At 70.8% G+C, this 100,557-nt stretch carries 84 protein-coding genes and 4 pseudogenes (1 of these 88 cut by a window edge); 38 read left to right on the forward strand and 50 right to left on the reverse strand.

The window, feature by feature from the left end; translation table 11 throughout:
• A protein-coding gene (locus tag ABNF97_RS21370; protein ID WP_349339549.1) for a DEAD/DEAH box helicase crosses the window boundary here: on the forward strand, positions 1 to 1,128 show its final stretch. The gene continues 2,250 nt to the left of window position 1, outside the view; the window shows 1,128 of its 3,378 coding nt (coding positions 2,251–3,378); its start codon lies off the left edge, out of view; its stop codon occupies positions 1,126 to 1,128.
• On the opposite strand, the gene ABNF97_RS21375 is transcribed toward ABNF97_RS21370, so the two are convergent.
• The 4 genes from ABNF97_RS21375 to ABNF97_RS21390 form a co-directional block, all read right to left on the reverse strand.
• Positions 1,058 to 2,719, reverse strand: coding sequence for an Hsp70 family protein (locus ABNF97_RS21375; protein WP_349339550.1), 1,662 nt, complete (start codon positions 2,717 to 2,719; stop codon positions 1,058 to 1,060). The two genes, ABNF97_RS21370 and ABNF97_RS21375, sit on opposite strands and share 71 nt — an antisense overlap.
• 11 nt (positions 2,720 to 2,730) lie before the next feature.
• A complete protein-coding gene (locus ABNF97_RS21380; protein WP_349339551.1) occupies positions 2,731 to 4,740 on the reverse strand; it encodes a hypothetical protein in 2,010 nt (669 codons plus the stop codon).
• A gap of 111 nt (positions 4,741 to 4,851) precedes the next feature.
• Positions 4,852 to 5,529 (reverse strand): hypothetical protein, encoded by a 678-nt coding sequence (locus ABNF97_RS21385; RefSeq protein ID WP_349339552.1) that lies wholly within the window; start codon positions 5,527 to 5,529, stop codon positions 4,852 to 4,854.
• Positions 5,526 to 5,837 carry a hypothetical protein gene (locus ABNF97_RS21390; protein WP_349339553.1) on the reverse strand — a complete coding sequence of 104 codons (312 nt, stop codon included), beginning with the start codon at positions 5,835 to 5,837 and terminating at the stop codon, positions 5,526 to 5,528. The genes ABNF97_RS21385 and ABNF97_RS21390 overlap by 4 nt, the downstream gene beginning before the upstream one ends.
• Positions 5,838 to 6,184: 347 nt before the next feature.
• On the opposite strand from ABNF97_RS21390, the gene ABNF97_RS21395 reads away from it, so the two are divergent.
• Positions 6,185 to 8,932: a tetratricopeptide repeat protein gene (locus ABNF97_RS21395; protein WP_349339554.1), complete on the forward strand. Its 2,748-nt coding sequence runs from the start codon at positions 6,185 to 6,187 to the stop codon at positions 8,930 to 8,932.
• A gap of 38 nt (positions 8,933 to 8,970) precedes the next feature.
• Here the strand turns inward: ABNF97_RS21395 and ABNF97_RS21400 are convergent, their stop codons facing one another.
• Both ABNF97_RS21400 and ABNF97_RS21405 read right to left on the reverse strand, forming a co-directional pair.
• Positions 8,971 to 9,723, reverse strand: coding sequence for a response regulator transcription factor (locus ABNF97_RS21400; RefSeq protein WP_502930535.1), 753 nt, complete (start codon positions 9,721 to 9,723; stop codon positions 8,971 to 8,973).
• Between the two features lie 62 nt (positions 9,724 to 9,785).
• Positions 9,786 to 11,207, reverse strand: coding sequence for a sensor histidine kinase (locus ABNF97_RS21405; RefSeq protein ID WP_349339555.1), 1,422 nt, complete (start codon positions 11,205 to 11,207; stop codon positions 9,786 to 9,788).
• Between the two features lie 131 nt (positions 11,208 to 11,338).
• Here ABNF97_RS21405 and ABNF97_RS21410 point away from each other — a divergent pair, with 131 nt between their 5' ends.
• From ABNF97_RS21410 to ABNF97_RS21430, 5 genes are all read left to right on the forward strand, one after another.
• On the forward strand, positions 11,339 to 12,238 hold the full coding sequence (locus tag ABNF97_RS21410) for an ABC transporter ATP-binding protein (protein WP_349339556.1): 900 nt from the start codon (positions 11,339 to 11,341) through the stop codon (positions 12,236 to 12,238).
• The gene (locus ABNF97_RS21415; RefSeq protein ID WP_349339557.1) at positions 12,235 to 13,068 is read left to right on the forward strand and encodes an ABC transporter permease; all 834 of its coding nucleotides are present in this window, start codon (positions 12,235 to 12,237) and stop codon (positions 13,066 to 13,068) included. The genes ABNF97_RS21410 and ABNF97_RS21415 overlap by 4 nt, the downstream gene beginning before the upstream one ends.
• 1 nt (position 13,069) lies before the next feature.
• Positions 13,070 to 13,831 carry a YqeB family protein gene (locus ABNF97_RS21420; protein WP_349339558.1) on the forward strand — a complete coding sequence of 254 codons (762 nt, stop codon included), beginning with the start codon at positions 13,070 to 13,072 and terminating at the stop codon, positions 13,829 to 13,831.
• 10 nt (positions 13,832 to 13,841) lie between these two features.
• Positions 13,842 to 15,074, forward strand: a complete 1,233-nt coding sequence (locus ABNF97_RS21425) for a serine hydrolase domain-containing protein (protein ID WP_349339559.1) — start codon at positions 13,842 to 13,844, stop codon at positions 15,072 to 15,074.
• 222 nt (positions 15,075 to 15,296) lie between these two features.
• A complete protein-coding gene (locus ABNF97_RS21430) occupies positions 15,297 to 15,929 on the forward strand; it encodes a hypothetical protein (RefSeq protein ID WP_234359474.1) in 633 nt (210 codons plus the stop codon).
• A 31-nt stretch (positions 15,930 to 15,960) separates the two neighbouring features.
• Here the strand turns inward: ABNF97_RS21430 and ABNF97_RS21435 are convergent, their stop codons facing one another.
• Positions 15,961 to 17,100: a hypothetical protein gene (locus ABNF97_RS21435; RefSeq protein WP_130464660.1), complete on the reverse strand. Its 1,140-nt coding sequence runs from the start codon at positions 17,098 to 17,100 to the stop codon at positions 15,961 to 15,963.
• Positions 17,101 to 18,259: 1,159 nt separating this feature from the next.
• Positions 18,260 to 18,769: a hypothetical protein gene (locus tag ABNF97_RS21440; protein WP_130464662.1), complete on the reverse strand. Its 510-nt coding sequence runs from the start codon at positions 18,767 to 18,769 to the stop codon at positions 18,260 to 18,262.
• Between the two features lie 605 nt (positions 18,770 to 19,374).
• On the opposite strand from ABNF97_RS21440, the gene ABNF97_RS21445 reads away from it, so the two are divergent.
• Entirely contained in the window at positions 19,375 to 19,899 is a 525-nt protein-coding gene (locus tag ABNF97_RS21445; RefSeq protein ID WP_130464663.1) for a roadblock/LC7 domain-containing protein, read from the forward strand.
• A gap of 93 nt (positions 19,900 to 19,992) precedes the next feature.
• Here ABNF97_RS21445 and groEL read toward each other — a convergent pair whose 3' ends face one another.
• The 5 genes from groEL to ABNF97_RS21470 all read right to left on the reverse strand — a co-directional run bounded on the left by groEL (position 19,993) and on the right by ABNF97_RS21470 (position 25,692).
• The gene (groEL, locus tag ABNF97_RS21450) at positions 19,993 to 22,353 is read right to left on the reverse strand and encodes a chaperonin GroEL (RefSeq protein ID WP_349339560.1); all 2,361 of its coding nucleotides are present in this window, start codon (positions 22,351 to 22,353) and stop codon (positions 19,993 to 19,995) included.
• Positions 22,343 to 22,783, reverse strand: a complete 441-nt coding sequence (locus tag ABNF97_RS21455) for a hypothetical protein (protein ID WP_130464665.1) — start codon at positions 22,781 to 22,783, stop codon at positions 22,343 to 22,345. The genes groEL and ABNF97_RS21455 overlap by 11 nt, the downstream gene beginning before the upstream one ends.
• A 136-nt stretch (positions 22,784 to 22,919) precedes the next feature.
• Positions 22,920 to 24,491 (reverse strand): PQQ-dependent sugar dehydrogenase, encoded by a 1,572-nt coding sequence (locus ABNF97_RS21460; RefSeq protein WP_349339561.1) that lies wholly within the window; start codon positions 24,489 to 24,491, stop codon positions 22,920 to 22,922.
• Positions 24,492 to 24,580: 89 nt separating this feature from the next.
• Complete coding sequence (locus ABNF97_RS21465) at positions 24,581 to 25,051, reverse strand: DinB family protein (protein WP_130464667.1); 471 nt, start codon at positions 25,049 to 25,051, stop codon at positions 24,581 to 24,583.
• A 128-nt stretch (positions 25,052 to 25,179) separates the two neighbouring features.
• Complete coding sequence (locus ABNF97_RS21470; RefSeq protein WP_349339562.1) at positions 25,180 to 25,692, reverse strand: hypothetical protein; 513 nt, start codon at positions 25,690 to 25,692, stop codon at positions 25,180 to 25,182.
• A gap of 149 nt (positions 25,693 to 25,841) precedes the next feature.
• Between ABNF97_RS21470 and ABNF97_RS21475 the strand changes: the two genes are divergently transcribed.
• Positions 25,842 to 26,360 (forward strand): MarR family winged helix-turn-helix transcriptional regulator, encoded by a 519-nt coding sequence (locus tag ABNF97_RS21475; protein ID WP_349339563.1) that lies wholly within the window; start codon positions 25,842 to 25,844, stop codon positions 26,358 to 26,360.
• On the opposite strand, the gene ABNF97_RS21480 is transcribed toward ABNF97_RS21475, so the two are convergent.
• The 5 genes from ABNF97_RS21480 to ABNF97_RS21500 form a co-directional block, all read right to left on the reverse strand.
• On the reverse strand, positions 26,351 to 26,881 hold the full coding sequence (locus ABNF97_RS21480; protein WP_130464670.1) for a hypothetical protein: 531 nt from the start codon (positions 26,879 to 26,881) through the stop codon (positions 26,351 to 26,353). The two genes, ABNF97_RS21475 and ABNF97_RS21480, sit on opposite strands and share 10 nt — an antisense overlap.
• 5 nt (positions 26,882 to 26,886) lie before the next feature.
• Positions 26,887 to 28,152 (reverse strand): FAD-dependent monooxygenase, encoded by a 1,266-nt coding sequence (locus ABNF97_RS21485; protein ID WP_130464671.1) that lies wholly within the window; start codon positions 28,150 to 28,152, stop codon positions 26,887 to 26,889.
• A gap of 307 nt (positions 28,153 to 28,459) precedes the next feature.
• Entirely contained in the window at positions 28,460 to 30,412 is a 1,953-nt protein-coding gene (locus tag ABNF97_RS21490; RefSeq protein WP_349339564.1) for a vWA domain-containing protein, read from the reverse strand.
• Between the two features lie 2 nt (positions 30,413 to 30,414).
• On the reverse strand, positions 30,415 to 31,962 hold the full coding sequence (locus ABNF97_RS21495; protein ID WP_349339565.1) for a sigma 54-interacting transcriptional regulator: 1,548 nt from the start codon (positions 31,960 to 31,962) through the stop codon (positions 30,415 to 30,417).
• A gap of 148 nt (positions 31,963 to 32,110) precedes the next feature.
• Positions 32,111 to 33,226, reverse strand: a complete 1,116-nt coding sequence (locus ABNF97_RS21500; protein WP_349339566.1) for a hypothetical protein — start codon at positions 33,224 to 33,226, stop codon at positions 32,111 to 32,113.
• 192 nt (positions 33,227 to 33,418) lie between these two features.
• Here ABNF97_RS21500 and ABNF97_RS21505 point away from each other — a divergent pair, with 192 nt between their 5' ends.
• Positions 33,419 to 33,739: a DUF6506 family protein gene (locus tag ABNF97_RS21505; RefSeq protein ID WP_349339567.1), complete on the forward strand. Its 321-nt coding sequence runs from the start codon at positions 33,419 to 33,421 to the stop codon at positions 33,737 to 33,739.
• Positions 33,740 to 33,769: 30 nt separating this feature from the next.
• Here ABNF97_RS21505 and ABNF97_RS21510 read toward each other — a convergent pair whose 3' ends face one another.
• From ABNF97_RS21510 to ABNF97_RS21525, 4 genes are all read right to left on the reverse strand, one after another.
• Complete coding sequence (locus ABNF97_RS21510) at positions 33,770 to 34,300, reverse strand: DUF6036 family nucleotidyltransferase (protein WP_349339568.1); 531 nt, start codon at positions 34,298 to 34,300, stop codon at positions 33,770 to 33,772.
• On the reverse strand, positions 34,297 to 34,689 hold the full coding sequence (locus tag ABNF97_RS21515; protein WP_349339569.1) for a hypothetical protein: 393 nt from the start codon (positions 34,687 to 34,689) through the stop codon (positions 34,297 to 34,299). Before ABNF97_RS21515 ends, ABNF97_RS21510 begins: the two co-directional genes overlap by 4 nt.
• Before the next feature lie 151 nt (positions 34,690 to 34,840).
• Positions 34,841 to 35,542: a class I SAM-dependent methyltransferase gene (locus ABNF97_RS21520; protein WP_349339570.1), complete on the reverse strand. Its 702-nt coding sequence runs from the start codon at positions 35,540 to 35,542 to the stop codon at positions 34,841 to 34,843.
• 247 nt (positions 35,543 to 35,789) lie between these two features.
• The gene (locus tag ABNF97_RS21525; RefSeq protein WP_349339571.1) at positions 35,790 to 36,236 is read right to left on the reverse strand and encodes a hypothetical protein; all 447 of its coding nucleotides are present in this window, start codon (positions 36,234 to 36,236) and stop codon (positions 35,790 to 35,792) included.
• 366 nt (positions 36,237 to 36,602) lie between these two features.
• Between ABNF97_RS21525 and ABNF97_RS21530 the strand changes: the two genes are divergently transcribed.
• Both ABNF97_RS21530 and ABNF97_RS21535 read left to right on the forward strand, forming a co-directional pair.
• Complete coding sequence (locus tag ABNF97_RS21530) at positions 36,603 to 37,406, forward strand: helix-turn-helix domain-containing protein (RefSeq protein ID WP_349339572.1); 804 nt, start codon at positions 36,603 to 36,605, stop codon at positions 37,404 to 37,406.
• Positions 37,397 to 37,585, forward strand: a complete 189-nt coding sequence (locus ABNF97_RS21535) for a DUF397 domain-containing protein (RefSeq protein ID WP_130464675.1) — start codon at positions 37,397 to 37,399, stop codon at positions 37,583 to 37,585. The genes ABNF97_RS21530 and ABNF97_RS21535 overlap by 10 nt, the downstream gene beginning before the upstream one ends.
• Here ABNF97_RS21535 and ABNF97_RS21540 read toward each other — a convergent pair.
• The 3 genes from ABNF97_RS21540 to ABNF97_RS21550 all read right to left on the reverse strand — a co-directional run bounded on the left by ABNF97_RS21540 (position 37,563) and on the right by ABNF97_RS21550 (position 40,492).
• A complete protein-coding gene (locus ABNF97_RS21540; RefSeq protein WP_349339573.1) occupies positions 37,563 to 38,339 on the reverse strand; it encodes an N-acetyltransferase in 777 nt (258 codons plus the stop codon). The two genes, ABNF97_RS21535 and ABNF97_RS21540, sit on opposite strands and share 23 nt — an antisense overlap.
• A gap of 90 nt (positions 38,340 to 38,429) precedes the next feature.
• Positions 38,430 to 39,089 carry a response regulator gene (locus ABNF97_RS21545; RefSeq protein ID WP_130464677.1) on the reverse strand — a complete coding sequence of 220 codons (660 nt, stop codon included), beginning with the start codon at positions 39,087 to 39,089 and terminating at the stop codon, positions 38,430 to 38,432.
• Complete coding sequence (locus ABNF97_RS21550; protein ID WP_349339574.1) at positions 39,086 to 40,492, reverse strand: sensor histidine kinase; 1,407 nt, start codon at positions 40,490 to 40,492, stop codon at positions 39,086 to 39,088. Before ABNF97_RS21550 ends, ABNF97_RS21545 begins: the two co-directional genes overlap by 4 nt.
• A gap of 363 nt (positions 40,493 to 40,855) precedes the next feature.
• Here ABNF97_RS21550 and ABNF97_RS21555 point away from each other — a divergent pair, with 363 nt between their 5' ends.
• Both ABNF97_RS21555 and ABNF97_RS21560 read left to right on the forward strand, forming a co-directional pair.
• The gene (locus tag ABNF97_RS21555) at positions 40,856 to 41,578 is read left to right on the forward strand and encodes a peptidylprolyl isomerase (RefSeq protein WP_349339575.1); all 723 of its coding nucleotides are present in this window, start codon (positions 40,856 to 40,858) and stop codon (positions 41,576 to 41,578) included.
• Between the two features lie 446 nt (positions 41,579 to 42,024).
• Positions 42,025 to 42,891 carry a class I SAM-dependent methyltransferase gene (locus tag ABNF97_RS21560; protein ID WP_349339576.1) on the forward strand — a complete coding sequence of 289 codons (867 nt, stop codon included), beginning with the start codon at positions 42,025 to 42,027 and terminating at the stop codon, positions 42,889 to 42,891.
• Between the two features lie 38 nt (positions 42,892 to 42,929).
• Here the strand turns inward: ABNF97_RS21560 and ABNF97_RS21565 are convergent, their stop codons facing one another.
• The 4 genes from ABNF97_RS21565 to ABNF97_RS21580 all read right to left on the reverse strand — a co-directional run bounded on the left by ABNF97_RS21565 (position 42,930) and on the right by ABNF97_RS21580 (position 46,284).
• Entirely contained in the window at positions 42,930 to 43,805 is an 876-nt protein-coding gene (locus ABNF97_RS21565) for a metallophosphoesterase family protein (protein ID WP_349339577.1), read from the reverse strand.
• 44 nt (positions 43,806 to 43,849) lie between these two features.
• Entirely contained in the window at positions 43,850 to 44,251 is a 402-nt protein-coding gene (locus ABNF97_RS21570; RefSeq protein WP_349339616.1) for a cold shock domain-containing protein, read from the reverse strand.
• 57 nt (positions 44,252 to 44,308) lie between these two features.
• On the reverse strand, positions 44,309 to 45,097 hold the full coding sequence (locus tag ABNF97_RS21575) for an ABC transporter permease (protein ID WP_349339578.1): 789 nt from the start codon (positions 45,095 to 45,097) through the stop codon (positions 44,309 to 44,311).
• Between the two features lie 167 nt (positions 45,098 to 45,264).
• A complete protein-coding gene (locus ABNF97_RS21580) occupies positions 45,265 to 46,284 on the reverse strand; it encodes an ABC transporter substrate-binding protein (RefSeq protein WP_349339579.1) in 1,020 nt (339 codons plus the stop codon).
• A gap of 586 nt (positions 46,285 to 46,870) precedes the next feature.
• On the opposite strand from ABNF97_RS21580, the gene ABNF97_RS21585 reads away from it, so the two are divergent.
• Positions 46,871 to 47,677, forward strand: coding sequence for a GntR family transcriptional regulator (locus ABNF97_RS21585; protein ID WP_349339580.1), 807 nt, complete (start codon positions 46,871 to 46,873; stop codon positions 47,675 to 47,677).
• Between the two features lie 33 nt (positions 47,678 to 47,710).
• On the opposite strand, the gene ABNF97_RS21590 is transcribed toward ABNF97_RS21585, so the two are convergent.
• From ABNF97_RS21590 to ABNF97_RS21600, 3 genes are all read right to left on the reverse strand, one after another.
• Complete coding sequence (locus ABNF97_RS21590; RefSeq protein ID WP_349339581.1) at positions 47,711 to 48,190, reverse strand: OsmC family protein; 480 nt, start codon at positions 48,188 to 48,190, stop codon at positions 47,711 to 47,713.
• Between the two features lie 121 nt (positions 48,191 to 48,311).
• Complete coding sequence (locus ABNF97_RS21595) at positions 48,312 to 49,742, reverse strand: cellulase family glycosylhydrolase (RefSeq protein WP_502930536.1); 1,431 nt, start codon at positions 49,740 to 49,742, stop codon at positions 48,312 to 48,314.
• A gap of 118 nt (positions 49,743 to 49,860) precedes the next feature.
• Entirely contained in the window at positions 49,861 to 51,924 is a 2,064-nt protein-coding gene (locus ABNF97_RS21600) for an MMPL family transporter (RefSeq protein WP_349339583.1), read from the reverse strand.
• Positions 51,925 to 52,074: 150 nt separating this feature from the next.
• On the opposite strand from ABNF97_RS21600, the gene ABNF97_RS21605 reads away from it, so the two are divergent.
• Both ABNF97_RS21605 and ABNF97_RS21610 read left to right on the forward strand, forming a co-directional pair.
• The gene (locus tag ABNF97_RS21605) at positions 52,075 to 52,656 is read left to right on the forward strand and encodes a MarR family transcriptional regulator (RefSeq protein WP_207230624.1); all 582 of its coding nucleotides are present in this window, start codon (positions 52,075 to 52,077) and stop codon (positions 52,654 to 52,656) included.
• A 96-nt stretch (positions 52,657 to 52,752) separates the two neighbouring features.
• The gene (locus ABNF97_RS21610; protein ID WP_130464687.1) at positions 52,753 to 53,355 is read left to right on the forward strand and encodes a methyltransferase domain-containing protein; all 603 of its coding nucleotides are present in this window, start codon (positions 52,753 to 52,755) and stop codon (positions 53,353 to 53,355) included.
• Between the two features lie 49 nt (positions 53,356 to 53,404).
• Here the strand turns inward: ABNF97_RS21610 and ABNF97_RS21615 are convergent, their stop codons facing one another.
• Together ABNF97_RS21615 and map are read right to left on the reverse strand one after the other, a co-directional pair.
• Positions 53,405 to 54,085, reverse strand: coding sequence for a glycoside hydrolase family 11 protein (locus tag ABNF97_RS21615; protein WP_349339584.1), 681 nt, complete (start codon positions 54,083 to 54,085; stop codon positions 53,405 to 53,407).
• A 70-nt stretch (positions 54,086 to 54,155) separates the two neighbouring features.
• On the reverse strand, positions 54,156 to 54,974 hold the full coding sequence (gene map, locus ABNF97_RS21620; protein ID WP_130464689.1) for a type I methionyl aminopeptidase: 819 nt from the start codon (positions 54,972 to 54,974) through the stop codon (positions 54,156 to 54,158).
• Between the two features lie 75 nt (positions 54,975 to 55,049).
• Here map and ABNF97_RS21625 point away from each other — a divergent pair, with 75 nt between their 5' ends.
• Entirely contained in the window at positions 55,050 to 55,316 is a 267-nt protein-coding gene (locus ABNF97_RS21625) for a helix-turn-helix domain-containing protein (RefSeq protein ID WP_130464690.1), read from the forward strand.
• Here the strand turns inward: ABNF97_RS21625 and ABNF97_RS21630 are convergent.
• Complete coding sequence (locus ABNF97_RS21630) at positions 55,313 to 57,571, reverse strand: alpha/beta hydrolase (protein WP_349339585.1); 2,259 nt, start codon at positions 57,569 to 57,571, stop codon at positions 55,313 to 55,315. The genes ABNF97_RS21625 and ABNF97_RS21630 overlap by 4 nt on opposite strands.
• Positions 57,572 to 57,751: 180 nt before the next feature.
• On the opposite strand from ABNF97_RS21630, the gene ABNF97_RS21635 reads away from it, so the two are divergent.
• The 4 genes from ABNF97_RS21635 to ABNF97_RS21650 are packed head-to-tail and all read left to right on the forward strand — an operon-like array spanning position 57,752 to position 65,327.
• Positions 57,752 to 59,197, forward strand: coding sequence for a TIGR02710 family CRISPR-associated CARF protein (locus ABNF97_RS21635; RefSeq protein ID WP_165436851.1), 1,446 nt, complete (start codon positions 57,752 to 57,754; stop codon positions 59,195 to 59,197).
• Positions 59,198 to 59,211: 14 nt separating this feature from the next.
• Positions 59,212 to 62,562, forward strand: coding sequence for a DEAD/DEAH box helicase (locus ABNF97_RS21640; RefSeq protein ID WP_349339586.1), 3,351 nt, complete (start codon positions 59,212 to 59,214; stop codon positions 62,560 to 62,562).
• Between the two features lie 40 nt (positions 62,563 to 62,602).
• On the forward strand, positions 62,603 to 63,781 hold the full coding sequence (locus tag ABNF97_RS21645) for a hypothetical protein (protein WP_349339587.1): 1,179 nt from the start codon (positions 62,603 to 62,605) through the stop codon (positions 63,779 to 63,781).
• Entirely contained in the window at positions 63,774 to 65,327 is a 1,554-nt protein-coding gene (locus ABNF97_RS21650) for a phospholipase D-like domain-containing protein (protein ID WP_349339588.1), read from the forward strand. Before ABNF97_RS21645 ends, ABNF97_RS21650 begins: the two co-directional genes overlap by 8 nt.
• Positions 65,328 to 65,430: 103 nt before the next feature.
• Here ABNF97_RS21650 and ABNF97_RS21655 read toward each other — a convergent pair whose 3' ends face one another.
• The 4 genes from ABNF97_RS21655 to ABNF97_RS21670 all read right to left on the reverse strand — a co-directional run bounded on the left by ABNF97_RS21655 (position 65,431) and on the right by ABNF97_RS21670 (position 68,544).
• Entirely contained in the window at positions 65,431 to 66,207 is a 777-nt protein-coding gene (locus ABNF97_RS21655) for a hypothetical protein (RefSeq protein ID WP_349339589.1), read from the reverse strand.
• 35 nt (positions 66,208 to 66,242) lie between these two features.
• Complete coding sequence (locus ABNF97_RS21660) at positions 66,243 to 67,070, reverse strand: hypothetical protein (RefSeq protein ID WP_349339590.1); 828 nt, start codon at positions 67,068 to 67,070, stop codon at positions 66,243 to 66,245.
• Positions 67,071 to 67,240: 170 nt separating this feature from the next.
• Positions 67,241 to 67,450, reverse strand: coding sequence for a hypothetical protein (locus tag ABNF97_RS21665; protein WP_130464698.1), 210 nt, complete (start codon positions 67,448 to 67,450; stop codon positions 67,241 to 67,243).
• Positions 67,447 to 68,544, reverse strand: coding sequence for a LuxR C-terminal-related transcriptional regulator (locus tag ABNF97_RS21670; RefSeq protein WP_349339591.1), 1,098 nt, complete (start codon positions 68,542 to 68,544; stop codon positions 67,447 to 67,449). The genes ABNF97_RS21665 and ABNF97_RS21670 overlap by 4 nt, the downstream gene beginning before the upstream one ends.
• A gap of 159 nt (positions 68,545 to 68,703) precedes the next feature.
• Here ABNF97_RS21670 and ABNF97_RS21675 point away from each other — a divergent pair, with 159 nt between their 5' ends.
• The 4 genes from ABNF97_RS21675 to ABNF97_RS21690 all read left to right on the forward strand — a co-directional run bounded on the left by ABNF97_RS21675 (position 68,704) and on the right by ABNF97_RS21690 (position 74,165).
• Positions 68,704 to 71,490, forward strand: coding sequence for an ATP-binding protein (locus ABNF97_RS21675; protein WP_349339592.1), 2,787 nt, complete (start codon positions 68,704 to 68,706; stop codon positions 71,488 to 71,490).
• 298 nt (positions 71,491 to 71,788) lie between these two features.
• On the forward strand, positions 71,789 to 72,436 hold the full coding sequence (locus ABNF97_RS21680) for a DUF998 domain-containing protein (protein ID WP_349339593.1): 648 nt from the start codon (positions 71,789 to 71,791) through the stop codon (positions 72,434 to 72,436).
• A gap of 33 nt (positions 72,437 to 72,469) precedes the next feature.
• Entirely contained in the window at positions 72,470 to 72,841 is a 372-nt protein-coding gene (locus ABNF97_RS21685; protein WP_349339594.1) for a YciI family protein, read from the forward strand.
• An 85-nt stretch (positions 72,842 to 72,926) separates the two neighbouring features.
• Positions 72,927 to 74,165 carry an RNA polymerase sigma factor gene (locus tag ABNF97_RS21690; RefSeq protein WP_349339595.1) on the forward strand — a complete coding sequence of 413 codons (1,239 nt, stop codon included), beginning with the start codon at positions 72,927 to 72,929 and terminating at the stop codon, positions 74,163 to 74,165.
• Between the two features lie 38 nt (positions 74,166 to 74,203).
• Here ABNF97_RS21690 and ABNF97_RS21695 read toward each other — a convergent pair.
• Both ABNF97_RS21695 and ABNF97_RS21700 read right to left on the reverse strand, forming a co-directional pair.
• A pseudogene (locus ABNF97_RS21695) lies at positions 74,204 to 75,028 on the reverse strand (class I SAM-dependent methyltransferase); the annotation flags it as partial.
• A 90-nt stretch (positions 75,029 to 75,118) separates the two neighbouring features.
• Positions 75,119 to 76,330 carry an NAD(P)/FAD-dependent oxidoreductase gene (locus tag ABNF97_RS21700; protein ID WP_349339596.1) on the reverse strand — a complete coding sequence of 404 codons (1,212 nt, stop codon included), beginning with the start codon at positions 76,328 to 76,330 and terminating at the stop codon, positions 75,119 to 75,121.
• Positions 76,331 to 76,523: 193 nt separating this feature from the next.
• Here ABNF97_RS21700 and ABNF97_RS21705 point away from each other — a divergent pair, with 193 nt between their 5' ends.
• Genes ABNF97_RS21705 through ABNF97_RS21735 form a run of 7 tightly spaced genes read left to right on the forward strand, consistent with a single transcriptional unit; the run spans position 76,524 to position 84,410 of the window.
• Positions 76,524 to 77,876, forward strand: coding sequence for a SidA/IucD/PvdA family monooxygenase (locus tag ABNF97_RS21705; protein ID WP_349339597.1), 1,353 nt, complete (start codon positions 76,524 to 76,526; stop codon positions 77,874 to 77,876).
• 12 nt (positions 77,877 to 77,888) lie between these two features.
• Positions 77,889 to 78,344 (forward strand): DUF3291 domain-containing protein, encoded by a 456-nt coding sequence (locus tag ABNF97_RS21710; protein ID WP_349339598.1) that lies wholly within the window; start codon positions 77,889 to 77,891, stop codon positions 78,342 to 78,344.
• A complete protein-coding gene (locus ABNF97_RS21715; RefSeq protein ID WP_349339599.1) occupies positions 78,337 to 79,023 on the forward strand; it encodes an FMN-binding negative transcriptional regulator in 687 nt (228 codons plus the stop codon). Before ABNF97_RS21710 ends, ABNF97_RS21715 begins: the two co-directional genes overlap by 8 nt.
• Entirely contained in the window at positions 79,020 to 80,072 is a 1,053-nt protein-coding gene (locus ABNF97_RS21720) for a pyridoxal-phosphate dependent enzyme (RefSeq protein WP_130464705.1), read from the forward strand. Before ABNF97_RS21715 ends, ABNF97_RS21720 begins: the two co-directional genes overlap by 4 nt.
• Entirely contained in the window at positions 80,065 to 80,952 is an 888-nt protein-coding gene (locus ABNF97_RS21725) for a cupin-like domain-containing protein (RefSeq protein WP_349339600.1), read from the forward strand. Before ABNF97_RS21720 ends, ABNF97_RS21725 begins: the two co-directional genes overlap by 8 nt.
• Positions 80,953 to 80,976: 24 nt before the next feature.
• A complete protein-coding gene (gene ectB / locus ABNF97_RS21730; RefSeq protein ID WP_349339601.1) occupies positions 80,977 to 82,266 on the forward strand; it encodes a diaminobutyrate--2-oxoglutarate transaminase in 1,290 nt (429 codons plus the stop codon).
• A complete protein-coding gene (locus ABNF97_RS21735; RefSeq protein WP_349339602.1) occupies positions 82,263 to 84,410 on the forward strand; it encodes an ATP-grasp domain-containing protein in 2,148 nt (715 codons plus the stop codon). Before ectB ends, ABNF97_RS21735 begins: the two co-directional genes overlap by 4 nt.
• On the opposite strand, the gene ABNF97_RS21740 is transcribed toward ABNF97_RS21735, so the two are convergent.
• The gene (locus ABNF97_RS21740; RefSeq protein ID WP_349339603.1) at positions 84,395 to 84,928 is read right to left on the reverse strand and encodes a GNAT family N-acetyltransferase; all 534 of its coding nucleotides are present in this window, start codon (positions 84,926 to 84,928) and stop codon (positions 84,395 to 84,397) included. The two genes, ABNF97_RS21735 and ABNF97_RS21740, sit on opposite strands and share 16 nt — an antisense overlap.
• A 266-nt stretch (positions 84,929 to 85,194) precedes the next feature.
• On the opposite strand from ABNF97_RS21740, the gene ABNF97_RS21745 reads away from it, so the two are divergent.
• Positions 85,195 to 86,394: a mechanosensitive ion channel family protein gene (locus ABNF97_RS21745; RefSeq protein WP_486484817.1), complete on the forward strand. Its 1,200-nt coding sequence runs from the start codon at positions 85,195 to 85,197 to the stop codon at positions 86,392 to 86,394.
• Positions 86,395 to 86,738: 344 nt separating this feature from the next.
• The gene (locus ABNF97_RS21750; RefSeq protein WP_349339604.1) at positions 86,739 to 88,238 is read left to right on the forward strand and encodes a SulP family inorganic anion transporter; all 1,500 of its coding nucleotides are present in this window, start codon (positions 86,739 to 86,741) and stop codon (positions 88,236 to 88,238) included.
• 216 nt (positions 88,239 to 88,454) lie between these two features.
• Here the strand turns inward: ABNF97_RS21750 and ABNF97_RS34260 are convergent.
• Both ABNF97_RS34260 and ABNF97_RS21760 read right to left on the reverse strand, forming a co-directional pair.
• A pseudogene (locus ABNF97_RS34260) lies at positions 88,455 to 88,544 on the reverse strand (IS982 family transposase); the annotation flags it as partial.
• A gap of 45 nt (positions 88,545 to 88,589) precedes the next feature.
• Positions 88,590 to 89,285 carry a TetR/AcrR family transcriptional regulator gene (locus ABNF97_RS21760; RefSeq protein WP_349339606.1) on the reverse strand — a complete coding sequence of 232 codons (696 nt, stop codon included), beginning with the start codon at positions 89,283 to 89,285 and terminating at the stop codon, positions 88,590 to 88,592.
• A 230-nt stretch (positions 89,286 to 89,515) separates the two neighbouring features.
• Between ABNF97_RS21760 and ABNF97_RS21765 the strand changes: the two genes are divergently transcribed.
• Positions 89,516 to 90,706: a serine hydrolase domain-containing protein gene (locus ABNF97_RS21765; protein WP_349339607.1), complete on the forward strand. Its 1,191-nt coding sequence runs from the start codon at positions 89,516 to 89,518 to the stop codon at positions 90,704 to 90,706.
• Positions 90,707 to 90,813: 107 nt separating this feature from the next.
• On the opposite strand, the pseudogene ABNF97_RS21770 reads toward ABNF97_RS21765, so the two are convergent.
• The 5 genes and pseudogenes from ABNF97_RS21770 to ABNF97_RS21790 all read right to left on the reverse strand — a co-directional run.
• A pseudogene (locus tag ABNF97_RS21770) lies at positions 90,814 to 91,049 on the reverse strand (helix-turn-helix domain-containing protein); the annotation flags it as partial.
• A 517-nt stretch (positions 91,050 to 91,566) separates the two neighbouring features.
• Complete coding sequence (locus ABNF97_RS21775; RefSeq protein WP_349339608.1) at positions 91,567 to 92,772, reverse strand: Wadjet anti-phage system protein JetD domain-containing protein; 1,206 nt, start codon at positions 92,770 to 92,772, stop codon at positions 91,567 to 91,569.
• A 1-nt stretch (position 92,773) separates the two neighbouring features.
• Complete coding sequence (locus tag ABNF97_RS21780; RefSeq protein WP_349339609.1) at positions 92,774 to 96,160, reverse strand: ATP-binding protein; 3,387 nt, start codon at positions 96,158 to 96,160, stop codon at positions 92,774 to 92,776.
• On the reverse strand, positions 96,157 to 96,768 hold the full coding sequence (locus ABNF97_RS21785; RefSeq protein WP_349339610.1) for a DUF4194 domain-containing protein: 612 nt from the start codon (positions 96,766 to 96,768) through the stop codon (positions 96,157 to 96,159). Before ABNF97_RS21785 ends, ABNF97_RS21780 begins: the two co-directional genes overlap by 4 nt.
• 5 nt (positions 96,769 to 96,773) lie before the next feature.
• Positions 96,774 to 98,231, reverse strand: coding sequence for a DUF3375 domain-containing protein (locus ABNF97_RS21790; protein ID WP_349339611.1), 1,458 nt, complete (start codon positions 98,229 to 98,231; stop codon positions 96,774 to 96,776).
• Between the two features lie 40 nt (positions 98,232 to 98,271).
• Between ABNF97_RS21790 and ABNF97_RS21795 the strand changes: the two genes are divergently transcribed.
• Positions 98,272 to 99,045, forward strand: a complete 774-nt coding sequence (locus tag ABNF97_RS21795) for an NAD(P)-dependent oxidoreductase (RefSeq protein ID WP_349339612.1) — start codon at positions 98,272 to 98,274, stop codon at positions 99,043 to 99,045.
• Positions 99,046 to 99,156: 111 nt separating this feature from the next.
• On the opposite strand, the gene ABNF97_RS21800 is transcribed toward ABNF97_RS21795, so the two are convergent.
• Positions 99,157 to 99,630 carry a pyridoxamine 5'-phosphate oxidase family protein gene (locus tag ABNF97_RS21800; RefSeq protein ID WP_349339613.1) on the reverse strand — a complete coding sequence of 158 codons (474 nt, stop codon included), beginning with the start codon at positions 99,628 to 99,630 and terminating at the stop codon, positions 99,157 to 99,159.
• A gap of 78 nt (positions 99,631 to 99,708) precedes the next feature.
• Here ABNF97_RS21800 and ABNF97_RS21805 point away from each other — a divergent pair.
• Positions 99,709 to 100,111: pseudogene (locus ABNF97_RS21805) on the forward strand (transposase); the annotation flags it as partial.
• Positions 100,112 to 100,557 lie beyond the last annotated feature (446 nt).

The following is a 100,557-nucleotide window of genomic DNA, read 5'->3' on the forward strand; positions in this document are numbered from 1 at the left end:
GGCGAACTCGAACCCATCCTGCGGGACCAACTCGAAGAGATCAACAAGCGGGTGCTGGACCCGAAGCTCGACCATGCCGGCCGGTGCCGGGAAGCCGACCGGGTCGCGGTCGCGATGCGGCAGCGGGCCCACGACACCGACGAACTGCAAGCCGCCCAGGCCCACCTGTCCGGCCTCGACAACCTGCTCATCGAGGGCTTCACCAACTCCGGCCCAGGCAACGGCCGGTTCATCGGACCGACCGAGCTGCTGCGGATGCTGGACGAGCTCTTCGCCCGGCTCGGTGGGCGGCGGCGCCGCCCCGACCCGAACGGCATCTTCTCGATCGTCGGGTCTGCGCAGCTTGCGGAACGGCTACGACGCAGCCGGCTGGCCGACGGCGGCAGCCGCTCGACCACGTCGAAACTCGCGACCATGTTGCAGAACGAGACGCCGATCGAGTGCACCGTCCGGCCCGAGACCGCCAGCAGGTACGACGTCGAGCTGATCTCCGGGCGGCATCCACTGGTCAAGCTCGCCCTGGCGGTGCTCCGGGAGGAGGGGTTGTATCTGCCGCGGTTCGGTTCGGTGAGCGTGCCCGGGCTGGCGGCCGGGCGACGCTACCTGGTGACCGTCGACCTCGCCGAGACCACCGGCCTGCGACCGCTGCTCGAACTCTGGCCGACCGCCGTCGATCTGGCCACCAGCCAGGTCGAGGAAGGGATCGGCGACGAACTCCTCACCGCGCTGGCCGAGGGCAAGCTGCGCGACGGCAGCCCTGACGTCCCCGGAGATCTGCGGGCGATGTGGCGGGTCGCCCAGCAGCATGTCTTCGTGCGCGCCCAGCAGACCGAGCGGACCCGGGCCCAGGAGAACGCCGCCCTGGTCGAGGGACGGATCCTGGCTCGGAAGAGTTCGTTCGACCTCCAGATCCGGAAGTGCCAGGAGCGAATCGAACAGGCACGGAACCCGAACATCCTGCGGATGCACCACGGCCACCTGCGCAACCTACGGACCCGCCGGCAGGAGGCCCGGGACGACCTGCTCGGCCGCAAGGAGCTGACGATCTCGCTGACCGCTATCGCGGTCGTGCTTGCCAGCTCGGCGGAGCCCACTCCTTCTCGTGGTACCAGGGGGTCGGCGCGGTAGCCGGCCGCTCCTCCTCGCTGCGCAGCATCAGCCGGGCGTGGTCGCGGCCCCGCATCACCGGCCACCGGTAGACCCGCAGGTGGAACGCCTGACCGGCGCCGTCCCGGATTAGGATCCGGCCGTCGCAGTAGAGCTTGACCATCATGTTCCGGCCGAGCCGAAGCTGGAATCCGTCCATCCGCTTTCCGTCGAAGTCGAGCGTGAGCCGCTGCCCGGAGGTGGACCGGACCTGGAGGACTCCCTCCCCCTGCCACCGGCCGGGCAGGTTCCGCGCCCGCCACTCGTACCCGAGATGTGACTGCCCCTGCAGCACCTGCCAGGGCTCGTAGAACGGCGTGTACGCCGGATAGATTGTCTGCCGCTCGGGCTGCCCGCCGTCGGACCACTCCAGGATGAAGTCGAATCCCGGCCGGTGCAGGTTGAGCCGGTCGTAGCCACTGGTGTCCGCGAGTCCGGCCACGATTGCCTCGTCCGGCTCCACTCCGGCGTTGTCGAACACCTGCGCCCCGGGGAAGAGCGCGCCGATCCGCCGCTCGACGTACGGGATCCGGGACATCCCGCCGGCGAGCAGTACGTAATCGACGTTGCGGGCGAGTTCGGCCTGGCCGAGCGCGCGAAGCTGGTCAGGAGACCGGTCGCCGCGTTCGGTGTGCAGGGCACCCCGCAGGGCGGCCCAGATCAGTTGCTCCGCCGAGTCCATCTGTGACCCGAACGCATCCTCCAACTGCTCCCGGTCGTAGTAGAGCACCGGCAGGTTCCCGAGTCGGCGGGACAACACGATCGCGTGCGTCTGCACCTGGGACAGTCGGACCTTCGCCTCCCGGGCCGCCCGCAACAGATACGACCGAACGACGTCCGGCTCGTGCTGGTCATCGACGTCGAATCCGTGCCCGGCCAGCGCAGCGGTGAGTTCGGCCGCGATGGCCTGGTCCAGGGCGTCTCCGGCCTGACCCACGCCGAGAGCGGAGAGCACCGTGATCTCCGGCTGCTCCCCGCCCTCGACATCGAGGACGGCGATGTCGAGGGTGCCGCCCCCCATGTCGAAGACCAGCAGCCGTCCCGCCGGGCGCTCGCCGTACGCGAGAAACCGGTGCGTCACCCAGGCGACCCCGGCGGCGATCGGTTCGTCGATCAGGGCCGACGCATCGACCGGGAGGCCCGCCTTGGTCGCCAGGTCGAGCAGCCGCTGCCGCTGTCGGCCGTCCCACATCGCTGGGCAGCCAAGCCGCAGATCACCCTCTGCAGTCAGTGGATGATCGGCCGCTGCGGCCCGCCGGCCGATCTCGGACAGCAGGGCGATGATCACGTCGTCGACCCTGGCCCGCAGCGGCCCGTCCGGGCCAGCGACCTCGACGACGTCGCGGTTCTCGGTGACCGCCCGCTTGATCGAACGGATCACCTGATTGCTCGGCAGCGTTTCCGCGTCCTCGCCGACCAGCAGCGTCCCGGCCGCCTGCCCGGCGAGCGAGGGAAACCAGCGCGTCGAGCGGCCGAGCGAGGCGATCTCCACCGGTAGCGCTCCGATCCGCTCCGCCAGTAGCGACGTCGACGTGCCGAAGTCGACTCCGACCGCGTGGTTTCCACCTATCATCGATGCCCTCCCTACCCAGGAGCAACGAGCGTCTTGTGGATGAGGATCTCCTCGCTGCCCGACCGCCAGAGGTAGCCAGGGCGAACGACTCCGACCGAGCTTCCGACATCGGGGACTCCATGCACGGGTTCGTGCACGGCCGGGTCGTAGGCGACGGTGGCACCGGCTGTGCCGACCGGTTCGAGTGCCTGGGCCGCGACCAGACCACGTACCCGCTCGACCAGCACCTCCGGCCCGAGGTGGTTGACCGCGAGTTCTTCGACCTCTGCGGCAAGGTCGGCCAGCGCCCGGACGACGTCGATGCGGATCTGCCGCTCCTGCGAAAGACGCACCGCGGCCCCTTGAGCGTGCTCGCGCCGCAGCATCCCCTCCAGGCGATCGCATCGTTCGGCGAACTCCCGCGCCCGGTGCTCGGCCGTCTCCGCCCGCTTGCCCTCGGTGGTCAGTTCGTGGTGTGCCTGTTCGAGATCCCTTTTGAGGGAGTCGAGGGAGTCGTCGTCAGCAAGCGCGCGTACCCAACCGGCGACGGTCGGGTCCGCCCGTCCGGTACGTCGAAAGGCGGCAGCGACCGCTTCGGCGGGCACCTCCGCGAAGAATTCGCTCGGTAGCCCGAGGAGGTGCACGAGCTGGGCGCGGGAACTGACAGCAGTCAGATTCTCGATCACCAACGGCCGAAGCACCCTCGCGACCACCTCCGGCATGGAGGTGACGCCGCCGAGCAGCCCGGCGCCGCACTCCGCCAGACTCCGCAGAGTGACCCCGCTCCACCACACCGGTTCCGCGATGTCCTCCGGTGACGCCTTGGCCAACCCCGCCAGCAGAGCCGCCCGGCCGCCGTTCACGGTGAGCGGAAGCTGGACCGCCACGACGGACAACGCGGCTCTGTCGACGGCCACGAGGTCGTCCGGCGGCAGTAACGGAAGCGCGCGACCGAGCATCCGGGCGGCCTCGTCGAGTGCGGTCAGATCGGGCTGACGGGCCCGGGCGAGAAATTCGGCCAGCTGGACGAGCGGTTGCGCCGCCGCGGGGCGGGCCAAGGAAGCCGTTCGTCGGATCAGCCAGGCGACAGCCGCCTCGCTGCCGGCGGACGACTCCGCCGCCGTGCAGAGTTCGGCAGCGGCAACGGCGAGGATGTCGTCGATCGTCTGCGCGTCCAATGCGGACGAATTCTCGGGTGATTCGAGGGCGTCGGATTGCCTGGGCAGCGCGAGGAGCAGGCCGGTGGCCCGGATCCGATCCGCGCCCGTCAAGGAGTGCAGCAGATCGCTGAGGCTCGACTCGGTCAGTCGCCCGAGGCGTACGCCCAACCAGAGCGGCCGGCGGACAATCTCGTCCATCCCGCCCTCCGACTCGGCCCCGAGCACGCGCGCGAGGGCATCAGCCAGGGTGACCGGTCCTTCGTCCGGTTCCTTACCGGATGGTTCGGCAGCGGGCAACTCGGGATCCACCGGCGCGGCGGTCGAGTTCTCCGGGGCCGTCGTGACGATTGGTAGGTCTGGCTGGTCTGGCGGTGCATCGCGCCGGCCAGCAGTTTCCGTCCGATCATCGGTGACCGAACCCGCCCGGTCGGCCCCTGGGCCACGCGAACCGCGCCATCGGTAGGTGCTTCCCGACCCCTTGCCAGTCCGCTCTAGATCCGACTCATTGAACTTCCGCCTTGTCGCCGCCCAACCTGCCGATGCCGCCTCAGCATCAACTCCCAGGTTGACGAGCTGCTCGATCAGTCGCTTGGCGGTCAGTGGCTTGTCCGACTCGCAAAGGACCCGAATGATCAGTCCATGTGGGTCCTTCCGGAACGCCTCCGGCACTGATCCCGGGTCCATCAGCCACTCATGCCGCAGCGAGCCGCGTACGACAAGCAGGTTATGCCGACCAAGACGAAGATCTTCCTCCTCTCCGGTGTCGTCCCATCTGACGCGGTAAGCGACGGTTGGCTTACCGGCCTCGGATAGCACTGTGGCCACCCGTGCGGATTCGCCCTGGTTCACCGGCCGCCGGACAACGACCTTGGCACGCTCCACGGGTGCGACTGTAGACGTACCAATCACGCATTCATCGATCTGACCCGAGAAAGGACCCGATCGGCGCCCAGTACGCGCCTGGCGGCGCCGACTACCGACGCCGCGACCGATTCACGCCCCGGGACGCCGGGTACGCCGCCAGTAGGCGAGCGAGGCCACCGTCAGCCCCAGCCCCCAGACCAGGTACGCCGGGATCGAGACCCAGAAGAACCAGAGCGGGTACCCCCCGTCGCCCGGATCCCAGCTCCCGCTGACGGTCTGCACCACCAACTGCCCGGTGCCGATGCCGAAGTAGACGACCATCAGCAGGCCCAGCCCGAAGCCCGGCCCGAGCAGCAGCCAACGGGGTACCCGGCGGCCGGCCAGCAGCGGCACCCAGCGCGGGAAGACCCGGCCCCAGGAGTGCACCAGGGCCAGCGGCAGCAGCACTCCGGCGAGTAGGAACCCGACCTCGAAGGCGAGGGCGGCCGACCCGTCCGCGACCATGATTTCCGCCGCCCCGGCGGAGTACTGGGCGGCCAGCCGGGCCAGGCAACCGGCCACCGCGAGATAGGCCGCCACCCAGGCCCACCGAGGCGTACCGGTGAGGGACCTGCCGAACAGCGGACGGTCGCCCCGGTGCCGCCGCCGGTACCCGTTGGTGGCGACCGCCAGCAGCACCGCACCGGCCAGGCAGCCGAGCCGGCCGGCGATCCCGGCCGGGTCGACGGTGAGACCCAGCCCGGGAATGAGCAGGGCGACGACGTCCAGCAACAGCAGCGGACAGAGCATCGCCAGGGCCCCGCTCACCCCCAGGCCGCCCCGGCCAGCGGCCACCGCCAGCGGTCCGCCCGGTCCAGCGCGACCGCCAGCAGCGCCGCCGCACCGACCAGGGCGACCGCGCCCCAACCGGCCGCCGGGAGGAGATCGGTGCCCAGCGGCGGAAACTCCGGCGCGTTCCCCAGCGCCCAGTAGGCCCGCAGCCCCCCGTACCCGAGCGCCCAGAGCAGGACCGCGTACGGCGCCCAGGCCGTCGCGGTCCGACCGGGCGCCGGCCCGGCCGGCGACCCCTCGGCGCGCCGTGACAATACGTCGATGCCGTGCCGTCTCCTGGTCATGTCCCGAGCCTCGTCGGCGGCGGCCGGGCCGGGATCCCCCGCGCGGCGGGCCGGCCTCCCTCGCCGGAGGGAGGCCGGGCGGTGCGGAGACCACTGGTACGGGCGGGACGGCAGCAGCTGCACGGGACTCCCGAGAACAGGCATTCCGGACCCCAGCCGATACCACGATCTCTAGCCTGGATGTGTTGGTTTGTCACGAAAGGGGAATGAGCCGAGACGCTTCGGTGGCCGAGATGCCTCATCGAGCAAGAAGGACGTCGCACGGTATCCAACGGTCCGAGCAGTGGGCGCAGCCAACGCCCCGGCGGATCGGCAGAGAATCTCGGGCCGCGCCCGCCGCGCTGCCGATGCCCCGGACCGGCCGGGCCCTCGCCGGGCAGCTCCTCAGCACCCTGGCCCTGCTCGCCGCGCTGGTCTGGATCGGCCGCGCACACCTGCGGGCCGGCCGCCCCGACACCTGGCTGCTCAGCCCGCTGGACGGGCTCGCGATCGCCCTCGGCGGCGACGGGCCGCACCCGATGCGGCAGCGACTCGGACTGCTCCTGCTGGCTCTGGTCTGCTTCGCCGCCTGGCGGCACCGGCGGCGGGCCCGGCTCGCCTACCGGCCCGGACCGGTCGACGTACACGAGTTCACCGACGCCACCCCGGGCCGCAGCGCCCCGGTCGACGACCTGAAGAGCCAGTTCTGCCAGCGCCTCTCCGAGACGCACATCTACCCCCCGTACGCCGGACCCGCCGACCCGCCGCCGGAGACCTTCCTCGACGTGGCCGGCGGGGTCGACCCGCGCAGCGGCAACCCGCTGGTCATGCTGCTCCAGATGCTGCCCCGGCTCTGGCCGAGGATCGGCTACCGGGTGACCGGGGTGTTGCAGGTCCGGGCCCAGGAACCCTGCTACGGCGTCTCCGCCACCGTCACCTCGTTCCTGCACGGCGGCCGGAGCGCGATGACGACCCAGTGGGGTGGCACCTGGGAGGAGGCGACCCGGCGGACCGCGTACTGGGTGCTGGCCACGATCCTGCCGGTGACCCGGCTGGGCCGGGCCGCGCCGTGGCGGAACTGGTACGGCCGGGAACTGCCGGCGGCGCTCTTCGCCGCGTACAACAAGGGTAAGGAGTTGCAGGACCGGCGGCAGTTCGACGAGGCGCTCCGCTACTACGGCGAGGCGCTGCGGCTCGACCCGTTCAACGCCGACCTGCGGGTGATGGTGGCGAGCGTGCAGGAGGAGATGGGACTCTTCCTGGACGCGCTGGACACGTACCAGTCGGCGCTGGTCCTGCGCGAGCAGGGCGGCTGGTACGACGACCATCTCTGGACCACCCGCACCGACCGGCTCCGTAACCTGCCCCGGCACCTGCTCGGTACGCTGCGCCGGCTGCGCCACCGCCCCGACTCGATCAAGCTGCGCTACCAGTACGCCTGCACGCTGGCGTACACCGAACGGACCGTGCACCAGTGGTTCAAGTCCGACGGTGTCGGCGACCGGGAGAAGGTGCGCCGCCAGATGCGGGAACGCCTGGAGAAGGCGTTCGTCGACCGGTACTGGCCGGTGGTGGTGACCTTCGCCGACGCACCCGGCGAGCCGGCCGCCAAGGAGTGGCTGCGCCGGGTACTGCGGGAGTTTCCGGAGGCGACCCGGGTGGTGTTCCAGGTCGCCGCCGCCCAGGAGCTGTATCGGCTGCGCGAGGACATGGTGCTCGCCTGGTTCGTCCGGAGCACCCGCTCCGAGGTGACCCACTCCACGTTGCTGCTGCTCCGGGACGTCTGGGCACCGCTGCGGCTGGCGAAGGCGTGGCACGACTGGGCCGCCACCGGCTGGCAGCCGGCGGTGTTCCCTGCCACGCACGGGCCGGTCGGGCCGTTCGACGACGGTGGCTGCCTGGCCGGCTGGTGGCGGCGCGGGCCACGCACCCGGGCCTGGCGGTTGAGCCGGGAGTGGCCGTGCGGCGGCGCACTGCTGGACCGGGCGATCCGGCGGGCCCAGCGCCGCCGGTGGCCGAGGCGCCCGCTGCGGTCGTTCGACTTCTACAACGCGGCCTGCACCTACGCCTTCGCCCTCAAGGGGTACTTCCCGGACCTGGAGCGGTCCACTCCGGCGTACCTCTCGGCTGCCGGCCGGGCGCTGTGGCGGGGCCGCCGGCTGATCGCCGACGCGCTGCCGCTGGCGTACCCGCCCCGTTGGCACCGCCGGCCGGCCACGCCGGCCGTCCCGGCCCGCCCGGTGGTCCCGACCGCCACCCCGCATCCGTTGCCGCCGCCGGTCGCCCCGCTGGTGGCGAAGGCCGTGGAGCAGCTGCGGGCCGCGCTCGCCTGCGCGGAGAGCGGGGTCGCCGCCGACCGGCTGCGGCGGTGGATCCTGAGCAGCGAGCCCGACCTGGCGCCACTGCGCCGGTTGCAGGACTTCGGGTACTTCGAGGAGGAGGTGTACCCGAGCCTGAAGGTGGTGCTGCCGCGCCCCGACAAGGTGATCAACTCCCGGATGTCGGCGTACGCCAAGGAGCTGCTCTGCCAGGGCGCCGTACTCCTCGAACAGACCTGGCACGACCGGGCCCTGCCGCCGCAGACCGCCGACCCGCACCAGCTCATCCGCTGGCTGGACCTGGACGCGGAGACCTGGGACACGCTCTGCCGGATCGCCCTGGACCACGCCCGGTACTGGCGGGACCGGGCCGAGTTCATCCGGCTGCTGCGCGAGGCGGTCGACCCGGTCCGGATCGCCGAGGCCCGGTTCCCGCCGTCGATCCCCCGCTACGACGACCTCTGTCTGGCCGGCTCCGACCGCCTGGTCGGGGACGGCAGCCGGGGCGCGGAGAGCATCGAGCGGCTGGCGCGGCACAACATCGCGCTGGTGGACCGCCGGCTCAACGCCATCTACCAGACCGTCGCCGAGCACGCCGGGGACGGCAGCCTGCGCGCCCGCCGCCGCCTCGCCGAGCTGGACTACCGGGGCGAACCGCTGCGCGGCGACGAGGCGCAGGGCATCTGCACCCGGCAGGCCGGGCGGTGGCACCAGGTCGCCGAAGAGATGCGCGAGACCGGCCCGGTGGTCGACACCAGCGGCCTGACCGCGCTGCGCCCGCGGGAACGGGAACGTTGACCCCGTCGAGCCAGCCCTCAGACCTGTCGAGCCGGCCCTCAGACCAGGTCGGCGTCGTGCACGAGCAGGGCCACCTGGACCCGGTTGGTCAACTCCAGCTTGGTCAGCAGCCGGGAGACGTACGCCTTCACCGTCGCCACGCTCATGAAGAGCGCGGCGGAGATCTCCGCGTTCGACCAGCCCCGCCCGATCGCGACCGCGACCTCCCGCTCCCGGTCGGTCAGCCCGTCGAGCAGGCGTACCGCGCGGTCCCGCCGCAGGTCGGCGTCCCGCCGGCCCGGCGTACCGGCACCGGTCACGTGCGCGATCAGCTTGCGGGTGACCGTCGGGGAGAGCGTCGCCTCGCCGGCGGCGACCCGGCCGATCGCCGCGACGATCTCGGCCGGCGGGGTGTCCTTGAGCAGGAAGCCGCTGGCCCCGGCCCGCAACGCCCGCAACACGTACTCGTCGACGTCGAAGGTGGTCAGCACCAGCACCTCCGGCGGGTGCGGCAGCCGGCGCAGCGCCTCGGTGGCGGCCAGCCCGTCCATCCGGGGCATCCGGATGTCCATCAGCACCACATCGGGGTGGTGAGCGGCCACCGCCGGCAGCACCTCGCTGCCGTCGGCCACCTCGCCGACCACCCTCAGCTCCGGCACCCCGCCGAGGATCATCGACAGACCGGCCCGGACCAGCGCGTCGTCGTCGACGATCAGCACCCGTACCGGCCCGGCGGCCGCCTGCTCGCTCACGCCGGCCACGGTAGCCAGGCCGTCGGCCGCCTGCTCGCTCACGCCGGCCACGGTAGCCAGGCCGTCGGCCGCCTGCTCGCTCACGCCGGCCACGGTAGCCAGGCCGTCGGCCGCCTGCTCGCTCACGCCGGCCACGGTAGCCAGGCCGCCAGCCGGAAGTCACCCGATTCGGTACGCCCGTGCTCCAGCCAGCCGCCGAGCAGCGCGGTCCGTTCGCCGAGCCCGACCAGCCCGGTGCCGGTACCCGGGATCCGGGGGCCTTCCGGCTGGCCCACCGGCCACCGGTTGCGTACCTCGACGCTGAGCCCCAGCCCCGGCCGACCCCGCGCGGTCACCAGCACGCTGGTCCCCGGGGAGTGTTTGCGGGCGTTGGTCAGCCCCTCCTGCACGATCCGGTACGCCCCCCGCCCGACCCCGGCCGGCGCGGTCTCCGTGGAGATCAGCTCGGTACGCAGGTCCACCCGCATGCCCGCCTCCCGGGACTCCGCCACCAGCGCAGGCAGGTCGTCCAGGGTGGGCTGCGGCCGCTCCGGTGCCCGGGACGGCGGTTCCGGCGCCCCGGTCGCCGGCACGGGCACCGCCGGGTACGGCGGGTCCGGCGGGTACGCCTTCGGCCCCGAACCCCAGCCGCCGGAGACCGGTGCCGGCTCGACCGCCCGCGCTACCGCCTGCTCCGGCTCCGCCCCGGCCACCGGCTCCGCCCCACCCTCCGGCGGGTCCTCCCGGAGCACGGTAATCACCTCGCGCAGGTCCTGCAACGCCTGGTGCGCGCTGCTCCGGATCACGCCGGCCGCCCGGACGATCTCCTCGGGCGGCGCGTCGGGCCGGAACTCCAGCGCTCCGGCGTGCAGGCTGAGCAACGAGATCCGGTGCGCGAGGACGTCGTGCATCTCGCCGGCGATCCGGGTCCGTTCCAGCCGCCGGGCCGCCTCGACCCGGAGCCGCTGTTCGGCCTCGGCCCGGTACGCCCGGTCCCGCCAGGAGAGCACGAGCTGCCGGCGGGCCCGGATGAACATCCCCCAGGCCAGTACCGCGGCGGTGAGCACGGCGCTGAGCACCATCCCGACCCATGGCCCGTCGGTCGGGTCGGGATTGCGGTACTCGTAGAGCACCGCCGTCCCGAGGTGTGCCACGACCAGCGGGCCGGCCACCGAGAGCGGCCGGTGCACCACCAGGGTCAGCATGATGATCAGGATGGCGACCCCGGACGGGGTGGAGAAGAGCGCCACCGGCAGGGCGGCGGCGGCCAGTGCGACCGGCCAGCGGCGGCGTACCCAGAGCGCGAGGCAGAGCCCGGTGGTCAGCACCGCGTCGATCATGATCGCCAACTCCGAGTCGGCCCGGTCCGCCACCAGGGTCGGCTGCGGGCGCAGTACGTCCCAGAAGGCGACGAACGCGTAGCCACCGGCGATCAGGAAACAGATCGTGTCGACTATCCAGTCCCGGGTCGACCGGCGCGGGCGGCGCCGGCCGGCGGCCGGGTCGGCGGTCAGGGCGGCCGGCAGCAGCCAGGGATGCTCGGGGCGGGCCGGCACACCAGTCATCCGCCAACTGTACGAACGGGGTGCCGGTACCGGACAGCAACCAAAGTCGACGTCCGGATGTAGCCGAAGGTCGCCGGGAATGAACTCCGGGCCGCAGCGCCCGACCGGCCGGACCCGGCAGGCTCGACCGCATGATCAGTGTCGAACACCTGACGAAACGGTACGGCCGGCACACCGTGGTCGACGATGTCTCGTTCCGCTGCGAACCGGGCACCGTCACCGGTTTCCTCGGCCCGAACGGGGCCGGCAAGTCCACCACCATGCGGATGATCTGCGGTTTCACCCCGCCGACCGCCGGCGCTGCCACCGTCGACTCGGTCGACTACCGCCGGCTGCCGAACCCGGGTCGCCGGGTCGGGCTGCTGCTCGACGCCTCCGCCCAGCACCCGGGCCGGACCGGGCGGGAGACGCTGATGCTCGCGGCCCGCACCATCGGGGTCTCCCGGCGCCGGGTCGACGAGTGCCTCGACCAGGTCGGGTTGAACGCGGTCGCGGCCCGGCGGCGGGTCCGGGCGTACTCGCTGGGAATGCGCCAGCGGCTCGGCCTGGCGCAGGCGCTGCTCGGCGACCCCCGGGTGCTGATCCTGGACGAGCCGGCGAACGGCCTCGACCCGGAGGGGATCTACTGGATGCGCGGCCTGCTGCGTGACTTCGCCGACCGGGGCGGCAGCGTGCTGCTCTCCTCGCACCTGCTCCGCGAGGTGGATGCGGTGGCCGACCGGCTGGTGGTGATCGGCGCCGGCCGGGTGGTGGCGCAGGGCAGCAAGGACGAGTTGCTGGCCGGCGCGGGCGCGCTGGTCCGGGCCCGGGACCCGGGGGCGCTGCGCGGCGCCCTGGACCGGGCCGGGCTGCCGGTGCGGTCCAGCACCGACGGTGGGCTGCTGGTCGGGGCCGAACCCGGCGCCGTCGGGCAGGCCGCCGCCGACTCCGGCGTGGCGCTGCTGGAACTCCGGCCGGCGGAGAGCGCCGGCCTGGAGCAGATCTTCCTGACCCTGACCGCTGGCGATTCCGTCCGGGAGGCCGTGAAATGACCACCGACGCCACCTCGCGCACCGCGATTGCGCCGGGTACCGGTGCTGACCGGGACTCCGGCACACACCAGCCGGACGGGTACGACCGACCAACGCTGCTCCGGTTGACCCTGGTCGAGCTGCGCAAACTCGCCGACACCCGAGCCGGCTACTGGCTGTTGATCACCATCGGCCTGATCTCGGCGATCATCGTGGCCGTGATGCTGTTCACCGCACCCGACAGCGACCAACGGTTCGAGTACTTCTTCGCACTGTCCCAGATTCCGGTTGGCATCCTGTTGCCGATCCTCGGCATCCTGTTGGTGACCAGCGAGTTCTCCCAGCGCACCACGCTGACCACCTTCGCGCTGGTGCCGCAGCGACACCGGGTGGTCGTCGCCAAGCTCGGCGCCGGGGTGGTCGCGGCGCTGATCTCCGTGGTGGCCAGCATGGCGACGGCGGCCCTCGGCACGGTGATCGCCGGGCTGGCCGGCGACGGCGGGGCGTGGTCCACCGGCGCCTGGACGTTCCTCGGCGCGGGGGTCTTCCAGATGGTCAACGTCACCCTGGGCGTCGCGTTCGGCCTGCTGTTCCAGAGCACCCCGCTGGCCATCGTGCTCTCCCTGGTGCTGCCGATCGCCTGGTCGACCCTCGGCGAGATGATCGAGCGGCTGCGCTCCGCCGCCGAGTGGCTGGACACCGGGCTCACCACGGCCGGGCTGGTCGAGCCGCCGAATGCCGGGGACCTCGACGGTGGCCAGTGGGCCCGGCTCGGCGTCTCGGTCGCGGTCTGGGTGCTGGTGCCGCTGGTCGCCGGGCTGATCCGGACGGTACGCCGGGAGGTGTCCTGAGGTGGGCCGTGACGCGATCCCGCCGGAGTGGACCCGGGCGTCCGGGGAGCCGACCGTGGTGGCCGAGCCGGCCAGCCTGGTCGCCCTGGTCTGGATCTCGTTTCCGCTGCTCGGCGCCGCCCTGCTCTGGCTGGTGCAGGCCTCGGCGGGCTGGGTGGTCTCGCTGCGCTGGGCACCCTGGCGCGGCCTGTTCAAACTGGTCGACGCCGTCGACGAGCCGTGGGCCACCGGCGGCGCCCTGCTGCTCGGCGCCCTGGGTGGGCTGCTGATCGCCGCCATCGCCGCCGACGAACGGTTGAGCGTCACCGTCGCCCGGGACGGGGTGACCCTGGAGCGGGGCGACGCCACCCGACGGGTCGACCGGGCCGAGATCACCGGGGTGTTCCGGGACGGCAAGCGGCTCGTCCTGCTCGGGCCCGTCGCCGAGGAGTTGGCCCGGGAGCCGTCGGACCTCCCCGCCGACCGGCTCCGGGCCGTCTTCGAGGCGTACGGCTACCGCTGGTACGCCGACGGCGACCCGTACCGGGCGGACTTCCGGCGCTGGGCCGACGGCGACCCGGAGCTGCCTGTCGGGGCGAACGCGCTGCTCAAGGCCAGACAGCGGGCACTGGACAAGGGCGACAAGGCGGATGTGGCCGAGTTGCGGACCGAGCTGCCCCGGCTCGGCGTGGTGGTCCGGGACGAGGGCAAACGGCAGTACTGGCGCCCGACCAGGCCCGCCGACAGCGGGCGGTCGTTGCCGCCCTTTCCCGGCCGGCAGTAAGGTTCCGCGAATGAGCCTCCAGCGCAGCGTCGACCCTGATCAGGTCGGCTTCGACCCGGCGAGGCTGGCCCGCGTCGATCACCACTTCGCCCGGTACGTCGACGCGGGGCAGTTGGCCGGCTGGCAGATCGTGGTGACCCGGCGGGGCGAGATCGCGCACTCCTCCAGCTACGGGATGCGGGACCGGGAGGCGGGGCTGCCGGTCGAGCCGGACACCCTCTGGCGGATCTACTCGATGACCAAGCCGATCACCTCGGTCGCCGCGATGATGCTCTGGGAGGAGGGCCGGCTCCAGCTCACCGACGAGATCAGCCGCTGGTTGCCGGAGTTCGGCGACGCCCGGGTCTACGACCGGGGGTCGGCGCTCAAGCCGTACACCGTGCCGGCGGTCGAGCCGATCCGGGTCTGGCACCTGCTCACCCACACCGCCGGACTCACCTACGGCTTCCTGCAGACCTCGGTGGTCGACGGGCTCTACCGGGCCGCCGGGTTCGACCTCTATCCGCCGCCGGACGTCGACCTGGCCACCGCGACCGCGGGCCTGGCCCGGCTGCCGCTGCTCTTCCAGCCCGGCACCGCCTGGGGCTACTCGGTCGCCACCGACGTGCTCGGCCGGCTGGTCGAGGTGGTCTCCGGCCAGCCGTTGGACGCCTTCTTCGCCGACCGCATCCTCGGCCCGCTCGGCATGACCGACACCGGCTGGTGGGTCGAGGGCGCCGACGCGGACCGGCTGGCCGCCTGCTACGCCGCGCACCCCGGCACCGGCCAGGCGCTCCGGTACGACCAGGTCGGCGCGCTGGCGCTCCAGAAGCCGCCGCTGCTCTCCGGCGGCGGTGGGCTGCTCTCCACGGCGGCCGACTACCACCGGTTCACCCAGTTCCTGTTGCGCGGCGGGGAACTGGAAGGGGTACGCCTGCTCGGTCCGCGTACGGTCCGGTTCATGACCCGTAACCACCTGCCGGAGGGGCGGGACCTGGGGCGCCTCTCCACCGGCGGGTTCGCCGAGACCACCTTCGACGGGATCGGCTTCGGGCTCGGCTTCGCGGTGGTACTCGACCCGGTGCCGAGCCGTGCCCCGAGCAACACGGGCGAGTTCTACTGGGGCGGGATGGCGAGTACGGCGTTCTGGGTCGACCCGGTCGACGAGGTCACCGCGTTGCTCTTCACCCAGCTCGTCCCCTCCAGCACCTTCCCGCTCCGTGCGGAGCTGCGCCAGCTCGTCTACGCGGCGCTGGTCGACTGAACCTTTTCACCTGAACCGCGCGGCGCTCACCCACCGCGTCCGACCTTGCGCTCCGACGGACCGCAAGGGGAGGTGGAAAAAGGTTCACTGATCACCCGGCCATCCGGTCCGGGTGCGGCATCCGCGGCGGTCGCCGCGGCGAACCGTCCCGGGGGCCGCCGCCGGGCCGGCGGGGCTGGCGCGGCAGAGGTAGCGTGTTGATCGCACCGGGGGAGGTTCGCCATGGCGATGAGGGCGAAGCGGGTGAGTCTGCTCGACATCGGGCTCGACTCGTCGTTCGACGCGGCGATGACGTTCGTCCAGTCCACGTTGCAGAACATCAACGCCGAGCATCAGCAACCGATAGTCGACATCGACTTCGTCCGCTCCCGTGACCCGGACACGGTGCTGACCGCCTTCACCGCCTCCTGCGACGTACTGCACGTGATGGCGCACGGCGACCACAGCAGCACCCCCACCTTCGCCAGCAGCGACGGCCGGACGAAGATCTCGCTGGAGGCGCTCGGCGAGGAGGCGGCCGCCCGGGGGCGGGGCATCTCGGCGCACGCGATCCTGGCCGACGGCTGCCGCACCGGCACCGGCGCCTGGCAGAAGGCGGTCCGGGACTGCCTCCAGGACGAGGTGACCTACATCGGCACCTCGGCGCAGATCGGCTGGCACGAGAGCGGTGTCTTCTGCTCGGCGTTCTACGGGGCGCTGTTCCGCAACCGGGGCCGGGGCATGACCCCGGCCGAGCAGGCCCAGGACGCGGCCGAGCGGGCGATCGAGGCGTACACGCTGCTCACCGACCGGCACTGCCCGTTCCGGGTGCTCACCCTCAGCCCCAGCCGCTGGGCGCGGATGGCACTGGCCTGACCCGGGCGGGCGCCGGCCAGGTTTCTGCTGGTCAGGCCGCCGATCTGGGGGTGGTCGCCCGGGAGAACCGGCTCGACCCGCCAGTCCGGCGCACGGCCGGAGCGGGCGGCCGGGAGGTGCTCGGCGGGGTGACCGCCTGCTGCCAGTGGTCCAGCATGGGCAGCAGGTCCCAGCCCACCTCGCGGCGCCGGGACGCGGCGGTGGCGCAGCGGGCCCGCCAGCTCCACTCGTTCAGTGGTACGGACGGCCCGGTCAACTCGGCGCGCAGGTCGAGCAGGACGTCGACGGAGTGCCGGAACGCGGTGCGACCCCGCACGCCGTCCGGCTGGTCCAGCAGCCAGCCCAGGCCCCGGCCCGCGCAGGTGGCGCAGTCACAGTGCCACATCCCGTTGTCCGGGTGGCGGCGCATGGTGGCCTCGATCTCCGGCAGCGGCGCGTACGACAGGCACTGCCGGACGACCGCCGACGGTCGGGGCACCCCGGCCGGTGGGCGGGACCCGGCCGGGCGGCGTGGGTCGAGCCGGCGCAGCGCGGGTTCGGTGCCGATCGCCACCGCGGTCGCTCCGGAGCAGAGCACGCCGAGCGCCGGCAGGTCGGCCCGGAGCACCAGCACCGGTACGCCACAGCCGAGCAGTTGGAGCAGCCCGCGCACCGTACTGGCCGGGCTGAACGGGTTCGCCGACTCCTCGACGACCACCGCCACCGGTACCCCGACCGCCGCCACGTAGCGGACCAGGGTCTGCCGGGCGATCCGGTCGGCGAGCCAGCACGGGTGCATCGGCAGCAGCGCGATGGCGTCACCGAGTCGGGCGGCCCGTTCGAGGATTCCGGCCAGGCCGGCGGTGTCGTCCCGGTCCAGGTAACCCGAGTCCGTCAGTACCGGAAGCCCGAGGTCCCGCTGGCAGTCGATCCATCGCGGGTCGAACGGGGCGGCGGCGGGCAGCCGGGCGTCACCGGCGTACCGGGCCGCGTCCAGCAGTACGGGACGGCGGTAGTGGTCGACCTCCCGCAGGTGCCGGGCCCGGCTCAGGCAACCGCGCAGGTTGCCCCGGTCGGCGGTGACCACCAGGCCGCCGCCGCTCCGGTCGGCCACCTCGGCCGCCTGGGTGACGTGGCTGGTCCGGCAGTGCAGCAGCAGACTGCGGTCGAGACTCCCGATCCGCCGTCCCATTCCATCCGATCGCCCGTCAAGGTTCCGCGCCACGAACCCTCACCCCGCTGATCGTCGTCAAGACATTGATCACCATGAGTGCTTATATGGTAACTCGACGCAACCAGACGAGGTAACCGGGGTGCAATTCCTTTGGCAGATCGCGGAAAGTGCCTTGGCGGCCGCGACCGGTTCCGGTAACGGAACCCGGCGCCGTCCGGATGGACACGCAACCCCCGCGCCGAGGGTGACCCTCACCCTCGGCGTGGCCCGCTTCTCGAATCTGAATGATGTCGAGCCGCGAGACGGTCCCGCGCGACCCGCCCGGACGGCGGTCGGTTCAGAGCACCATCTCTCGCCAGCCCGGACGCCCACCTAGCCAGGCGTCCGCGAGGATGCGCGCGGACGCCTCACCTGGGCACTGTTGCACCTTCGAGCGCCCTTGGGCGCCCCCAACCTGGGCCTCGACTTCCCATCGTTGCCCATCCGTACGAATGTAGACGTCGCGCCGTGAGCGCGGACCCCGATCGCCGTTCCACCAGTGCCGCTCGACTCTCACCCGGTCACGGTATAGCACGGACGGACCTGCTGGATATCCTCATCAACCAAACCTTGACCTCCTGGTTATCGTCCGGCCCTCGTCGACGTCCCGAGAAGCCGGACCGATCAGGTGGCGAAAGCGTCGGATCGGGTGCCGGCACCGACCGGAACGGAGACGCGCGATTCGCCCGAGGCGGCGCCGGATGCCCCGACGACGAGGCGCGGGCCAGGCGGGGTCGACGACCGGCGTCCTCGGTGGATGACCGCAGGTGCCGGAGGGGTCGGCACCGGGGCGGGCTGGGCCGGCCGTCAGCTACGGGGGAAGGTGACGGCCGGGCTGCGGGCACCCGCCCCGGGCCTGTTCGGAGGTCGGTCACCGGCGGGACGTCGCCGGTGACCCGTCCTCCCTCAGTCCGCCGCCACAACGGCGGAGGGCGGCCCGCCATCGTCGGGTCGCGCGGCGGACCGACCAGCGAAGCATGTCGTCGTCTCGGATCCCGATGGCGGACAACCGGTCCGCCAGCCCAAAACCGCCGACGCGTCCGGCCCGGAATCGCCTACGGGCATTTCCCGGATCCGGTCCCGTACCCGGGCCGCCCGATCGGCCCCCACGGTAGCGGTGCGAACCGGCCGGAACCGGTCACCCGCCGGCGGCGGCCCGGAGGATCTCGGTCCGTCCCACCGGCGCCGGCCAGACCTGCAACAGATAGTCCTCCGCCCGATCGGCACAGGGGTGCCGGCCCCGGGCGTGCACCCGGATCCGGTAGCTGCCCGCGCCGCGGAAGCTGACCCGGGGAAAGTCGGTACCGCCGCCGCGCGCCGACCGGACGTGCGACTGCCCGACCGCCGTCCGGTAGGAGATCTCGACCGCGTCGTCCCAGCCGGTCGTCTGCGCCGCCGGCCGTTCACCGTGCAGTTCGACGGTGAGGTTGACCCAGCCACCACCGCGGCCGGTACGCACCAACATGGCCCCTTCGGTCGCTCCCACCAGGCCGTTGTCCCGGGCGTTCGCCTGCCAGTGCCAGCGTGGTGGCGGATCGGGATCGGTCAGGGAGAAGAAGAACCGGGCGACCCGTACGACCCCGGCGCAGACCCACTTCGCGTCGGTCACCCGGTACTCGAGCAGCGCCCCCGCCCCGAGCGGTATCAAGGCCGCGCACCCGTTCCACGTCGGGCGGTGATGAACCACACTGCGCCTCTCCCCGCACCAGCGCATCAGACAGTTGTTCTCGTAAATGTCTTCCCTTGCACTCTGACACAGCACCTTGATGCCGTCCACTCGCTTCCCGCGGTGACCTGGGAAGCGCACGTGCATTTGTGGTTTGCAGACGCCACGTGCAATCACCCTCTGTTTCGGTCACTGTGCGCAGTGGTGTGATGCCCGGAACGACCGCCCATGCCGCGCAACATCGGTCGTATCGCCCTGTTCCCTCGCGGACGGGTCAACAGTAAGTTAGCTGCACAGACAAATACCTGTCTCGCGAGATGCAACTTGCACCACGGCATGCCACTCTCCCGGAGGAGCAACTCGCGCGTCAGACCGGCCGCCGCCCACATTCGCCATCCAGCGGGGATGGCACTACGGGCAGTGACGTTCACACCAAGAATGGAGGCGCTGTCAGTGGCGAACCACCAGCTGATCCGGCCGCTGAGCTCCCGCGCGGGCAAGGAACCCATCCGTCATGCTGCTCCGGCCTGCCCCCAGGTTGACCTCGCGTCCGACGCGCGCGCCGCGCGCCAGGTCGAGGAGCGGTGATGACCGTGACGCAGTTCCAGGACGCCCGGGGCGACCTGTTCGACAACCCGCTGCCCCGGCGTTCTCCGGGCGCCCAACTGGACAGTGGCGGCGAGGAGGCCCTGCCCGAGAGCGCCTTCCAGCCGGTCGCCGGCCAACCCCGACCGGGCCAGTCGGCCCTACACGCCGAGTTGGGTGCGCTCCGGGACCGGGTGCCCGGGGTACGCGGCGCGGTGCTCGCGGGCGTCGACGGGCAACTACTCGGGCACGACCTCACCGCCGGCCCCGAGCCGCTCGACCTCGCCGCGCTGGCGGCGACCACGTTCGGGCTCGGTCGGCAGTGCGGGCTGACCCTCCAACAGGGTCCGCTGCGCGAACTGACGGTCCACAGCCACCAGGGCTACTTCACGGTGTACGGCGTGAGCGACCAGATACTGCTCGCCGTGCTCGGCGACGACCGGTTGAACGTGTCGTGGCTGCACCTGGAGGCGGGACCGGTCGCCGAGCGGATCGCTGACCTGCTGCACGTCGGCGGCACCACGTAGCAGCATGGGCTGGGGCCGGCGTCGGGTTCGCCCGACGCCGGCCACCCGCCACCCGCCACCGTCCCGGGCAAGGGCGGCCCGGGGCGGGTGCGGTCACCCGATCATCAGATACCGGGTCACCACCCCGGCCGCCGCGGTCACCGCCTGGCGCAGCGTCGCGGCGGCGTCCACTATGCCGGCGTCCAGTGCGGTGACGTACGTTCCGGAGACCACGTCGAAGGTGACTCCCGGACCACGGCGGCGCAGGTCCGCCGGTCCGGCCACCGGGTTCCGCCCGGCGTTGCGCATCAACTCCTCGTAGGGCGCGACCAGCGCGTCGACCACCACCGTGTAGCCGAGCGCCTCGTCAGGACCGCGCGGCAGCCGGGCACCGATCCGCCCGGCGACGGTGAGCAGGGCCGCCCCGCCACCGGGCACGAGTCCCCACTCCACGGCCGCTCGCGCGTTGCGCACCGCGTCGTCGATCTGCCGCTTCCGCTTCTTGAGCTGGCCCTCGGCCGACTCGCCCACCCGGATCACCGCCACCCCGCCGCCGAGCCGGGCCAGCCGCTCCCGGAGCAGGTCCCGGTCGTGCCCGGCCACCTGCCGCGCCAGTTCGGCCCGCAGCTCCTGCATCCGACGGCGGGCCAGGTCCGGATCGCCGGCCCCGTCCACCACCGTGGTGTCCCGGCGGGTGGTGATCACCTTGCGGGCGCCGCCCAGCACCTGCGCGGTGGCGGCGGCGAGCCCGCCCTCGGCCTCGGCCACCACCCGCGCCCCGGTGAGCAGCGCCAGGTCCGCCATCATGGTGCAGCGCTCCTCGTCCGGCCAGGGCAGCCGTACCGCGACCGAGTTGAGGGTGTGCCGCATCTTGCCGACGATCAGCGCGGTCAGGGCGGCGTCCCGGACGTCCCGGGCGAAGACCGCCAGCGGCCGACCCGAGCGGCCGACCTCGTCCAGCAGCGGCTGCAACTCCGGTACGGCGGAGAGCCGCTGGTCGACGACGAGGATCGACGGATGGTCCAGTACCGCCTCGGCCTCCTCCGGGTCGGTCACGAAGTACGGCGAGACGTGCCCGGCCGGCACCCGGATGCCCCGGGTGAGTTCGAGTTCGAGCCCGAAGAGGTTGCTCTCCTCGACGATCACCACGCCGTCCCGGCCGACCCGCTCCATCGCGGTGGCCAGCAGGTCCCCGATCACCTCGTCGCCGGAGGCGATCGTGGAGACCTTCTTGAGCTGCTCCGTCGTCTGCACCGGCACGGCCAGGTCGCCGAGTTCGGCGAGGACCGCCAGGGCGGCGGACTCGATCCCCCGGCACAGTGCCACCGGGTTCGCGCCGGTCCGCAGCGCCGCCGAGGCACCGTCCAGCATGGCCTGGGCGAGTACCACGGTGGTGGTGGCACCGTCGCCGACCCGGTGCCGTACCCCCTCCACCAGTTCCCGGACGTAGTTGGCGCCGATCGAGTCCCGGGTGTCGTAGGCGGTGAAGAGCCGGACCACGCCCGCCGCGTCGGCCAGCTCGTGGTACGCCCCGGAGGCGTCCTCCACCAGTACCCGCCGGCCGAGTGGGCCGAAGGTCCGGCGTACCAGGTCGGCACCGGCCCGGAAGCCTCGGGCGACGATCGCCTGGTGCCGGTTGTAGTTGCTGGGCCGGGGCGGCACCGCGGCGGTCGCCTTGGCCACCCCGTCCGGCCGGTTGTCGCCGGCAGCGGCCGGGCTGGTCGTCGGCGGCACGGTGGCCAGATAGATGTGCGGCTCGGCGTTGTAGGCGCTCCACTTCGGCTTCTGGTCCGGTCGGCGGCGGACCACGCCGTCGTGGACGTACCGGAACAGCTCGTCGACGCCGACCCGCCCGTCACCGTCCAGGTCGGCACCGCCGGTGGCCAGCCCTTCCAGCAGGACATCGGTGAAGATCGAGCCACGGGGCGCGGACTCGACCAGGCTGTCGGACTCGAAGGCGTACTCGTAGCTGTCGCAGGCGCTGATCACCACGTACCCCCGACCGGCCTGGCCCTCCAGCGCACCCTGGGGCGCCGCCTTGAAGCCTTCGGCGAACGCGCCGGCGAAGCAGCAGTCCAGGACCAGGACCTTGGCGGCGGCCCGGCACGCCTCCAACTGCTCGTTGACGAAGGAGCGGGAGATGGCGGTGCTGGCCGGCCGGGTGCGCACGGTGTTGGCGGCGGCGAAGTAGAGCCGGTGGAACGGGTCGACGATGCCGTGGCAGGAGAAGTACAGCAGCACCAGGTCGTCGTTGACCCGGTCGCTGAGCAGGTCCTCGATCTCTCGCCGTACCTCCTGGTCGGAGGCGTCCTGGAGGGTGCGGACGGTGAAGTTGCCCACCGAGGGGTCCTCCAGCACCGCCGCCAGCCGTTCCACGTCCTGCTCGGGCGCCCGGAGCTGGTCCAGCGACGGATCGTCGTACTCGCCGACCGCGACGAGCAGCGCGTACCGGCCGGCTGGCGGGTTAATCCGCACCGCGGCCGGTGCCGTTCCGGGTCGGCGGCACACCGAGCCACTCGATCACCATCTGCTCGGTGTCCTCGCCGGGCGCGCTGATCGTCAGGGTACGGCGGCCGTCCCGCAGGGTGATCCGCCGGGCGGCGCCGCGTTCGAGGAAGGCGACCGCGACCTGGGCCAGCGCCGCGACGGTGGTGGCCGAGAAGAGGCCGGTGACCACGAGTTCGGCCAGCGATCCGGCGGCGCCGCCCTTGCGGGCGGACGGGCCGGTGCCGCCGAACCCGGCGAGGTCGGGCGAGACCGCCGGTTCGTCGACACCGGTCCGGACGACGTGCAGGATCGTCCGGGTGTGCAGCTCCCGGGCCAGCGCGGATGCGGATTCCGCGTCGCCGCGCGCACTGCCGGGGACCGGCCCGGAAACCACCAGGGTGAGCACACCAGCATTCATAGAGTAATGGTGTCGTGACAATAAGTAACTGCCTGTCGGGTTGCCGACACTATCCCGTCAGCCTGCCGACACCATCGACGCAAGGAAGGGCCCCCGCATATCGCTTTCTGTTGTAGCGGGGGCCCGTCCCAACCCGTCAATCGCAGGTGTTGCCGTTCAGGGTGAAGGCGGTCGGCGCCGGGTTCGGGCCGGTGTTCGAGGCGAGGAAGCCGAACTGGATGGTACCGCCGGCCGGGATGTCCCCGTTCCAGTTGGCGTTCCGGGCGGTCACCACCGCGCCGGACTGGCTGCCGACGGCGTTCCAGAACGAGCCGGCGCGCTGCGCGGCGGGGAAGGTCCAGCCCACCGTCCAGCCGCTGACCGGCTCGGTGCCGGTGTTGGTGACCGTCACGGTGGCGTTGAAGCCGGTCCCCCACTGCTGGTCGACCCGGTAGCTGATCCGGCAGCCGACCGGCGGGGCGATGGTGCCAAACTCGATCTTGTGTAGCTGGCCCGGCAGGTCGTTCACCAGGTACAGCTCCCCGTTGGCATCCTGGCCGAGGCTGGTCGGCTGGATGGTCAGCTCGGTCAGCGCCCGGGTGGCGTACGCCCCACCGACGGTGGCCGGGGGCCGGACCACGAACGCCGTGCCGGAGCAGTAGTCGGTGGCCAGGTAGGTGCCGGTGGCGATCTCGGCGAACTCCTCGCCCCGGTAGACGTACCCGCCGATCACGGCGCAGCCGTCGGTGGAGGTGCGGTACGAGTAGATCGGCTCGACGTACTCGGCGCCGTCCTGGCAGCGGTCGGGGTTGAAGACCTGCGGTCCCTCCCGACAGGACCAGCCGAGGTTGGCGCCGGCCTGGTCCGCCCGCAGGTGGTCGATCTCCTCGAAGGTGCCCTGCCCGACGTCGGCGATCCAGAGCGAGCCGTCCCCGCCCAGGTCGTGCGAGAACTTCCACGGGTTGCGCAGCCCGTACGCCCAGATCTCCGGCCGGGCGTTCGCGGTGCCCACGAACGGGTTGTCCGCCGGTACGCAGTACGGCCGCCCGTCGCAGGAGCGGCTCACGTCCAGCCGGAGGATCTTGCCGAGCAGGGTGTTCAGGTTCTGCCCCGAGTCGAGTACGTCGTCCGAGCCGCCGCCGTCGCCGATGCTCCAGTAGAGGTAGCCGTCCGGCCCGAAGGCGACGTGCCCGCCGTTGTGGTTGGAGAACTCGGCGTGTGCCTGGGTCAGCACCACCTGCTCCCCGTCCGGCGGGATCGGCGTCTGACCGGCGGTGTCGAGGGTGAACCGGGAGAGCGTGACGGTGCCCTCCGGCAGTGCGGTGTAGGTGACGTACAGGGTCCGGGTCTGGGTGAAGTTCGACGTGGTGACCAGGCCGAGCAGCCCGCGCTCGTTGCCGGAGGTGTCGACCCGGTCCCTGATGTCGAGCAGCGGGTCGGTCGCCAGCCCGGTGTCCGGGTGGTAGACCCGGATCGTCCCCTGCTTCTCGGCGATCAGCAGCCGGCCGCTGCCGTCGTCGGGGGCGAAGATGGCGGTCGGCCTCTGCAGTCCGAAGGCGACCTGGGTGGTGGTCACGGTGAGCTGGTCCAGGGGTGGCACTGCGGCCGCCGCCGCCCAACCGGGGGCGGGCTGGCCGGCAGCCGGCGGCGTACCGAACGCGACGAGCGGGGCGATCAGGGCGGCCACCCCGACCAGGCAGAGGCGCCGGACGGATTGACTTCGCAACATATTCACTCCCATCGGTTAACAGGAAGGTAATGCTGCGGACGACCCCTAGATCACCTTGTCCCGAACTATGGGAACGCTCCCACGCACCGCTACCGGGCATTCGTACGCATGCCGCGCAACTGCTCGAGGTGCGCCGGCAGGTGGATCCGGCCGTGGATGTCGAGCATCCGGCCCCACGGCAGAGACTCCTCGATGTGCAGCTCGAAGCCCTCCCGCAGGTGCGAGTCGACCGGCGTCTCCGCCTCCGGCCCCAACCGGTCGACCAGGTCGCAGAGCCGCTCACTGGTGGCCCGCAGCCGCGCGACCAGCTCGGGCAGGCCGCCGTCGCGCGGCAGCATCGCGTCCACCCGCGGCCGCAGCGTCGACTGCCCGTCGTAGTACGCCCACGGTGAGCCGGCCAGCACCGCCTCGGTCGCCTCGGCCAGCAGCTCGTCGTTGGCGGCGAGATGCACCAGCACCTCCTCGACGGTCAACTCCCCCGGCGGCGGTGGCCCGAACGAACCTCCGTCGACCTCGGCGAGCAGGTCCGCGTACGCCCGGCGCAGCTCGACCGTCTCCATTCGACCGAGTTTAGGTGGCCGACCACCTGGCGGCGGCCACTATCACGGACTGCGACACGTCGACGGGCCCACCACCGAGACGCGAGACCACCGGCGCCCCGGCGGAGGGACGGAGGCAGCCGCCGCCCTCAGTGGGTGGACAGGAGAAGCTGCCGTGCGATGCCGCACATCCACACCACCGCGAGCGGGATGATGACGGCATTGCGAAACGCGAACACCACCAGGTCGTAACGGGTCGCGCGGGCGCCGTCCACCAGCAGGCCGAGCCCGGAGGCGGCCAGGTTGAGCAGCGCGAAGGCCAGGATGAACACGGCTATCCGGGTGAGCAGGGCCGGCCAGTGGTCGACGGCGCCGTCGAGAAGCCGCCGGCCGACGCCGCCGTCGCGCAGCCATGGCTCCTCGGCGACGAGCAGGCCGATCACCACCGCCAGCAGGAGCAGTCGGAAGACGAGCGTGACGATGTCGGCGAGCGCCGCCAGCGCGGCCGGTCGGGAGGCGGCCCACAGGACCGCGGTGGTCCGCTCGGCGACCGGTACCGCGGCCAACGCCGCGACGACAAGTGCGTGCCGCGCGACGAAGGCGGCCGTCCAGAGCGGGACGTCGACCGCCGCGCGGACGAGGTTGGTCATGATGTTGGTCACCCAGATTCATGATCGAGACAACAAAGCGTTAGGACATTTATTTAGCTAAAGTTTTTAGATAAATTCTGTCGCTGAGGCACGGCGCGCCCTCCGTGGCCAGCCGGATGACCGAGAATCGTGGGAGACTCACGCAACGAAGGGACGCAGCGGTGACGGAGAGTAAGGCCCACCCGACGGCGGAGAGCAGCCGGACCGACGGATCCTCTGCGCTGCGGCAGGAGCTGGGCCGCCAGTTGGGCAGCCGGTTCAGCAGCGCCGTCGTGCTCTTCCACTCGGCCATCGCCGAACGCCTCGGCCTGAACGTCACCGATTTCAAGTGCGCCGAGATCCTGATGCGCATCGGACCGACGCACCCGGGCCGGCTGGCCGAGATCACCGGCATGTCGTCGGCGGCCACCGCCCAGGTGGTCGCCAGGCTGGAACGCGCCGGTCTGGTCAGGAGGGAACCCGACAGCACCGATCGACGACGCACCGTCATCCTCCCGCTGGAGGACAACGCGGTCCAGCGGGAGCTTGTCCGGACGTTCACCGGCTTCGCTCAGCGCATCGGGACGGTGATCGACCGGTACGGCGACCGGGAGCTGGAAGCCATCGGGGACTTCGTCGCCCGGGTGACCGAGGTGCTCGAGGACGAGGCGGTGAGCCTGCGGCGGGCTGGTCAACCCTGACCAGCGCCGATTGCGCTGGCCGCGGCGGCGCGGCGGCTGCCGGCGCCGGCCTCGGCGACCGCGCTGATGGCGGCCGCCGTGATCGTTGCCGAGACGGCCCAGAAGGTGAGCGCGACCAGCAGCGGCCGGGGCGGCTGGTGGAACAGGTTGACCGGCCCCTGGAACTCGAAGAAGGCACCGAGGAGCCAGATGATTGCGGCCAGTCGCGGGATCCGGTGGCGCAGGCCGGCGGGCCAGGCCGGCGAGACGGATCGGTACAGGAAGGCGAAGCAGACGGCGAAGACGACGTAGCCGCCGAGGATCGGGGCCGGATTCTCGATCGTGAACGGGAGCGGCTCGATCTCCTTCCAGACGGCGATCAGCTTGGCGCTCTGGGTGTCGGGGTCGTACAGCAGGCCGGTCTCACCTTCGCCGGCGCCGCCGAACTGGGCGAAGGTGAGGAAGAGACCGGTCACGAAGGCCACGCCGCCGACGAGGCCGCTGGCGATGGTCCGGAGAATGCCGGGTCGCTGGTTCATCATGCTCCTCACGCGAAGATGCGGTTCTTCACCGCAGGAAGGGCGTTGATCAGCCGGAGGCTCGTCTTGGAGGCGAAGAAGGCGAACCGGTTCTCGGTCACCGACTGCTCCAGGGCCCGCACCGAGGCCTTCGCCGCCGCGAAGCCGTACTCCCGCATCTGCCGCTCGTAGTCGCCGATCGCGTCGGCCGGGTGAACCCCGCGCCGATCGGCCTCGACCAGCTTGCTACAGAGCAGGCTGGCGTCCCGGAGGGCCGTGTTGGCACCGATGCCCCGGGACGGGGGCATGCTGTGGATCGCGTCGCCGAGCAGGGTCACGGTGCTGGCGGGCCAGGCTTCGACGGGTACCGAGGTGTGGATCCTGAGGAAGTTCACCGTTGTCGGGTCGGTACGTCGGACGAGCTCTGCCACCCGGGAATCCCAGGTCCGGGTGACCGAGAGGGCGAGCCGGTGCAGAGCCTGGCCGTCGAGGCTCTCCAACCGGGAACCGGTCGGGAAGGCGTGCGGCCGCGCGCCGATCGCCCAGACGAGGTAGTCCTCGCGGTCCGGGGGCAGCAGGTGGGCCGGCACCCCGGCACGGGCCGGGTCGTGCTCGTGCGTGGCGAGGAACATGTTGATTCCACCGGGGGCGAGGATCATCGCCGGTCCGGTGCCGAGGTGGTCGGGCAGCAGGGCTCGGGCATCCGGTTCGAGGGCGATCCGGCCGGCGACCGTGACCACGCCGGTGTCGACCCGGTTGGCGTGCGGCAGGAGTTGGGCCCGTACCCGGGACGAGGTGCCCTCGGCGCCGACCAGTACGGAGCCGGTCGCCTGGGTGCCGTCGGCGAAGTGGGCCGTGACGGTCGTGTCGTCCCTGCGCTCGTACCGGGTGAACTCCTTGCCGAACTGCACCACGTCGCCGAGGCCGTCCAACATCACCTGGCGTAGCGTGAAACGGTTGATCGACAGGTGGGTGGCGATCGGGTCCGCCGCGGGGTCCGGTGCGGCCACGTCGACCGCCAGCAGTTCACCGAGTCCCTCGGTCAGGAAGGCGAACGAACGTGGCGGGCGACCGCAGGCGGCACGCAGCAGCGCGTACCGGTCGGAGGGCAGACACGAGTGCAGGGCGCGACTGCCGTCGGGGTCGAGGTGGATGCGGTAGCCCTCCCGGAACGCGTCCGCCGACGGCGCCCGCTCGAAGACGGTCACCTCCACGCCGGCTCTGCGGAGTCCCTGGGCGAGGCACAGGCCGCCGATCCCTCCGCCGGCGACGAGCACCCGAAGCCGCTGTGGCATGGAACCTCCAAGGTCCAGTAGAAGTACGGATTTAGCTAAAAAATTTAGCTAAATTCTTACCTCATTTGGCCGGGGCTGTCCAGTCGTCAGCCGACGAGGGGCGGAATCCGGGTAGTGAGAACGGCGGTGAGGGCCGCGAAACCGGCTGATAACCGGAAAAACCGCACAGACGGCGGCGGCAGTGGTGGTGGTGGTGGTGGCGGCGGCGGTGGGGCTTTGCTGAGCCGTGCTGCACTGCGGCTATGAGCCGTGTGCACTGCGGCTATGAGCCGTGCTGCGCTGTGGCTATGAGCCGTGTGCACTGCGGCTATCGGCCGCGCCGCGCCCGCAGGTAGTCGGAGACCACGTACTCGCCGAGGTCGTCCAGGTCCGGGGTGAAGACCCGGCCGCCGCAGCGCCGCGCCATCGCGTCGACGAACCGGCGCAGCCCGGGATCCTCGCCCAGCATGAACAGGTTCATCGTCGCGCCGTACCGGGTCAGCCTGTCCACCTCGGCGACCGTCAACTGGATCGTCTCCGGCAGCGACGGCCAGTTGAAGACCCCGCCGCCGTACTCCGGATCGAGGTGTGCGGTCGGCTCGCCGTCGGTGACGACCAGCACCACCGGCTCGGAGCTGGAGTGCCGGCGCAGGTGCCGGCCGGCAAGCATCAGCGCGTGTTGCAGGTTGGTGCCCTGCACCATGTCCGGCTCCACCCCGGCCAGCTCCTGCTGGGTCAGCGGCATCGCCTCCCGACCGAAGCCGATGATCTGCAACGCGTCCTGCGGAAACCTCGTGGCGACCAGGTGCGACAGCGCCAGCGCGGTCTGCTTCATCGGGCCCCAGCGTCCCTCGGAGACCATCGAGAAGGAGAGGTCGACGCAGAGCGCCACCGCCGCCGAGGCACGCCGCTCGGTCTCCACCACCTCGAAGTCCTCGACCGCCAGCGCCACCGGCACCCCGGCACCGCCGCGCCGGACCGCCCGGCCGAGCGTACGCACCACGTCGAGTGGCTGCTCGTCGCCGTACTCCCAGGGGCGGGACGCGCCGGTCACCTCACCGGCGGCACCGGCCGAGCGCAGGTCGTGCTGCCCCTGCCGGCCGCCGCGCAACTCGGCGAAGATCCGGCGCAGCGCCGTACCGCCGAGCCGGCGCAGCGCCTTCGGGCTCAGGGTCAGCCCGTCGGCACCCCGGGTCAGCCAGCCCTGCCGGCGCAGCTCCCGCTCCAGTTCGCGCAGCCGGCGTACGTCGTCGGCGGCGTCCCGGCCCAGGTTGCGGCGGACCGACTCCACGTCGATGTCGTCCAGGGTCGCCCCCGGGTGCTCCTGGCCGAGCTGGTCCAGCAGGTCGTCCAGGTCGGCGATCTCGCCGAGCGCCCCGGCCGCCTCGCCGTAGCCGAGCGGCTGGTCTCCCCGCACCCGCTCCCGGCGGTCCCAGGCCAGGTCGGGGCGGAGCGAGCGCAGGTTGGCGTCGAGCGCTGCGAGCTGCCCGGCCAGCTCCGGGCCGAGCGAGGACTCCATCAGCCGGGACAGTTCCTCGCGCTGGGCCGGCGAGAGCGAACGCATCAGCCGTTCCCCGGCGGCGGCCCGCCGAGCCAGCGCGTCGACCAGTTCCTCCACCGTCTCCGGATTCTCCGGGAAGAACTCGCCGTGCCGCCGCATGAACTCGGCGAACGCGTCGGTGGTGTCCTCGCCCCGGTCGTGCCGGGCCAGCAGGTCGTTGAGGTCGCGCAGCATCTCGGAGAGCTGGCGCTGCACGGCCGGGTCCGCGGCACCGCGCATCGCGTCCCGCACTCCGCTGAACCGCTGTTCCAGCACGTCCCGGCGCAGCCCGTCGAGAATCTGCCGATAGGCGGCCCGGGCCTCGTCGCTGGCCCACTCGTAGCCGGCCAGTTCCTCGACCGCCCGGGCGGTCGACGAGGGCAGGTTGTCCAGCACCGCCTCGGCGAACCGGGCGTTGTCGTCGTCCCGGCCGCGCAGCTCGTCGCGCTCGGCGGCGAGCGCCTGGTCGAGCAGGGCCCGGGCCCGGGTCACCGCGCCGTCCAGGTCACCCCGGCGCAGCGCCTCGCGGCGCATCCGCCGGGCCCGGGCGACCAGGTCGTTCAGGCCGCCCCGGCCCCGCGGGCCGCGCCGCAGCAGGTTGCGCAGCGCCTCCCGCAGGCTGCCGCCGGCCAGCACCTCGGCGCCGACCGAGTCGACCGCGGCCCGTACGTCGTAGGGCGGGGCGAGCGGGTCGGGGCCGCCGCGCCAGGAGCCGTACCGGAAGCGGTTTCCGCCGGCCACGCTCAGGCCCAGTCGTCGTCGCCGGCCGAGCGGCCACCGGGCCCACGCTCACCGGGGCCACGCTCACCGGGGGAGCGTCCGCCGTCGGGGCTGCGGCCGCCGTAGCGGGTACGTCCCTCGTCGGTCACGTCCTTGGCGAGCCGCCGGGTCAGGTGCAGACCTTCGAGTACGAACTCGATCCCGGCCGCCGCCTCGGCCGGGGTCGGCGCGTCGCCCAGCCCGAGCCGGTCCAGCGCCTTGGCCAGCCCCGGCACGGTGCCGACCTGCCGGAGCAGCTCGGTCGGGCCGACCAGCTCACCGGTCTCGATGATCGCGCCGTCGGCGACCAGCGCGGTGAAGCCGGAGACGTCCAGCCCGGCCAACCGGGCCCGGAACGTCTCGGCGGTGGCGGTCCGGAGCAGGTGACCGAGGATCTCGATCTCCCGGCCCTCCTCGCCGCTCTCGAACTCGACCTTGCCGCGCAGGGTGCTGGTCACCGAGACCGCGTCACCGACCCGGGCCACCGGCTCGGTGTCGGCCGGGGCGGCTGGCTGCCCGTCCGGACCGCCGGCACCGAGCAGACCGGCCCGGCGCAGCGCGGCGGCCGAGACGGTCTCGGCGGCGGCGACGGCGAACCGGGCCGAGACACCCGAGCGCGGGTCGACGGCCGGAGACTCGCGTACCGCGCGGGCGAACCGGGCCAGCACCTCCAGCACGTGCTCCGGCACGGCCGCGACCAGCGCCGCCTCCTGCCGGATCAACTCCAGCTCCAGTTCGAGGTCGAGCGGGTAGTGGGTACGGATCTCGGCGCCGAACCGGTCCTTGAGCGGGGTGATGATCCGGCCCCGGTTGGTGTAGTCCTCCGGGTTGGCGCTCGCCACCAGCAGCAGGTCCAGCGGCAGCCGGAGCTGGTAGCCGCGTACCTGGATGTCCCGCTCCTCCAGCACGTTGAGCAGCGCCACCTGGATCCGCTCGGCCAGGTCGGGCAGCTCGTTGACCGCGAAGATGCCCCGGTTGGTCCGGGGCACCAGCCCGAAGTGAATCGTCTCCGGGTCGCCGAGGGTGCGCCCCTGGGCCACCCGGATCGGGTCCACGTCGCCGATCAGGTCGCCGACGCTGGTGTCCGGGGTGGCGAGCTTCTCGCCGTACCGCATCGACCGGTGCAGCCAGCCGACCGGCAGCTCGGCACCGGCGTCGGCGACCGCCCGGCGGGACGCCGGGGTCAGCGGGTGCATCGGGTGCTCGTTCAGCTCCGAGCCCCGGATCACCGGGGTCCACTCGTCGAGGAGCTGGCCCAGGGCACGGATCAGCCTGGTCTTGCCCTGGCCGCGCTCGCCGAGCAGCACCATGTCGTGCCCGGCCAGCAGGGCCCGCTCGACCTCGGGGAGCACGGTCTCGTCGTAGCCGACGATGCCGGGGAAGCGGGGCTGCCCGGACCGGAGCCGGGCCAGCAGGTTGTCCCGGAGCTCCTGCTTGACGGTCCGGTACCGGTGCCCGGTGGCACGCAGCTCGCCGAGGGTGCCGGGCAGCTCGGCCGGCGAGGTCGGTGGGACCTGGGAAGTTTCCGTCACGCACCTACGCTAGCTCTCGATCGAGCCGGTCGCGGGGTACGAACGAACAAGTCAAGATCAAACCGGTACCCGCAGCCGCAGGACCGACCCGCACCCGGAGGACCGACCCGCACCCGCAGGACTGGCCCGCACCCGCAGGACCGATTGGTCAGCAGCGGTCGCAGGCGCCCCGGCGGCGCAGGTGGTAGGCGAGGGTGGCGGCACCGAGCGCCACGCCCCAGACCGGCCAGAGCAGCATCGGCAGGACCGTGAGGGTGCTTCCGCCCAGTCCGTCGAGGAGATCCGGCTGCCCGTAGAGGGCCAGGCCGGCGGCGGTGATCGCGACCGCGACTCCGGTGGCGGGGACGACGGCGAGCTTGATCGGCACCCGACGACCGGCCAGCCCGATCATCCAGCGCGGGAACCGCTCGCCCCACCGCTGCACCAGGCCGAGGGTGAGAACCGCGCCGACCAGCCCGAACCCGGCCAGTCCGGCGCCGACCCAGACCAGACCGGTCCGGTGCATCTCGCGCAGGAAGCCATCGGTGATGCCGAGCGGGATGCCGACCACCCAGGCGAGTCGGACGATCGCGTACAGCACCGGGATCACCGCCGCCACCCAGGCCGCCCGGCGTCCCCAGCGGGCCGCCGATCCCGCCGAGGTCCAGCCCTCGCCGCCGGCCCGGCGCCCGCACCACGGGCAGGCCCCGGCGGTACGGAGCTGCCAGGTGAGCACGGCCCGGGCCAGCAGCAGCCCGGTGGCGACCGAGAACACCTTGTAGCCGAGCGCCAGGGTGAAGAGTTCGGAGTAGTCCACCGGCGGCCAGCCGAACGGCAGCCCGCCGATCAGCATCGGCGCGTACCCGAGGTAGGCGAGCACCTGCACGTCCGGGACGAGCAGCAGCAGCCCGGCCACCACCAGCCAGCCGTAGCCGAGCAGGGCGAGTCGGGCTGCGCCGCGCAGGCGTACCGCGTGCGGGCCGGTCATGGCCAGGGCGGCGACCGCCGCGCCGAGCAGCAGCACCGCGAAGACCGGCGCCCCGACCTCGGCCGGTACCCGCCAGAGCAGGCTGTTGGAGCCGTCCCGGTCGGCGGTGCCGAACGGGTAGCCGTGCCCGGTGACGGTCCAGATCAGTGCGAGTGACCCGAAGAGTGCGGTGATGCCGGCGGCCAGATAGCCGATCCGGTGCCGATGCTGGCGCGGTTGCTGCTCAGGCTCCGGCTCGGACCGGGGTTGCGGCCCGGTCCGAGCGGCCGCCCGGCCGGTGGATACGGTGCGGGACATCGTCGTTGCCTCTCCTCGGCTCTCCCGGGCCGGCGACCTGTGCCGCGCCCGCTGCCCATACCATCCGGGCCGGCGGAGCCGCAGACCTCACGTACCGGAGTGACCTGCCTCCCCCAGCAGAGGGAAGGAGTTGACCTCAACCACGATCGAGGTATCACGCTGGTGCTTTGTCTACAGAAAGGCGTTGCCGTGATGAGCACGAGTTGGGCGTACCTCTACGAGCATCCCGGCACCGACCCGGTCACCGACCGGGTGGTGCTGGACCGGGCCGGACAGCGGACCTCGCTGGTGCCCGTCCCGGACGAGTCGCTGGCCGCGACGATCGCGGTGCGGTTGGTCGAGGATGGCGTGGGGTTGATCGAGCTGTGCGGCGGCTTCTCGGTGCCGGCCGTCGCCCGGGTGATCGAGGCGGTGGCTGGTCGGGTACCGGTCGGGCACGTCACCTTCGGCGTGGAGTCGGTGGCCGGCGCCGCCGCCTACAGCGCGCAGTTCGGAGCGGCTTCACCGCACTGAACGGGCCAGTACTGGCGGCAGGTGGCAGGGCTACCGCTCGTCGAACACGTCGTCGAGAACCAGCCTTGCCCGGCCCGGAACCTCTTCCTCGGGAAAGATCTCCCTGCAGAGGCTGAGCACCTGCTCGGCGCTGGCCAGCCCGAGGTGCTCGACCAGGAATCGGATGTCTTCGGCGTCCCGGCGCCTTGCGGCAAGCACTTTCATCGCCAGAAGGTGCTCCGGCGATGCCGCCGCGACACGCAGCCCGGGGTGGTCAAAGACGCGAGGTGCTGTCGCATCGCCGCCGGGTGCAACGTAGGCACTCGCCTGCTCGTTGAGCCACCAGTGCGGGAGGCCCAGTTCGTCGGCGACTGCCCTGGCCTCGTCGAGCACTATGCCGTGCGGCTGGAACACCGCGTCGATGTCGCGGGTAGCCCGACGCGCATCGTAGGCCAAGGCCATGGCTGCGCCGCCGAAGATGTACAGATCTGCGACTACCCCGCGCCGGGCGAGCCGGTCTCCAAGACGGCGGAAGGCATTATCAATCGCGGCGCGGTCCAGCAGCGGATCGGCGGCACTCACGCGACGTTCAACTCCTGGGCGGCAACGTACACACCGCGACGGCGGAACGCCGCTGGTGCATGCACCATCGCATCGACCCGGGCCGCTCGAGTGTTGAAGGGGAACCAGAACCGTCGTAGCGAACGGGTCTCAACCCACTGCGGCGCACCGCGCCCGTCTTTGGCCGACAGATGCTCCGCCAAGGCCGCGAGGAACACGTCCCAGCGTTCGTCACCGGTGGGATCCGGCTCTTTAGTAAGCAGATCAGTACGCGACGGCGCTGGTTCCCAGCGGTACTCCTCCAGAAACTCCGCCACCAGCCGCCATCGTCGCGCCTCGTCGGCGCCAACAAGCAAGGCGCCCAGACGCTCCAGCGTCAGGGCCTCGTACGGCGCAACACGATCGGTCACAACCCTGACGCTAATACAAGGGCGGCGACAACCGTGAGCAGCTCGTCGAGTCCAGCAAGCAGGTCGAGGCCGCTTCTCCCACGGCCGGGTCACCATAAGCGTGTATCCCAACACCGCTACCCTGGCTTCCGCCCACCCTCGATCAGCCAAGTCAGCCGGCCGGTTCCTCCGTCGGTCCCGGTTTGCTGGCCTCGAAGAGGGCGACGCAGCCGCGTACGGTGAGCTGGATGTCGGTGAACCGCTGGTCGAGTTGCCAGCGGAGCCCGGCCAGGTCGTCATCGGTGTTGTGGAAGATCCCCCGAGCGTTGTAGACCTTCATCAGCCGCCGCGCCGGGACGCTAACCGGCACTCCGGAGGAGAGGATGGTGCTGCCGAAGATCCGCCCGCCGGGTCGGAGGGCCGCCACCGCGTTGTCGAAAACGACGCCCTTCTCCGCCCAGGAGCCGGGCAGGCAGTGCAGCAGGAAGTTGGCGCCGACCGAGTCGTAGTGACCGGTCCGGAGCCTGCCGTCGTCGAAGGGAAGTGGCTGGAGCACGTCCGCCCGCACCACGGTCGGGTGATAGCGGGCCACCCGGGCGGCGCTGACCCGCAGCACGGTCGGGTTCAGGTCGACCAGGGTCAGTTCCGGTGTCGCGGTCGGGAAGCCGCACCGGTCCAGGAAGTATGCCGTGCCGGGGCCGAACTCGACGTGCCGGGCTCCGATGTTGCGCCGGTAGTTGTCCAGCATGTCCCGCTTGGCGCACCGCCAGACGAGTCGGCAGTGGAAGCCCAGCACGAGCACGTCGTAGCCGGCGAGCATCGGCCGGTTGTAGACGGCCTGGCCGGCGATGACCTCCTCGGGCGGCGGTGGCACGGCGGCGTTTCCTCCCACCTGTTCCCTGGTTGATGACCCGCATCCTCAGCTAACCGGCTCGCGGAGGGCCCCGCCAGCTTGCGGATGCGGTTGTTCACCCAGTGCCGAACAGGGCCGCCAGCACCCGGATGGGTATGGGGGCCAGGGACGCCTGTCCCCGCGAATCTCCGTCCGTGACGTCCCGCTCAGCCCGCTGCGCGACCGGACTGTAAAGGCCCAGCAGCCGGCCATTGGCTTCGAAGAGCCCCTACCCCTCGCCCGGCTGCCCGACCGAGCCGGACGCCTCCCGCCGCCGGATGATGTCCAGGCGCGGGGTCACCCAGCCGAAGAACCGGGCATACATCCGGGCCGGATCCGGCCCCGGGTCGGGGTTGAGCAGGTAGAGGTCCCGCATCGCCGTCGCGAACGCCTCGGCCAGCCAGGTCGTCAGGCCGGCCGGATCACGCGGGTGGTCGAGCGGCAGCAGCGAGCGCGCCGCCGGGCAGGGCCAGGCCGCCCCGCAGGCCCGACACAGCCAGATCGGCCGTTGCGGCAGATGCGCCCGCCCCGACCGTTCACCCGTGGACCGGCCGACCTCGGCGGGCCCGCGACGGTCGGCGTGCCGGTCACCGTTCGAGCCCGGCGGGGCGTTCCAGACGCGGAGGTGTCCCCGGTTCGCCGGCCGTACCCGGCCACGCACCGACGGTCTGGGCAAGGGCGGCAGCGGTGGTGGCGACGCCGGCATCGGCGGCGGAAGCGTGCCGAGGCAACCCCACCGGTGCCCGCACCGGCAGTACCGCCAGAGCCGCCGCCAGTCCCGGCGGTGAATTCTCGGCGTACGTCGAAACCAGCTCACACCCGGTTACCTCCTCGATGGTGGAAGCGGGGGCCGCCTCGGGTGGGGAAGGGAAACCGACGGCCCCCGCGCGGTTCCGCCCGTCCTTTCCGAGGCCATGGCTCCGAGCGGTTCCGCTAGTGACACTCTGCTGTGGATGGCACTACGCTGAGGAGCTTCTCGATCGGTACGACCCGTACGTATCCGCGCTTATCCCGCCGGTATCCCCTTCGTCATGGAGGAGTCATGGAACGCTCCCCGATGCTCGAACACTTCGCCGAGGAGTTACGGCTCGCCCGCAACGCCGCCAACATGTCCCAGACGGCGCTGGCCGAGGCGATCAACTACTCCCAGCCGATGGTCGCCAAGGTGGAGAGCTGCGATCGCCGGCCGAGCCTCGACTTCGCCCGGCGCTGCGACACCGTCTTCGACACCGACGGCCGCTTCGTACGCATCCAGAAGCGGATCAGCCGAGAGATCGTCGTCCAGTACTTCCGCGAATGGGCCGGCATCGAGCAGGAGGCGAAGGCACTGCGCTCGTTCGAGCCGGCCTATGTGCCAGGACTGTTGCAGACCGAGGCATATGCCCGCGCGGTTCTGTCCGGGCCGGGGCTGCTCTCCGTCGAAGAGATCGAGGAGCAGGTGACCGCCCGACTGGACCGGCAGGAGATCCTGTCCCGAGCCAAGCCGCCGCTGCTCACCTTCGTGCTCGACGAATACGTGCTTCGCCGCCCGATCGGCGACCGGACGGTGATGCGCGAGCAGTTGCTGCACCTGGTCAAGACCGGCACGAACGTGCCGCAGGTGAAGATCCACGTCGTGCCCGCCTCGGCCGGCTCCTACGCGGGGCTGGACGGCTCGTTCGTGCTGGCAACTCCCCCGCTGGGTGAACCGGTCGTCTACTTCGACGGGCACCGGCACGGTCAGATGGACGACCGGTCGGACTACGTGAACTATATGATCGATGTCTGGGAAACCGTCCGGAGCGTGGCACTGCCGCACCAGCAGTCGCTCGACCTGATCGCGGAGGTGGCGGAGACATGGAGCTGACCGGCGCCAAGTGGCGTAAGAGCACCCGGAGCAACAGCACCGGCGGCAACTGCGTGGAGGTCGCCGACAACCTGAGCGGCGTCGTGGCCGTGCGGGACAGCAAGGATCCGGGTGGGCCGGCGCTGGCCTTCGGGCCGGAGGCCTGGCGGGCCTTCGTCAGCGACCTGACCCGGCGGTAGGGCGGGTGGGGTGGCGTACCCAGACGTTGGGTTCGACGTAGACGGCGTAGTCGTGTGCGAGGGCGCAGCGCACCGGGACCAGCCCGCCGGGGATCTCGATGTCGCCGTCGCGGTCGAAGGGTAGCCCGGTCCACTCCCGCCACTGGGCCAGTGACCCGGCCACCGTCATCGACGCCGGGGCGATCCTCTCGATGGTGCCGCCCGCCCGGACGTGCACCCGCAACCACGGGTCGGTCGGCAGTCCGTCGTCGCGCCGTTGCCGGACGTACTCGCTCATCGGCAGGTGGGGTTGCAGGTGCTTGGCCGTCGGGCGGACCGGTGCGAGCAGCGCGTCGTGGCCCTGCTGCCCGGCCGCCTGCCGCAGCGCGGCGACCATGTGCCGGGACAGGCCACGGCCGAGATAGTCGACGTCGATCGTGATCTCCAGCGCGCTGGCGACGGTCGGCGGGTTGCCCCGGCGCCGGTCGTTGAACGCCCAGACCAGCACCACGTCCCAGCCCTGCGCCGGCAACTCCTCCCGCCCTTTCAACACGGCGTTGAACGGGACGGCGAGCCCGCGCGCGACGACCCGGCCGCCGTCCGTCGCCACGACGCAGTACTCCGGAAACTCCCCGGGCACTCGCAGGTGCAGTGCGCTCGCCATCAGGTCCTCGCCGGAGAAGACCGGCCAGGTGTCGGTGATCTCGTAGATCCGGGCCGTCAACTCCGGGCGCTCGGCGAGCGTGCTGATCTGGATGCCGTCGAGGTCTGTCACGACCGGGCATACTGCCATGACCAGGAAGTTCGAGCCAGGCATTTGGCGTACGCCGCCCCAACCCGCGCCACCTGGATGACAGGTGATCTCTCAGCCGTCCGGCGACGGCACCACGAACCCCGCCTCGTACGCGGCGATCACCGCCTGGGTCCGGTCCCGGGCACCGAGCTTGGCCAGTACGTTGCCGACGTGCGTCTTGACGGTCTCGACCCCGAGCACCAGCTCGGTGGCGATCTCGGAGTTGGACAGGCCGGTGGCCATCAGCCGCAGCACCTCCCCCTCCCGCTCGGTCAGCCGGGCCCGACCGAGCCGGTCACCGGCCGGGCCGGAGGCGTGTGCCGCGACGAGCCGGCGGAGCGCTGCCGGAAAGAGCAGCGACTCGCCCTTGGCGACCACCCGGATCGCGTCCACCACCTCGGCCGGTCGGGCCCGCTTCAGCAGGAAGCCGTGTGCGCCGGCCCGGAGCGCTTCGTAGACGTACTCGTCGTTCTCGAACGTGGTGATCACCAGGATCCGGGGCGGGTCGGCCGAGGTGGCGAGCAGGTGCCGGGTGGCCTGGATGCCGTCGATGGCCGGCATCCGAACGTCCATCAGCACCACGTCGGGCCGCAGCCTGGCGACCAGCGGCGGCACCTCGGCCCCGTCGGCGGCCTCGCCGACGACGGTCAGGTCCGGCTGCGCGTCGACGATGGCTCGCAGGCCGACCCGGATCAGCTCCTCGTCGTCGACGACCAGCACGCTGATGGTCATGTCTGCTCCGTTCCGCGCCGCCGCCGCTCTTCCGGCACCGGCCTCGGTCGCTCCGCCACCGGAGCCGGGGGTCCGGCCGTTGTGGTCGGCAGCCAGACCGCGACCCGCCAGTCGCCCTCCTCCGGGCCGGCGCTGACCCGACCGCCGAGCAGGACCACCCGCTCCCGGATGCCGGCAAGCCCGCGCCCCCGACACTGCCCCGGACCGGGACGGCCCCGGGCCGCCACGGACGGCTCGCCGAGCGCGTTGACCAACTCGATCTCCAGGCCGTCGTCGTGGGCAGCGACCCGCAGGGTCACCGGCCGCCGGGCGGCGTGCCGGGCCGCGTTGGTCAGCCCCTCCTGGACGATCCGGTAGCCCTCCCGGGCCACCACCGCCGGCACCGCGCCGAGGTCGCCGGCCAGCTCGACGGTGACCGCCAGCCCGGTCGCCCGGGTGTCGGCCACCAGCCGGTCCAACTCGTCGAGGGTACGCTGCGGCGCCCGCACCGCGCCGTCGCCCGGCGGATCGCCGTCGCCTGGCCGCTGGCCGTCACCGCCGGGCGGGCCCGCGTCGCCGGGCGACTCGGCGTCACCCCGCCGGAGCAGCCCGAGGACGTGATCCAGGTCGGCCATTGCCGCCCGGCCGGTCTCCTCGATCGCCCGCAGCGCCCGCCGGACGAACTCCAGGTCGGTTTCCAGCAGCTCGCCAGCGGCTGCCGCCTGGAGGGTGGCGACGGTAAGCGCGTGACCGACCGAGTCGTGCAGTTCCCGGGCCAGCCGGTTGCGTTCGGCGAGCCGGCTGGCCTGCTGCTCCAGCGCGGCGATCCGCTCGGTCGGGGACGGGCCGAGCAGCGCCGGGGCCATCAGCCTGGCCAGCGCGCCCAGCCCGGCGACGGCGTAGCCGAGCAGCACCAGCATGCCGGCCCCGACGAGGCTGAGCCAGCCCGGATGCCAGCCGCCGAACGGGCCGACCGCCAGGTCGCGGACGGCCTCCTTGCTGACGCCGAGCTGTGCGAAGAGGAAGAGCAGCGCCATCGGCAGGGCCGAGATCAGCGCGAACCCGACCAGGCCGCCGGAGAGCAGGTGGATGCCGATCCAGAGGGCGCAGCGCAGCCGGCTCTCCCGGTCGATCCCGCCGTCGGTGGCCGGCTCGGGCAGTTCGACGTCGAGCAGGGCCCGCGCGGCGGCGATCTCCAGCGCCCGGGTGCCGCGCAGGAACAGCGGTACGGCGGCGATCGCCGTCGCGACCGCGATCAACACCAGCACGGCCGGTCGGGGTACTGCGTCGGTCCGCAGCATCTCGGCGAAGACGGTGCCGAGCAGCAGGTACGGCAGCAGCAGGACCCCGCCGAGCAGCAGGAACACCGCTCGGCGGTAGGTAGCGCCGCTGGTCAGCGGCGCCAGGGCGGCCCGGAGCGTCACCCGGCCATTCTGCCTCGGGACGGCTGGGGCGCCGTGGGTTCCCGCCGAGGTGCTCGCTGTCGGGTAGCACGCGCCGCCCAGCGCCCCCGCCCTGGGGCCCGCGCCCGGCCCGCCCACGCCCGAACGAGCCGAGAACATATCGGCTCCTGTCGGTAGGCTGACCCGGTGAGCCAGCCGTCTAGCGAACCTCCACCGTCGGACCCGCCACATTCCGGGCCACCAGCCGGGCCGTACCCGGCCGGGCCATCGTCAGCCGGACCATACCCGGCCGGACCGCCGCCGGCCGGGGCCGTCCCGCCCGCTCCGCCGTACCAGCCGGGAACGCCACCGCCGCGGAGCCGACGCCCGCTGATGATCGGCCTGGTGGCCGCGGCCGTGGCGATCGTGCTCTGCCTGGGCCTCGGCTGCGCCGGCCTGGTGGTCTACTACACGCAGCTCGGCGACGACGGCGGCAGCTCGGAGGCGGGCGGCGAGGGTACGGGAAGCACCCCGGAGCCGGGATCGCGCACCGCGTCGGCGCAGTGTGCGGGCAGCATCACCCCGGCACACGACCAGACCAGGGCGGTCGGATTGCCCGACTTCGAGGCCGCGCCGCAGACCGGCACCGCCACGATGCGGCTGAGCACCAACCTCGGCGAGATCGCGATCAGCATGGACCGGGCCCGCACCCCGTGCACCGTGGCGAGCTTCCAGCATCTCGCCGAGCGGAAGTTCTTCGACGGCAGCAGCTGCCACCGCCTCGTCACCGAGGGGATCTTCGTGCTCCAGTGCGGTGACCCGACCGGCACCGGAATGGGCGGACCGGACTACAAGTTCGCCGACGAGAACCTGACCGGCGCGCAGTACGGTCGCGGCGTGGTGGCCATGGCGAACACCGGGCAGCCGGGCACCAACGGCAGCCAGTTCTTCATCATCTTCCGGGACAGTTCGAGCGGGCTCCAGCCGCTCTACACCCCGTTCGGCACGGTGACCACCGGCCTCGACGTGGTGGATCGGGTGGCGGCCGGCGGCCACGACAACTCCATCACGGCCGGCGGCGGTGCGCCGAAGGTCGGGATCACGATCCAGAGCCTCTCCGTGGCCTGACCGGTTGGTGGGCTGACCGAACCGCGCCAGCCCGCCGTGGACTGACCGAACCGCACCAGCCCGCCCCCGCCTGCCCGGAAGCGGAGGGCGGGCTGGTGCGTCACCGGGGTACCGGTGTCATCAACTGCTCGACTTCACCACGGGTCCTGGCTACGTCCGTGACCGCTGGTCGATCCGGTCGACATGCGTCCTCGCCTCACCGTCATCCCTGGACCTCCTCCGATCCTGTCGGGCTTCCCGCCGCAACGCCGTCGGGACTCCGACCGGCCATCCCTGGCTCCGAGGGTGCCCCAGCGACCTGGCGTATAGCCGGCAAGAACCTTGAATTCGCTGGTCAACGACCGATTCTCGGGAGATCGGCTCGGCTGCTGCCCCGACGAGACACGGAAGTTCCGATTTTGCGCGGTACTAGCGAAAGTATCGCCATAAAGGACAGAATTCCCCGCATGGCTGTTGGAGAGTTCCAGACGCAGGTCGTCCGGCGTGCCCGGGGAGTCAGCGCCGCCCTCAGCAGGCCGCCCTACGTGAAACCCGGGCACTTCTACTCGCCGGCCACCTCGCCGGCCGACCGGGCGACCGCGATCGGCTGGCGCGAGCTGACCCCGGTCGGTGTCGACCTGCGAGAGCCGGAACAACTCCGACTGGCCACCGAGCTCGGTCCACTGATGCGCGAACTCCCCAGCGACCGCTGGCACGACCACAACGGCATGTACGGCCGCGCCGATGCCGCCGTGCTGCACGCGATGCTGCGACATCACCGACCGGCCCGGCTGATCGAGGTCGGCTCCGGCTACTCCACCGCGGTCGCCCTCGATGTCGCCGACCGATACCTGCCGGAGCTGCGGATCACCTGCGTCGAACCCCATCCGGAGCGGCTACGCTCCCGGCTGCGCCCCGGGGACCGGGTCGACCTGGTGCAGCGCCGGGTCCAGGACGTCGACCGGTCCAGCTTCGCCAGGCTCGACTCCGGGGACATCCTGCTGATCGACTCGACACACGTGGCGAAGGCCGGCTCGGACGTCGTCTGGCTGCTGCTGCACGTCCTGCCCACGCTGCGTCCGGGGGTGATCGTGCACATCCACGACATCCACTGGCCGTTCGAGTATCCCGAGCGGTGGCTCCGGGAGGGTCGGGACTGGACCGAGGTCTACCTGCTCCGGGCGTTCCTCACCGACAACGCGGCCTGGCGGGTGCTGCTCTTCACCTCGTGGCTCTGGTCGTGCCGCCCGGAGGTGCTACCGCCCGAACTCCGAGGCCTGCCCACCGGCGCGTTCTGGATGCGCCGCACCGAGCAACCGGCCGGCACCCGCTGAACGGCACCCGCTGACCGACGCCCCCTGGTACCGGGACCTCACCAGGCCAGGTCGGCGTCGCGTTCCGCCGCCTCGACCGGCAGGATCGGCCGCAGGCCGCGTGGCGGCTTCGACCGCTGCTGCCACTCCCGTGGATAGCCGAGCGACACCTCGTCGAAGCGGACCCCGTCGAACCAGTTCACCCGGGGGATGTGCAGGTGCCCGTAGACGACGGCGGCGGCCCGGTAGCGCCGGTGCCAGTCGGCGGTGTGCACCGTGCCGCACCACTGCGCGAAAACCGGATAGTGCAGGACCTCGGTGACCTCGCGGACCAGCGGAAAGTGGTTGACCAGGACGGTCCGGGTGTCGGGTGCGAGTTCGGCCAGCCGGCGTTCGGTGTACTCCAGCCGGGCGGCGCACCAGTCCTCCCGGCTCGGGTACGGGTCGGGGTGCAGGAAAAGCTCGTCGGTGCAGACGATCCCGGCCTCCTGTGCCAGTGCCAGCCCCGCCTCCTTGGTCTGCACGCCCGCCGGCCGGAAGGTGTAGTCGTAGAGCAGGAAGAGCGGTACCACGGTCACCGGCCCGCCCGCACCCGTCCACACCGGGTACGGATCCTCCGGGGTGATCACCCCGATCCGCCGGCACATCTCGACCAGCAACTCGTACCGGGCGACTCCGCGCAACTGGACGGTGTCCTGGCGGGGTGTCCACAGCTCGTGGTTGCCGGGCACCCAGACCACCGTGCCGAAGCGCTCCTTCAGCAGCCGCAGCGCCCAGTAGACGTCCTCCACCCGGTCGGCGACGTCGCCGGCCACCAGCAGCCAGTCGTCCTCCGAGTCCGGCACGAAGCCCTCGACCAGTTTCCGGTTCTCCGCGTAACCGACGTGCAGGTCGCTGACGGCCAGCAGGGTGCCGCCGGTACCCGAGATGGCCATCGGGCGATCCTACCGGCCCGGTACGCCGGCCCGGCCGGTCGCGCTCAGGGCTCGACCCAGCCGTGCGACCGGGCCAGCCCGACCAGCAGTTGCCGGATCACGCCGATCTGGGCACCGGTCAGCGACGGTACCTTCTCGATCAGCAGCTCGGTGATCTCGCCGCTGAACTCGGCTGCGGAAAGTACGTCGCAGAGCTCCTCGTCGCCGGCCGCCCGGCCGGGGCGTGGCGGGGCGGCCGGTCGGTCGGTGATCCGGATCGCCGAGGCCTTCAGCCCGCGCTCCCCCTGCTCGACCTCGTATTCCAGGCGCATCCCCGGCTGGATCAGGTGCTTGTCCTCGCCGAAGTCGTTGGCGTGCACGAAGACGTCCTCGCCCCCGCTGTCGGGGGCGATGAAGCCGTAGCCACGCACCTCGTCGAACCTGAGCAACTTTCCCGACGCCACCACAACCACCGCCACCCCTACCACGACATGCTCGCCCGCACTACGACATGTTCGCCCGCACTACGACGTGATCGCCCGCGCCCACGGTACGACGAGCCGCTCGATCGCCACCACCAGGTAGAACAGCCCCGCGCCCATCAACGCCAACAGGGTCAGCGCGGCGAACGCCAGCGGGGTGTCGGCGGAGGTAGCGGAGTTGACGATGACCGAGCCGAGCCCTCGGTCGGGGTTGACCAGCTCGCCGATGACGGCGCCGATGATCGCCAGCGACATCGCCACCTTGAACCCGACGAAGATCTGCGGCAGCGCCCAGGAGAGTCGTACCTTGACGAAGGTCTGCCACCAGGAGGCGGAGAGCGAGTGCACCAGCTCGCGCAGTTCGTTCGGGGTCGAGGTGAGCCCGGCCATCGCGGAGACCAGGATCGGGAAGAAACAGAGCAGGATCACCATGATGATCTTGGGTTCCGGCCCGAAGCCGATCCAGACCAGCAGCTGCGGCGCGAGCGCCACCTTCGGTACCGCGTTGACCGCCGCTATCAGCGGCATGGTCATCCGCTCGACCGTCCGGGACGCCGCCAGCAGCAGCGCGACCAGCAGTCCGGTGCTGGCGGCGATGCCGAACCCGATCACCGTCTCCACCAGGGTCACCCAGGTCTCCGCGAGCAGATAGCTGGGCAGTCTGCGGGAGGCGTCGACCACGTCCGCCGGCGTCGGCAGGAAGAACGACGAGATGTTGAAGAGTACGGCGATCAGCCACCAGAGGGTGATCGCCAACACGGCACCCAACACGGGCAGCCCGACGTTCGACCAGAGCCGGGCCGGGCGGGTGTTCGTCGGCGATCTGGTCATCACGGCCTCCTATGGGGTGACGCGGCTGGTGAGAGTGGCCGGCGGCCGGGCCGGTGCGCGGCCGGGGACGGCGTGGACGGTCCGGGACGGCGGCCGAGGCGACCGCCGTCCCGATCCGGGTCCGGCACCGATCGAGCCGTCAGGGTCCGGTACGAGGCCCTCGACCCTCAGGCCTTCGGTACGAAGTTGAAGTCGACGACCTTTTCCGGGGTCAGTCCCGCGGGGATGAGACCGGCGCCCTGCATCACGGCGATGGTCCGCATCACCCGCTGCTCGTCCATGAACCCGATCGGCGCGCCGCCGGCCGGTGCCACGTAGGGCGTCATCGACTTGATCTCCCCGACCCCGGAGGGCACGGCGTAGCTCGGCTCCGCCTTGTTGAGGATCTGCGCCGCCTCCTCCGGGTGCTCGATCGAGTACTGCAGGCCCTTCAGCAGCGCAGCGGTGAACCGGCGGACCAGGTCCGGGTTCTTCTCGATCAGGGCCGGGGTGGTGATCACCGCGTTGCCGAACAGGTCCCGCAGGTAGTCGCTGTACGGCAGCACCACCACCTCCTTCTTGGAGATGTTCGTCAGTGCCGTGCGGCTGAGCAGGAAGGTGCCGAGCGCGTCGACCTTCCGGGACGCCATCAGGCCGTTCAGCGTGGTGGCCTTGACACCCTGGACCTTCACCTTGGCGACGTCGACACCGGCCAGCCGGGCGTACGCCGGGAAGAGCAGTTCGGTGACCGAGCCGGCGCCGGTCGCCATGGTCTTGCCTTCCAGGTCCTTCGGGGTGCTGATGTTGGTGTCCTTGGTGGTCATCACCGAGATCAGCGTCTGCTGGTGCACCGCGGCGATCGCCCGCCAGTCGGTGAACTCGCCCTTACCCGCCTGGATGACCGCACCGGTGAAGTCGAGGGCGCCGAACTGCACCTTGCCGGCCTTCAGCGCCGTCAGGTTCGGGACGTTGCCCGCGCCCTTCTGGATGTCCACCTCGATGCCGGCCTCGGCGAAGTAGCCCTTCTCCTTGGCCACCCAGACGAACGCGTCCCGGCCGACCGCGCCGAAGGCGGTGATGTAGCCAACCTTATCCGGCTCCTTCTTGGACGCTTCGGCGTCCCTTCCGGAGTCCCCGCTGCACCCGCTCGTGACCGCCAGCGCCGCCGCCAGAAACGCCGCGGCGAGCAGGCGTGAACGTGTGATCATGTGTGCCTCCCGCTTGTGGAATGGACCCGAGGGCGGCAATCGACGCCTCCCGCGCGAACAGCGCGCCGCGACCCCTCGGCACGTATCCGGCACTGCCGGCCCTCGTTCGGTCGAGAATCGTAAATGAGCCTTGTCCGAAATGTCATCGACAAGATCCGGTCAAGATTCAGGCAAGCAGGTGCGTGGTCGCTTACCACACGGCAGATATCAGCAGCTCACGATGTTTGACATTCGGCAGGACGAGCAGCCAACCTGTCCGCAATATTGTTGATAATTCGGGAGACAACGTTGCGGTCAGCCGTACTGAGCTGGGGATTGGCGGGGGGTCGGCACCCGGCCGACCCGATCGACGCCGGCCCCATCCCGCCGGTGTACCGCCCCGTTGGCGGGCACACTCCAGCCAGGGTCCGACGCGTGCATAGTCCCGTCGACACGGCGGACTACACAGACCCGACGTCCCAGTCTCGCGGTCCCGAGCGTTTTCGTCGCGAGTGCCGTCAGAATCGCCCGAATGTTGACAGATGCTGGACCTACGACAGATTCGCGCCCGGATTGACCGGCCATAGACCGCATCGGCGACTAGATCATGACTGAATTCCCACCGAAGGAAGCGCCAACCGGCCGAGGTCGTCCGCGGCGTGCCCGGCAGCCGACCGCGGTCGGCCAACCGGAGCCCGGCGACCCCGCCGGCCCGTCCAACGCCCCGGCACCGCCGACGGCCGGCCGGCGCGGCCCGAACCGGTCCGCGGACGAGGCGTACGACCGACTACGGCAGCAGATCCACCGGGGCGAGCTGATGCCCAACGAGCGGCTGATCGAGGTCGAGTTGGCGAACCGGTTACAGGTCAGCCGGGCGACCGTCCGGACGGTACTGGTCCGGCTGGCCCAGGACGGGCTGGTCGTGCTCACCCCGAACCGGGGCGCGCACGTGCGGCTGGTCACCGAGGAGGAGGCGGTCGAGATCCTCCAGGTCCGGGCTGTGCTGGAGGCGCTCACGGCGCGTCAGGCCGCGCTGAACGCCACCGCCCGGGAGATCAGTACGATCCGCCGTGCGCTCGCCAGGATGGCCCGGAAGCTGGAGCAGGACGACCTGCTCGGCTACTCCGAGGGGAACGCCAAGCTGCACGCCGCGATCATCGCGGCGTCCCGGCACGAGACCGCGGCCCGGCTCATCACCGGGCTCCGGGCCCAGCTCGTCCGCTTCCAGTACCGCACCATCCTGGTGCCCGGCCGGCCCACCCTGTCCTTCGAGGAACACACCGCGATCGTCGAGGCGATCGCCGCCCGGGACCCGGACGCCGCCGAGGCCGCGATGCGGCGACACCTCGGGCACGTCGAGTCCACTCTGACCAGAACCGCCACCGCGATCCGGCGCCGGGGCGGCCGGGCCTGATCCAGCCGTCCGGGCCGGGGCAGGGCTCGGCGCTCAGCCGTCGGTGGCGACCTCCACCACCGGCTCGTGCCGCACGGGGAAGTTGACCGAGCTGGCGATGAAGCAGAGCCGGTGTGCCTGCTCGTGCAGCTCGGTCGCCCGCTGCACCATCTCCGGCGCGGCCACCGTCACCCGGGGCCGGAGCACGACCTCGGTGAAAGCGCCGCCGCCGTCGCCGCTCTCGACCATCGTGCCGACCGCCTCGTCGACGTACCCGGTGACCACCACCCGGCCCCGGGCACAGAGACTGAGGTACGACAGCATGTGGCACTGGGACAGCGCGGCGACCAGCAGCTGCTCGGGATTCCACCGGGTCGGGTCGCCCCGGAAGGTCGGGTCGGCGGAACCGGGGAGCGGCGCCCGGCCCTCGGCCTCGACCAGGTGGTCCCGGCCGTAGTCGCGGTAGTTGACCGTGCCGGCCTCGCCGGCTCCGGTCCAGGTGACGGTCAACGGGTAGTCATGACTTCTCGGCACTGTCTCCTCCTCGGCTCGCTGCCGCGAGTATCGACCAGCCGAGTGTGCGCCCGTTACCACCCCCCGGTGGGGTGGTAGCCGAGAACGGTAAGGGGACGCCGGGGCCCGGCTCCGGAAGGCGCTAGAAGTCGTCCGGGGTGCGGATCCGATCCCGGATCCAGGCCCCGGCCTCCTTCAGCCGTGCGGTGCCGCCGAACTCGCCGGCCGCACAGGTGCCGGGGGTGAAGACGGCACCGGAGCGGAAGTCGTCGGAGAAGTTCCAGTTCACCCAACTGATCTTCCGGCTGGCGAGGAGGTCCAGGTAGCGCTGGGCCATGACAAAGTCGTTGGGGCCGTCGCCGGAGTAGTCCTGGGTGCCGAACTCGGTGACGAAGAGCGGCAGCCGGTCCGCCGCCGCGCTCACCGTGTCCAGGTAGTAGTCGTCGTGCGATCCGGCGTAGAAGTGGAAGACGTACATGACGTTCGTCGCGTCGACCGGGTTCGCGGCGATCACGTCGGCTCCGCCGCCGCTGCCGGAGGCACCCAGCGACGACCAGTCCGGGGTGCCGACCAGCACCACCGCGTCGGCGTCCCGGCTCCGGATCACCGGGATGACCTGGTCGGCGTAGCTCTTGATGGCGCTCCAGGCGACCCCGTTCGGCTCGTTCGCGATCTCGTAGATCACGTTGTTCTTCGCCCGGTGCCGGTCGGCGACCTCCGCGAAGAAGGTACGCGCCCGCTCCAGGTTGTGGTTCGGGTCGCCGGGAGTCAGCATGTGCCAGTCCACGATGGCGTACATGCCCCGGGCGGTGGCCAGCTCGATGTATTCGTGCACCAGGTCGGTGAAGCGGCGCGGGTCGGTCTCGTAGCCACCCTCCTGGATGTACATCGAGATCCGCAGCACGTCGGCCCGCCATTCCTGCGCGAGTACGTCCAGCGAGGCCGGGGTGGCGCAGTTGGCGTACCACTGGAGACCGTGTGTGCTCATCCCGCGCAGCTGGATCGCCTTGCCGGCGGCGTTGCAGAGCTGCCGCCCGCAGACCCGGAGCTGCCCGTTCGCCGCCACCGGGGTACTCCCCGGCGGCACCGTCGGGGTCGGGGTCGCAGTGGCGGTCGGGGTCGGCGTCGGAGTCTGGGTCGGCGTCGGAGTCGCGGTGGCCGTCGGAGTCGGGGTGGGGCCGCTGCCGCCGCCGCAGGGCTGGCCGTTGAGCTGGCAGCCGTTCGGGGCGCCGGGGCCCGCTCCGATGAACCCGAAGGTCACCGAGGCACCGGGGGCGATCCGGCCGTTCCAGGACAGGTTGCCGAAGGTGTGGCGCTGGCCACTGCTGGACCGGGTGGCGTTCCAGTGCGCACCGACCGTCGTTCCGGCCGGCAGGTCGAACTCGACCCGCCAGGAGGTGATCGTGGTACTGCCGCCGTTGGTGATGGTGTAGCGGCCCTCCCAGCCCGAGCCCCAGTCGGAGACCTTGCTGAACGAGGCGGTCGGGGTCGCGGCGGCCGGGGCCACCGCCGCCTGGGCGACCACCGCCACGGGTGCGGCCGCGACCGCCGCGACGAGCCCGGCCAGCAGCAGCAGTCTGCGGGTACGCCTCACGATTCCTCCGGGCACTCGGCTGTCCTCAACGCACTCGACGGCGGCGGCCCGACCGGCACCCGGCAAGCCATCCACTTCCGTCGAACTATAAGGACGACTAACTGTGTCCCGCAACACGACCGCCCCGGTGCGGTCGCCCCGGCCACCAGAACCGCTCCCCGAGCAGCGTCGCGATCGCCGGAACGAGCAGGGTACGCACCAGCAGCGTGTCCAGCAGTACGCCCACCCCGACGATGACGCCGATCTCGGTGAGCGTGACCAGGGGCAGTACGCCCAGCACCGCGAAGACCGCCGCGAGCAGGATCCCGGCGCTGGTGATCACCCCGCCGGTGGCCGCGAGCGCGGTCAGCACACCCCGGCGGGTCCCCTCCTCGACCGCCTCCTCCCGGGCCCGGGTGGAGAGGAAGATGTTGTAGTCCACCCCGAGGGCGACCAGGAAGAGAAACGACAGCAACGGGACCTGCGTGTCCAGGGCCGCGTAGTCGAGCACGTGCACGAAGAGCAGATTGCCGACGCCCAGCGCCGCGAAGTACGTCGCGATGACCGTGCCGACCAGGACCAGCGGGGCGACGAGGGCCCGCAGCAGCAGCACGAGGATCACCGACACCACACCGATGACGAGCGGTACGACCGTACGCAGCCCGTCGATCGACGCCGTGCGGGTGTCCAGGTTCGCCGCGACCGCCCCGCCCACCAGCGCATCGGCGTCCGGTACGGCGTGCACGGCCGTACGCAACGCCTCGATCGTGTCGTAGCTCGCCCGGCTGTCCGGCTCGGCCTCCAGTACGACGTCAACGGCGACCAGGCCCTCCCCCTGTTCCGCCGGACGGGCCTGGGCGACCCCCGGGGTACCGGTGACGGCGGCCAGCACCTCGGCCTGCCGGTCGGCCCGGGCGACCACCACGGTCGGATCGGCGGCACCGGCCGGGAAGTGCCGACTCAGGGTCTCCAGCGCCTCGATCGACTCGGCCTGTACCCGGAACTGCTCGGTCCGGCTCAGCCCGAGCCGCGCGTCCGCCAGGCCGGCGGCCAGGATGGCGAGGAGGACCAGCGAGAGGGCGGTGATCGTCCGGGGCCGGGCGGCGACGACGGAGCCGGCGCGGGCCCAGATCCCCTGGTGCCGGACCGGCTGCCCCGGGCGCGGCACGAACGGCCAGAAGAGCCGGCGTCCGCAGACGACCAGCGCGGCGGGAAGCACCACGAGGCTGAACAGGGCGGCGACGGAGATGCCGATCGCTCCGGCGGCCCCGAGGGTCCGGTTCGTGGTCAGCGGTGCGGCGAGCAGGGTGAGCAGGCTCAGCGTCACCGTCATCGCGCTGGCGGCGATGGCCGGTCCGGCCGAGCGCAGGCTGCGGCGCATCGCCTCGCGCCGGTCGTCGTGCCGGCGTAGTTCCTCGCGGTATCGGGAAATGAGCAGTAGCGCGTAGTTGGTGCCGGCGCCGAAGACGAGGACGTCGACGATGCCGATCGTGGACGGGTCCAGCCGCAGCCCGGCCTCGCGGCTGAGCAGCGCCAGTACGGAGTTGGTCACCAGGTCGGCGAGACCGACGGCGGCCAGCGGGACGAGCCAGAGCCACGGGCTGCGGTAGGTGACGAGCAGCAGCGCCGCCACCACCAGCACGGTGATCGCCAGCAGTGTGACGTTGGCTCCGGAGAACGAGGAGGCGATGTCGGCCTGGAAGCCGGCCCCGCCGGTGACCTGCGCGGTGAGCCCGGCCGGCAGCCCGTCGGCGGCGACGTCGCGTACCTCGGTGACCCGGTCGATGGTCTCGTCCACCGACCGCTCGGCGGCCAGCGGTACGGCGACCAGCGCCGCCTGCCCGTCCGGGGCCGTCACCGGCGGCCCGACGCGGCCGCCCTCGGCCAGCGCCGCGAACCGGGTCGACTGGGTCGCGATCACCCGTCGGTCCGCCTCGGTCAGCGCGGCGCCGTCCCGGGCGTAGACGACGAGGGCGGGGTTGAGCTGCCCGCTGGGTAACCGGTCCCGCAGCGCCTCGACCCGCGCGGACTCGGCGTCTGCGGGCAGCCCGCCGGCCGGATCGTCGTCGGTGGTGGCGCTGCCGCCGAACGCGATCACCACGGCCGATGCCAGCACCACCACGGACAGGACCAACCACGCTCCCACCCGGCCGGTGATCGTCTTCAGGATGGTGCCGATCAACCGCTCTCCACCGCCCACGAGCCCAGCCCTCCCCGACCGATAACCTCGTCAGGAAAGCATCTTGGCATAGAGTTATCTCGTCCGCCGAGATAGCCGCTCCGCGAGCTGCTTGGCCAGCGGTATAGTGTCGGGCGGCCGGAGAGGGGGCAGATGTTGGCCGACACGATCTTCCAGCGCCCCGACGAGCCCCGCGCCCGCCTGATCAGCTCGATCGTGAGCCAACTGCACCTCTACGTCGCCCATGCCCAGCACATCGGCGAGTCCTTCGCCGCCCGCTACGCACTGGGGCACGCCGATCTGCACGCGCTGCTGGTGGTGATGGAGGCCGAACTCGCCGGCCGACCGCTCACCCCCAGCGACCTGCGCGCCGAACTCAACTTCTCCTCCGGCTCGGTGACCGGCGTCGTCGACCGCCTCGAAGCCGCCGGCCACGTCTACCGGGACCGCGACACCGCCGACCGTCGCAAGATCTTCCTCCGGTACGCCGAACCCGGTGTCGCCGTCGCCCGCGAATTCTTCGCCCCGCTCGCCCGGCGTACCGAGCAGGTGATGCGGGGTTTCGACGACGAGGAGCTCGAGACCGTGCAGCGGTTCCTGACGGCCATGGTGGGGACCGCCCGGGAGCATCGGGACGAGTTGCGCGCCGAAGCCTCGACGGCACGCCGGATCCGCACTGGTCGACCGAAGAAGGCCCCGGAGAGCGGTTCCGGGACGGCGCCGCCGGGTACGTGACCCCCGTCCGGCGGTGACCGAGGACACGGTGCATCCGGCCGCCCCAGAGAGGTCCAATCAGATGTGCGCGCAGAATCCCGCCCCGCGAGTGACGTTGTGAACCGCACACTGCCGACCCCCGATCCTGGTCTCGCCGCTGCCGACCCCGCCCCGTCGCCGGAGGCGTCGGCTCAGCACGCGGCGGCCACCTACCGACAGCGCTGGGCGGTCAGGACGATGGCCGTCGCACCCCACGATCAGCTGTTGGAGATCGGGTGCGGTCGCGGTGTCGCCGTGTCCCTGGTCGCCAGCCGGCTCGAATCCGGCCGGATCGTCGCGATCGACCGCGCCGCGACGATGGCGCGGGTCGCGACCGAACGCAACGCCCGGCACATCCGGGCGGGCACGGCCGAGATCCGGTACGCGGAGTTCGCCTCGGTCGACCTACCGACCCGCTACTTCACCAAGATCTTCGCGGTGAACGTCAACCTGTTCTGGCTGGGTGCCGCAGCCCAGCAGATCGATCGGATGCGGAGCCTGCTGGCACCGGGAGGGAAGCTCTACGTCTTCGGCGAGCGGCCCGGGTCCGCGCACCCCACGGCGCACCTCGGCTCGACCGAGCGGTTGCTCCGCGCGCACGGGTTCGCCACCACCAGGGCCATGGAGCCGCGCGGGCACGGCCGGATGCTCACCTGCGTCACCGCCAGACCGACGCGATGACCGGCACAGGGGCGGGCCACCCGGTCACGCCCGGCGGCCCGTCGCGGGATCAGCCGCCCACGGTCAGGTCGGAGTTGCCGCTGCTCTGGTATCCGACCGTTGCGAGGATCATGTAATAGCGGAAGTGGCCCAGGTTCATGCCGTTGCGGGCCCACGCGTCGAAGTGGTTGCCCGTGGTGATGGTCCCGCCCGTCCTCTTCGACTGCCGGACACTCCAGATCTGGTGGAACGTGGTGATGCCTTCGACGGAGGCGGCGTTGTATCGCGTCGTCAGCTGGATGTCGTACGTGCCGCCGTCGCTGGTGACCGTGCCCAGGTGCCGACCGATCGGCCGGTAGCTGCCCCAGTTGTCGACGATGTAGTACTCCACGAGTGGGTTGGCCGTCCATCCGTGCAGCGCCAGATAACCGTCGGACGGGTCGAAGCTGCCGGAGTAGTCCACACTCCTGCGTCCGCCGGTGCTCCAGCCCTTGCCGCAGAGAAAGCTCCCGCAGTCGGTCCACGTGGTGCGGTACCTGCCGCCCGAGTCCAGGGTCATGGCGACCGATCCACCGCCATCGGTCCAGAACGAGTAGTAGAAGCCGTTGTTCATTCCCGTTTGGACTGTGGTGACGGTCGTCGCGGCACTGGCGCTGGCGGGCGACATCGTGGTGGCCGCGACCAGTCCCAGTGCGCCGGCACCGCCGAGGAAACTCCGCCGGCCGATCGGGCGGGTGCGGGCGTGGTCCATGGCAACAGTATCGAAAGATTTCAATGACACTGTCAATGGCCGGAGTCGCCTCTCCGAGGCGGGGCGTGGGTCAGGCGGCCGTGGCGGGCTTCCCGGTGAGGTCGGCCGAGGTGGCACCGCGAGCGGGGCGACGGGTCAGAACCCGGGGGCCGGAAGCCGTGATGGCGACCGTGTGTTCGGAGTGGGCGGTGCGGGAGCCGTCTGCGGAGCGGATCGTCCAGCCGTCCTCGTCGAAGACGACCTTGTCGGTGGATCGGCAGAACCAGGGCTCGATGGCGATGGTGAGGCCCGGCTCCAGTTTCAGGCCGCGACCGGCCCGGCCCCGGTTGGCGAGGTGCGGGGCCTCGTGCATGGTGCGGCCGATGCCGTGCCCACCGAACTCCCGGTTGACGCCGTAGCCGTAGGAGCGGGCGACCTCGCCGATCGCGGCGGAGATGTCACCGAGGCGGCCGCCGGGCTCGGCGGCGGCGATGCCGGCCGCCAGCGCGACCTCGGTGGCCTCGATCAGCCTCAGGTCGGCCGGGTCCGGGGTGCCGACGACGACGGAGAGCGCCGAGTCGGCGACCCAGCCGTCGATGCCGACCGCCATGTCGATGCTGACCAGGTCACCGTCGCGCAGCCGATAGTCGTGCGGCAGCCCGTGCAGCACCGCGTCGTTGACCGACAGGCAGAGCACGTTGCGGAACGGGCCGCGGCCGAACGAGGGGGCGTAGTCCCAGTAGCAGGATTCGGCGCCGCGTTCCCTGATCCGCCCGCGTGCGTGGTGTTCGAGGTCCATCAGGTTGACGCCGACCGCGGCGACAGCCCTCAGCTCGGCGAGCAACTCGCCGACGAACCGGCCGGCCACCGCCATCCGGCCGATCTCCTCGTCGGACTTGAGCTCGATCATCGCGGCCTCCCTCTCCCTGTGCGGTATTTTTATACCACGCCACGGTGCGCCGCTCCGAAGGGATATCCTGCCGGCATGGTTCGCCAACCACTCACCGCCGAACAGATCGCCGCGGGCCAGCGCCTCGGGGCCGCCCTCCGGGCCGCGCGGGCCGGCCGCAGCCTCGTCGAGGTGGCCCTGGCAGCCGGCATCTCCCCCGAGACGCTACGCAAGATCGAGGCGGGCCGCCTGCCCGCACCGGCGTTCGGCACCGTGGTCTGCCTCAGCCAGGCCCTCGACGTGCCCCTCGGTGACCTGGCCGACGTCTGGCTGGCCGGTATGCCCATCCGGCAGGCGTCCTAGCGGCCGGGACCGCTCCGGGGCGCCGGCCGACGCCCCGGAAACGCCGCCCCGTCAGCACCGTCGGGCTGGAACAGTCGCGGCGCGAAGTCGATGAGGTTCTTCTGCCACGCGTCCCAGCCGTGCGGACCCGGCGTCACCCCGGCGAACTCGTACCGGATTCCGAGGGTGTCGAAGGTCGCCATCGTGGAGAGCACGATGGGATAGACGAAGTCCGTCACGTTGCCGGTGTACATCCGCAGCAGCTTCGTGCCGTCGTTGACTGCCGCGACGTCGAAGCCGGTGGAGTTGAAGACCCCCGCGGAGAACGTGCCGATGTACGCGAACTCACCGGGGTGCGTCCGGAGGATGTCGAGAGCCTGGAACCCGCCCATGGACAGGCCGGCGAGCGCCTGCCGCGCCGGGTCGTGGGAGATGTGGTACGCCGCCCGGGCCGCTGGGACGATGTTCTCCAGCAACTCCTTCCCGAAGTCCGGCACGTTGCCGTTGCCCATCACCACCACCATCGGCACAAGCTTCCCGTCGCGGAAGCCGCGGTCGAGGATCTGCTTGGCGCGGCCCATCTCCACCCAGTCGGTGTAGTTCTGGCCGCCGCCGTGCTGGAGGTACAGCACCGGATACGGCTCCGGGCGGGCGGGGTCGTAGCCGGGCGGTGTCCAGACGTACGCGGTACGTTCGGCCGCGACCACGGTGCTGGGGTAGGTCAGCGTCGCGAGCGTGCCGCCCCGACCTGCCGGGACGTCGGTCAGCGGACGGGCGGCCCGGCCGGGGGCGAGGAACGTGCTCCAGGTCGGTTCCGAGGTGATCTGCGTCGGGTTCGCGGTGTCCTTCTTCGACACCAGGTCGACGATGAACTTGTAGTAGTAGAACCAGGGCTTGAGCGGACCCACGGTCCCCCGCCACCGGTCACCGGTACGGGTGAGCGGAACATTGACCCAGCTTCCGCCCGGCGCCCAGTTGCCCCAGAGGGTCACCCGGCCCGCGCTCGCGAACTCGCTGCCCGTCTCGACGGTGACGAAGGTGTCTCCGTTGGCGTCCTGGGTGAGCCACGGCGTCGGCGTGCTGCCCGGAGCCGGCGTCGCGAACTCGCGGATCAACGGCAGGTGACCGACGCTCGGACGGTGGTCGTGAACCGGCCGGAACAACCGCGGCAGGAAGTCCGCCAGATTCTCCCGCCAGGCGTTCCAGGTGTGGCCGTCGTCCGGGTTCACCCCGTCGAAGTCGTGCCGGACCCGGGACCGGTCGAGCGTGCGCAGGGTCCGGTAGGTCGGGTTGTGGGCGGGGTCGGTCATGTTCCCGGTGTACAGGCGCAGCAGCCGGGTTCCGGCGTTGACGGCCCGGCCGTTGATCCGGAGGTGTTCGTCGGTCAGCGGGCCGGCGAACGAGCCCACGTAGCCGAACTCCCCGGGATGGGTGAGGACGGAGCGCAGCACCTGGGTTCCGCCGGCCGAGGCGCCCGCGAGTGCCCGGCGCGCGGGGTCATCCGCGATGTTGTACTCGCGCCGGACCGCCCGTGCGATGGCGCGTAGCTCCTGCCGGAAGTCGCGGCCGTTGCCGTCGCCCAGTACGACCACCATGGGTTCGATCCGCCGCCGCACGGCGAGGTTGTCGAGGATCTGCTTGGCGCGTCCGAGGTCGAGCCAGTCGGTACGGCTGCCGTCCGCGCCCTGCTGGAGGTAGAGCACCGGGTACGGGTGTCTCCGGTGCGCGTCGTAGCCGGGTGGGGTCCACACGGTGGCGGACCGCGCCTGCCGCGGCCCGGCCGGGTAGCTGACGGTGCCGAGGGTGCCGCCCTGACCGGCGGGCACGTCCGCGAGCAGGCTCGCGGAGTCACCCGGGACGAGGAACGTGCTCCAGGTCGGGTCGGAGGTGACCGTGGTGGCGTTGGTCTGGTCCTTGAGGAGCTTGGTGCCGTCGGCCCGGATCCGGTAGTGGTACAGGCCCGGCCGCAGCGGGCCGATCACCGAGGTCCAGGCGTCCCCGGAGCGACCGAGGCCCAGGTCCGCGATGGCGAAGGACGGACCGAAGTCCGCCTCGACGACGACGCTCGACACCGTACCGAACGCGCTTTCGAGGTCGGCCGCCGGAACCCGGAACGACGCGAAGCCGTCGGACACGGTGAGCCACGGGGTCGCCGCCACGGCCGGCTGGGCTCCGGCCGGTACGACCGCCGCCGCCAGGACGAGGGTGCCGAACACTGCCAGGCAGCGGCGTACCCCGGTGCGGCGCATCCGCCACCACTGCTGCCTTCCTGCCATTCCCTCAACTCCTCGCGCGCTGTGCTGGGGCAACTGCCAACCACCGCCACCCGGCCAGGTGTGATCGCTAACATACTCAACGCATTCAATTGCGTCAATCGATGACGAGCGGTGTGTGAGCGCCGCGCGGTTCAGGTTGAGAAAGGTTCAATGGGAGACCCCCGTTCGATAGGGTCGGGCATGCCGTCTGACGGAGCGGGCTCCTTTGCCGAACGGGTCGAGACGATGCGCCGCATCGAGCATGGCGAGCAGCGGTACGCCGACGGCAGCCCCGCGCTCCAGGCCACCGCGTACTATCTCGACCACCTGCTCGCCGACGCGGTCGACCGGGCCCGGGCCGCCAGTCACCTGCCCCGGCGCAGGGTCGACGTGCTGATCAGCCTCTGCGGCTTCGCGGCCACCCCGACGGTGCTCACCTACGAGTTGCTCCGGCCGAGCCGGCTCGTCGTGATCACCTCCAGGGACGCACCGGACAGTGTGGACCTGATCGGCCAGCGCCTGGTCGGGCCGGACCGGCTGCGGTTCCAGGATTTCCGGCACGTCCTGGTCGACGCCAGCGACCCGCTCGACATGTACCAGCAGATCGCCCGGGAACTGGCCGGACGGGACGGGCGGCACGCGGTCATCGACATCACCGGCGGCCGGAAGGTGATGAGTGCCGCCGCCGCGCTGGCCGCCTGGCAGCTCAACCTCGGGCTGACGTACGTCGAGAACCAGTTCGACCCGGTGACCCGGCAGCTCCGGCACGGCGAGGTCCGGCTGATCTCGCTGGAGAATCCGACCACGCTCTTCGGCGAGCAGGAGCTCGCCCGGGCCCTGGAGATGTTCCGGTCCGGCGCGTTCGAGGCGGCCCGCCGCCGCTACGACGAGATCGCCGAACGGATCGCGGTACCGGGCCGGGCCCGGCTGATGCGTGCCCTCGCCGAGCTGTACCGGACCTGGTGCGACCTGGACCTGGCCGCACTGCCGGCGGCGGTCGCCGGGGTGGAGCAGAGCCTCCGGCAGGGCCGTCGGAACCTCCACCCGGAGACCGCCGCGACGATCGACCGGCAGCTCTGGTTCGCCCGCCGGTTGGCCGACGGCGACGCCACCGCCTTCGTGGTCTGCTTCTACGTGCTCGGACTGCACTACCAGCAGCTCGGCCGGCACGACTTCGCGGCGCTGCTGTTCTACCGGACCGTCGAGGCGTGCCTGACCAGTCGGCTGCGACACCGCTACCCCGGCTTCGACCCGGACGACTGCGACTGGTCCCACCTCGGCGACCCCGCCGACGTCCGGGCCGGCTACGCGGAGGTGTCCCGGTCGCTCACCCCGCCCGCTCCCTCGGGGCCGCCCAACAAGCTGACCCTGTTCGCCGCCGCGATCCTGCTCGCCTCGCTCGACGACGAGCTGGCCCGGCGTACCGGGCTGGTCGACCCGGGGCGGCTGCGCGAGCTGCGCGACCGGACCTGGGCCCGGAACAAGTCGGTGCTGGCGCACGGCACCGAGCCGATCGCCGCCGAGCACACCGAGTCGCTCCGGGCGGAGGCGTCCGGGCTGCTCACCGCGTACTGGGGGCTGCACGGGGACGGGAACGACGTCGACGAACTCTGCGCCGAACTCCGCTTCCTCCGCGACGATCGGTGATGGTGCGGCCGGGGATGGAGCAGCTACGTGTGCCGCAGTCGTGGGCCGAGGAGTACTGCCGGGCGACCGAGGCCGAGCTGTTCGCGCCGAGCGCGGCGGAGCGGACCGAGGTGTGCCTGTCGTACCCGCAGCGGGCCCGCTGGCTCGCCGAGTACGACCTGGAGGAGATTCGGACGGACCTCGCCGGAGGTCTGCTGGTCGAGGAGCGGACCGGGCGGGACGGCCGGTACTACCGGCTGGCCGGTACCCGGTTCGAGGTCTTCGCCCAGGCGCGCGGCGCCCGGGACAGCGGGGTCCCGCAGGCGTACGTCACGTCGGTGAAGCCGGCGCGCGGGCTGGGCCGTACCGAGACGGTCCGGCCCCGGCAGGTCCGCCTGGTGCCGGTCTGGGACGAGGAGTACTGCCACCTCCCGGAGCTGGTGGAGACGTTCGCCGAGGGGCTGCGGACCGTCCAACGGCGGCGGTCGGTGCGCGACTCGGCCGCCCGCGAGCTGCACCGCGGCACGGCACCGCCCCGACCCCGCGGCGACCTGCACGCCCGGGTCCGCCGCCGCTATCAGCCGCTGCTGGCGATGCTGGAACTGCTGGAGGAGCGCAGCATTCACGAGGGCACGGTGCGCGGCACCGCGACGGTGGTCGGCGAGGGCCGGCTGGCGGAGCAGCCGGTGCTCTGGCTCCGGCTCGACCAGCCGGCCAGCTTCGCCGAGGGGCGTACGGTGACGGTGCTCGCCCCGGAGAGCGAGGCCAAGCTGCGGCTGCTCTCGGCCGGCCTGGACGGCGGCGAACGGATGCTCGCCCTGGACGGCGACGAACGGATGCTCGCCCTGGACGGCGACGAACGAAACCTCGACCTGGACGGCGGCGATCGGATGCTCGCCCTGGCCGCGCCAGGGACACCGATCGCGGCGCAGACCCCGGTGCTGCTGGTGCAGCAGGGCCGGTTCGCGCTCGGCAAACACAGCGCCGCGCTGTGCCGGTTCCTCGACGAGCAGGTCGAGGGCGACTGGGAACACCTGGCGCTGCTGCTCTGCGCCCCGGGGCGGCTGCCGGCAGTGAAGCTGCCGCCCCTGCCGGCGTACTTCGACGACCGGCTCAACCCGGAGCAGCGGGCGGCGGTGAGCGCTGCCGTCCGTACCCCACATGTCTGTCACGTGCAGGGTCCGCCCGGCACCGGCAAGACCACGGTGATCACCGAGGTGGTACGCCAGCTCGTCAGCCGGGGCGAGCGGGTGCTGCTGCTCGCCCCGATGCACGTGGCCGTCGACGAGGTGCTGCGCCGGCTCGCCGACCAGCCGGGAATCCTGGCGCTGCGGGTTTCCTGGGACGAGTCCCGGGTCGCCACGGAACTGCGCCGGTACCTGCCGAGGGAGGTCAGCCGGACGTATCTGCGGCAGGCCCGCCGCCCGGCGACCTCGCAGGCCGGCCGCTGGCGGGCCGAGGCGAACCGGATGCGGGAGCGGCGGGACACGGTGGACGCCTTCCTGGCCGCCGACGGCCGGCGACGGGTGACGGCCGAGGCGCTGCGGTCGGCGGAGCGGGAGCGCGGCGCCTGGCGGGAGCGGCTGGCGGCCGACCTGGCGGCCAGCCGGGCCGGCGAGGCCGAGGCGGCGGGCGTGCTGGACCGGGTGGCGGCGGCGCTGCCTTCGGTGGCGGCCCGGACCGAGGCGCTCCGGGCGCAGCTCGCGGCGGTGCCGCCGACCCGCCGGTTCTGGTCCCGGGTGCGGGCGTTCTTCGAGTCTCCGGACGACGTGGCGCGGCTCGGCGACGCCTACCGGGCGAGCGAGGCGGAGCGGCGCCGACTCGACCACGACCAACGGTCCTGGGCCGGCCGGCAGGCGGCGGCCCGGACCCGGATCGCCGCCCTGGAGGCGGAGCGGGTCCCCGGGGAGCGGTGGCACGGCGCGGAGGTGCGGCGCCGGCAGTCGGAGGCCGCGGCGGCCCGCGCCGATGCGGGCCGCGCAGCAGACCGGGTGCGCACGCTGATCGACCAGGACCCTGCCGGCCGGCCCGAGCCGGAGGTACGACGCTGGCGGGACCGGTTCGACGCCGAACTGACCCGGCACGAACGGCGGATCCATCTGGAGCAGCGCTGGTTCGAGCTCTCCGGGCTGGCCGGCGGCTCCCCGGAGTCGCTGGCCGACCAGGTCGACGCCGACCTGCTCCGGTCGGCGAACCTGATCTGCTGCACGACCACCGGGGTGAGCCGGGATCTCGGCGACGCCGACTTCGACACGCTGATCGTGGACGAGGCGAGCCGGGTGGTGGACAGCGAATTCCTGATCGGTGCGGTCCGGGCCCGTCGCTGGGTGCTGGTCGGCGACGAGCACCAGCTTCCGCCGTACGTGGAGCCGAGCGACGAGCACCATCTGCACGCGCTCGCCGCCCTGCACATGGTCGGCCGGGGTGCCGCCGCCGACCTGGGCAGCGCCGTCGACCACCTGGCCGCGATCTGGACCGAGGACGAGGAGTTGCACCAGTTCCGTACCGACACCGTGCTGGCGACCGCGGAGCGGCTCCGGGAATCGGGCAGCTGGCCGGAGCTGTACCGGCGCGGTTTCGAAACCGCCTGGCGCCGGCTGGGCCGTGACGGCGCGGACGCCGAACGTATCCTGCTGACGGCGATGCGTGATCACCTGGTACGCAGCCTCTTCGAGGTCTCGGTCGCCGGTGTGCCGCCGGCGCTGCGGCAGCGGCTGCGGGTGCAGCGCCGGATGATCGAGCCGATCGCCTCGCTGGTCTCCGGCCCGGTCTACGGCGGCGACTACCTGACCCCGGACCGGCCGGAGGTGCTTCCGCTGCGTTACGGCGGCACCAACACCCCGGTGGTGCTGGTGGACACCTCGGTCTACGGCGGCCGGGCGAAGGAGCGCACCGTCGGCAACGGCTTCGTCAACGACCTGGAGGCGGAGCTGGTCGCCCGGATGTGCCGCTCCTGGGAGACCCGGTTGCGACGGTCCGGCGGCGAACGGGTCACGGTGAGCGTGCTGACCTTCTACCGGCGGCAGGCGGCCGAGTTGCGGACTCGACTCGGCGGGCCGGCGTTCGACGACTTCCGCGCCCTGGACTTCCAGGTGGTCGACGCGATCGACAAGATCCAGGGCCAGGAGAGCGACCTCGTCTTCCTGTCGTTCTGCCGGGCCTTCGTCGGTCGGGGCACCCCGTCGGCCCGGTACGGTCGGTGGTTGCAGGACGTCCGGCGGCTCAACGTCGCCTGCACCCGGGCCCGCCGGGGACTGGTGCTGGTCGGGCACGCCCCGACGCTGCGCCGGCTCAACGGCGTACCGGCGGCGGAGGAGTTCTATCGCAACCTCTTCGGGCTGCTCGAAAAGCGGTCCGACATGAAGATCGCGAAGGGCGTCGGGTGACCGGGGCGAGCGGCGGTCGGGTGACCGTGCTGGGTGTCGCATGATCGAGTTCGTTCCGGCCGAGCCACCCGCCGAACCGGCCCCCGGCACCGCCGCCATACTGCCCGAGGTGCTGGTGCCGATCCGCTGGTGGCGCGGGGTGCCGTTCGAACGCGCCTCGCCGGTGCAGATGACCCCGCTGGAGCGGTTCGTGCTGGAACTGGCGACGACCACCGGCCGGGCCGACCCGGACGAGTTCTTCGAAATCACCAACCTGCCCGGGGCGACGCTGCTGCCGGTGGCGGCGCGCCGGCTGGTCGCGGCCGGAGCACTGGCCCGGGACGGCGACGGGTACCGGCCGCTGTCGCCTGGCGCCGAGCGGGCCGCCCGGACCCGGACGGTCTACCGGCAGCGGCTGGTCAGGCTGGACGTTGTCCTGCTGCCGCGCACCGGCGACCTGCTCGCGCTCGATCCGCACTCCTCGGGGCTGCGTGAGATCGACCGGCTCCGCCCCCGGTCGGTCGGGAACGCCCCGGTGCCGCCCCGGCTGGCCGGCCGCACCCTCGCCGACGAACTGCGCGCCCGGCTGGCCGCCGGAACGGTCGCCGGGGTGGACGAGGAGACCACCGGCGTGGCCGAGTCCGCCACCGGGTCACCGATGATCAGCCGGAACGGCTGGTGTCCGGTGTACCGGTGCCGGGGCGAGCTGCGGGTGGATGGTGACCGGTACCGGCCGGTCCTCACCCTGCCCGGGGAGGGCAAGCACGATCCGGTACGCCTCGACCTGCCCGGTGCGAGCCGGCTCGCCGAGAACTGGCTCGGGTTGGCCGACGCGCTGCACGACCCGGCCACCCGGGCCCGGGCCTGGGACGCGCTGCTCGGCGGGTCGCAGCGGGTGGCGCCGCAGGCGGAACGGATCGGCCCGGGCCGGTGGCGCTGCTGGATCTCCGGGGCGCTCGCCCGGCGCCTCGCCGACCGGGGCCGGAACCTCGCCCTGCCGCTCGGGCTGGCCGCCCGGGGCGAGGACGCCGTGGTCGAGCTGGCGATCGACCTGGTCGGCGCCGATCGGACCGCCGAGACGCTGATCGAGGTGGATCGGCGGATCACCGCCGCTGCCGGGCCGGGCGCCGACATCGCCGCGCTGCCCAGCAGCCCCGAGCTGCGCGACCGCGCCTGGCGGTTGGGATTCCCCGGTCTGGTCTACGCGTTGCGCGAGGCGGAGGACTTCGGCTATGCCTGACGGTGCCGTCCTGCCGGAGGAACTGGACCTGGGCGCGCTCACCGCGCCGGAGGGGTACTTCCTGCTCCGGGACGTCTCCGGGGAGCCGTTCCCGGACGCGCCCGACACCGACCGGGAGTACGGGCACCGGTTCACCTACCGGGGTTCCGTCCCGTCGATCCACCGGGCGGCGATCGAGCTGATCCAGGGTGCCCGGCACAAGATCTTCCTGGCCAGTTTCCGGATCGGTGACCGGGAGCTGTTGGACGCGCTCTTCGCCGCCGTGGACCGGCTGCGCGGCGGGGTCTACGTGGTCAGCTCCTGGACCGAGCAGTCCCTCAAGCGGGACCTGTCCAGTCTGGAGGACGTCGACGAGGTCGACGTGCAGGCCCAGAAGAAGCGGTTCGACGAGCTGACCCGGCGCGGGATCGCGCTACGCGGGCACGAGGGCTGCCACGCCAAGTTCCTGGTCGTCGACGACACGTTGGCGCTGGTCTCCAGCGCCAACCTGGAAACGAGCGCCCTGGTCGGCACCGCCCGGAAGCGGGCCACCGGGGAGAACGGGGTGCTGGTCGGCGATCCGACCGAGGTCGACCGGCTGGCCCGGTTCTTCACCCGGCTCTGGTTCGCCGGCTGCACCTGGGCCGCACTGCCCGGTACGGAGTATGCGCTGCACCAACGCGTTCCGGTGCCGAGTCCGGTATCCGTGCCGACGCTGCCCGCCGGGCCGGGGGTGATCTGGACGTATGACGGCGACGACGGGGACGGACCGCACCGGGAGCGGGGCATCCTCGCCGCCCTGCACGACGTGATCGGTCGGGCCCGGCGGGAGCTGCTGCTCGCCACCTTCAGCCTGGTCGGCATCCGGGACCGGCCCGAGCTGCTGCTCGATCCGCTGCGCCGGGCGATGGCCGCGCACGATCTCGACGTACGGCTGCTGGTCCGGGCCCGCAACAACGTCCCGGAGCACCGGGCCGACACGGCGGCGCTGGCCGAACTGGGCGTGACGATCCACGCCGACTCGGACACCCATGCCAAGGGCGCGATCGCCGACGGCCGGTACGGGGCGCTCTTCTCGGCGAACTTCGACGCCGTACACGGGATGTTCTCCGGTGTCGAGGTCGGCACCCGGCTCGACGGCCGTCCGGCGCTGGCCGAGGCCCGGCGGTACTTCCGACACGCCATGGAGCACGCCGACCTGTCCTTCGTACCGGCGCCGACCCAGCGCGAACTCGACCGGGGGCTCGGCGCCCGGTGGCGGCGCCGCTGGCCGCACGGCGCCCGACTCACGGTGTCGGCCACGGACGCCGACTGGCGGCGGCTGGTCGACGCGGCGGCCGCCGGCCCGGTGCTCTGGGAGGAGGACCGGGAACTCCGGCTGTACGTCGGGGACGTCGTCGCCACGCTCCGGCCGGCCCGGGCCGCGCGGTTCCAGCTCACCGTGGCGGAGAGCCGGCCCGCCGCCACCCGGATACACGACTGGTACGCCGAACGACCCGACCCCGGCAGGGCCGGCAACGGCCCGAGCCGGGGTTGTTGCCCGGCGGTGCTGACCCGGCTCCGCTGAGTCGACGTCGGGCACGGGAGCGGATGACACCGGTCCGCAGAAGCCTTCCGCCCCGGAGGCCCGCCGCGTGGGCGCGGCGGGCCTCCGTGCGGTTGGCGGTCGGTCAGGCTCCCGCCCGAATCGCCTGCAGGGTCGGCAGCGACTGCTGAGCGGTCCACCGGCTCGTGTTTCGGGTGGCGTCCATGCTGATCCGGGCACGGTCGAGTGGCGGCCCCTGCAACCTGCCGCGGTAGTACAGCTCGAAGTCCCACGCCCGATCGCCGTTGTACGCCACACAGGTGTGTTGAATCTCGACGGTGACCAGCCGCCCCATGGAGTCGTACTCCCGGATCGTCTGGTCACTGCAGCTCGGCGCCAGCTTCGTGACGACCGACTGGTAGCCGCTGATCAGGCCGTCGAGCAGGGCGGTGGTGGAGAGGCCGTACTTGGCGAAGGCGACCATGGCGATCGCGTAGATGACCCCCATGAGCTTGCCGATGGTGTCGGCCGCCGGGAGGCTCTGCACGGCGTTGAAGTACGACTTGGACAGCGTCGCGCAGTCGACGGCGCCGTTGACGAACGGGCCGAGCAGGCTCCCCGGCATGCTGTCGATCTGAGCGATCTTGGTGACCGCCGCCTCGGTGCAGGCCTGGACATCGGCGGCGGCGATCGTGTCGATGTGGTTGAGGATGTCCTGCTTGGCGTTCTCGACGGCGGCGATGATCTCTCGCTTGGCCCGTTCGAGATCACCGCTGCCCCCACTACCGAGGCTCTGCACCACCTGCACGGCGATGTTGGCCCAGGTGGCCCAGGACGCCTGGACCGGCCGTGCGGTGCCGCTGACGGTGAGCACCACGGCAACGGTGGCGGCGACGACGCCGTTAACGAATCTACGTCTCATGTACGCACTTCCTCCTCGGTTCGACATCACGGGCGTTACGGGAGTGGGACGCCGTTGCGCAGCAACACGTCCAGGGCCTGCTGCGCGAGCACTCTGGCGGTGTTGGCCATCAGGAAGTCCTGGACGACGGCCTCCCTGATCATTCCTGGAATCGGCGGACCGCCGTCGATGGAGTACTCGTTGGTGCCCGCCCAGTACACGGCGCGCACGCTCCGTCCGTCGTACGAGCAGCCGTACGAGATCATCCCGGCGTTGGGGACGCCACCGTAGCTGCAGTTCGGGGTCATCTCCCGGATGAGGTATTCCAACCCCTGCCGGAAGTAGGGCCGTTGGGCCTGCGCAAGGTTCGTACCCTCGTCGGCGTCGACCATGAGGTAAGCGGCGTTGAGCTCGGTGAACAGTACGATCATCGCTTTGCCGACGTCGTTGAGCGCGGCGTCCGAGTCCTTGACCGTGCCCAGGTGTGCCTTCGCCGAGTACGCCGCGTCGTGCATGCTGTTGATCGCCGGGCCGGCAAGCCACGGCACCCGCAGCAGCTCGGCTTTCGTCAGGGCCGCCTCGGCCTTGCCGCGGAGTTCGTTGGTGGTCTCGCTGTCGAGCCGCGCGAGCACATCGGCCTTCGCCCCGTTGACAGCGCCGATCACCTCCTGGATCAGCTCGTTGATCTCGGCCGGGGTGTACCGGCCGTCGCTGCCCTTTTCGTAGGCACTGATCAGGATGTCGACGAACACCCAGTAGCTGCCGTTGCTGTCACTGGCCTTCGCGGGCGTCGGGGTGCCCGCCAGGGTCATGGCCAGAGCCAGCGCGACGGCGGCGACGCCGCGCAGCAACTGTCTCGCCGCCCGCACTCTGATTCTTCGCATCGTTGCCTCCTCCTACCGTGCCGCGCAGCGTCGGGAGGGCCCGAGGCGCGGTCGCGTAGCCGGTGCCGCCCATGCAAGCAACGGCGCGGCAGCGCGCGGGTCGCCGTGATCTTTCCGTTACCGACATTGCCCAATCACGCAACCGGTCCGGATCGCCGGTCGCCCCTCTACTAGACGCAGGTGCCGCAGAAGTGGTCCTTGCGCGGCTGGCTGACCTGGCCTGGCGTCGGGTCGAGGACAGCCGGCGAGGGCGGCGGGACGGACGGCCTCCCGGTGGCCTCGCCGGTGATCGTGCCGCTGGCGCCGGCCGCCGCCGCTGGCACGGCAAGCGCCAGTGCCGCCACGGCCACCATGATTCGCTTCACCAAGATTCGCCTCATCGTTCACCCTCCATCTCCGCAGGCCCGGTGCCCGGTGGCTCGATCAGGTTCTGGGCGCCTACGGCGAGCCCGAGTTGGAAGCGGTTCCCGACGCCCAGCCGGTCCATCAGGGCACGGAGCGTGCTCGACACCGTCCGCCGGCTGATCCGCATCGCCCGCGCGGCGCTCGCGTCGGTATGCCCCTGCGCGAGCAGCCTCAGCAGGTCCCGTTCCCGATCGTCGAGCGTTGGCCGCGGCGCCCGGCGCTCCTGCCGGGTCACGGACGCCTCCCACTGCCGATGAAAGAGCGCGACCAGCGCGCCGACCACCGCCTCCTGGGTGATCTCCAGGTATCCGTGGTCCAGGTCTTCCGGGCTGACCGGTAGCAACGCCGTGCGGCGGTCCATCACGATCAACTTCACCGGTGTCTCGGTCGCCTGCCGGTACTCCGGCCGCAGGTCGTCCTCCTGCCGGCCGTGCGCGACCAGCGGGTCCTCCGCGTCCGCCGGCAACGCGCCCAGCACCCGCACGCGTACGCCACGACTGAGCAACGCGCGATCCATCGGTACCGCCGAGCGGGCCGACTCGGCCTCGTACGAGCGCTCCGGCTGCATCGCCAGGTGCTCGTGCCGTACGGTCCTGACGAGCTCGGCCAGCCGGGCCCGCGTCAGCTTCCGGCTCGGCAGGTGTCGCATGCCGTCGTCGAGTGGCACCGGGCCGCGCAGGACCTCGGGCAGCCTCATGGACCGGCGGGCGGCCCGGGCGCTGGCGTAGTGGCGCCGCTCGCGGAGTGCCGGCACCACGCGGCTGGGCTCCAGCGGCGTCCAGCGGAGTGCCCGGCGGCCCGGTCGATGGTCGACCGCGCCCGCCGAGAACAGCTCGTCGAGGCCGCGGGCGACCCGGTGCCGGGACATGCCGAGGCCGCGCTCAAGCTGCCCGGCCGTCTGCGAGCCGAACATCAGCATGCAGCGGAAGATGAGATCCGCGTCCGGAGACAGGCCCCAGACCGACAACGACGGCGCTTCGGGACCGAGCACGACGCGGTAGTTCGGAGGCGCCTTCCCGAATCTCGACCTCGGTGCGCCGCCAAGGTCAGCCACTGCGTGGTCACGCATCCCGCGTCTCCTGCCCGTGTGACCGCGCCTGAGCCTGCCCTCCGGCCAGGCGCCTGCGCCAGAGGATCGCGTCTCCGCGGGGGCGCGGGTATCCGTGAAACTACGGAATCTGTCGAGCCCCGCCTATCCTTGGCCCAGCAGCGAGTCTGGGGAGGCGCCGTGGCCGCGGATGCGCCGCTCGTCGGCCGTGATGCCCAACTCGCGGCGCTGGACCGGGCCGTGGCGGCGGTGGCCGGCGGCGGGTTCGCGGTGGTCAAGCTGGGTGGTGAGCCGGGCATCGGCAAGACCCGCATGCTGCGTGCGCTGGAGCAGCGGGCGGCAGCGGCCGGCCTGCTGGTCTGCGCGGGCCAGGCCACCGAGTTCGAGCAGGATGTGCCCTTCGCGACGTACGCGGAGGCGCTCCAGCCACTCCTGTCCGGGCAGGACGTCGGCGAGGAGGGCGACGCCGTGTCGCGGGCGGTCAGCGGCCACGCGGCCACCGGCTCGGCCTCGTCTGTTGGCCGGGCGCGCATCTATTCCGGGGTACGACGGCTGCTCGACGGTGCCCGCCCGCCCGGCGTCGCGTTGCTCCTCGACGACCTGCACTGGGCGGACTCCCCGTCGCTGGAGCTGACCGAGTACCTGATCCGCAAGCCACCGCGGCGGCCGGCGCTGGTGGCGGTGGCCTTCCGCACCGAGCAGCCACCGTCCGGCGTGGTCGACGCGATCGCGCACGTCGGTCCGGCCGCTACCCAGATCAGCCTGCCGCACCTCGGGCCGGCAGACGTCGACGCACTCCTGCCGGAGGTGCCGCGTCGCCGCAGAGCACTGATCGTGCGCGCCAGCGGCGGGAATCCGCTCTACGTCCAGGCGCTGTCCCGGCTCCGCGACGACACACTCGCCGCGCTGGTCGACGAGGACGACCTCGACGCCTCGGAGAGCCACATCCTCACCGGTCTGGTCACCGACATCGCCGATCTCGACGAACGGCTGCGGCGCATCGCGTACGCGGCGGCGGTCGCCGGTTCCCACGCGCCGATCGACCTCGTCGCGTACGTGGCCGAACTGCCGACCGAGGTGGTCATCGCCGGCGCCGACCAGCTGCACCGGCGCGGGCTGATCGACGTCGATCGCGGCCAGATGCGGTTCCGCCACCCGCTGGTACGCGCCGCCGCGCACGAACTGGCCGGCCCGGCGTGGCGGGTCGCCGCGCACGCCCGCGCGGCGGAACACCTACGGGCGGGCCACGGCTCGCTTCAGGTGGTGGCGCACCACATCGCGCGCTCGGCCCAGCCCGGTGACGCAGCCGCCGCCGAGGTGCTGATCGAGGCGGGGCTGGCCTTCACGTACAGCGCGCCCGCTCAGGCCGCCCGCTGGCTCGGCATGGCCCTACGCCTGCTGCCGGATCCCGACCGCCTCGGTGACCGGCGGCCGACGGTGTTGTTGCGGTACGCCCGCGCGCTCGGCCTCGGCGGCGATCTGGAGGGCAGCCGGGAGGTACTGCGCGAGCTGGCGCACGCCGACGACCCCGTACGCACCGAGGCGGCGGCCTTCCGCGCGGTCGTCGCCCGCCTGCGTGGCGACATAGACGAGGCGGCGACGCTGCTCACCGCGGAACTGGACGGCAAGCGGCTGCCCGCGACGGCCGGGGGGAAACTGCACGTGGAACTCGCCGCGATCGGGGCGCTCCGCGAGGACGGCGAGGCGACGCTGCGCCACGCGGAGCGCGCACTCGCGCTGTTCGGCGACGATCGGCCGCCGCTCGCCGCCGCGGCCCGGGCGCTGCAGGCCTTCGGCTGCCTCCAGGAGGGCGACGTCGCCGCCGCTCGACGCCATGCCGCCGCAGCGGCCAGGCTGGCCGACGTCGCGACCGGCCCGACGCTGCGCCCGCACGTCGAGCTGTTCGGCCCACTGGCGTGGGTCCACATGCAACTGGGCGACCTCGACGCGGCCGCCAGGGAACTCGACCGGGCGGCTGAGGTCGTGGAGAGCGCTCGGGACAGCAGTGCGCTGCCGTACCTGCTGATCGTGCGGGCCGCGTTGCAGACCCGGCTCGGGCACCTGGAGCCGGCCATCCAACTGACCGAGGAGGCCGTGGTCGCGGCCGGTCGGATCGGCAGCGTCGAGATGCGGGCCATGGCGGAGGCGGTGTCGCTGCGCCCGCTGCTCTGGACAGCCGGACCGTCCGCCACCATCGCCGCCGCCGACCGCCTCCGCGCGACCGGCCGACCACGTTCCCGGATGTGGTGGCGCGTCGCGCAGGTCAACCTCGCCATCGCACACCTGGCCGCCGGTAGGACCCGCCCCTGCCTGGAAATCGTCTCCGGCCCGCCGGAGTCGTGGCCGACCGGGCCGCCGACCGCCGTGCCGCGCGACGCCCTGCGCGCCATCGCGCTGGCCCGGTCGGGTGACATCGGCGGCGCTGGACGGTTTGCCAGCCGGGCCGGAGCGCTGGCCGACGCCGCGGGCCTCCGCTATGAAGTCGGCTGGGCGACCTGTGCTCGCGCGTACGTGGCGACTCTGGCCCGTCGCTTCGACGAGGCCGCCGCGCTGGCCGACCAGGCCGCCGACCGGCTCGCCACCGCCGAGGCACCCGTCGAGGCGGCACTTGCGCGGCACCTGGCCGGCATCGCACACCTCCGGGGTGGCCGGCCCGGCACTGCCCGGGAGGCCCTGCGGCGCGCGCGGGACGGCTACGAGGCGTACGGCGCGACCTGGCTCCTGTCGGTGCTCGACCGGCATCGGGCCGAAGCCCCGCCCCGGGTGGCACTCTCGGCGCGCGAGCGCGAGATAGCCGAACTGGTACGGACCGGGCTGACCAACCAGGAGATCGCGTCCCGCCTCTTCCTCAGTCGCCGCACGGTCGAGTCGCACCTGTCACGCGTCTTCGCCAAGCTGGGCGTACATTCGCGCACCGCCATGGCCGGCCGGATCGCCGCCGAGTTCGAAGCCGAACCCAGGGGTTGAGCGGGTCGACATCGGACGGTCGTCGACGAGGCCCCGACCGCTCCCCTCCCCTGGCTACTCGACGACGTCCGCCTTGCGAACTCGCCGGAGCGATCCGGCGCGGCCTCGATCTCCTCTGTCGTACGGATCCGGACCCACCAGGTCCCACGAGGAGTCAACGGGGAGACCGGCCGACGACATCGTCATACGACCTCCGGACTCTGACCTCAACATCCTGTGACCCAGATCTCACTCCCGGAACGTCAAAGTCCGCGGTGCGGCCGCGAGGTAGCGGCAAGCACCCACCAAGGAGGAAGCCATGGCCACCACCGTCGCCACCGTTCCGGCCGTACGCCGCTCGTCCGACCGCCTGCTTCTCGCCGGCAGCCTCGCCGGACCGGTCTTCTTCGCCTCGGCCGTGACACAGATGCTCACCCGGGAGGGCTACGACATCACGCGGCACCCGATCAGCCAGCTGGCCACCGGACGCCTCGGCTGGATCCAGATCACCACATTCGTGCTCGCCGGCCTCGGCGGGATCGCCCTCGCCATCGGTCTGCGACGCACGCTCACCGAAGGCACCGGTCGACGTGTGCTGCCGATCTTCGTCGGGATCTTCGGCGCCGGGCTCGTCGCGGCCGGGATCTTCACCATGGATCCGGAGTACGGCTTCCCGGTAGGTACTCCCGACGGACCCGTCGCCGAGATGTCCTGGCACAGCATCGCGCACTCGGCGGCGGCCGCCGTCGCCTTCACGGCGCTGGCCGCCGCCATCGTGCTGACCATCCGGTACGTCCGCCGTCGGGCCGCGCTGCCGGCGGTGCTGAACGGCCTCGCCGCGCTCGTCCTGCTGATGCCGATGTCGCCGGACCACATGAGCATTCAGATCGCCGTCAACGGTCTGGTCGCCTTCACCTGGACGACGGTCGTCGCCCTTTCCCCGCGCCGTTCGAACCGCTCGGCGTAGCGTGACCCGAAACCCGCGAGAATGAGGACCACCATGAAGTATTTGCTGCTCAGCTACACGCCGGCCGCCGCCTGGGACGCCGCGACCGCCGGCACACCTTCCGAGGAGGCACTGGCCGCGTTCGCCGCTTACCAGCGATTCGAACAGGAACTGGTCGAGACCGGCGAGTTCGTCAGCAGCGAGGGACTCGGTCACCCGGCGGTCAGCACCACGGTCCGCAAGACCCCGACCGGGGTGGTGGCCACCGACGGCCCCTTCCTCGAGCTCAAGGAGGTCCTGGCCAGCTTCGCGGTGATCGACGTGGGCAGCCAGGAGCGCGCCGTCGAGATCGTCTCGCGGATGGTCGAGGTACTGGGCGAGCCGATGGAGATCCGGCCGATCATGGGCGCGGACTTCGTGGCATGACCTCCCGCACACCGTGTCGCCGGACGGTGGCAGAGCGTCGCCGGACAACGACAGACCGGGAGGGCACCCGAACGGCGGTACCGGGGTGACCCAAGACGTCGAGCACCTGCTGCGCACCGAGGCGCCGCAGGTCCTCGGCGCGCTGGTGCGGCGCTTCGGCCACTTCGACATCGCCGAGGACGCGGTACAGGAGGCCCTGCTCGTCGCCAGCAGGACATGGCCGACGGACGGGGTACCGGAGAACCCGCGCAGCTGGCTGGTCCGGATCGGGTACCGGCGGATGGTCGACCTGCTCCGCACCGACCAGGCCCGACGCCGCCGCGAGCGACACGCCGGCATGAGCGAGCTGGCGATGCGGGATCCGACCCGCCAGGCGGGTCCTGCGCGGGAGACCGACGACAGTCTCACGCTCCTGCTGCTGTGCTGCCACCCCGCACTGAGCCCGACCTCCCAGGTGGCGCTCACCCTGCGCGCGGTCGGCGGTCTGACGACCACGGAGATCGCACACGCCTACGGGACGACCGAGAACACCATGGGCGCCCGGATCAGCCGTGCCAAGCAGCAACTGGCCCGGGCCGGCGCCCGGTTCACCCCGCCGACCGACGCCGACCGCGCCAGCCGGATGGGGGCCGTCATGCAGGTGCTCTACCTGATCTTCAACGAGGGCTACACCGCCTCCACCGGAGACGAACTCACCCGCGTCGACCTGACCCGCGAGGCAATCCGGTTGGCCCGCATGCTCCGTGACTCCGTGCCGGACGACCCCGAGGTAACCGGACTGCTCGCCCTGATGCTGCTCACCGAGTCGCGGCGCACCGCCCGCACCGACGGCCACGAGTTGGTGCCGCTGGAGGAGCAGGACCGGACACGGTGGGATCCGGAACTGATCCGCGAGGGCACGGAGCTGATCGACAGCGTCTGGCGGCGGCGCGAGGTCGGCCCGTACCAGTTGCAGGCGGCGATCGCGGCCGTGCACGCCGCAGCCGCGTCGCCGGACCGGACGGACTGGCCGCAGATCGCCGCCCTGTACCTGGGACTCGAACGACTCACTCCGACCGCGCCGGTACGGCTGAGCCGGGTGGTCGCGGTCGCGCACGCGTACGGGCCGGCCCGAGGGCTGGCCCTGCTCGACGACCTCAACCGGCGGCACCACCTGGACGAGGAGCCGCTGACCCGGCAACGCGAACGTGCGATCCGCGCACATCTGCTCGAGATGACCGGTGACCCGGCCGGCGCGGCGGCGCGGTACCGCGAAGCGGCCGCCCTGACCCAGAACCAGGTCGAACGGCGATATCTCCAACGCCGGGCCCACCGCCTCGACTGACCGACCCGCGGCCGACGGCCGGGATGCCGCAGGGCGGTTCAGGCGACGAGCAGGCGAAGACCGAGCTCTGCCGTGTCGAGGGCGAGGAGGTCGCGGTTGCGCTCGGCCCACCGGCCGGAGGCGAGGTCTTCGCGGAGAGTGCTGACTGCCCGTTGCTCAGCCTGCGGTCCGACCCTGGTCCATACCGAAACCGCGCGCCGGACATGCTCCTCCAGGTACGCCTCGGGCCGGCGCCAGTACGCTTCGAAGAAGCCGTCAGCGCAGTCCCAGGGGACCGGCACCGGCTCCGCACGTCCACCGATCGCGTGCGTCAGGTCGGCCAGGGAGGGCCAGCCGACGAGGAGGTCTGCGAACTCGGGCAGGTAGTCGCGGGTGAGCCAGAACCGCTGACGCCAGCCGGTGTCATCGGCGTCGTAGGTGAACACCACCACCCGGCGGGCCACACGCCGCATCTCGCGCAGCCCGGCGACCGGATCCGGCCAGTGATGGACGGTGCTGACGGCCATCGCGGCGTCGAAGGACTGGTCCTCGAACGGCAGACTCTGCGCGGCCGCCGCCACGCAGGGCGCCGCGTCCGCGGGACGCTGCGCCCGCATGACCGCCGACGGTTCCACCGCCGTGACGTCGCGGTCGGGGGGTTCGTAGGAGCCGGTACCGGCCCCGACGTTCAGCACCGATCGGGCGTCTCCCAGCGCATCCCAGATGCGCGCGGCGATCCGTGGTTCGGTGCGCCGCGTCGCCGGGTAGGCGGATCCGATGGTGTCGTACAACCGGGCACCGAACACTTCAAGCTGTTCTTCCGGCGTCGTCCTGATACCCATTGCGCGCGCCTCCAGTTCCCTGTCTATGGCCGTCACCATTGAACCTTTTTCAACCTCCCCTTGCGGTCCGTCTGAGCGCAAGGTCGGACGCGGTGTGTGAGCGCCGCGCGGTTCAGGCTGAAGAAGGTTCAGTCAGATGGACGGTCTCGACGCCACTCCAGTGCGGTACCTGCCCAGCGCAGCCGCAGCACAGTCCTCGGCGGTGAGGTGGGCGAACCGGGCCGGGTCCAGGGCGCTGGTCACCGCTTTCAGACCCTGCTCGTCGTGCATCATGGCGGCGAGCACGCGGGCGGCTCCCGCGGCATGGGTCACCCAGATCGCCTCGGCCACCCAGAGACCGTCCGGTCCGACTCGACCGACGAGCGGCATCTTGTCGGGTGTGATGGAGAGGACCCCGGCGAAACGCCGCTCCGGGGACCAGCGGTGGGCATCGGGGAACGCCTGCAGCGCGGCGGCGATCGCCTGGTCCAGGGGGGTACTCGACCAGGGCACCTCTGCGGTCCACGTGAGATCCGGCGCCGGCACGGGATCGTGGCCGGACGTGCCGAGCCCGTCCCGGTCGCCGTGGTCGCGGGCGTAGCTGCCCAGATCTGGCCACCGGACCAGCGGAGCGGCTCGGTGCGTCCCGGTGTGGGCGGACGCGTAGACGTACGGATGGACCACGGGGACCAGAGGGAGCCGTACGCCGGCCAGCGCGGAGATCCGAGGACCCCAGATGCCACCGGCGATGACGACGTCGTCGGCCGGGAAAGTCTCCGTCGGCGTATGAACGCCCGTGATGCGATCACCGTGCGTCCGGATGCCCGTCACGTCAGCGTTGGCCACGAACCGCGCGCCGGCGGCCCGCGCACGTGCCCTCAGTTCGGCGGTGATGTACGTGGCGTCGGCGGCGCCGTCCAGCGGCAGGTGCAGACCGAGTCGTGCCCGTGCACCGTCCACCATCCGCGGAGCCAGCCGGGCAGCCTCATCCGGCGCACAGAGGCGCGCGGGAATATCTGCGGAGTTCGCTTGCTCCAGCCGACGCAGGAGCCCACGGCACCCCTCCGCCGTCCATGCGATTTCGACGGCACCGGTGCTACGGAACGCCGAGCGACCGCCTCGGTCGAGCCGTCGATACAAGCGGATGGTGTCACGAGCCAGCTCGATCATGATCGGATGGTCGGCGATCATGCCGACAAATCCCGGGGCGTGGCCGGTGGAGCCGGGCAGCCGACCCGCACCCGCCCGATCGACGACGGTCACGGAGCAGTCGCCACTGAGACTGAGCTGCTCAGCGACCGCCGTACCGACAATGCCGGCACCAATGATCACAATAGAACGAGACACGGCGATGCACGATAGCAATCGCCTCCAAACAAGATCAATAAAAGTCCCGCCTTTACATGCGCCATGATGATATGTCAAGCAGCTACTGGCGCCTCGATCTGATGAAACTCCCTTGATATGATCTACGTCCCCCCTTACATTGATCGATGTCCGCCAGGATGGGCGGCTAGACGGCCCGCATGCCGTCGAGTTGATCACGGGGGAAGTAACGGTGGATCATGTCCACGATCAGGTGACCGCGACGGTCGACGGCATTCCGATCTTCGACGTTGTCGGCATTGGATTCGGCCCAGCGAATATTGCGCTCGCTGTTGCGCATGCCGAGGCTGGCGGCACGGAGTCGATGCATTTTCTGGAGGCAAACTCCGGGCCTGCGTGGCAACCGGGAATGCTGATGGAGGGCACCGACATCCAGCACAACCCGCTGCGCGATTTCATCACTCCCAAGAATCCCTGCAGTCCTTTCGGGTTCCTCAGCTATCTGAAGGCCAACAATCGGCTGTTCCACTTCCTCAACCTCGACTCTCCCTATCCGCCCCGATCCGATTACGCCCGCTACGTGTCCTGGGTGGCAGACCACTTCGCCAGCCAGGTCTCCTACAACACGCAGGCGACCTCTATCGCGCTGGGCAGGCTACGGGACCCCGCCACCGGGCGCCGCCTGGTCCGCGTCAGCACTGAATCCGGCGACATCCTCGGGCGGGCGCTATCCTTCGCACCGGGACGGTCGGCGAACATTCCGGAACCGTTCGCGAAGCTCCTCGGAGATCGGATATTTCATTTCACGGAATACGTGCAGCGACGTGACGGGTGGCGAAAGGACAAGAAGCCGGCGAGCGTGGCGGTGATCGGCGCGAGTCAAAGTGCCGTCGAAATCCTCCTTGACCTCCACGCAACGTTCCCCGACACCAGGATCAACAGCGTGTTTCGAGCCTTCAGCTATGTGCTGAAAGACACCAGCCCTTTCACCGAGGATCTACTCTTCCCCAGCCACACGGACTACTTCTACCAGGCGTCTCCGGAGTCGAAGAAGGCCCTTACCGAGCAGGTACGGAGAAGCAACTACAGCTCGGTCGACCACGACGTTCTGAAGCACCTGTACTTCCTCCGGTACGAGCAGGCGGTCCGTGGCGACGAATCGATCTCCGTGCGGAACAACACCGACGTGCTGGAGGCCGCCTGGCATGGTGACCAGATCCGGATACAGCTGCTGGACCGGCACACCGGCGACGCCGACGCACTCGACGTGGACGCCGTGGTGCTCGCCACCGGATTCCGCAACTTCGGTGTCGGTGAGCACGAGGAAGTTTCTCATCCGTTGATGCGTGACCTGTACGGTCGCTACGAGAAGAATCCCGACGGAACCTTGCGGGTCACTCGTGACTACCAGCTCGTTCCCACTGCGGCTGACGCCGACGCACCGCCGATCTTCCTCAACGGTCTCTGCGAGTCGACCCATGGACTTGGCGACGCCGGCTCGTTCAGCCTGCTGTCGTACCGGGCGTTCGACATCCACCGCACACTGACCGCCGCGGTGAGCGGGCGCGCACTCACCGACCTCTGACCGGAGTTCCTCATGTTTGTGGCGCAGTTCAACATCTCGAAGGAACGCTATCAACTCGACCACCCGGTCATGAGTGACTTCATGGCCAGCCTGGATCCGGTCAACGGGGCCGCCGACGAGTGGGACGGGTTCGTCTGGCGGTTGCACGACGAAAGCGGCAACGCCACCGCCATCCGGGCCTTCGACGACCCGACGATCATCTTCAATCTATCGGTCTGGCGCACTGTCGAGCAGCTCAAGGAGTTCGTGTACCGGTCAGCTCACGCGAACGTGCTCCGCCGACGCCGTGAGTGGTTCGAGGTGATACCCGAGCGCAGCTACGTCCTCTGGTGGGTCGACGAGTCCGGGTTTCCCACATTGGACGAGGCCAAGGCGCGGTTGCGGCACCTGCAGGAGCATGGCCCCACGCCGTACGCTTTCACCTTCGACCGAGTCCCGGCCGTGCGCCCGGGTAGTGGCGATGCCTAGCCGATCCTATCCGTATCTGACCGACGGATACCGCAGCAGTGATCCGGACCAGGTGCTTCACCTGATCGACCAGTTCCCCCTGGCAACGCTCCTGCCCGAGGACCGCGCAGACCGCAGTGTCACGTTCCTTCCGGTGATCATCGACCCGCACCATGACGCTCAGCCGGCGCTTCTCGGGCACCTCGACAAGAGCAACCCCTTCCATCCGATTCTCGACGGTGGACGCGTACGCGCCATCTTCCACGGGCCGAACGGTTACATCTCCCCTGCGGACTACGTGACGGAGCAGTTCCCTACCTGGAACTACGCAGTCGCACAGGTAGTCGGAGTGAGCACGCTGATCGACGAGCCCGATGTCAAGCTCCAGCACCTCGCACTAATGATCGAGGTGCTGGAGAGCGGGCATGGCACGACATACCGGTTCGACCCAGAGGCACACGTCCTCGACGGCCTGCTGGCCCGCATCACGTTCTTCCGGCTCGTCGTCGATTCCATGGATGCCACCTTCAAGTTTTCACAGGACAAGGTGTTCGGGGACCGCCTCGGCGCGTATCGAGGCCTGCTGAACCGCCTCCATGCCCGGCAGGAGCGTGCGGTCACCCGTTTCGCCGAGGACGTCGCCCAGACTGGTCAACGCCGCCCCGCGAAGCCACAGGAGACCCGGGAGAGCAAAGAATGACGCAAACAGCAGCCCGTCCGCCCAACACCCCCGTCGAGGTGCACGACAACATACTCGGGGCAATCGGCAATACCCCCATCGTGCGCCTCAACCGCGTAGTCGAGGGTGTCGGCGCGCGGGTGTTCGCAAAACTTGAGTTCATGAATCCCGGCGGTTCCATCAAGGACCGTATCGGCGCCTGGCTGCTGGAGGACGCCGAGCGGCGCGGTGTGCTCCGGCCCGGCGGGTTGGTCGTGGAGGGTACCGGGGGCAACACCGGAATCGGCCTGGCCATGGCTGCCGCCGTGAAGGGCTACGAATGCGTCTTCACCGTCCCGGACAAGATGTCCGAGGTGAAGATCAAGGTGCTGCGTTCACTCGGCGCACGCGTGGTCGTCACACCGACGGTCCCCCCGTCGGATCCACGCAACTACTGCAACGAGGCGCGCCGGATCGCCGCGGCCAGGCCTGGCTCGGTCTACATCGACCAGTACAACAACCTGGCGAACCGGGAATACCATTACCGGCACACCGGGCCCGAGATCATCCGTCAGCTGCCGCAGGTGGATGTCCTGGTAGCCGGGCTCGGCACCGGCGGGACGCTGTGCGGCACCGGAAGGGCCCTCAAGGAGTACAGGCCGGACATCAGGGTCATCGGTGTGGATCCCTATGGTTCGGTCCTTCATGAGGCGTACCGCACAGGCGTGATGGGCACACCGGCGCCCTATCTCATCGAGGGCATCGGCAAGGACTGCATCCCGTCGAACATCGACTTCGGGCTCATCGACGACGTGGTGCGGGTAGGTGACCGCGAGTCCTTCCTGATGACGCGAAGCCTCCTCAGGCGAGAGGGAATCTACGCCGGCGTCTCGTCAGGCGCGGCGGTGGTCGGTGCCTCCCGCTGGATCCGGGGAGCCGGAGCGCACCTGTCCGGGCAAACGGTTGTCGTCATCCTTCCGGACAGCGGCAGCCGCTACGTCACAAAGGCGTACGACGACGAATGGATGGCGGCGCAGGGCTTACTGGACGAGGAACCCGAGGTGGGCGAAGGGCGGCCGAGCGATGACTGAGTGGACCGCTGTGGAACGGGTCGACGGGATCAGCCGACGAGACTTCTACGGGGAGTACGTCACAAAGGGACGGCCGGTCGTCGTGCGCGGCATGATGTCGCAGTGGCGGGCGCTCGACTGGGGCGTCGACTACTTCCGCCAGCACACCTCTCCGGCGCCGTTGGGTGTCAAGAAGGGCAACGTCGCCGAAGGCAGGCGAGAGCAGGTCACGCTCGCTGGATACACGGAAGCGCTCGAGGCCTACGAGGCCGGGCTTGAGGGCGGCGAGCCGGTCGAGATGCCGGGCTACCTGCACGACGTTCCCCTGTTCCGGTCCTTCCCGGACCTGGTGCGAGACGTGCAGCCCTTCCCGTCGGACCTCCTTCCCAGCTGGTACAGGCGCAACTGGCCGGAGTACGTCCAGTACTTCATGGGACCGACCGGCAGCGTCACGCCGCTGCACTTCGACACGCTGCTGACCAACAACCTGTTCTTCCACATCGCCGGCCGCAAACAGTTCACTCTGATCCCGGCCGGCCAGCGCAAGATCTGTTACACCTATGGTTGGCGGTGGGCACGCTTCGACCCCACGGCGCCCGACTACCAGAAATTCCCCAGGTCGACCGCCACCACACCGGTCACCGTCGTTCTCGAACCCGGCGAGGTGCTCTACATGCCGCCGGGCACGCTACATCACGTCCGCAACCTGTCGATGACGATCTCCTTCAACATCGACTGGCACACCGCTGCCAGCGCCCTGTCGGGAATGGCTAGCGTCCTGCGGGGAGCGCCACTCAAGAACGGCTACTACAACGCGCTGTCGTTCGCGGGGGTCGGGATCGGAATCCCGTCGCAGTACGTGTTCCCGCTCTACAAGTCCTACCTCACCTACGTCAGCTGAGACACATCCACGGGGGGCGGCACAATGACCCAGGCACGCACGGTCGACCGACCGGCAACGGATCTGGAGAACCTCGAGTCAGAAGTGCGCAGCTACTGCCGGACGTGGACGGCCACGTTCGTCCGGGCGGTCGGGGACCGCATCGTCGATTCGGACGGCCGTTCCTACCTCGACTTCTTCATGGGCGCGGGGGCGCTCAACTACGGCCATTCCAACCGACACCTGCGCAGGCGGTTGATCGACTATCTCAACGACGACGGTATCGTGCACGGCCTCGACGTCATGACCGAAGCGAAGGCGACTTTCCTGCACACGCTACGCGAGCGGCTGCTCGTTCCGCGAAGGCTCGACTACAAGGTCCAGTTCACCGGCCCGACGGGGGCGAACTCGGTCGAGGCCGCACTCAAGCTCGCCCGCAAGGTGACCGGCCGGCGCACGGTCGTCGCCTTCACCAGGTCCTTCCACGGGATGAGCCTGGGTGCACTGGCTGCCACCGCAAACGCGGACAAGCGTGCCGCCGCCGGAGTGCCGCTCGAACACGTACTGCGACTGCCCTACGAGAGGTTCGGTGGACATGGCGTCTGCGGTCTCGACCTCCTGGAGGACCTGATCGGCTGCGCTGGTAGTGGCGTCGAGCTCCCTGCGGCGGTGATCGTGGAGACCGTCCAGGGCGAGGGCGGCGTCAACGTCGCCAGCCCTTCGTGGCTGCAACGGCTTGCCGAGATCTGCGCCCGGTTCGGCGTCCTGCTCATCGTCGACGACATACAAGCCGGATGCGGTCGCACCGGCCCCTTCTTCAGCTTCGAACCCAGCGGCATCGTGCCGGACATCGTCTGCCTGTCGAAGTCGCTGAGCGGATTCGGGCTGCCGATGGCGGTCACGCTCTTCCGACGAGAGCTGGACGTGTGGCGGCCCGGCGAGCACAACGGGACCTTCCGCGGCAGCGGACCGGCGTTCGTCACCGCGACCGAGGCGCTGGAGCGGTACTGGAGCAACGACGAACTGGCGCGGGCTACGGCGGAGAAGGAGGAGCCGGTCGCCGTCCGGCTCCGGGATCTCGCACAGGCCTTTCCCCATCTCGGTGTCACCTACCGCGGTCGCGGTCTCTTCTGGGGCGTTGAGTTCGGCCGTCCCGGCGTCGCGACGGAGGTGAGTCGGCAGGCTTTCGACCTGGGTCTCCTGGTGGAGACAGCAGGGGCATCCGACGAGGTCGTGAAGCTCCTGCCGTCGCTGCTGATCCAGGAGTCCGATCTCGTCGAGGGCCTGGAGATCCTCCACGAGGCCACCCGGCGCGTCGCGGGCAGCGCCGCGTGAACGCCCGCGGGGTGTCGGCGGTCGTCGTCTTCGCCTTCCTGACGGCCGTGGTGAACGTCTATGCCGGCAGCGTGTTCCAGTCGCTGTCGCCAGCCGGCGTTGCCGCGATCTCGTTCTCGCTGGCCTGCGTTCTCTTCACCGGGATCGGTCTGGCACGGCACGGGCTCGCCGCGCTGCGGCCGTTCGTCGACCAGGGCCGCGACGTGCTGGCCATCAACGTCACCACCGCCGTTGCCTGGCTGACCGTGCTGTTCTCACTGCAGTACATCGAGCCGGCGATCGTGAACGTGGTCAGCCTCGCCGTCAGCCCCGTGGTCATCGCCCTGGCCGGGCCCCTGATGCGGCGGGGCAGCCGGGTGATGGCGGGTGAGCTCGCCGCATCCGTCGGCATTCTCGCATCGCTGGTGGTCCTTGGTTGGGGGTCACTCTCGGGCCGTAGCGCGGTCGGTGAGATCGGGTACGCGGACGCCGCGCTCGGCATGACGCTCGCGGTCGCGTCCGGACTCGCTTCCGCAGGCAACATCGTCTTCTCCAAACGACTGAGTGACAAGGGTCTGAGCCCGACCGCGGTCATGGCGGTTCGTTTTCCCGTGACCATGGCGGGGGCATGGGTACTGGTCTCCGCCACTTCATTGCCCGACCTCGGCGCCGCGCTCGGCCCCGGGCTGCTGCTCGCCGTGATCTCCGTGATCGTCCCGCTCTACCTGCTGCAGATCGGCGTGCGTCACGCCGAGCCGATCACCGTCTCGCTGCTGATATGTCTGGGGCCGGGATTCACGCTCGCGTTGCAGACGCTGGACGGAAGGCTGCGAGCTTCCGCGCTGTCGATCTCGGTGATCCTCGCTATGACCGCGTTCGTCGCGCTCGGCACGCTGGCCCGGCAGCGGGCAGCTGGTACGGGGGCGGGAGCACCCCGGATCGCCGTGGTCGACGCCCATTCCACCGGTGGTTACCTGCCGGACGCACTGCGCGCCCGCGGCGCCCAGTGCATTCACGTGGATTCCGGGATGCCGGACGTTCACCTGACCCTGCGTGCGTCGGGATTCGTGGCGTCAGTCCGGCACGACGGCGATCTCCGGACAACCGTCGCGGCACTTCAACGACTGTCGGCCAGCGCCGTGGTCGCTGGGGCGGAGTCCGGGGTCGAGCTGGCCGACGAGCTCAATGCGGCACTGGGGACACCGGGCAACGGCATGTCGCGGCCGCGCGCCCGGCGCAACAAGTTCGAGATGGTCGAGGCGCTCCGGGAGGCGAACGTCGCACACGCGGCGACCATCGTCTCGAGCGTCCCGGGCGAGATAGTGCAGTGGGCAGAGTCGTCCGTGGGGTGGCCCGTCGTGCTGAAGCCGGTGGCGAGCGCGGGTACGGACAACGTCGTGTCATGCGCGTCGGCGGAGGAGATACGAGCTGCCGCCGAGAAGATCATGTCGGCACGGGACCGCTACGGCCGGGCCAACTCCCTCGTACTCGCGCAGGAGTTTCTCGCCGGCGACGAATACTTCGTCAATTCGGTCAGCCGAGACGGCGTACATCGGATGGGCGAGATCTGGCGGTACTACAAGCGTCACCTCCACGACGGGCACATCGTCTTCGACCACCACGAACCCATTGCGCCGGACGACCCGATCGCCCTCCGGCTGGGCCGCTACACCCGGGAGGTGCTCGACGCCCTGGAGATCCGGAACGGCGCCGGGCACAGCGAGATCATGTTCACCGAGCGCGGTCCCGTGCTGGTGGAGTGTGGTGCCCGGCTCGGCGGTGGCCAGGTTCCGCACATCAACATGCGCTGTCTGGGCACGAGCCAGGTGGATCTGCTGGCGCTCTCCCTCACCGATCCCCCGGCCTTCGCCACGCTCGACGAGATCGCGTACCGGATCATCGAGCGCCCCCGTCACGTTTCCCTCATCAATCCGTACCCGTGGGGACGGGTGCCGCCCGACGATACGCTGGCCGAGATCCGCGCCCTGCCGTCGTATGCGCACGACGTGCTGGCGTTCCCGGCGGGACACCAGATCCCACGGACGATCGACGTGGTGACCTCACCGGGCTTCGTCTATCTCATCTCACCGGATCGACAGCAGATCATCAACGACTACGCCCGGATCCGCGAGATCGAGCGGGAGTATCTCTATACGTCCCGATGAGCGGCCTTCCATGCCGCCGCCGTCACTCGGTAGAGCAGGCAGTCCCGGCCACCGCCGTCCAAGCGACGACCGTCCGGGACCGCACCGATCTTTTCGACAGCGCTCCGGGAGCGGGCGTTCTCCGGAGCGACCAGGAAGATCACCGAGTCGACCTGGCGAAACGCGTGGCGCAGCATAAGTCGCTTCATCTCGCCGTTGACGGCTCCACCCCAGTACTTCCGAGCGAGGAACGTCCAACCGATCTCGATCTCGCTGGCCTCGGGGTCGTACCCGTGATATCGGGACGTGCCCATGATCTCGCCGTCGGATATGTCCTCGGCGATCAGCGCGCCGCCGGAACCGAGCGCGTCGTCGAAGAAGCGGCGGAACGCCTGCGGGGTGTGGCGCTGCCGGTCCGGGTGCTGCGCCCAGATCAGCGGATCGGATGCCGCCAGTTGCAGACCGGACAGGTCGTCGGCGGTGAGCGGCCGGAGACGGACGAGGCTGCCGGTGAGCACCGGTTGTCGGTCAAAGGACACGGCCATCAGGCTACGGGTCAGCGGAACGCGACGGGCATCGATGTTGTGCACCAGTTCGACATCATGAGACCTGAGAGATCACGGAGGCCGGTCCTGGGCGCCATCACATGGGCGCGGACAGGGTCTGCCGGTCGGCAGCCTTGACGCCGGCTGGACAATGTCCGGCGTACCAGAACATCCACCGGACAGCCCCAGACGCCGGTCCCGAGGGGCGACGCCGCCGGCAGCGGGCGGCGGCGGTCTGGTTCGACGGAGGGAAGCCCGGTTTGCGCGACAACCTGATCAGCCTCGGGATCATCGCCGGCGCGGCTGCCGGCGCCGTCCTCCTCATGACGGTGGCCTACCGGATACTGCGCTACCTTGGCCGCCGCTCGATCCTCCTCGCCGAGCTGGCCCGGCGTGCCTATCCACCGGCATCGGTGATCGCCGCCCTCGCGGCGATCTGGCTGGCCGTACCGGCCGCCACCAGCAACGGCTGGCACGAGCCGTTCTTCCGGGGAATCCTGCTCGCCGTGATCGCCTCCGTCGGCTGGCTGATCGCCGCGCTGACCGACGTCGCCGCCGACACGGCGCTGCGGACGTTCCGGATGGACGTCCGGGACAACCTCTCCGCACGGCGGGTGCACACCCAGATCACCGTGATCCGGCGGGTGGCCGTCGCCGTCATCGCGGTGCTCACCATCGGGGCGATGCTGGTGACGTTTCCGCAGGCGCGGGCGGTCGGAGCCAGCGTGCTGGCCTCCGCCGGTCTGGCCGGGATCGTCGCCGCGCTCGCCGCGCAGAGCATGCTCGGCAACGTTCTGGCCGGCCTGCAACTCGCCTTCGGCAACGCGCTTCGGCTCGACGACGTCGTCGTGGTGGAGGGCGAGTGGGGCCGGGTCGAGGAAATGACCCTCGGCTACGTGGTCGTCAGGATCTGGGACGAGCGTCGGCTCATCCTCCCGTCGTCCTACTTCACCTCGACGCCGTTCCAGAACTGGACCCGTACCGGCGCCTCCGTGCTGGGCACGGTGGAAATTGACCTGGACTGGTCGCTGCCGGTCGAGGAGATGCGCCGGGAGATGCGCCGGATCCTGGAGGGCGAGGCGGACCGGCTCTGGGACGGGCGGGTCTGCGTCCTCCAGGTCACCGACGCCACCGGAGGCATGATCAGGGTACGGCCGCTGGTCAGCGCCGCGAACAGCTCCGCCCTCTGGGATCTGCGCTGCCTCGTCCGGGAGAAGCTGGTCGCCTGGGTCCAGCAACAGCAGCCCTCGGCCCGCCCTCGGGTACGGGCGGACCTCGAACCGGCCGGCGCAGGCTCGGCACAGTTGCCGCCGACCGACGGCGAGTCGTTCGTCGACGGCGCGGGGCGAGCGGCGCGCACGGCGCGGGAGGACGGGGTGGAGGTCGCCGACGGCGCCGGCGCCTCGGCGGGCGCGGAGAGCGCCAACTCGCGCCCGGCGCCGGCACAGCGGACCGACTGACCCTCCCTTCCAGGGCCAGCTTTCCTCCAGGGACTCACCTCGCATCACGCCTTCGTCAGCCGACAACGGCAACGGCAACCCCGAAAGCGGACCGGCTGCCTGGCAGCCTCCCACCTCGTGCGTGATGATCATCACCGTGACGGAACTCTGACCTCCCCAGACGGTAGAGTCCGTGCGGGTCGTCGAGGTGCGGCTACGGCCCCTCACGGTCTTCTTCCGGGCGACGATGCTCGGGTCCGTCCGGAACATCTCTGATCCGTACCGATTGGGGTAATGCGCCGTTGCCCCAATGGGTGCGGCATCGTGTGTGCGCCCCGCGTGCACACCCTGAGTGAAAAGGCCGTATGTCTTCGTTGCTGTCCCCGGTCGTCCGACCGCGTCTGTCCCGTCCGTCCTGGCTCTCGCCGAAGGTGTTCCGGACCGAGGTCCTCGCCGGCCTGGTCGTCGCCTTGGCGTTGATCCCGGAGGCGATCAGCTTCTCCATCCTGGCCGGGGTGGATCCGCGGGTCGGGTTGTTCGCCTCGTTCACCATGGCCGTGGCCATCTCGATCTGTGGTGGCCGGCCGGCGATGATCAGCGCGGCGACCGGCGCGATCGCCCTGGTCGTCGCACCACTGGCCCGCGATTACGGTCTGGATCACCTGGTCGCCGCGGTGATCCTGGGCGGGGCGATCCAGGTGCTGCTGGCCGCCCTCGGGGTGGCGAGGCTGATGCGGTTCGTTCCACGTAGCGTGATGGTCGGCTTCGTCAACGCCCTGGCCATCCTGATCTTCGCCGCGCAGGTGCCGTACCTGCTCGGGGTGCCGTGGCTGGTCTATCCGCTCGTCGCCCTCGCCCTGGTGATCATCGTCGGGCTGCCCCGCCTCACCCGCGCCGTCCCGGCCCCGCTCGTCGCGATCATCGTCCTCACGGTGATCACGGTGGCCGCCGCCGTGACCGTGCCGACCGTCGGCGACCAGGGTGAACTGCCGAAGAGTCTGCCCACTCTCGGCCTGCCGCAGATCCCGTGGACGATGGAGACCCTGGCGCTGATCGCCCCCTACGCCTTCGGTGTCGCGCTGGTCGGGCTGATGGAGTCGCTGATGACCGCCAAGTTGGTCGACGACATCACCGACACCCACTCCAACAAGACCCGCGAATCCTGGGGCCAGGGCGTGGCGAACATCGTCACCGGCTTCTTCGGCGGCATGGGCGGCTGCGCCATGATCGGCCAAACGATGATCAACGTGAAGGCATCCGGCGCCCGCACCCGCCTGTCGACCTTCCTGTCCGGCGTGTTCCTGCTCATCCTGGTCGTGGCGCTCGGCGACGTGGTCGCCACCATCCCGATGGCCGCTCTCGTCGCCGTGATGATCATCGTTGCGGTCTCCACCTTCGACTGGCACTCGGTCGCCCCCGCCACGCTCAAGCGCATGCCACTGGGTGAGACCCTGGTCATGGTCACCACCGTCGCCACCACCCTGGCCACCCACAACCTCGCCATCGGCGTCGTCGCCGGGGTGCTCACCGCCATGGTGATCTTCGCCCGTCGGGTCGCCCACCTCGTCGAGGTCACCAGCGTGCTCGACCCTGACGGCGGCACCCGCATCTACTCCGTACACGGCGAACTCTTCTTCGCCTCCAGCAACGACCTGGTCTACCAGTTCGACTACGCGGGTGACCCCGAGAAGGTGATCATCGACATGAGTCGCGCCCACGTCTGGGACGCCTCCTCCGTCGCCGCCCTCGACGCCGTCACCACCAAGTACGCGGCCCGCGGCAAGACCGTCGAGATCATCGAACTGAACAAGCCCAGCGCCGCCATCCACGGCAGCCTCGCCGGCACCCTCACCGCGAATCACTGATGCCAGGCGCCCTCCCGGCTGCCGGACCGCAGCACACCTGCGGTCCGGCAGCCGGGCGACCCATGCGGATCGGCGAAACCACCCAACGCATAGGTCGGTGAGCGCTCGGCCCTTCCGGAGGTATATGGCCGGCCACGGGGAGAACCCTGGCCCTCAGCGGGAGCGCCAGCGCACTCCTCGACCGCACCGTCGCTAGCCGAGTAGTTCCGATATCCGGTCCCGGATCACCTTCTTGATCAGCGGCAGCGCGGCGCGTAGCCGTTTGTTGTGGCCCGGCCGCTGGGGAAGGTACGGGAACATGTCGGCCGCGCGGCGGAGAGTGCGCTTGGCCACGCGTCGCGCTGGACGACGTCAAATGCGAGGTTCGATGCGAGGCACCGCCCCGGCGTGGGCGAGCAGTCCGTCGACGAAGGCCCCAAGCGCCGCGGCGTACGTGTCCTGTGCGGCGAGGGCGGGCCATCGGTTGCCGATACCGGCCAGGTGCGGCAGCCGGGACAGGTCGGCGCGGTCGAAGAAGGCGTCGTCGGGGGCGTCATGGGCGTCGCCCGCGCGCCGACTGTCGGAGTGTGCGCGAACCAGGATCTCGCCGACGGTGTAATACCAGATACCGCGAAAGAGGTGGACGGCTTGCTCGGACGTGCACCCAGCTTCGGCGGCCGCGCCGACGATGGCCTCGACCATCTCCAACGCCGGCTGGCCGAGGCGGCGCAGGAAGCCGTCGGCGGTGAGGACTTCGGCAGCCCAAGGCCAGGCGGCGAGCGAGTCGTGGATGGCGATGGCCGATGCGACGATGCAATCTCGCGGATCGCTGGGCAGGTCGCGGCGCAGCGTCTGCTGGGCATGTTCGTTGAGCAGCTGGATCAGCAGATCCTCGCGGTCGCGCACGTGGTGGTACAGGGTCGTCGGCCCGATCCCGAGCTCAGCAGCCAGCCGGCGCATCGTGAGCCTCTCCCAGCCATCCCGGTCGATGATCTTCCTGGCGGCCTCCAGGATCTCCGCACGGGAGGTCAGTGGCGGCCGGCCAGTGCGACCGTGGGATCGGGGCATGAGCCCATCATCCTCCGCGGTTCAGGTCCGCGAAACGGGGGCGGGTCGCGTCATCGACAGGGGCAGCACACATCGCTGGCTGACTCTGAAGTTGTCCTCCGGTTTGGCGGGCGCGCATGTCGTGCTATCTTTCGGAACATGTTCGAGAAGTCGCTTCGGTTGCGCGGTACCCGCTCCGACGCGCAACCAAGTTAGGTGCAGCCAGCATCGGTCGGGAAGGGACCAGCGCGATGAACATCACACGAAGAGGGCTTGTCGGTGGCGCCGCGTTCGGCATCGGCATGGCCGTGATGGGGACCCCGGCGTCCGCGACGACCCGCTCCCGTGCCTGCGAGTTGCAGTCCGCCCTGGACGCGATCCACCGCGCCGGAGTACCAGGCGTCTTCGCTGAGGTACGCAAAGGTCGTGACACGTGGCGCGGCGCCTCCGGGGTCGCCGACCTACGAACGGGCCGGCGGGCCACACCGACCCAGCGGCACCGCATCGGCAGCATCACCAAGACCTTCACCGCCGTTGCGGTCATGCAGCAGGTCGAGCGGGGCGCGGTCGGCCTCGACGCACCCATCGGCCGCTACCTGCCGCGGCTCGTGCCCGGAGTGCGCGGCGACAGGATCACGGTGCGGATGCTTCTCAACCACACCAGCGGCCTGCCCGACTACCTTCCCTACGCGTTCCCGTCCCTCCAGACGTTCCCCGCAGCCGGATCCACCAGGAGCCTCGACGACAACCGGTTCCGGCAGTTCAGCCGAGCAGAGCTGATCGCCATGGGCGTCGACGCGCCTCCCGCCGGCGAACCGGGGGCACCCAAAGGGGTGTACTCGAACACCAACTACCTGCTGCTCGGCGAGCTCTTGGAGGCGGTGAGCGGCATCGGAGCCGAGCAGTACATCACCCGCAACGTCATCAAGCCCGCCAAGCTGCGGAACACCGGCTTCCCGGACGGGGAACGCATCGTCGGAGCGCACCCGAAAATGTACGAGTCGTTCTTCGGCCTCATCGACCCGCCGCGGGACTACAGCGTCTACAACATGTCCTGGGTGTCGACCGGAGCCGGCCTGGTGTCAACCGTCGAGGACGTCAATCGCTTCTACGGCATGCTACTCGGCGGCAGGATCGTCAGCCGGGCGTCATTGGAGCAGATGCAGGCCACTGTCCCGGTCATCAACCAGACCGGCGAGCCGGTCACGTACGGTCTGGGCCTGCACAGGTTCGCCATTGCCGGCTGCGGCCCGATCTGGGGTCACGACGGCACGGTCTGGGGCGCACAGACGATGACGATGGTCAGCGCCGACGGCAACCGGCAGCTGTCCGTGGCGATGAACCTGGTGCGGTGGAACACGCTGGACGCTTCGGGGCAGCCACAGCACCACCCCATCGACGACGCACTGTCGAGCCTGTACAAGCAGGCGATGTGCGACTGATTTGACGATCGTTCTTCTCAAGACTCTCACGTCAACGTGGCACTGGCCTGCGCCAAAAGATGGTGGCGCAGGCCAGTGTGCGCAACGCTTCGTGGATGTCGTCACGGGTCGTCGGCGGTCGCGGCGAGCAGAGTGAGCGCCTCGCGGATGTAGCGCCAGGCGGTGGCCACTCCGACGGCGAACCCGGCGGCCAGACGGGCAAGGGTGTCGCCGTTGCGCAAGTGGGCCAGGACGAGCAGCGCTTGGCGGCCTGGGTCGAGCCGGCGCCACCGGGATCGTCGCTGGTGGCGATGAGTACGGATCAGGTCGGCGACGTGGTTGAGGATCGGGTGGACAGCGGGATCGAGGCAGGTAAGACAGCAACGAGGCTCCCGGTAGGGGCATCTTTCTTGGTCGATTGCTGTCTTACCGGGAGCCTCACCTCACCCGGCTACCGGCCCCCTCCACGCTGCCGACCTGCACCATCAGGTTGGAAATGGCTCAGTGATAGCCCTGGTTTCTCGGGATCGCTCCCGACCAGGGCTATCGCCATGTCGCACGCAAGGGGGGAGCCGAGGGGACTCGAACCCCTGACCCCCACACTGTCAGTGAACCAGCCAGCCTGTTCGTGTCTGCCAGACCGTGTCGGTTCGTGCCGAACGTACAGGTCAATGACTCCCTGGGGGTTCGAACCATGTCGGCCTCAACCGGGCCTTCCCGAGCCGTCCGTGAGACGGTTGTGAGATATCGCGGCAGCGGAACGGGGTGGACGTCAGCCCGCTCCGCAATCCGGCCCCCGCAGCGTAGGCATCCTGATCCCGCTGTGGCTCACTCTCAGCTTTGGCGGCCACCTGTCCCGATGCCGGGCCCGTGGCACGACGTCACCCATCAGATGCGTCTGCTCGACGGAGTGCCCGCTCGACCGTGCCGAACCGGATACGTTCCTGCTCCAGACGTAGCGCAGGGGCGTACCGGTCGGCAAGCAGGTCGGCGTAGAGGTCGGCCTCCGCCGGGTGCAGATGGGGCAGCTCGGCTCGGACCGGACTCGGCTCCCGACCCCAGTGGTCACGATGGGCGAGCAGTGTCGGCCGGTCCATCAGGATCGACCGGGTGTGCGGAAAGCTCTGGCGCAGCCGGTCCAGGATGGCGAAGCCGTGCGTGTCGAGGTCGCCCCAGTAGACCAGCTCACGGGAGTTCAGCCAGTTCAGCGGTGCCAGCCCGGACAGCGCGTACCCGCCGCCGAGGACCGCGACGGCATCGTCCACCGGCGGCAGCGCCAGATAGGTGATTTCGTTCTCCACCACGATGACCCGGGACGCCTCGACCGGACTGGCCGCCAACTCCTCCACCCGCACGGTCATCTCCCGGTATGGCCCCGGCGCCGGCGGTTTCCGGCCCAGCGCCCGCAGCCGAACGTACACCGGTTTGGTTCGGAGGCCGTACCGCTGCGCGAACCGGCCCGGCGGTTGGGAGTGGTCGATCCGACCCGGCTCGAGCTGACGGTCGAGCAGCCCGGCGAGCACTCCACGGTGTTGCTCGATGAACTTGGTATCGACGCCCGGCACGTCGACATGCCGCAGGTAGGTCTCCGGCCGCCCGTTGCGGTCGATCCAGAGCACGGTGTCGACCAGCCTGCCCCACCGATCCGCGTGCCCGAGCACCTGCATCGGATGGGCCACCATCCAGTCCAGTAATGCCGGTGCGCTCGCCTGGGTGGCCTCCAGCAGCCGTTCGCACGTCGCCACGTGCGCATCGACCTGCAACAGTGCCCAGAGTTGCTGGGGAGTGTCGATCACTGCCCGGGCGGGCACACGGTTGGCGCCGATCAGTCGGCCGCCGACGGTACGCTGCTCAAGCCGTACGAGATCCGTGTCTACCTTCCGCCATCGGCCGATCCACTCCTGAGCGGCGCCGAAATTATCGGCCAGTTCGGCTGCGGTCGGGGCGCGCAGCGGTACGACGACCGGCTGCCACGGCGTACCCCGTCCCAGCGCGGTGAGGAACTCCCCCGTCTCCCACCGACGACGCAGCCGGTCGACCAGATCGTCGGGCCCGGTCCAGCGCGGTTTCCGTGAGGCAGCGCCCATGTCAGGCCTCGGACGCGGACGATGCGCCCAATTCGTGTGCCTGCCGCCGCTCGTGGTACTCCTCGATGGTCAGACTCTGCAGACGCGAGTAGTTGCCGTTCGGGTTGTCCACGAACCCGACCGATGCCACGTACGGCTCGATGACGTGGATCTTCTGCAGTGGGGTCACGATCAGCAGTTGCAGACCGATCCGCTGGAACAGGGCGAGCGCGAACCGGGTCGATGTCTCGGAGCCGCGCCCGAACGCCTCGTCGATCACCACGAACCGGAACGTGTTCGCGTCGCTGGCCGCCGAGTCGAGCTTGAACTGGTACGCCAGCGACGCGGCCAGGATGGTGTACGCCAGCTTCTCCTTCTGCCCGCCGGACTTGCCGCCCGAGTCGGTGTACGTCTCGTGCTCGGCGTCGTCCTCCCGCCACCGCTCCGAGGCGGAGAAGACGAACCAGTTGCGCACGTCGGTGACCCGCCGCGCCCAGATCCGGTCGACGTCGGTGAACCCCTCCCGGCCCTGGAAACGCTCGATGATCCGCTTGACCTGGAGGAACTTCTGTTCCGAGTACTGGTCCGAGTCGTCGCCGCCGAGCGAGTTGTCGGTGCAGGCCCGCAGGTCGCCGACAAAGTCGCGGATCTCCACGTTCGGCGTCGGGTTGCCGTCCAGCCGGATGTACCGGCCCGGGTTGTAGTCGATGCCGACCAGCGACTGGTTGATCGTCGTTATCCGCTCCCGGATCAGCTCCGCCTGTTTGTTCAGTTGCGAGTGGAAGCTCGCGATGTCTCGGATCGTGTTCGTGTTCAGGTAGGTCTTGAACTCCGCCTCGAACCGGGGCAGGTCGTCGCGGATCAGTCGGTCCCGCATCGCCCGGTACTCCCCGGCGGACTGGACGGCGTTGTCCAGCTCAGCGGCCTCCAACGGGTACCGGCGCCGGAAGTCCACCATCCGGCCGACCGCCCGGTTGCTGGCCGCGGCCTGCCGGCGGGCGGCCTCGTCCCGCTCCGACCGGAGTTGGTTCTCGACCTCGTCGCGAAGGCGGTCGTAGCCGGCCTGCTCGGTGGGCACCGTGTCGCCGGCGCGCTTGCCCAGCGTCTCGAAACACTCCGCCGCCGCGCCGTACCCCGGCTCGTCCAGCAGCTGCCGCGCGTCCCGCAGCCCCTGCTCGGCCCGGTCGAGCTGTCCCCCTACCTGGCCGATCCGGCTCTGCGTGGTGTCGCGCTCGTCTCCGAGTTCGGTGAGTTCCTTTGCGACCCGGTCCAGCTCGGCGGTGAGCCGGGCGAGTTCCCCCGAGGCCGCCTCCAACCGCCGCTTCTCCGAATGCAGCCGTTCGATGCGTTGCACTGCCGAGCCCCAGTCCAGCTCGGTGAAGTCGGTGAACTCGACCAGCTTGCTCAGCGTGCCGTGGCGTCCGGTCAGCCGATTCAGCCGCTCGACAAGCGCGTCCCGGTCGGCGGTGGCCTGTGAACGCCGTCTGGCCAACAGCTGCGCCTTGGCGAGCAGCGCGTCGATCTTCTGCTCGACGCTCCAGCCGAGCACATAGCCGCTGCGGTCGTCGATCCGTGACCGGTCGTCCTTCTCGTGCCGGCCACCGACGTCCTTGACCTGGCCCGTCCGGGTCAGCGCCCGGTCGGCCCGACGAAATTCAGCGATCGAGTCGACGCACTCGTGACCGGCACGCCAGCGTAGTTCCCGCTCCAGCCAGGGCCGCAGCGGCGAATCCGGGTGCGGCTCCAGCTTGGCGAAGAGGGTCCGTCGCTCGTCGTAGCCGGGTTCGGGCTGGCGGGGCAGCGTCGCGGGCACCCGGTAGTAGACCAGCCGGCCGCCAAGATGCCGCCGGTCCACCCAGTCCGCGACCGCCGGGTAGTGCGCGTCCGGCACCAGCAGGGACAGGGCGAACCCACGCAGTACCCGTTCGGCGGCGCCCTCCCAGTCGGACTCCTCGGGACGTACCTGGATCAACTCACCGGCGAACGGTAGCGTGGCCTCGGGCAGGTCCAGCTCGGCACAGATCCGGGCCCGGAGTTCGAGACTGCGGCGGGGAATGTTGCTCCGCCGTTCCCGCAGGCTGTGCAGCTCGGCGTTGACCTCCTGCTCTTGGTCCGCGATCTCCTTCACCGCGACCGCGGCCTCGGTCAGCTCGTTCTGCCGGTCGGCGCGGTCCTGGTCGCATCGGGCCAGTTCGTCGGCGATCTCCCCTCGTCGGTCGGTGAACTGCGGCAACGCCTCGACCGGCGCCAGCCCGGCCTCGGTGAGCAGGCCGGCGTACCGTTCGAAGCGCCGCCGCCGCTCGTCCCGCGCCGTCTCGGTCTCGCCGATCTGTCGCTCCAACTCGGCGACCCGGTCACCGCCGTGCCCGGCGCGCTCCAACGTCAGCCGGTCCCGTCGCTCGGTCAGCTCGGCGATCCGCCCCTTCACGGCCGCCAACCCGGCCTGCTCCGCCGCCAGCGTCGCGGTGTGGGCGGCGGCCTCGGCCCGGAACAGCTCCGCCTTGCCCCGGGCGCAGAAGTACGGCAACGCCGAACGCTGGGCGTCCAAGGACGCGATCTGGGTCGCGTGGCCGTCGTACGCGTCGCACGCCTCCAGCAGGGGTTTCAGCTCGGCGAGTTGCTCGCGGGCCTTCACCACGGCCTCGTGCGCGCGGGTCAGGTCGTCGAAGTGGGCGACCAGCCGACGAATCCAGTCCGCAGCATCGAACGGCTCCAGCATGTGGTTGCGGACGAAGTCGTTGAGGTCGCCGACCGCCTTCATCGACACTGTCTGGTGGAACAGGTCCATCGCCTGGTCGGAGGCGATGCCGAGGCGCCGCCGGAAGTCCTTGCCATACTCCGGGAAGTGGTCGTAGATCTTGGCACCGGACTGTCTCAGCCGCTTTCTCAGTTGGGCGATCTCGCTGCCGAAGTCGACGAAGTCGGTGGCGACGGCCAGCTCTGCGCCGGCGGTCACGAAGAACCGTTCCGGCTGTCCGGAGTTGCCGTCCCGGGTCCAGAAGACCTGCCCGAGCGTGACGGTGGCGCCGGTCGCCGCGTTGCCGAAGACCCCGAGCAGCACCGAGTAGCTGTTGCCGCCACGCAACCCGACCGGCCGGGACGTCCCGGTCGCCTCGTTCCGCTCCGACTTGTAGTAGCCCAGCACGTACGAGCGCAGCGACCGTTCCCGGGTCTCGGCACCGGCGGCCCGGTTGTAGGAAATCTTGTGTGCCGGGAGCAGCAGCGTGGTGATGGCGTCGACCACGGTCGACTTTCCGGAACCGATGTCGCCGGTGAGCAGCGCGGTGGCGCCGTCCAACCGGAAGGTCCAGACCCGGCCGTCGAAGGTGCCCCAGTTGCGAAGCTCCAGCCGTAGCAGCCGGAATCCGGGTGCTGCGGCGACGGCGTCGGCCGGGCTCCGATCGGTCACCGCGCCCCCGCCGTGGTCCCCGACAGCTCGGCGGCGTACTCGGCGAGCCGGGCGTCGAAGTCGGCCAACCACTGCCCGTCGACGAAGGCCTTGATGATCCGCCGCACCTCGTAGCTCGCTTCCCCGTCGTCGAGCCGACGGAGGAACCCCAGCTCGACGACCTTGTTGAGATGGGTGTCGATCTGATCGATCAGCCGAGCTTCACCGATCGTGGTCGGCATGAAGGTCGTGATCAGATCGATCATCTGCTGGCGGGTGAGCACCAACCGGGTGTCACTGTTGTTCGCGTCGAACTCGGCGAGTTTCTTGCGCAGCAGCGCCAGTAGCAGGCTGACGTGGAACGACAGCGATCGACGCGGGATCAGCCGGGGCACGGCGGGCCCGTCCTCGTCAGCATCGTCCGGTCGGGAGCGCAGGAAGGCGTACCCCTCGGCCTCGTCGATCACCACGATCAGCCCCAGTACCGCGACGTAGTCGCGCACCTGCGTCTGCAACTGCGTCAGGTGAAGCCACGGCGCCGGGTGGGCGTCCCGGTAGACGACGCCCTTCATCAGGTGCGTGACGGCGATCGAGAGGTCGGGCTCGGCAGGGCGGGACGTTCGGGGCACCTCATTCACCTCCCGGGGAGGGGCGATCTACGCACGAAAGCCACCGCGGGCAGGATCGCCTTCCGCTGCCGGCCGTCGGCGTCGTGCCAGCGTACGTGCTCCTGCCGCCGCTCATCGAAGACCAACTCGAACGTGGAATCGTTGTCGAGCGACAGGTAGGTAACGAGTTCCGCCAGTCCCTGCTCCAGGGGATGCATGGTCAGCAGCTCGGGTAACGAGACCTGCGTGCCGCCGCTGAGCGCCGCCCGTACAGCCTCCCGCAGACGCGTCGGATCGACGTGTACCTGCTCGAACAGGGCCGAGACGTCGACCTCCGCCGGGTCGGCGTCGACATCTGGATCGCTGTCCAGCAGCTGCTTCGCCCTGATCTGGTACAGCGGTCGCTCCATCGGTAGGACGATGTGCGGAGCGGTGCCGTCGATCTCGTGCCCCAGGTCACCCGTCGGCTGGTCACGCAGGGCAAGGGCATGGACTTCCACGCTGCGCAGGATGTCCATCACCCGCCGGTTCTCCAGCCAGACCTGGTCGTCGAGGAACCGTCGTAGCTGCTCGGAGAGCAACCGCACGGTTGCCTGGGTGCGCTCCGCCGCGTCCAGCCAGTCGTAGTGGACGCTCCGCATCCGCGGGTCCGGCTCGCCGATGGCCTCCAGCGACTGCACCCGGGCGAGCAGGTCGCTGAATTCCTGCTGACGCCGGGGTGAGAGGAGGAAGTCGTAGAAGGCGTGGAAACTGCGACCCTGGTCGGACTCCGCGATGTCGTTACGGTTCCCCACGACCTCGTCCAGGAGCTCGCCCTTTGAGCCGTCCCAGGTAGCGATCCGCTCCCGCAGCTCCCGGTCGAGGGTGCGAAAGTTCGCCTCCACCTCCCGGAAGTCGCCCAGCAGCCCTCGGGCGGTCGCCACGAACTGCTGGTACCGGTCGCGTTGCGCCGCCGGATCGAGCAGGTCGACCTCGCCGGCGGAGACCCGGGCGATCTCGGCGTCGAGTTCCGCGCGTCGCTGCCGCAGTTCCGCCAGCCGGACCTCCGGATCGGTCTCGGCGCCGAACGCCATCTGCCGCAGCAGCTCCAGCGCGATGTTCAGCCGCGACTCGGTACCCACGAAGGAGCGGGCGCGCAGCGACTGCACCCAGGCGAGCGCGCGCTCCACCGCAGGCGTGGCGTCGAAGTGCACCTGGTCTGAGCCGGGCGGATAGTACTTGCGCAGCCAGCCGACGTCGGGCTGTGCCCACTCGTCCAGGTACGCCTTGGCGGTACGAGGATACGTGCCTTCCCCGAAGCGTTCGTTGAGTGCGAAGAGCTCGTCCTCCAGTCGGGTCGTCAACTCGGTCGCGGAGATCGAGCGGATGTTCTCCTCGACGAAGATCCGCCCCAGGAAGGACAACACCAGGGCGGCGTGATCGGCCCGGAGCAGGCGCCAGGCCGGGCTGTTTCGGCGCAGCCAGTCAAGGCTGTCGAAATCCATTCCGCTGCCCCTGTCCGCTTTCGTTCCTGGTGCCGCCCAGATGCTACGGCGTCTGCCGCGTCGCCCAGTACTGCTGCGGGCATCAGACGCACTGGCCGAACTTGGCGATCTGGACATCGCCTTGTACGACGGCACTCAGCCCATACCCGAAGATCTGGATGATGTCGAGTTTTATGCGGTTCCGTACGGGATTATTGATCTGCGTCTCTGCGAGCCGATCGCCCGGATGCCCCGGCTCAACGTGGTGCAGACTGTGACCGCTGGCTACGACCATGTCCTGCCGTACCTGCGGCCCGGCTTGACCGTGGCCAACGGCCGGGGCGTGCACGGCTCGATCGGCACCGCGATCGAGCGCCGGCTGGCCGGGTTCGAGGTGGAAGTCAGCCGGGTGGCCCGCAGCGCCCGCCCCGGCGTACGGGCGATCTCCGAGATCTCAGAACTGTTGCCGCAACCGGACATTGTCATCCTGTCCATCCCGCTGACCCCGGAGACCGATGGCCTGGTGAACAAGGATTTCCTCGCGAAGATGCCCGACGGTGCCCTGCTGGTGAACGTGTCCCGGGGCCGGGTGGTGGACACCGAGGCACTGCTCGCCGAGCTCAACGCTGGCCGGCTGCACGCTGCCCTGGACGTTGCCGAACCCGAGCCGCTGCCCGCCGATCACCCACTGTGGTCCGCGCCGAACGTCCTGATCAGCCCGCACGTCGGCGGCCTGACCGCCGCGTTGGCGCCCCGCGCCCGCCGGTTCCTGGTCGACCGGGTCCGGCGGTACCAGGCGGGCGAGCCGCTCACAAACGTCGTTATCGGGCCGTAAACCTTCGGTTCCCATCATGGGCCGACGCAGGTCCATCAGCCGGGAAGTTTGGCCGACTGGCGTCGCCACCCCCGTACCGTCCGACATGAATTCCGTTACCGGGCGCGGGAGTCAGTCCCCGGTTCCCGCGCCCGTGAAGCTGAATACCTTTCGCGGACGCAACCGGATCCAGTGCGACGCCCAGGACATGTCCCGCCCGCCACGATTCGTCGCCGCCACCTCAGGCAGTGGACCGGTAACGAGTTCCGCATCGCCCTCCAGGATCACCAAGCGGTGGTCCACGCCGGAGCCCTCGATCAGCACGACCGATGCCCACGGGTGCGCGGTCAGATGTGCGGACCGGACCGCTCCGCCGGACACTGGCAGCCAGGCGGCGTGCTCGTGCACCGTCACGCCCGTCGGCACCGCGTGCGGACGGCCGTTCGGACGGGTGGTGGCCACCACCGCGTTGCACCCGGACCTCAGGTACGCCTCGATCTGAGTTCCGGTCATCCGATACGCGGCCGGATACGCCGCCTCGGTCCCCGGGCTGGCCCGGACGAACGTTTCCCGCTGAATTTCGTCCAACCAGTGCGGCTCCAACACGGGTGAACCCTCCTTCGGCAGACCCGGCCACCGCTTGACCGGGCGGTCCGACCGGGGCCGGCGCCTCCGCCTCGACCGATCAAGGTCCGCGAGGCCGGCCGGACGGTAAACGTGTACGCCCTGATCGCGGCCGGCGTCGACGCCGACGGCGGCCGGGAGGTCCTCGGCCCGGACATCGCCTCCGACGAGGACAGCGCCGGCTGGCTCACCAATTCTCCACTCGCTGGCCGCGAGGAGCCGGTCCGGAGTCAGTGTCGTCATCTCCGATGCCCACTGCGGCCTCGTCGCCGCCCTCCCCGGCGCCGGATGGCAACGCTGCCGCACCCACTACCTACGGAACCTGCTGACCAAGCTTCCCAAGACAGCACAGCCATGGGTTGCCACCGTGGTCCGCATCATCTTCGACCAGCCCGACGCCGCTTCCGTGCGCGACCGGTACAAGAGGATCATTGAAACGATCGAGCAGCGTTTCCCCGCCGCCACAGGCCGTGAAGCGATGTGAGACGCAAAGCCAGCGACATTCACAAGCACCGCTTGAAAATGCCGCTGACTCGCGGTTTCGGGTGGAGCCGAGGGGACTCGAACCCCTGACCCCCACACTGCCAGTATCGTAACGATACTGTCACGACGTACCGCCGGATGCCGGAACCTACGCTGAGCAGGCACAACTTTCCGTGAGCAAATGATGCCTTCTGTCACTGAATACCGCGCCATCACGGCTCTCTGATCTTGGTGTGTGACCACCGATGTGACCACACTCAGTGTGGGAGGCTTCGTGCCACCCCGTCCGGCCACCGCTGCCGGGTCTGTCAAGTTAACGGCTGATCTTGGTTGTTGAGGTGGTCAGTCGTTGGCCGGGGTGAGCCGGCCATCGAAGGCGAGCTGGAAGGCGTTCAACGGTGCCTTCCAGCGCATGGTCCACCGCCG

It is taken from the genome of Plantactinospora sp. B6F1 (assembly GCF_040120695.1).
Lineage (GTDB): Bacteria > Actinomycetota > Actinomycetes > Mycobacteriales > Micromonosporaceae > Plantactinospora.

Excerpts from the sequence above, each read along its gene's own strand:
- ABNF97_RS21395 (WP_349339554.1), top strand. The coding sequence starts at position 6,185 with ATGCCCCGGACCGGCCGGGCCCTCGCCGGGCAGCTCCTCAGCACCCTG.
- ABNF97_RS21390 (WP_349339553.1), bottom strand. The coding sequence starts at position 5,837 with ATGACCAGGAGACGGCACGGCATCGACGTATTGTCACGGCGCGCCGAG.
- ABNF97_RS21765 (WP_349339607.1), top strand. The coding sequence starts at position 89,516 with ATGAACATCACACGAAGAGGGCTTGTCGGTGGCGCCGCGTTCGGCATC.
- ABNF97_RS21505 (WP_349339567.1), top strand. The coding sequence starts at position 33,419 with ATGAGCACGAGTTGGGCGTACCTCTACGAGCATCCCGGCACCGACCCG.
- ABNF97_RS21575 (WP_349339578.1), bottom strand. The coding sequence starts at position 45,097 with ATGACCAGATCGCCGACGAACACCCGCCCGGCCCGGCTCTGGTCGAAC.
- ABNF97_RS21680 (WP_349339593.1), top strand. The coding sequence starts at position 71,789 with ATGGCCACCACCGTCGCCACCGTTCCGGCCGTACGCCGCTCGTCCGAC.
- ABNF97_RS21685 (WP_349339594.1), top strand. The coding sequence starts at position 72,470 with ATGAAGTATTTGCTGCTCAGCTACACGCCGGCCGCCGCCTGGGACGCC.
- ABNF97_RS21615 (WP_349339584.1), bottom strand. The coding sequence starts at position 54,085 with ATGGACCACGCCCGCACCCGCCCGATCGGCCGGCGGAGTTTCCTCGGC.
- ABNF97_RS21530 (WP_349339572.1), top strand. The coding sequence starts at position 36,603 with ATGGAACGCTCCCCGATGCTCGAACACTTCGCCGAGGAGTTACGGCTC.
- ABNF97_RS21660 (WP_349339590.1), bottom strand. The coding sequence starts at position 67,070 with ATGCGAAGAATCAGAGTGCGGGCGGCGAGACAGTTGCTGCGCGGCGTC.
- ABNF97_RS21415 (WP_349339557.1), top strand. The coding sequence starts at position 12,235 with ATGACCACCGACGCCACCTCGCGCACCGCGATTGCGCCGGGTACCGGT.
- ABNF97_RS21460 (WP_349339561.1), bottom strand. The coding sequence starts at position 24,491 with ATGTTGCGAAGTCAATCCGTCCGGCGCCTCTGCCTGGTCGGGGTGGCC.
- ABNF97_RS21485 (WP_130464671.1), bottom strand. The coding sequence starts at position 28,152 with ATGCCACAGCGGCTTCGGGTGCTCGTCGCCGGCGGAGGGATCGGCGGC.
- ABNF97_RS21535 (WP_130464675.1), top strand. The coding sequence starts at position 37,397 with ATGGAGCTGACCGGCGCCAAGTGGCGTAAGAGCACCCGGAGCAACAGC.
- ABNF97_RS21710 (WP_349339598.1), top strand. The coding sequence starts at position 77,889 with ATGTTTGTGGCGCAGTTCAACATCTCGAAGGAACGCTATCAACTCGAC.
- ABNF97_RS21445 (WP_130464663.1), top strand. The coding sequence starts at position 19,375 with ATGACCGTGACGCAGTTCCAGGACGCCCGGGGCGACCTGTTCGACAAC.
- ABNF97_RS21425 (WP_349339559.1), top strand. The coding sequence starts at position 13,842 with ATGAGCCTCCAGCGCAGCGTCGACCCTGATCAGGTCGGCTTCGACCCG.
- ABNF97_RS21670 (WP_349339591.1), bottom strand. The coding sequence starts at position 68,544 with ATGCGTGACCACGCAGTGGCTGACCTTGGCGGCGCACCGAGGTCGAGA.
- ABNF97_RS21725 (WP_349339600.1), top strand. The coding sequence starts at position 80,065 with ATGACTGAGTGGACCGCTGTGGAACGGGTCGACGGGATCAGCCGACGA.
- ABNF97_RS21625 (WP_130464690.1), top strand. The coding sequence starts at position 55,050 with ATGGTTCGCCAACCACTCACCGCCGAACAGATCGCCGCGGGCCAGCGC.
- ABNF97_RS21715 (WP_349339599.1), top strand. The coding sequence starts at position 78,337 with ATGCCTAGCCGATCCTATCCGTATCTGACCGACGGATACCGCAGCAGT.
- ABNF97_RS21630 (WP_349339585.1), bottom strand. The coding sequence starts at position 57,571 with ATGGCAGGAAGGCAGCAGTGGTGGCGGATGCGCCGCACCGGGGTACGC.
- ABNF97_RS21720 (WP_130464705.1), top strand. The coding sequence starts at position 79,020 with ATGACGCAAACAGCAGCCCGTCCGCCCAACACCCCCGTCGAGGTGCAC.
- ABNF97_RS21560 (WP_349339576.1), top strand. The coding sequence starts at position 42,025 with ATGGCTGTTGGAGAGTTCCAGACGCAGGTCGTCCGGCGTGCCCGGGGA.
- ABNF97_RS21455 (WP_130464665.1), bottom strand. The coding sequence starts at position 22,783 with ATGAATGCTGGTGTGCTCACCCTGGTGGTTTCCGGGCCGGTCCCCGGC.
- ABNF97_RS21640 (WP_349339586.1), top strand. The coding sequence starts at position 59,212 with ATGGAGCAGCTACGTGTGCCGCAGTCGTGGGCCGAGGAGTACTGCCGG.
- ABNF97_RS21635 (WP_165436851.1), top strand. The coding sequence starts at position 57,752 with ATGCCGTCTGACGGAGCGGGCTCCTTTGCCGAACGGGTCGAGACGATG.
- ABNF97_RS21465 (WP_130464667.1), bottom strand. The coding sequence starts at position 25,051 with ATGGAGACGGTCGAGCTGCGCCGGGCGTACGCGGACCTGCTCGCCGAG.
- ABNF97_RS21585 (WP_349339580.1), top strand. The coding sequence starts at position 46,871 with ATGACTGAATTCCCACCGAAGGAAGCGCCAACCGGCCGAGGTCGTCCG.
- ABNF97_RS21500 (WP_349339566.1), bottom strand. The coding sequence starts at position 33,226 with ATGTCCCGCACCGTATCCACCGGCCGGGCGGCCGCTCGGACCGGGCCG.
- ABNF97_RS21650 (WP_349339588.1), top strand. The coding sequence starts at position 63,774 with ATGCCTGACGGTGCCGTCCTGCCGGAGGAACTGGACCTGGGCGCGCTC.
- ABNF97_RS21480 (WP_130464670.1), bottom strand. The coding sequence starts at position 26,881 with ATGATGAACCAGCGACCCGGCATTCTCCGGACCATCGCCAGCGGCCTC.
- ABNF97_RS21795 (WP_349339612.1), top strand. The coding sequence starts at position 98,272 with ATGCTACGGCGTCTGCCGCGTCGCCCAGTACTGCTGCGGGCATCAGAC.
- ABNF97_RS21605 (WP_207230624.1), top strand. The coding sequence starts at position 52,075 with ATGTTGGCCGACACGATCTTCCAGCGCCCCGACGAGCCCCGCGCCCGC.
- map (WP_130464689.1), bottom strand. The coding sequence starts at position 54,974 with ATGATCGAGCTCAAGTCCGACGAGGAGATCGGCCGGATGGCGGTGGCC.
- ABNF97_RS21405 (WP_349339555.1), bottom strand. The coding sequence starts at position 11,207 with ATGACTGGTGTGCCGGCCCGCCCCGAGCATCCCTGGCTGCTGCCGGCC.
- ABNF97_RS21545 (WP_130464677.1), bottom strand. The coding sequence starts at position 39,089 with ATGACCATCAGCGTGCTGGTCGTCGACGACGAGGAGCTGATCCGGGTC.
- ABNF97_RS21410 (WP_349339556.1), top strand. The coding sequence starts at position 11,339 with ATGATCAGTGTCGAACACCTGACGAAACGGTACGGCCGGCACACCGTG.
- ABNF97_RS21750 (WP_349339604.1), top strand. The coding sequence starts at position 86,739 with ATGTCTTCGTTGCTGTCCCCGGTCGTCCGACCGCGTCTGTCCCGTCCG.
- ABNF97_RS21790 (WP_349339611.1), bottom strand. The coding sequence starts at position 98,231 with ATGGATTTCGACAGCCTTGACTGGCTGCGCCGAAACAGCCCGGCCTGG.
- ABNF97_RS21645 (WP_349339587.1), top strand. The coding sequence starts at position 62,603 with ATGATCGAGTTCGTTCCGGCCGAGCCACCCGCCGAACCGGCCCCCGGC.
- ABNF97_RS21760 (WP_349339606.1), bottom strand. The coding sequence starts at position 89,285 with ATGCCCCGATCCCACGGTCGCACTGGCCGGCCGCCACTGACCTCCCGT.
- ABNF97_RS21775 (WP_349339608.1), bottom strand. The coding sequence starts at position 92,772 with ATGGGCGCTGCCTCACGGAAACCGCGCTGGACCGGGCCCGACGATCTG.
- ABNF97_RS21665 (WP_130464698.1), bottom strand. The coding sequence starts at position 67,450 with ATGAGGCGAATCTTGGTGAAGCGAATCATGGTGGCCGTGGCGGCACTG.
- ABNF97_RS21375 (WP_349339550.1), bottom strand. The coding sequence starts at position 2,719 with ATGATAGGTGGAAACCACGCGGTCGGAGTCGACTTCGGCACGTCGACG.
- ABNF97_RS21435 (WP_130464660.1), bottom strand. The coding sequence starts at position 17,100 with ATGGGACGGCGGATCGGGAGTCTCGACCGCAGTCTGCTGCTGCACTGC.
- ABNF97_RS21565 (WP_349339577.1), bottom strand. The coding sequence starts at position 43,805 with ATGGCCATCTCGGGTACCGGCGGCACCCTGCTGGCCGTCAGCGACCTG.
- ABNF97_RS21580 (WP_349339579.1), bottom strand. The coding sequence starts at position 46,284 with ATGATCACACGTTCACGCCTGCTCGCCGCGGCGTTTCTGGCGGCGGCG.
- ABNF97_RS21655 (WP_349339589.1), bottom strand. The coding sequence starts at position 66,207 with ATGAGACGTAGATTCGTTAACGGCGTCGTCGCCGCCACCGTTGCCGTG.
- ectB (WP_349339601.1), top strand. The coding sequence starts at position 80,977 with ATGACCCAGGCACGCACGGTCGACCGACCGGCAACGGATCTGGAGAAC.
- ABNF97_RS21430 (WP_234359474.1), top strand. The coding sequence starts at position 15,297 with ATGGCGATGAGGGCGAAGCGGGTGAGTCTGCTCGACATCGGGCTCGAC.